General features: G+C 73.8%; 109 protein-coding genes and 1 riboswitch (2 of these 110 only partly in view). Of the genes, 33 read left to right on the top strand and 76 right to left on the bottom strand.

Annotation, left to right across the window (positions count from 1 at the left end; all coding sequences use genetic code 11):
* The 5 genes from ABGB11_RS07440 to ABGB11_RS07420 all read right to left on the bottom strand — a co-directional run.
* Positions 1-19 carry the 5' end (the start) of a DNA polymerase IV gene (locus ABGB11_RS07440; RefSeq protein ID WP_347630168.1) on the bottom strand. The gene continues 1,247 nt to the left of window position 1, outside the view, so only the first 19 of its 1,266 coding nucleotides appear in the window; the start codon lies at positions 17-19; its stop codon lies off the left edge, out of view.
* A 7-nt stretch (positions 20-26) separates the two neighbouring features.
* On the bottom strand, positions 27-761 hold the full coding sequence (locus tag ABGB11_RS07435) for a methyltransferase domain-containing protein (RefSeq protein ID WP_347630166.1): 735 nt from the start codon (positions 759-761) through the stop codon (positions 27-29).
* Between the two features lie 235 nt (positions 762-996).
* Entirely contained in the window at positions 997-1,413 is a 417-nt protein-coding gene (gene nusB / locus ABGB11_RS07430; protein ID WP_347630164.1) for a transcription antitermination factor NusB, read from the bottom strand.
* Positions 1,413-1,970, bottom strand: a complete 558-nt coding sequence (efp, locus tag ABGB11_RS07425; RefSeq protein ID WP_021595582.1) for an elongation factor P — start codon at positions 1,968-1,970, stop codon at positions 1,413-1,415. Before efp ends, nusB begins: the two co-directional genes overlap by 1 nt.
* Before the next feature lie 31 nt (positions 1,971-2,001).
* Positions 2,002-3,078, bottom strand: coding sequence for an aminopeptidase P family protein (locus tag ABGB11_RS07420; protein WP_347630161.1), 1,077 nt, complete (start codon positions 3,076-3,078; stop codon positions 2,002-2,004).
* Between the two features lie 150 nt (positions 3,079-3,228).
* Between ABGB11_RS07420 and ABGB11_RS07415 the strand changes: the two genes are divergently transcribed.
* Both ABGB11_RS07415 and ABGB11_RS07410 read left to right on the top strand, forming a co-directional pair.
* Positions 3,229-4,707 (top strand): flavin monoamine oxidase family protein, encoded by a 1,479-nt coding sequence (locus ABGB11_RS07415; protein ID WP_347630159.1) that lies wholly within the window; start codon positions 3,229-3,231, stop codon positions 4,705-4,707.
* A gap of 128 nt (positions 4,708-4,835) precedes the next feature.
* Complete coding sequence (locus ABGB11_RS07410; RefSeq protein WP_347630157.1) at positions 4,836-5,561, top strand: hypothetical protein; 726 nt, start codon at positions 4,836-4,838, stop codon at positions 5,559-5,561.
* Here ABGB11_RS07410 and ABGB11_RS07405 read toward each other — a convergent pair.
* From ABGB11_RS07405 to ABGB11_RS07395, 3 genes are all read right to left on the bottom strand, one after another.
* On the bottom strand, positions 5,536-6,582 hold the full coding sequence (locus tag ABGB11_RS07405) for an LLM class F420-dependent oxidoreductase (protein ID WP_347630155.1): 1,047 nt from the start codon (positions 6,580-6,582) through the stop codon (positions 5,536-5,538). The two genes, ABGB11_RS07410 and ABGB11_RS07405, sit on opposite strands and share 26 nt — an antisense overlap.
* 82 nt (positions 6,583-6,664) lie before the next feature.
* Positions 6,665-7,330, bottom strand: a complete 666-nt coding sequence (locus ABGB11_RS07400) for an enoyl-CoA hydratase-related protein (RefSeq protein ID WP_347630153.1) — start codon at positions 7,328-7,330, stop codon at positions 6,665-6,667.
* A 34-nt stretch (positions 7,331-7,364) separates the two neighbouring features.
* On the bottom strand, positions 7,365-7,811 hold the full coding sequence (locus ABGB11_RS07395) for a PaaI family thioesterase (protein WP_347630151.1): 447 nt from the start codon (positions 7,809-7,811) through the stop codon (positions 7,365-7,367).
* A 102-nt stretch (positions 7,812-7,913) separates the two neighbouring features.
* Between ABGB11_RS07395 and ABGB11_RS07390 the strand changes: the two genes are divergently transcribed.
* Positions 7,914-8,489 carry a TetR/AcrR family transcriptional regulator gene (locus ABGB11_RS07390; RefSeq protein WP_347630149.1) on the top strand — a complete coding sequence of 192 codons (576 nt, stop codon included), beginning with the start codon at positions 7,914-7,916 and terminating at the stop codon, positions 8,487-8,489.
* A gap of 279 nt (positions 8,490-8,768) precedes the next feature.
* Here ABGB11_RS07390 and aroQ read toward each other — a convergent pair whose 3' ends face one another.
* The 4 genes from aroQ to aroC are packed head-to-tail and all read right to left on the bottom strand — an operon-like array spanning position 8,769 to position 11,969.
* Complete coding sequence (aroQ, locus tag ABGB11_RS07385) at positions 8,769-9,212, bottom strand: type II 3-dehydroquinate dehydratase (protein ID WP_347630147.1); 444 nt, start codon at positions 9,210-9,212, stop codon at positions 8,769-8,771.
* Entirely contained in the window at positions 9,209-10,276 is a 1,068-nt protein-coding gene (aroB, locus tag ABGB11_RS07380; protein WP_347630145.1) for a 3-dehydroquinate synthase, read from the bottom strand. Before aroB ends, aroQ begins: the two co-directional genes overlap by 4 nt.
* Positions 10,273-10,782 carry a shikimate kinase gene (locus ABGB11_RS07375; RefSeq protein WP_347630143.1) on the bottom strand — a complete coding sequence of 170 codons (510 nt, stop codon included), beginning with the start codon at positions 10,780-10,782 and terminating at the stop codon, positions 10,273-10,275. Before ABGB11_RS07375 ends, aroB begins: the two co-directional genes overlap by 4 nt.
* 8 nt (positions 10,783-10,790) lie before the next feature.
* Positions 10,791-11,969 carry a chorismate synthase gene (gene aroC, locus ABGB11_RS07370; RefSeq protein WP_347630141.1) on the bottom strand — a complete coding sequence of 393 codons (1,179 nt, stop codon included), beginning with the start codon at positions 11,967-11,969 and terminating at the stop codon, positions 10,791-10,793.
* A gap of 79 nt (positions 11,970-12,048) precedes the next feature.
* On the opposite strand from aroC, the gene ABGB11_RS07365 reads away from it, so the two are divergent.
* Complete coding sequence (locus ABGB11_RS07365; protein WP_347630139.1) at positions 12,049-13,056, top strand: DUF2332 domain-containing protein; 1,008 nt, start codon at positions 12,049-12,051, stop codon at positions 13,054-13,056.
* On the opposite strand, the gene ABGB11_RS07360 is transcribed toward ABGB11_RS07365, so the two are convergent.
* The 9 genes from ABGB11_RS07360 to ABGB11_RS07320 all read right to left on the bottom strand — a co-directional run bounded on the left by ABGB11_RS07360 (position 13,053) and on the right by ABGB11_RS07320 (position 24,004).
* Positions 13,053-16,067 (bottom strand): glycine--tRNA ligase, encoded by a 3,015-nt coding sequence (locus ABGB11_RS07360; RefSeq protein WP_347630549.1) that lies wholly within the window; start codon positions 16,065-16,067, stop codon positions 13,053-13,055. The genes ABGB11_RS07365 and ABGB11_RS07360 overlap by 4 nt on opposite strands.
* A 68-nt stretch (positions 16,068-16,135) precedes the next feature.
* Entirely contained in the window at positions 16,136-16,831 is a 696-nt protein-coding gene (locus ABGB11_RS07355) for an SseB family protein (protein WP_347630137.1), read from the bottom strand.
* 183 nt (positions 16,832-17,014) lie between these two features.
* Complete coding sequence (locus ABGB11_RS07350; RefSeq protein WP_347630135.1) at positions 17,015-18,121, bottom strand: ring-opening amidohydrolase; 1,107 nt, start codon at positions 18,119-18,121, stop codon at positions 17,015-17,017.
* Between the two features lie 11 nt (positions 18,122-18,132).
* On the bottom strand, positions 18,133-19,125 hold the full coding sequence (locus ABGB11_RS07345; RefSeq protein ID WP_347630133.1) for a carbamate kinase: 993 nt from the start codon (positions 19,123-19,125) through the stop codon (positions 18,133-18,135).
* An 84-nt stretch (positions 19,126-19,209) separates the two neighbouring features.
* Complete coding sequence (locus ABGB11_RS07340; RefSeq protein ID WP_347630131.1) at positions 19,210-20,373, bottom strand: pyridoxal phosphate-dependent aminotransferase; 1,164 nt, start codon at positions 20,371-20,373, stop codon at positions 19,210-19,212.
* A 28-nt stretch (positions 20,374-20,401) separates the two neighbouring features.
* Complete coding sequence (locus tag ABGB11_RS07335; RefSeq protein WP_347630129.1) at positions 20,402-21,007, bottom strand: response regulator transcription factor; 606 nt, start codon at positions 21,005-21,007, stop codon at positions 20,402-20,404.
* Positions 21,004-22,242 (bottom strand): sensor histidine kinase, encoded by a 1,239-nt coding sequence (locus ABGB11_RS07330; RefSeq protein WP_347630127.1) that lies wholly within the window; start codon positions 22,240-22,242, stop codon positions 21,004-21,006. Before ABGB11_RS07330 ends, ABGB11_RS07335 begins: the two co-directional genes overlap by 4 nt.
* Positions 22,243-22,283: 41 nt before the next feature.
* Complete coding sequence (locus ABGB11_RS07325; RefSeq protein WP_347630125.1) at positions 22,284-23,078, bottom strand: ABC transporter permease; 795 nt, start codon at positions 23,076-23,078, stop codon at positions 22,284-22,286.
* Positions 23,075-24,004: an ABC transporter ATP-binding protein gene (locus tag ABGB11_RS07320; RefSeq protein WP_347630123.1), complete on the bottom strand. Its 930-nt coding sequence runs from the start codon at positions 24,002-24,004 to the stop codon at positions 23,075-23,077. The genes ABGB11_RS07325 and ABGB11_RS07320 overlap by 4 nt, the downstream gene beginning before the upstream one ends.
* Before the next feature lie 128 nt (positions 24,005-24,132).
* On the opposite strand from ABGB11_RS07320, the gene ABGB11_RS07315 reads away from it, so the two are divergent.
* Positions 24,133-24,876, top strand: a complete 744-nt coding sequence (locus ABGB11_RS07315; RefSeq protein WP_347630121.1) for a DoxX family protein — start codon at positions 24,133-24,135, stop codon at positions 24,874-24,876.
* 22 nt (positions 24,877-24,898) lie between these two features.
* On the opposite strand, the gene ABGB11_RS07310 is transcribed toward ABGB11_RS07315, so the two are convergent.
* The gene (locus tag ABGB11_RS07310) at positions 24,899-26,299 is read right to left on the bottom strand and encodes an acyl-CoA synthetase (protein WP_347630119.1); all 1,401 of its coding nucleotides are present in this window, start codon (positions 26,297-26,299) and stop codon (positions 24,899-24,901) included.
* A gap of 39 nt (positions 26,300-26,338) precedes the next feature.
* On the opposite strand from ABGB11_RS07310, the gene ABGB11_RS07305 reads away from it, so the two are divergent.
* Entirely contained in the window at positions 26,339-26,959 is a 621-nt protein-coding gene (locus tag ABGB11_RS07305; RefSeq protein WP_347630117.1) for a hypothetical protein, read from the top strand.
* A 39-nt stretch (positions 26,960-26,998) separates the two neighbouring features.
* Here the strand turns inward: ABGB11_RS07305 and ABGB11_RS07300 are convergent, their stop codons facing one another.
* Positions 26,999-27,457, bottom strand: coding sequence for a MarR family winged helix-turn-helix transcriptional regulator (locus ABGB11_RS07300; RefSeq protein ID WP_347630115.1), 459 nt, complete (start codon positions 27,455-27,457; stop codon positions 26,999-27,001).
* 80 nt (positions 27,458-27,537) lie between these two features.
* Here ABGB11_RS07300 and wrbA point away from each other — a divergent pair, with 80 nt between their 5' ends.
* The 3 genes from wrbA (at position 27,538) to ABGB11_RS07285 (ending at position 30,287) form a co-directional block, all read left to right on the top strand.
* Positions 27,538-28,185: an NAD(P)H:quinone oxidoreductase gene (gene wrbA / locus ABGB11_RS07295; protein ID WP_347630113.1), complete on the top strand. Its 648-nt coding sequence runs from the start codon at positions 27,538-27,540 to the stop codon at positions 28,183-28,185.
* A 19-nt stretch (positions 28,186-28,204) separates the two neighbouring features.
* Positions 28,205-29,608 carry an MFS transporter gene (locus ABGB11_RS07290; RefSeq protein WP_347630111.1) on the top strand — a complete coding sequence of 468 codons (1,404 nt, stop codon included), beginning with the start codon at positions 28,205-28,207 and terminating at the stop codon, positions 29,606-29,608.
* Positions 29,609-29,708: 100 nt separating this feature from the next.
* On the top strand, positions 29,709-30,287 hold the full coding sequence (locus ABGB11_RS07285; RefSeq protein ID WP_347630109.1) for a hypothetical protein: 579 nt from the start codon (positions 29,709-29,711) through the stop codon (positions 30,285-30,287).
* A gap of 70 nt (positions 30,288-30,357) precedes the next feature.
* Here the strand turns inward: ABGB11_RS07285 and ABGB11_RS07280 are convergent, their stop codons facing one another.
* Positions 30,358-31,566, bottom strand: a complete 1,209-nt coding sequence (locus ABGB11_RS07280) for a phospholipase D-like domain-containing protein (protein ID WP_347630107.1) — start codon at positions 31,564-31,566, stop codon at positions 30,358-30,360.
* Between the two features lie 150 nt (positions 31,567-31,716).
* On the opposite strand from ABGB11_RS07280, the gene ABGB11_RS07275 reads away from it, so the two are divergent.
* Positions 31,717-32,076 carry a hypothetical protein gene (locus tag ABGB11_RS07275; protein WP_347630105.1) on the top strand — a complete coding sequence of 120 codons (360 nt, stop codon included), beginning with the start codon at positions 31,717-31,719 and terminating at the stop codon, positions 32,074-32,076.
* On the opposite strand, the gene ABGB11_RS07270 is transcribed toward ABGB11_RS07275, so the two are convergent.
* Both ABGB11_RS07270 and ABGB11_RS07265 read right to left on the bottom strand, forming a co-directional pair.
* Positions 32,037-33,905, bottom strand: coding sequence for a hydantoinase B/oxoprolinase family protein (locus tag ABGB11_RS07270; RefSeq protein ID WP_347630103.1), 1,869 nt, complete (start codon positions 33,903-33,905; stop codon positions 32,037-32,039). The genes ABGB11_RS07275 and ABGB11_RS07270 overlap by 40 nt on opposite strands.
* Positions 33,902-35,941 carry a hydantoinase/oxoprolinase family protein gene (locus ABGB11_RS07265; protein WP_347630101.1) on the bottom strand — a complete coding sequence of 680 codons (2,040 nt, stop codon included), beginning with the start codon at positions 35,939-35,941 and terminating at the stop codon, positions 33,902-33,904. Before ABGB11_RS07265 ends, ABGB11_RS07270 begins: the two co-directional genes overlap by 4 nt.
* A 141-nt stretch (positions 35,942-36,082) precedes the next feature.
* On the opposite strand from ABGB11_RS07265, the gene ABGB11_RS07260 reads away from it, so the two are divergent.
* Positions 36,083-36,457, top strand: a complete 375-nt coding sequence (locus ABGB11_RS07260; protein WP_347630100.1) for an FKBP-type peptidyl-prolyl cis-trans isomerase — start codon at positions 36,083-36,085, stop codon at positions 36,455-36,457.
* Positions 36,458-36,467: 10 nt separating this feature from the next.
* Here ABGB11_RS07260 and ABGB11_RS07255 read toward each other — a convergent pair whose 3' ends face one another.
* Entirely contained in the window at positions 36,468-37,100 is a 633-nt protein-coding gene (locus ABGB11_RS07255; protein ID WP_347630098.1) for a carbon monoxide dehydrogenase subunit G, read from the bottom strand.
* A gap of 238 nt (positions 37,101-37,338) precedes the next feature.
* On the opposite strand from ABGB11_RS07255, the gene ABGB11_RS07250 reads away from it, so the two are divergent.
* Positions 37,339-38,199 carry a polysaccharide deacetylase family protein gene (locus tag ABGB11_RS07250; RefSeq protein ID WP_347630096.1) on the top strand — a complete coding sequence of 287 codons (861 nt, stop codon included), beginning with the start codon at positions 37,339-37,341 and terminating at the stop codon, positions 38,197-38,199.
* A gap of 161 nt (positions 38,200-38,360) precedes the next feature.
* On the opposite strand, the gene cutA is transcribed toward ABGB11_RS07250, so the two are convergent.
* The 5 genes from cutA to ABGB11_RS07225 form a co-directional block, all read right to left on the bottom strand.
* Positions 38,361-40,775 carry an aerobic carbon-monoxide dehydrogenase large subunit gene (gene cutA / locus ABGB11_RS07245; protein ID WP_347630094.1) on the bottom strand — a complete coding sequence of 805 codons (2,415 nt, stop codon included), beginning with the start codon at positions 40,773-40,775 and terminating at the stop codon, positions 38,361-38,363.
* The gene (locus ABGB11_RS07240; protein ID WP_347630092.1) at positions 40,775-41,302 is read right to left on the bottom strand and encodes a (2Fe-2S)-binding protein; all 528 of its coding nucleotides are present in this window, start codon (positions 41,300-41,302) and stop codon (positions 40,775-40,777) included. The genes cutA and ABGB11_RS07240 overlap by 1 nt, the downstream gene beginning before the upstream one ends.
* Positions 41,302-42,165, bottom strand: coding sequence for an FAD binding domain-containing protein (locus ABGB11_RS07235; RefSeq protein ID WP_347630090.1), 864 nt, complete (start codon positions 42,163-42,165; stop codon positions 41,302-41,304). Before ABGB11_RS07235 ends, ABGB11_RS07240 begins: the two co-directional genes overlap by 1 nt.
* Positions 42,162-43,589, bottom strand: coding sequence for a solute carrier family 23 protein (locus tag ABGB11_RS07230; RefSeq protein WP_347630088.1), 1,428 nt, complete (start codon positions 43,587-43,589; stop codon positions 42,162-42,164). Before ABGB11_RS07230 ends, ABGB11_RS07235 begins: the two co-directional genes overlap by 4 nt.
* A 161-nt stretch (positions 43,590-43,750) precedes the next feature.
* Positions 43,751-45,511: a PucR family transcriptional regulator ligand-binding domain-containing protein gene (locus tag ABGB11_RS07225; RefSeq protein WP_347630086.1), complete on the bottom strand. Its 1,761-nt coding sequence runs from the start codon at positions 45,509-45,511 to the stop codon at positions 43,751-43,753.
* Positions 45,512-45,723: 212 nt separating this feature from the next.
* Here ABGB11_RS07225 and ABGB11_RS07220 point away from each other — a divergent pair, with 212 nt between their 5' ends.
* The 4 genes from ABGB11_RS07220 to ABGB11_RS07205 all read left to right on the top strand — a co-directional run bounded on the left by ABGB11_RS07220 (position 45,724) and on the right by ABGB11_RS07205 (position 50,582).
* Positions 45,724-46,680 carry a DUF2877 domain-containing protein gene (locus tag ABGB11_RS07220; RefSeq protein WP_347630084.1) on the top strand — a complete coding sequence of 319 codons (957 nt, stop codon included), beginning with the start codon at positions 45,724-45,726 and terminating at the stop codon, positions 46,678-46,680.
* 103 nt (positions 46,681-46,783) lie between these two features.
* Complete coding sequence (locus ABGB11_RS07215; RefSeq protein ID WP_347630082.1) at positions 46,784-48,241, top strand: FdrA family protein; 1,458 nt, start codon at positions 46,784-46,786, stop codon at positions 48,239-48,241.
* The gene (locus ABGB11_RS07210; protein WP_347630080.1) at positions 48,238-49,647 is read left to right on the top strand and encodes a DUF1116 domain-containing protein; all 1,410 of its coding nucleotides are present in this window, start codon (positions 48,238-48,240) and stop codon (positions 49,645-49,647) included. Before ABGB11_RS07215 ends, ABGB11_RS07210 begins: the two co-directional genes overlap by 4 nt.
* Before the next feature lie 29 nt (positions 49,648-49,676).
* Entirely contained in the window at positions 49,677-50,582 is a 906-nt protein-coding gene (locus ABGB11_RS07205; RefSeq protein ID WP_347630078.1) for an aldose 1-epimerase family protein, read from the top strand.
* Here the strand turns inward: ABGB11_RS07205 and ABGB11_RS07200 are convergent.
* The 3 genes from ABGB11_RS07200 to ABGB11_RS07190 all read right to left on the bottom strand — a co-directional run bounded on the left by ABGB11_RS07200 (position 50,570) and on the right by ABGB11_RS07190 (position 55,508).
* On the bottom strand, positions 50,570-54,520 hold the full coding sequence (locus tag ABGB11_RS07200; protein WP_347630076.1) for a CHAT domain-containing protein: 3,951 nt from the start codon (positions 54,518-54,520) through the stop codon (positions 50,570-50,572). The two genes, ABGB11_RS07205 and ABGB11_RS07200, sit on opposite strands and share 13 nt — an antisense overlap.
* Before the next feature lie 72 nt (positions 54,521-54,592).
* Positions 54,593-55,348 (bottom strand): DUF6338 family protein, encoded by a 756-nt coding sequence (locus tag ABGB11_RS07195; protein WP_347630074.1) that lies wholly within the window; start codon positions 55,346-55,348, stop codon positions 54,593-54,595.
* The gene (locus ABGB11_RS07190; RefSeq protein ID WP_347630072.1) at positions 55,341-55,508 is read right to left on the bottom strand and encodes a hypothetical protein; all 168 of its coding nucleotides are present in this window, start codon (positions 55,506-55,508) and stop codon (positions 55,341-55,343) included. The genes ABGB11_RS07195 and ABGB11_RS07190 overlap by 8 nt, the downstream gene beginning before the upstream one ends.
* A gap of 238 nt (positions 55,509-55,746) precedes the next feature.
* On the opposite strand from ABGB11_RS07190, the gene ABGB11_RS07185 reads away from it, so the two are divergent.
* Positions 55,747-56,967 (top strand): aldolase, encoded by a 1,221-nt coding sequence (locus ABGB11_RS07185; RefSeq protein WP_347630070.1) that lies wholly within the window; start codon positions 55,747-55,749, stop codon positions 56,965-56,967.
* 30 nt (positions 56,968-56,997) lie between these two features.
* Here the strand turns inward: ABGB11_RS07185 and ABGB11_RS07180 are convergent, their stop codons facing one another.
* Genes ABGB11_RS07180 through ABGB11_RS07165 form a run of 4 tightly spaced genes read right to left on the bottom strand, consistent with a single transcriptional unit; the run spans position 56,998 to position 60,744 of the window.
* The gene (locus tag ABGB11_RS07180; RefSeq protein ID WP_347630068.1) at positions 56,998-57,603 is read right to left on the bottom strand and encodes a nucleotidyltransferase family protein; all 606 of its coding nucleotides are present in this window, start codon (positions 57,601-57,603) and stop codon (positions 56,998-57,000) included.
* Positions 57,604-57,621: 18 nt separating this feature from the next.
* Positions 57,622-58,746, bottom strand: a complete 1,125-nt coding sequence (locus ABGB11_RS07175; protein ID WP_347630066.1) for an XdhC family protein — start codon at positions 58,744-58,746, stop codon at positions 57,622-57,624.
* Positions 58,739-59,857: a VWA domain-containing protein gene (locus ABGB11_RS07170; protein WP_347630064.1), complete on the bottom strand. Its 1,119-nt coding sequence runs from the start codon at positions 59,855-59,857 to the stop codon at positions 58,739-58,741. The genes ABGB11_RS07175 and ABGB11_RS07170 overlap by 8 nt, the downstream gene beginning before the upstream one ends.
* Before the next feature lie 2 nt (positions 59,858-59,859).
* Positions 59,860-60,744, bottom strand: a complete 885-nt coding sequence (locus tag ABGB11_RS07165; protein ID WP_347630547.1) for a MoxR family ATPase — start codon at positions 60,742-60,744, stop codon at positions 59,860-59,862.
* Positions 60,745-60,879: 135 nt separating this feature from the next.
* Between ABGB11_RS07165 and ABGB11_RS07160 the strand changes: the two genes are divergently transcribed.
* From ABGB11_RS07160 to ABGB11_RS07145, 4 genes are read left to right on the top strand one after another with little or no spacing between them, the layout of a single operon-like run.
* Complete coding sequence (locus ABGB11_RS07160; protein ID WP_347630062.1) at positions 60,880-61,344, top strand: hypothetical protein; 465 nt, start codon at positions 60,880-60,882, stop codon at positions 61,342-61,344.
* On the top strand, positions 61,247-61,975 hold the full coding sequence (locus ABGB11_RS07155) for a molybdopterin-dependent oxidoreductase (RefSeq protein WP_347630060.1): 729 nt from the start codon (positions 61,247-61,249) through the stop codon (positions 61,973-61,975). The genes ABGB11_RS07160 and ABGB11_RS07155 overlap by 98 nt, the downstream gene beginning before the upstream one ends.
* A gap of 10 nt (positions 61,976-61,985) precedes the next feature.
* On the top strand, positions 61,986-63,386 hold the full coding sequence (locus ABGB11_RS07150) for a selenium-binding protein SBP56-related protein (RefSeq protein ID WP_347630058.1): 1,401 nt from the start codon (positions 61,986-61,988) through the stop codon (positions 63,384-63,386).
* Positions 63,383-64,021, top strand: coding sequence for a hypothetical protein (locus ABGB11_RS07145; protein ID WP_347630056.1), 639 nt, complete (start codon positions 63,383-63,385; stop codon positions 64,019-64,021). The genes ABGB11_RS07150 and ABGB11_RS07145 overlap by 4 nt, the downstream gene beginning before the upstream one ends.
* A 35-nt stretch (positions 64,022-64,056) precedes the next feature.
* Here the strand turns inward: ABGB11_RS07145 and ABGB11_RS07140 are convergent, their stop codons facing one another.
* The 7 genes from ABGB11_RS07140 to ABGB11_RS07110 form a co-directional block, all read right to left on the bottom strand.
* Positions 64,057-64,641 (bottom strand): Uma2 family endonuclease, encoded by a 585-nt coding sequence (locus tag ABGB11_RS07140; protein ID WP_347630545.1) that lies wholly within the window; start codon positions 64,639-64,641, stop codon positions 64,057-64,059.
* Positions 64,642-64,743: 102 nt separating this feature from the next.
* Complete coding sequence (locus ABGB11_RS07135) at positions 64,744-65,190, bottom strand: PH domain-containing protein (protein WP_347630054.1); 447 nt, start codon at positions 65,188-65,190, stop codon at positions 64,744-64,746.
* Positions 65,183-66,058 (bottom strand): ATP phosphoribosyltransferase, encoded by an 876-nt coding sequence (gene hisG / locus ABGB11_RS07130; protein ID WP_347630052.1) that lies wholly within the window; start codon positions 66,056-66,058, stop codon positions 65,183-65,185. Before hisG ends, ABGB11_RS07135 begins: the two co-directional genes overlap by 8 nt.
* A gap of 91 nt (positions 66,059-66,149) precedes the next feature.
* Entirely contained in the window at positions 66,150-66,656 is a 507-nt protein-coding gene (gene ribH / locus ABGB11_RS07125; protein ID WP_347630050.1) for a 6,7-dimethyl-8-ribityllumazine synthase, read from the bottom strand.
* Entirely contained in the window at positions 66,653-67,879 is a 1,227-nt protein-coding gene (locus ABGB11_RS07120; RefSeq protein ID WP_347630048.1) for a bifunctional 3,4-dihydroxy-2-butanone-4-phosphate synthase/GTP cyclohydrolase II, read from the bottom strand. Before ABGB11_RS07120 ends, ribH begins: the two co-directional genes overlap by 4 nt.
* Positions 67,876-68,520, bottom strand: coding sequence for a nicotinamide mononucleotide transporter family protein (locus ABGB11_RS07115; protein ID WP_347630046.1), 645 nt, complete (start codon positions 68,518-68,520; stop codon positions 67,876-67,878). The genes ABGB11_RS07120 and ABGB11_RS07115 overlap by 4 nt, the downstream gene beginning before the upstream one ends.
* Positions 68,517-69,110: a riboflavin synthase gene (locus ABGB11_RS07110; protein ID WP_347630044.1), complete on the bottom strand. Its 594-nt coding sequence runs from the start codon at positions 69,108-69,110 to the stop codon at positions 68,517-68,519. Before ABGB11_RS07110 ends, ABGB11_RS07115 begins: the two co-directional genes overlap by 4 nt.
* A 72-nt stretch (positions 69,111-69,182) precedes the next feature.
* A riboswitch (FMN riboswitch) is annotated at positions 69,183-69,313 on the bottom strand.
* Positions 69,314-69,486: 173 nt separating this feature from the next.
* On the opposite strand from ABGB11_RS07110, the gene ABGB11_RS07105 reads away from it, so the two are divergent.
* Complete coding sequence (locus ABGB11_RS07105; RefSeq protein WP_347630042.1) at positions 69,487-69,897, top strand: DoxX family protein; 411 nt, start codon at positions 69,487-69,489, stop codon at positions 69,895-69,897.
* Positions 69,898-69,968: 71 nt separating this feature from the next.
* Here ABGB11_RS07105 and ABGB11_RS07100 read toward each other — a convergent pair whose 3' ends face one another.
* The 8 genes from ABGB11_RS07100 to ABGB11_RS07065 form a co-directional block, all read right to left on the bottom strand.
* Positions 69,969-70,622, bottom strand: coding sequence for an HAD-IA family hydrolase (locus ABGB11_RS07100; protein ID WP_347630040.1), 654 nt, complete (start codon positions 70,620-70,622; stop codon positions 69,969-69,971).
* A gap of 7 nt (positions 70,623-70,629) precedes the next feature.
* Positions 70,630-71,307 (bottom strand): ribulose-phosphate 3-epimerase, encoded by a 678-nt coding sequence (rpe, locus tag ABGB11_RS07095; RefSeq protein ID WP_347630038.1) that lies wholly within the window; start codon positions 71,305-71,307, stop codon positions 70,630-70,632.
* A 12-nt stretch (positions 71,308-71,319) separates the two neighbouring features.
* Entirely contained in the window at positions 71,320-72,258 is a 939-nt protein-coding gene (locus tag ABGB11_RS07090; protein WP_347630036.1) for a phosphatase PAP2 family protein, read from the bottom strand.
* 14 nt (positions 72,259-72,272) lie between these two features.
* A complete protein-coding gene (locus ABGB11_RS07085; protein WP_347630034.1) occupies positions 72,273-73,679 on the bottom strand; it encodes a transcription antitermination factor NusB in 1,407 nt (468 codons plus the stop codon).
* Complete coding sequence (fmt, locus tag ABGB11_RS07080) at positions 73,679-74,605, bottom strand: methionyl-tRNA formyltransferase (RefSeq protein WP_347630032.1); 927 nt, start codon at positions 74,603-74,605, stop codon at positions 73,679-73,681. Before fmt ends, ABGB11_RS07085 begins: the two co-directional genes overlap by 1 nt.
* Complete coding sequence (gene def, locus ABGB11_RS07075; RefSeq protein ID WP_347630030.1) at positions 74,606-75,151, bottom strand: peptide deformylase; 546 nt, start codon at positions 75,149-75,151, stop codon at positions 74,606-74,608.
* A 95-nt stretch (positions 75,152-75,246) separates the two neighbouring features.
* A complete protein-coding gene (locus ABGB11_RS07070; protein ID WP_347630028.1) occupies positions 75,247-77,055 on the bottom strand; it encodes a hypothetical protein in 1,809 nt (602 codons plus the stop codon).
* A gap of 16 nt (positions 77,056-77,071) precedes the next feature.
* Positions 77,072-79,141, bottom strand: a complete 2,070-nt coding sequence (locus ABGB11_RS07065) for a primosomal protein N' (RefSeq protein WP_347630026.1) — start codon at positions 79,139-79,141, stop codon at positions 77,072-77,074.
* Between the two features lie 142 nt (positions 79,142-79,283).
* Here ABGB11_RS07065 and ABGB11_RS07060 point away from each other — a divergent pair, with 142 nt between their 5' ends.
* Entirely contained in the window at positions 79,284-80,951 is a 1,668-nt protein-coding gene (locus ABGB11_RS07060) for an MFS transporter (protein WP_347630024.1), read from the top strand.
* 61 nt (positions 80,952-81,012) lie between these two features.
* Here the strand turns inward: ABGB11_RS07060 and metK are convergent, their stop codons facing one another.
* The 13 genes from metK to pyrR all read right to left on the bottom strand — a co-directional run bounded on the left by metK (position 81,013) and on the right by pyrR (position 95,608).
* A complete protein-coding gene (gene metK / locus ABGB11_RS07055) occupies positions 81,013-82,206 on the bottom strand; it encodes a methionine adenosyltransferase (RefSeq protein ID WP_347630022.1) in 1,194 nt (397 codons plus the stop codon).
* A 141-nt stretch (positions 82,207-82,347) separates the two neighbouring features.
* The gene (coaBC, locus tag ABGB11_RS07050) at positions 82,348-83,571 is read right to left on the bottom strand and encodes a bifunctional phosphopantothenoylcysteine decarboxylase/phosphopantothenate--cysteine ligase CoaBC (RefSeq protein WP_347630020.1); all 1,224 of its coding nucleotides are present in this window, start codon (positions 83,569-83,571) and stop codon (positions 82,348-82,350) included.
* A gap of 54 nt (positions 83,572-83,625) precedes the next feature.
* Complete coding sequence (gene rpoZ, locus ABGB11_RS07045; protein ID WP_021597645.1) at positions 83,626-83,880, bottom strand: DNA-directed RNA polymerase subunit omega; 255 nt, start codon at positions 83,878-83,880, stop codon at positions 83,626-83,628.
* Positions 83,881-83,907: 27 nt separating this feature from the next.
* Positions 83,908-84,495: a guanylate kinase gene (gene gmk, locus ABGB11_RS07040; RefSeq protein WP_347630543.1), complete on the bottom strand. Its 588-nt coding sequence runs from the start codon at positions 84,493-84,495 to the stop codon at positions 83,908-83,910.
* A 94-nt stretch (positions 84,496-84,589) separates the two neighbouring features.
* Entirely contained in the window at positions 84,590-84,916 is a 327-nt protein-coding gene (mihF, locus tag ABGB11_RS07035) for an integration host factor, actinobacterial type (RefSeq protein WP_021597647.1), read from the bottom strand.
* Between the two features lie 786 nt (positions 84,917-85,702).
* The gene (gene pyrF, locus ABGB11_RS07030; RefSeq protein WP_347630017.1) at positions 85,703-86,407 is read right to left on the bottom strand and encodes an orotidine-5'-phosphate decarboxylase; all 705 of its coding nucleotides are present in this window, start codon (positions 86,405-86,407) and stop codon (positions 85,703-85,705) included.
* A complete protein-coding gene (locus ABGB11_RS07025) occupies positions 86,404-87,384 on the bottom strand; it encodes a dihydroorotate dehydrogenase (RefSeq protein ID WP_347630015.1) in 981 nt (326 codons plus the stop codon). The genes pyrF and ABGB11_RS07025 overlap by 4 nt, the downstream gene beginning before the upstream one ends.
* Complete coding sequence (locus ABGB11_RS07020) at positions 87,381-88,268, bottom strand: dihydroorotate dehydrogenase electron transfer subunit (protein ID WP_347630013.1); 888 nt, start codon at positions 88,266-88,268, stop codon at positions 87,381-87,383. Before ABGB11_RS07020 ends, ABGB11_RS07025 begins: the two co-directional genes overlap by 4 nt.
* A 67-nt stretch (positions 88,269-88,335) precedes the next feature.
* Positions 88,336-91,713: a carbamoyl-phosphate synthase large subunit gene (gene carB / locus ABGB11_RS07015; protein ID WP_347630011.1), complete on the bottom strand. Its 3,378-nt coding sequence runs from the start codon at positions 91,711-91,713 to the stop codon at positions 88,336-88,338.
* A complete protein-coding gene (gene carA, locus ABGB11_RS07010; protein ID WP_347630009.1) occupies positions 91,700-92,830 on the bottom strand; it encodes a glutamine-hydrolyzing carbamoyl-phosphate synthase small subunit in 1,131 nt (376 codons plus the stop codon). Before carA ends, carB begins: the two co-directional genes overlap by 14 nt.
* Complete coding sequence (locus ABGB11_RS07005) at positions 92,827-94,113, bottom strand: dihydroorotase (RefSeq protein ID WP_347630007.1); 1,287 nt, start codon at positions 94,111-94,113, stop codon at positions 92,827-92,829. Before ABGB11_RS07005 ends, carA begins: the two co-directional genes overlap by 4 nt.
* Complete coding sequence (locus tag ABGB11_RS07000) at positions 94,110-95,051, bottom strand: aspartate carbamoyltransferase catalytic subunit (protein WP_347630005.1); 942 nt, start codon at positions 95,049-95,051, stop codon at positions 94,110-94,112. The genes ABGB11_RS07005 and ABGB11_RS07000 overlap by 4 nt, the downstream gene beginning before the upstream one ends.
* Entirely contained in the window at positions 95,048-95,608 is a 561-nt protein-coding gene (pyrR, locus tag ABGB11_RS06995; protein ID WP_347630541.1) for a bifunctional pyr operon transcriptional regulator/uracil phosphoribosyltransferase PyrR, read from the bottom strand. Before pyrR ends, ABGB11_RS07000 begins: the two co-directional genes overlap by 4 nt.
* 447 nt (positions 95,609-96,055) lie before the next feature.
* On the opposite strand from pyrR, the gene ABGB11_RS06990 reads away from it, so the two are divergent.
* Positions 96,056-96,550, top strand: a complete 495-nt coding sequence (locus ABGB11_RS06990; protein WP_021597992.1) for a transcriptional regulator — start codon at positions 96,056-96,058, stop codon at positions 96,548-96,550.
* A gap of 107 nt (positions 96,551-96,657) precedes the next feature.
* Here ABGB11_RS06990 and ABGB11_RS06985 read toward each other — a convergent pair whose 3' ends face one another.
* The 4 genes from ABGB11_RS06985 to ABGB11_RS06970 all read right to left on the bottom strand — a co-directional run bounded on the left by ABGB11_RS06985 (position 96,658) and on the right by ABGB11_RS06970 (position 101,113).
* Complete coding sequence (locus ABGB11_RS06985) at positions 96,658-98,070, bottom strand: MFS transporter (RefSeq protein ID WP_347630002.1); 1,413 nt, start codon at positions 98,068-98,070, stop codon at positions 96,658-96,660.
* 84 nt (positions 98,071-98,154) lie between these two features.
* Positions 98,155-99,333: a CoA transferase gene (locus tag ABGB11_RS06980; RefSeq protein WP_347630000.1), complete on the bottom strand. Its 1,179-nt coding sequence runs from the start codon at positions 99,331-99,333 to the stop codon at positions 98,155-98,157.
* Positions 99,334-99,556: 223 nt separating this feature from the next.
* Positions 99,557-100,060 carry an SAV_6107 family HEPN domain-containing protein gene (locus tag ABGB11_RS06975; protein WP_347629998.1) on the bottom strand — a complete coding sequence of 168 codons (504 nt, stop codon included), beginning with the start codon at positions 100,058-100,060 and terminating at the stop codon, positions 99,557-99,559.
* Between the two features lie 270 nt (positions 100,061-100,330).
* Positions 100,331-101,113 (bottom strand): L,D-transpeptidase family protein, encoded by a 783-nt coding sequence (locus ABGB11_RS06970; protein WP_347629996.1) that lies wholly within the window; start codon positions 101,111-101,113, stop codon positions 100,331-100,333.
* A 24-nt stretch (positions 101,114-101,137) separates the two neighbouring features.
* On the opposite strand from ABGB11_RS06970, the gene ABGB11_RS06965 reads away from it, so the two are divergent.
* Genes ABGB11_RS06965 through ABGB11_RS06945 form a run of 5 tightly spaced genes read left to right on the top strand, consistent with a single transcriptional unit; the run spans position 101,138 to position 103,827 of the window.
* Positions 101,138-101,602, top strand: a complete 465-nt coding sequence (locus ABGB11_RS06965; protein ID WP_347629994.1) for a YbaK/EbsC family protein — start codon at positions 101,138-101,140, stop codon at positions 101,600-101,602.
* The gene (locus ABGB11_RS06960) at positions 101,602-101,952 is read left to right on the top strand and encodes an arsenate reductase family protein (protein ID WP_347629992.1); all 351 of its coding nucleotides are present in this window, start codon (positions 101,602-101,604) and stop codon (positions 101,950-101,952) included. Before ABGB11_RS06965 ends, ABGB11_RS06960 begins: the two co-directional genes overlap by 1 nt.
* Positions 101,953-102,008: 56 nt before the next feature.
* Complete coding sequence (locus tag ABGB11_RS06955) at positions 102,009-102,872, top strand: hypothetical protein (protein ID WP_347629990.1); 864 nt, start codon at positions 102,009-102,011, stop codon at positions 102,870-102,872.
* 9 nt (positions 102,873-102,881) lie between these two features.
* Positions 102,882-103,214 carry a hypothetical protein gene (locus ABGB11_RS06950; RefSeq protein ID WP_347629988.1) on the top strand — a complete coding sequence of 111 codons (333 nt, stop codon included), beginning with the start codon at positions 102,882-102,884 and terminating at the stop codon, positions 103,212-103,214.
* A gap of 10 nt (positions 103,215-103,224) precedes the next feature.
* The gene (locus ABGB11_RS06945) at positions 103,225-103,827 is read left to right on the top strand and encodes a GNAT family N-acetyltransferase (RefSeq protein WP_347629987.1); all 603 of its coding nucleotides are present in this window, start codon (positions 103,225-103,227) and stop codon (positions 103,825-103,827) included.
* Here ABGB11_RS06945 and metF read toward each other — a convergent pair.
* On the bottom strand, positions 103,764-104,696 hold the full coding sequence (gene metF / locus ABGB11_RS06940) for a methylenetetrahydrofolate reductase [NAD(P)H] (RefSeq protein ID WP_347629986.1): 933 nt from the start codon (positions 104,694-104,696) through the stop codon (positions 103,764-103,766). The genes ABGB11_RS06945 and metF overlap by 64 nt on opposite strands.
* A gap of 148 nt (positions 104,697-104,844) precedes the next feature.
* Between metF and ABGB11_RS06935 the strand changes: the two genes are divergently transcribed.
* The 4 genes from ABGB11_RS06935 to ABGB11_RS06920 all read left to right on the top strand — a co-directional run bounded on the left by ABGB11_RS06935 (position 104,845) and on the right by ABGB11_RS06920 (position 109,572).
* The gene (locus tag ABGB11_RS06935) at positions 104,845-105,897 is read left to right on the top strand and encodes a polyprenyl synthetase family protein (RefSeq protein ID WP_347629984.1); all 1,053 of its coding nucleotides are present in this window, start codon (positions 104,845-104,847) and stop codon (positions 105,895-105,897) included.
* A gap of 77 nt (positions 105,898-105,974) precedes the next feature.
* Positions 105,975-106,535: a carboxymuconolactone decarboxylase family protein gene (locus ABGB11_RS06930; protein ID WP_347629982.1), complete on the top strand. Its 561-nt coding sequence runs from the start codon at positions 105,975-105,977 to the stop codon at positions 106,533-106,535.
* Positions 106,535-108,676 (top strand): glycoside hydrolase family 3 C-terminal domain-containing protein, encoded by a 2,142-nt coding sequence (locus ABGB11_RS06925; protein ID WP_347629980.1) that lies wholly within the window; start codon positions 106,535-106,537, stop codon positions 108,674-108,676. The genes ABGB11_RS06930 and ABGB11_RS06925 overlap by 1 nt, the downstream gene beginning before the upstream one ends.
* 92 nt (positions 108,677-108,768) lie before the next feature.
* Positions 108,769-109,572, top strand: a complete 804-nt coding sequence (locus ABGB11_RS06920; protein WP_347629978.1) for a protein kinase — start codon at positions 108,769-108,771, stop codon at positions 109,570-109,572.
* Between the two features lie 39 nt (positions 109,573-109,611).
* Here the strand turns inward: ABGB11_RS06920 and ABGB11_RS06915 are convergent, their stop codons facing one another.
* The 4 genes from ABGB11_RS06915 to ABGB11_RS06900 form a co-directional block, all read right to left on the bottom strand.
* Positions 109,612-109,770 (bottom strand): hypothetical protein, encoded by a 159-nt coding sequence (locus ABGB11_RS06915; protein WP_347629976.1) that lies wholly within the window; start codon positions 109,768-109,770, stop codon positions 109,612-109,614.
* A gap of 96 nt (positions 109,771-109,866) precedes the next feature.
* Complete coding sequence (thiE, locus tag ABGB11_RS06910) at positions 109,867-110,535, bottom strand: thiamine phosphate synthase (protein WP_347629974.1); 669 nt, start codon at positions 110,533-110,535, stop codon at positions 109,867-109,869.
* A 120-nt stretch (positions 110,536-110,655) separates the two neighbouring features.
* Positions 110,656-111,030, bottom strand: a complete 375-nt coding sequence (locus ABGB11_RS06905; RefSeq protein WP_347629972.1) for an Rv2175c family DNA-binding protein — start codon at positions 111,028-111,030, stop codon at positions 110,656-110,658.
* Positions 111,031-111,108: 78 nt separating this feature from the next.
* Positions 111,109-112,097: the 3' portion of an FAD-dependent oxidoreductase gene (locus ABGB11_RS06900; RefSeq protein ID WP_347629970.1), read on the bottom strand. The gene runs 229 nt beyond the window's last position; 989 of the gene's 1,218 nt are visible here — the last part of the coding sequence; its start codon lies beyond the right edge, outside the window; its stop codon occupies positions 111,109-111,111.

Below are 112,097 nucleotides of genomic sequence, written 5' to 3'. Positions count from 1 at the left end.
GCTGCTGCTTGCGGCTCACGGCCCCGTCATCCGCCCGGCTTGTCGGCCACCAGGTGCAGCTGGGTGGCGAGGTCGCGCAGGACGGGATGGACGGCCGCCACCGACTCCAGCGCGATCAGCGCGTCCGCGGAGCCGGCGTCGCCGTCCAGCAGGCCGCTCGGCACCAGGTCGGCGAAGATCCGGACGCCGTGCAGCTCGGCGACCCGCAGCCCGGCGCCGCGCACCAGCGCCGACAGCGTCTCGCGGGTGAACCGGCGGGGCATCCGGTCCCCCTCGCCCCACCGCCCGGCCGGGTCGGTCAGCACCCGGCGGGCGTCGTCGAAGTGCCCGGACACCGCGCGGTGCAGCGCGGCGGCGATCTGCCCGGCGACCAGCACGCTGACCGAGCCGCCGGGGCGGAGGGCGCCGGTCAGCGCGGCCATCACGGCGCCGGGCTCGTCGACGTACTCCAGCACGCTGTGGCACAGCACGAGGTCGGCGGCGCCGGGGCCGAGCAGGTCGGGGAGGTCGACGGCGTCGCCCTGGATCGCGCGCACCCGCACCCCGGACTCGGCGGCGCGGCGCTCCAGCGCGGCGAGGGCGTCGGGGTTGGCGTCGACCACGGTGACCCGGTGCCCGAGCTCGGCGAGCGGGACCGCGAACCCGCCGGTGCCGCCGCCGACGTCCACGACGTCGCTCTGGCCGGCCTCGGGCGTGATCCGGTCCAGAACGATCCGCAGAGCCTCCCAGAGCACGGCGTTACGCACCCGGCTGTATCTCATTGCGGTTCCCTCCTCCTTCGGGCCTTGGCGGCCCTCCATCGTCGGGAACCGCGCGCGATCGCCGCATCGCTCCGACTCGCCTTGCGGCTCGCTGCGCGATCAGGCTCTCGCTTCGCTCGACCCTGCCTTCGGACGCGATCGCAAGCGTTGAGGTCGGTGCGTGCCGCGGTGCCGGTTGAGGTCGTCACAGTGAGAACCGCCTGGCCTTTCATCGTCGGCACCGCATGCTCCCGGGTCAGAGGGACAAGGAGGGCTTGAGCTGCTGGAGGCGGGAGAGGAGGCCGTTGACGAAGCGGGGGGACTCGTCGGTGGACAGTTCGGTGGCCAGCCCGACGGCCTCGCTGATCGCGACGCCGTCGGGGACGTCGTCCACCCACAGGAGCTCGAACGCGCCCATGCGCAGGATGTTGCGGTCGACGACCGGCATCCGCTCCAGCGTCCAGCCGGTCGCGTAGGTGGCGATCAGCTCGTCGACGCGCTCCCGGTGCTCCTGAACGCCCTCGATCAGCCGGACGGCGTGCGGGTACTCGGCCAGCTCGTCCTGGTTCGGACGGCCGCGGGCGGCGAGCACCGCCGCGGGCTCCTCCTCCCGCAGTTCCGCCGCGAACAGGATGTCCAGCGCCAGTTTCCGTGCCTTGGTGCGAGCCGCCATCAGCCGCGGCCGAGGTACTCGCCGGAGCGGGTGTCGACCTTGACCTTCTCGCCGGTGGTGATGAACAGGGGGACCTGGATCTGCGCGCCGGTCTCCAGGGTGGCGGGCTTGCTGCCGCCGGTGGAGCGGTCGCCCTGCAGGCCGGGCTCGGTCTCGGTGATCTCCAGCACGACGGCCGCGGGCAGCTCGACGTACAGCGGGTTCTCGTTGTTGAAGGCGATCACGGCGTTCTGCTCGGGGAGCAGGTAGTTCGCGGCGTCGCCGACGACGGTGGCCGGGATGTGCGGCTGGTCGTAGGTCTCGGTGTCCATGAAGACGAAGTCCTCGCCCTCGCGGTAGAGGTACTGCATCTCCCGCTTGTCGACGCTCGCCACCTCGACCTTGGTGCCGGCGTTGAAGGTCTTGTCGACGACCTTGCCGGACAGGACGTTCTTGAGCTTGGTACGGACGAACGCGCCGCCCTTGCCGGGCTTGACGTGCTGGAATTCCAGGACGGTCCACAGCTGGCCGTCGAGGTTCAGCGTCATGCCGTTCTTCAGGTCGTTCGTCGTCGCCACTGCGTTGTTCTCCCGGTCGCGACCCGCGCGTCTACAGGACGAGCAGGTCCTTGGTCGTTGTGGTGAGGAGCTCCGGGCCGCCCGCGCGGACCACGAGCGTGTCCTCGATGCGCACGCCGCCGCGGCCCGCGAGGTAGACCCCCGGCTCAGCGGTGATCGGAACCCGATCCACCAGCTTACCGGTCTTGTCGTACCCCATGAGCGGCGCTTCGTGGATCTCCAGGCCGACGCCGTGCCCGAGCCCGTGGGGGAACGCGTCGCCGTGCCCGGCCGCGGCGATGACGTCCCGGGCGGCGGCGTCGACGGCCTTGGTCTCGGCGCCGGGGACGGCGGCGTCGAGCGCGGCCCGCTGCGCCCGGTGCACGAGGTCGTGGAGGTCGCGCTGCCAGTCCGCCGGCTCGCCGATCGCCACGGTGCGGGTCATGTCGGCGTGGTAGCCGCCGTACAGGGCGCCGAAGTCGAGCGTGACGAGGTCGCCGTGCTCCAGCTCGCGCCCGCCCGGATGGTGGTGCGGGACGGCGCCGTTCGGCCCGGAGGCGATGATCGACTCGAACGCGGGGCGCTCGGCGCCGAGGTCGACCATGGCCCGTTCGAGCGCGATCGCGACGGCCCGCTCGGTGACGCCCGCACGGATCGCGGGGAGGACGGCCTCGAACGCGCGGTCGGTGATGGCGCAGGCCTCCCGCAGGAGGGCGATCTCCTCCTCGTCCTTGACCCTGCGCAGCTCCTCGACGAGGTGGCCGAGCGGGACCAGGTCCCCCTCGGCGTCCGCGGCCAGGTCGGCGTGCTGCTCGACCGTCATGTCGTGAGCCTCGAAGCCGACGCGGGCGTGGCCGTCTCCGGCCGCCCTCTTCAGCAGGACGTGCGCCACCTGCCGGTCGACGATGACGGGCAGCTCGGGGCAGACCTCGGCGGCCATGCCGGCGTACCGGCCGTCGGTCGCGAGGACGGCGTCCCCGCCGGCCGGGACGAGCAGCGCGGCCCGGGAGCTGTCCAGGCCGGTCAGGTACCGGACGTTGACGAGCCGGGTCACCAGCAGGGCGCCGGCGTCCCGTTCGGCGACGAGCGCGGCCAGCCGGCGGCGCCGTGCGAGGTGCGTCTCCCCCATGGGCAGGACTCTAGGCCACCCGCGCGGCGGCCGTCTCGACGCGGTCACGAACATGAGAAACTCTCGACTTTCGGTCGAGGGCGGCCTAGGTTGACCGGTCGTGTGCTCCGTCCGTCCCCCCGCATGGACTTCCCCCGGGAGTGATTCACCGTGACCCGAGTCAGCCGCCGCAGACTGCTGGGCACAGGCGCCCTCACCGCCGCCGGAGCCGTCGTCTCCGCGGCCGCGGCCCCGCCCGCCGCCGCCCGCACCGCGCCGCTCGCCGCCGACGTCGTGATCGTCGGCGCCGGCCTGGCCGGCCTCACCGCCGCCCGCGACCTCCTCGCCGCCGGGCGGTCCGTCATCGTGCTGGAGGCCCGCGAGCGGCCCGGCGGGCGCGTGTACGGGATGCCGCTCGGCGACGGCACCACCAACGAGGGCGGCGCCGAGTTCATCGGCCCCACCCAGGACCGCATCGCGGCGCTCGCGAAGGACATGGGCGTCGGCACCTACCCCACGTACAACACCGGCAAGAACGTCTACTACCGCAGCGGCAAGCGGTCCCTCTACGAGACCGACGGCATCCTCGGCGCCGTCCCGCCGGACTGGGGCGTCGTCGACCTGGAACTGGCGCTGCTGCGCCTCGGCAACATGATCAAGGAGGTGCCGGTCGGCGAGCCGTGGCGGGCCCCCAAGGCCGAGGAATGGGACGCCCAGACCTTCCACACCTGGTCGCGGGCCAACACGATCAGCAGCGGCGCGCGGTTCCTCATGGACGCGTTCGCCTCCTCGACCCTGTCGGTGCGCTCGCAGGAGGTCTCGCTGCTGTACGTGCTGAACTACGCGGCCTCGGCGGGCAACGCGAGCACCCCGGGGACGATCGACCGGCTGATCAACACCAAGGGCGGCGCGCAGGAGTCCCGGTTCGTCGGCGGCTCGCAGGAGGTGCCGGTCCGGCTGGCGGCGCGGCTGGGCGACATCGTCCGCTACAACGCGCCGGTGCGGTCCATCGTCACCGGCTCCGGCGGCGTGACGGTCAACGCCGACGGCGTCACCGTGTCGGCCGAGCGCGTCATCGTCGCGATGTCGCCCGCGATCGCCGACAAGATCGACTACTCGCCGGCGCTGCCCGCGAGCCGGGCGCAGCTGACGCAGCGCTACCCGATGGGGTCGGTCGCCAAGTTCGTCGCCGTCTACGACACGCCGTTCTGGCGGGAGGACGGCCTGACCGGGCAGGCGATCGCCGACAGCGGCGCGATCGACGCGACGTTCGACAACAGCCCGCCGGACGGGTCGCGCGGCATCCTGATGGGCTTCATGAACCAGGCCAACATGCGCAGGCTGGACGCCGCGCCCGCGGACGAGGTCCGCGCGGCGGGCCTGGACTCGTTCACCAAGCTGTTCGGGAGCAAGGCGGCGAGCCCGAGCCTGACGGCGTTCCAGCGCTGGGACAACGAGATGTGGAGCGGCGGCGGGCCGGTCGGCGTCGCCCCGCCCGGCGCGCTCACCGCGTTCGGTCCGGCGCTGCGGGCGCCGTGCGGCCCGATCCACTGGGCCGGCACCGAGACGTCCGACTACTGGACCGGCTACATGGACGGCGCAGTCCGCTCCGGCGAGCGCGTCGCCAAGGAGGTCCACGCGGCCCTCTGACGCCGCCTCCCCGCGGGCCGTTCCCGCGCGGTTCCGCCGTCCCGGAAAGTAAGGATCAGATGGCGATCCGGACGGCGGAACCGTGCGTCTCATCCGGAGGACACGGATGAACGACGGAACGGAATCCGATGGTGCGGTACGGGAGACGGTCAGATCGGGGCCTGGCGGCGCTGCTGGCGTTCGGCGCGCCCGGGGCCGGGCTCGCGATCGTCGTCGCCGAGGCCGCCCTCGCCGCCCACGGCCCGTCGGCGCTCATGGAGAACTGGGCGGGCACCGCGCTGATCATCGTGATGCTGCTCGCCGGGTACGGCCTGATCGTCTTCACGCAGCTGCGCTACGAGAACATCCTGGTGTTCTTCGGCGCCTTCCTCCTGCTGTCCTTCGGGGCGGGATACGTCGCCGAAGCGGTGCGGGAGCAGGCGTTGCACGAGCGGGGACGGACCACGGCGTGCACGGTGCAGAGTGTCGACCGGCGCGAGGTCACCAGCACCGACAGCGAGGGGCACACGACCACGCGCGTCTACTACGACCATGACCTGGCCTGCGCCGAGCCGCGGGTGCGGAAGATCACCACCGGTCCCCCGCCGGCGGCGAAGCGAGGCGACCGCATCCAGGTCGTGTACGACCCGCGCGGCCGCCTCCACCCGCGCCCCGCCGCCTCGGTCGACGACCCGGGCGCCACCCTGAAGCGGGGAGCCGCCCTGTTCGGGGGCGGCGTCCTCCTGCGCGTGCTGTACGAGCTGAGGGTCCCGCCGTTCGGTCCCGGGTTCGGGCCGGGGTTCGGCGGCCTGGGCCGCAGGTGGCGGACGCGCCGGATGCGGCGGTCCTTCAGAGACCGGCCGCCATCTCCTTGACCTTCTCGATCAGGGCGAGGCGGCCCTTGTGGTCGCCGGCGATCGGGGTCACGTTCAGCGTGGTGACGCCGGACTCCTTCATCGCCGCGAGCCGCTCGCGGACGTGCCCCTCGGGGCCGATGAGGGACATCTTCTCCAGCAGCTCCTGCGGGACCTTCGCGGCGGCCTCGTCCTTCTTGCCGTCCAGGTACAGGTCCTGGATCTCCTCGGCCTCCTTCTCGAAGCCGTAGCGGCGGGCGAGGTCGTTGTAGAAGTTCTTGCCCTTGGCGCCCATGCCGCCGATGTAGAGCGCGGCCATCGGGCGCCCGAACTCCAGGAGGCCCTGCACGTCGTCGCCGATCGCGAGCGGGGACTGCCCGACCACGTCCAGCTCGCCGAGGGCCGGGTCGCGGCGGGCCTTGCCCGCGGCCAGGGACGGACCCCACACGTCCTTGGCCTTCTCCGGCATGTAGAAGATGGGCTCCCAGCCGTTGGCGATCTCCGCGGTCAGTTCGACGTTCTTCGGGCCGATCGCGGCGACCAGGATCGGGATGTCGGCCCGCACCGGGTGGTTGATGAGCTTGAGCGCCTTCCCGAGCCCGGTGCCCTGGCCCTCCGGCAGCGGCAGCGTGTAGTACTTGCCGTCGTGCTGGACGCGCTCGCGCCGCCACACCTTGCGGCAGATCTCGATGATCTCCCGGGTGCGGCCGAGGGGCGCGGTGTAGGGGACGCCGTGGAAGCCCTCGATGACCTGCGGGCCGGACGCGCCGATGCCGAGGGTGAACCGGCCGTCGGAGACGTAGTCCAGGCCGGCGGCGGTCTGCGCGATCGCGGTCGGCGTCCGGGAGTAGATGTTGAGGATGCCGGAGGCGATCTCCAGCCGCTCGGTCCTGGCGGCGATGTAGCCCATCTGGCTCACCGCGTCGTAGCTGTAGGCCTCCGCGACGTAGACGATGTCGAGGCCGGCCTTCTCGAAGTCGGACAGCTCCTCGACGGTCTCCTTGAAACCGCCCGAGTAGCTGAGCGCCATCCCGATGCGCATGGTGTTCGCGCCCCTTCCCTGCAAACCGAATCCGATTCCGGTCAACGTAACCTACTCCCCCCTCCCGGCCGGGACACGGGGGTCAGCCGAGCGCCGGGCCGTTCAGCGCGTCCAGTGCCGGCCGGTACAGGGCCGTGCGGATCTTGGCCACGACCGCGCCGTCCTTGCCCGCCTGCGACGCGGCGTGCTCGACGGCCGCGGGCAGCACCTCGTCCTCGGCCGCCGCGCGCTGCACGATCCCGGCGGCCAGCGCCTGCTCCGCGGTGTAGCGGCGGCCGGTGAGCATCGCCTCGTGCGCGGTGGCCTTCGGCAGCCGCGAGGTGATCAGCGCGTTCATCCCGGGGGTGAAGCTCATCCCGAGGTCGACCTCGGGCAGGCAGAAGTAGCCGCGGTCCGTGCGCATGACGGCGAAGTCGTGGGCGAGGGCGAGCATCCCGCCGCCCGCGAACGCGTGCCCGTTCAGCGCCGCGACGGTCGGCATCGGCAGCGACAGGAGGCGCGCGTACAGCGCGTGCACCTGGCCGATGTACTCCTCGAACCTGTCCTGGTTGGCGCCGAGCCAGTCCAGGTCGAGGCCGTTGGAGTAGAACTTGCCCGTGCCCACGGTGACGAGGGCGCCGGGCCCTCCGCCTTTGACCACCTGGTCCAGCGCATCCTGGACCTCACCGAGGAAGTCGGGGCCGAACCGGTTCTCACCCGCGTCGAACCGCAGGACGTGCACGTCCCCGTCGCGGCGGAGCTCGATCATGAAGGTCTCCTCGATCCGTGCCCGAGCACCGACCCTACTCGCCGGTAGCGGGCGGGAAGACCATACAGGTCGTCGTCCCGTGCGCGACGAGCTTGCCGTCGGCGTTCGTGATGCGCCCCTCGGCCGTCGCGACCCTGCGTCCCATATGGACGGTCGTGCCCTCGCACACCAGCCGCCCGCCCTCCAGCGGAACCGGCCGGACGAAGTTCACCTTCAGCTCCAGCGACGTGTAGCTCGCTCCTGCGGGCAGCGAGGTGTGCACGGCGCAGGCCATCGCCGAATCGAGCAGCGTCGACATGATGCCGCCGTGCACCGTGCCGAGGGGGTTGCTGAACTCGGCCCGCGGAGCCAGCGCGAACACGACCCGGCCGGGCTCCAGCGTCTCGGCGGTCATGCCGAGCAGCGCCCCGATGCCGTAGCTCGCCTCCCCGTTCCTGCCGAGCAGCTCCTTGAGCTGCTCCAGGCCCGCCGTGGTCTCCATGCGGGACCCCCCATTCGGTATGACGTCCGTCATAGCCAGCTTTTTCCATGACGAGCGTCATGGTCAACGCGATGACCATATGATGAATGTCATAATCGGTCCATGGGGACCGACAGCCGGGAACGCATGGTGCGCAGCGCCGCCTTCCTCTTCCGCGAGCGCGGCTACAGCGGGACCGGGTTCCGCGACGTCATCGCGCACAGCGGCGCCCCGCGCGGGTCGATCTACCACCACTTCCCCGAGGGCAAGGCGCAGCTGGCCGAGGAGGCCGTCCGCTACGCCGGGGAGTTCCTGAACGCCGGCATCCTCGCCGCCACCGAGAGCGGCGACGCCGCGTCCGCCGTGGACGCCTTCGTGGGCTGGTGGCGGCAGGTCCTGATCAAAAGCGAGTTCCGCGCCGGCTGCCCCGTCGTCGCCGTCACCGTCGAGTGCCACGACGACGCCCCGCAGCTCGCCGCCGCCGCGGCGGCGGCGTTCGGCCGCTGGCAGGACACCCTCGCCACCGGCCTCGGCAACGCCGGCGTCCCGGACGAGCGCGCGTCCCGCCTGGCCCGCCTCATCGTCGCCGCCGTCGAGGGCGCCACCATCCTCTGCCGCGCCCACCGCGACGTCGCCCCCCTCGACGACGTCGTCACCGAGCTCAAGGACATGGCCAGAAAGGCCGCCCAGGAAGAGTGACGCCGCCCTCCGCTCCGCTAGCGCTCCGCTAGCGCTCCGCTCCGGTCGGCGGTAGGGCCGCCGCCCCGGCCGGTGAACACCCCGCCCCCGGCCGTCGGCGGTAGGGCCGCCGCCCCGGCCGGTGGACACCCCGCCCCCGGCCTCGGCGGTAGGGCCCCCGGCCCGGCCGGTGGACACCCCGCCCCCGGCCGGTGGACACTCCGACCCGGTCGCGGTCGGTTCGCGCCACGCGGAGGGCACGCCCCCTGAGTGCCGGTGGTTCGCGCGTCTGGGGGTGGGTCAGGCGCCTTCGGCGGTCAGTTCGGCTATGGCCTGGAGGGCCAGGACGTAGGACATGGGGCCGAAGCCGGCGATCGTGCCGGTGGCGACGCCGGCGACGACGGAGGTGTGGCGGAACTCCTCGCGGGTGGCCGGGTTGGTGATGTGCACCTCGATGAGGGGGGCGGTGCGCTGGGCGAGCGCGTCCCTCAGCGCGTAGGAGTAGTGGGTGAACGCGGCCGGGTTCAGGACCATCGGGATGCGCAGGTCGGCGGCCTCGTGCACCCAGCGCAGCATCTCGGCCTCGTCGTCGGTCTGCTTGAAGTCGACGTTCAGGTTCAGGCGGCGGCCGGTGTCGCGGCACAGCGCGGCGAGGTCGTCGTAGCTGGTCGTGCCGTACTTGTCGGGCTCGCGGACGCCGAGGCGGCGCAGGTTGGGCCCGTTCAGGACGAGGACGGGGATCATCGGCCGACCCTCCGGTACGCCGCGGCGAGCAGGGCCTCGTCCGGGCCTTCGAGGCGGCCCGGCTCGGCGATGCCGTCCAGGACGACGAAGCGGAGCGTCGCGCCGCGGGACTTCTTGTCGATGGTCATGGTCTCGCGCAGGCCGGGCCAGTCGGCGGCGTAGGAGACCGGCAGGCCGACGGAGGAGAGGACGTCGCGGTGCCGCTGGACGACGGCGGCGGGCAGGCGGCCCGCGAGACGGGCCAGCTCGGCGGCGTAGACCATGCCGATCGCGACGGCGTGGCCGTGGCGGAAGCGGTAGTCCTCGGCCTTCTCGATGGCGTGGGCGAGGGTGTGGCCGTAGTTGAGGATCTCGCGCAGGCCGCTCTCCCGGAGGTCGGCGGAGACCACGTCGGCCTTGACGCGGACGGCGCGCTCGACCAGCTCGCGGGTGTGCGGGCCTTCCGGGGACGCGGCGCCCCGCGGGTCGTCCTCGACCAGGTCGAGGATCTTCGGGTCGGCGATGAAGCCGGCCTTGATGATCTCGGCGAGGCCGCTGACGTAGTCCTCGCGCGGCATCGTGACGAGGGTGGCGAGGTCGCACACCACGCCGGCGGGCGGGTGGAACGCGCCGACGAGGTTCTTGCCCTCGGGGACGTTGATGCCGGTCTTGCCGCCGACGGCCGCGTCCACCATGCCGAGCAGCGTCGTCGGGACGAGCACGGCCCGCACGCCGCGCAGCCACGACGCCGCCGCGAAACCGGCGAGGTCGGTCGTCGCGCCGCCGCCGACGCCGACGACGACATCGGTGCGGGTCATGCCGAAGCGGGCGAAGGACGACCAGAGCCCGGCGAGGACCCCGACCTCCTTGGCCGCCTCCCCGTCCGGGACCGGCAGCGCGTGGACGGTGTACCCGGCCTGTTCGAGCGCGCCGCGGACGGGCCGGGCGATCTCCGGCAGCCCTTCGGCGTGGACGACGGCGACGGTCCGCGCCCGGTCGCCGACCATGGCGGGCAGCTCGCCCAGCACGCCGGTCCCGATGACGACGTCGTACGGGTCGGCGCCGCCGACGTGCACCCGCGTCACCGCGCGGACTCCAGCGCCTTCGCGACGTCCTCGACGATGTCGGCGGGTTCGCGGCCGTCGGTGTCGACGTGCACGGTGCCGAGCCGCTCGTAGATGGGGAGGCGCTCCTCCAGCAGCTTGCGCATCTGGCTGCGCGGGTTCAGCACGAGCAGCGGCCGGGCGGACGCCAGGCCGACCCGCTTGATCGCCTCCGACAGGCCGACCCGCAGGTAGACGACGGTGTGCCCGGCCAGCAGCTCCTGGGTCTGCGGCGCGAGGACGGCCCCGCCGCCGAGCGCGACGACCCCCTCGTGCTCGGCGAGCGCCGCGGCGACGGCGTCGCGCTCCAGCTCGCGGAAGCGCTCCTCGCCGTCGTCGATGAAGATCTCGCCGATCGGCTTGCCCACCGCCCGCTCGACGTCGGCGTCGGTGTCGCGCAGCGGCACGCCGAGCCGGTCCGCGAGCGCGGTGCCGATCGTGGTCTTGCCCGAGCCGGGCGGACCGATGATGACTGCCTTGGGTCGCATGATGCCGTTCACTTGATCGTCAGAGAGGACAGGTAGCCCCGCAGGTTGCGGGCGGTCTCCTCGGCGGAGTCGCCGCCGAACTTCTCCACCGCGGCGTCCGCGAGCACGAGCGCGACCATGGCCTCGGCGACCACCCCGGCCGCGGGGACGGCGGTGACGTCGCTGCGCTGGTTGATCGCCTTGGCGGGCTCGCCGGTCTTCACGTCGACGGTGTCCAGGCGCCGCGGGACGGTCGAGATCGGCTTCATCGCGGCGCGCACCCGCAGCACCTCGCCGGTCGTCATGCCGCCCTCGACGCCGCCGGCCCGGTTCGTGCGCCGGCGGATCCCCTCGGGGGTGCCGTCGATCTCGTCGTGCGCCCGGGAGCCGGGGCGGCGCGCGGTGGTGAACCCGTCGCCGAGCTCCACGCCCTTGATCGCCTGGATGCCCATCAGGGCGCCGGCGAGCCGCGCGTCGAGCCGCCGGTCCCAGTGGACGTGGCTGCCGACGCCGGGCGGCAGCCCGTAGGCGAGGACCTCCACGACGCCGCCGAGCGTGTCGCCGGCCTTCTTCGTCTCGTCGATGTGCGCGACCATCCGCGCCGACGCCTCGCCGTCGAAGCACCGGACGGGGCTGTCGTCCACGCGTGCGAGGTCGCCGGGCTCGGGCAGGACGCCGTCGGGCGCCGCGACCTCGCCGAGGGCGATGACGTGGCTGAGGACGTCCACGCCGAGGGCCTGCCTGAGGAACGCCTTGGCGACCGTGCCGAGCGCGACCCGGGCCGCGGTCTCCCGGGCGCTCGCGCGCTCCAGCACGGGGCGCGCGTCGTCGAAGCCGTACTTCTGCATGCCGACCAGGTCGGCGTGGCCGGGCCGCGGCTGCGACAGCGGGGCGTTGCGCGCCTGCGCGGCGAGGACGCCGGCGTCCACGGGATCGGCCGACATGACCGTCTCCCACTTGGGCCATTCGGTGTTGCCGACCTCGATCGCGACGGGCCCGCCGAGGGTCACGCCGTGCCGGACGCCTCCGAGGATGGTCACCTTGTCCTGCTCGAACTTCATCCGGGCGCCCCGCCCATGGCCGAGCCGCCGGCGGCGCAGTTCCTCGGCGATGTCCGCCGAGGTCACGCGCACACCGGCCGGCAGCCCTTCCACGATCGCGGTCAGGGCCGGGCCATGGGACTCCCCCGCGGTCAACCAGCGCAGCATGCGAACGATCCTATTGACTCCGGGCCGCCGCCCGTGACGGCGTCCACCATCTGAGAGGCTCGTCGGCGGAGGTGGGGGAATGCGGAGGGTGCTGCTCGCCCAGGCGCAGGCCTGCGCCGACCTCGGGTCGCCGATGTACGCGGAGCTTCTCTCGCGGGCGGCGGACGACCCCGGCGAGGCGGCCGCGAACGTCCTGGAGGACCGGACGGGGCCCGGGTTCGTCCTGGGGATGCTGGGGACGGTGCACCGGCTCGTCCTGGAGGGCCGGGTGCCGGAGCTGGCCGCGCACTATCCGACCGCCGGCGGGACGGCCGACCCGCTGGAGGCGTGGCCCGCGTTCCGGGACGTGCTGGTCGCGCACGCGGCGGAGATCCGCGACGGGCTCGCCGACCCGCCGCAGACCAACGAGGTCGGACGGGCCGCCCCGCTGGTCGGCGGGCTGCTCGCCGTCGCCGAGGCCGCGCGCCTGCCGGTCCGGCTGCTGGAGATCGGCGCCAGCGCGGGCCTGAACCTGCGCGCCGACCGTTTCCGGCTCCTGCACGAGACCGGCTCCTACGGGCCGGAGTCGCCGGTCGTCCTGCCCGGCGCGTGGCGAGGGCTCCCTCCGGTGGACGCCCCGCTGGCCATCGCGGAGCGGCGGGGATGCGACCTGAACCCGCTGGACCCGACGTCGGCCGAGGCCCAGCGGCGGCTGCTGTCGTATGTGTGGCCCGACCAGACGGAGCGGGTCGACCGCCTGCGGGCCGCGTTCGAGGTGGCCGCGCAGGTCCCGGCGACGGTCGTGCGGGCCGGGGCGGCCGGGTTCCTGGACGGGCTCGCCCCCGTGCGGGGAGCCGTCACGGTCGTGTGGCACTCGACGATGCGCGCGTACCTGTCGGACGAGGAGGGCGCCCGCGTCGACCGGCGCATCGAGGACGCCGGCGCGGCGGCCACCGCCGACGCGCCGCTGGCGCACCTGTCGTTCGAGGGGCGCGACAGCTCCCGGCTCGACGCCGTCCAGGTCGTGGCACTGCGGGTCTGGCCCGGCGGGGAGCGGCGGATCCTGGGCGAGGGGCCGGCGCACGGGCTGCCCATCACCTGGTTCTAGGCGATCTCCCGCCAGTCGAGGACGGGCGCGACGAGGTCGCGGACGGCGGCGAGGAACCCGAGGCGGTTGGCGCGCAGGGCCGGGTCCTCGTCCATGACCATGACGTCGTCGAAGTAGGTGTCGATGGGCGCGACGAGGGCGGTGGCGGCCGCGTAGAACTCCGGCAGAGCGGGGCGGGCGGGCAGTTCGTCCCGGACGCGGGTGAACGCCTCGTCCAGGGCCCTTTCCGCGGGTTCGGCGAACAGGGCGGGGTCGTAGCCGGCGCGCGTCCCGTCCGGGACGATCCGCAGGACGCGCTGCAGCGCCGTCACCAGATCCTCGAAGCGGGACGAGCTCCGGAGCCTCGCCAGATCGGCCGCGGCCCGGGCGGCGTGGGCGGGCGCGCCCGCGTGCGGGAGGACGGCCCGGACGTTGCTCACCGGGTGCCCCTCGTCCAGGAGGCTCTGCTCCAGGCGGCGCGCGACGAACCGCTCGGCCTCCGCCAGGGCGTCCGGCGGGACCTCGACCGGCTGGTGCCGGGCGGCGAGGGCGAGGCCGTCCCCGACCGCGACGGCCGCCAGGCGCGGGACGTCCCGCAGGATCGCGGTCAGCGCGAGCGCGGCCCGCCGCAGGCCGAACGGGTCGGAGCTGCCGGTCGGGGCGGAGCCCGTCGCGAACAGGCCGGTCAGCAGGTCGAGGCGGTCGGCGACCGCGAGGACGGCACCCGGCAGGCCGCCGGGCAGGGCGTCCCCGGCCGCGCGGGGCAGCTCCATCTCGTAGAGGGCCCGCGCGACGGCCTCGTCCTCGCCGGCGCGGCGGGCGTACTCGCGGGCCATCGTCCCGGCGAGGCTCGGAAGCTCGATGACCATGGACGAGGCCAGGTCGAACTTCGCCAGCCCGGCGGCCCGGCGCAGCGCGGCCCGCTCGCCGCCGGCGAGGTCGACGCGGTCCGCGATCTCGGCGGCGATCGCGGCGATGCGGGACGACCGGTCGGCCATCGAGCCGAGGCGCTCGGTGAAGGTGAGCCTGCCGAGGCCCTCCTTGATCTCCTCGGGCGTGCTCTGGAGGTCCTGCCGGTAGAAGAACGAGGCGTCCTCGTAGCGGGCGCGGAGGACCGCCTCGTTCCCGGCCCGGACGGCGTCGTGGTCGCATTCGCCGTTCGCCACCGTGACGAAGTGCGGAAGGAGGCGGTCCGTGGAGCCGCGCACCGGCAGGTACCGCTGGTGCTTGCGCATGACCGTGGTGAGGATCTCCTCGGGCAGCTCCAGGTACGCCTCGTCGAACGAGCCGAGGATCGCGACGGGCTCCTCGACCAGGTTCACGATCTCCTCGACGAGATCCCGCTCGGACCCGAAGGCGATCGTGCCGCCGTGCCGCCGCGCGAGCGCCTCCGCGTCCTCGACGACGCGGGACCTCCGCCGGGACGCGGCGGGCTCGATCCCGTGCGCGCGCAGGACGCCCAGGAGGGACGGGGCGTCCGGCACCTCGACGAGCGGCGCGGCGGCCGTGCGGTGGACGCGGGTGACCCGGCCCGCCCTCAGGTCCGCGACCGTGAACGGGACCTCCCGGTCGTCGAGCAGGGCGAGCAGCCAGCGGATCGGGCGGGCGAACGACAGGCCGGGCGCGTTCCACCGCATGTTCTTCCCGGCGCGCAGCCCCGCGACGATCTCCGGCAGCAGGGCGGCGAGGACCTCGGCGGCCGGACGTCCCACGACCTTCCGGACGAAGCCGGCGTACTCCCCGCCCCCGGCGGTCACCCGCCCGACGTCCGCGGCCTCGACGCCCTGGGCCCGCGCGAACCCCAGCAGGGCCCGGGTCGGCGCGCCGGACGCGTCGTAGGCGGCGGCGAGGCGCGGCCCCTTCACGACGTGCTCGGCGTCGGGCTCGCGCGGCTCCAGGTCGCGGACGACCACGATGATCCGGCGGGGCGTCGCGAACGTGTCGAGCGAGGTCGCGTCCGTGGACAGCCCGGTCTCCTCCAGCCCGGCCTCCAGCCGTCCGGCCACGTGCGCGGCGGTCCGCTCGACCTCGTGCGGCGGGAGCTCCTCGACACCGATCTCCAGCGCGAACGTCCCGGCCGACGCGAGGTCCGGCAGCGGGCCCGGGTCGAGGGCGGCGGGCCGGGCGGAGGCGTCCCCGAGGGGGTGCCCGAGCTCGGCGCGGCGCTCCACCCACAACGCGGCGACCTCGTGGGCCAGGCCGCGCATGCGCGCGAACGCGCGGGCCCGCTCGGTCGTGCCGATCGCTCCTCGCGCGTCCAGGACGTTGAACGCGTGCGAGCACTTCAGCACGTAGGAGTGGGCCGGGACGGGGAGCCGGGCGTCCAGCATGCGCCGCGCCTCGGCCGCGTACGTCTCGAACAGCTCCCGGTTCGTGGCGATGTCGGCGTCGTCCAGGTAATAGCGGCTCATCTCGTACTCGACCTGGCCGAAGGCTTCCCCATAGGTGATCCGGGGGGTGTGGGGGGTCGTCCCCCCTCGGGTAGCAGGGATGCCGGGGGCGTACGCGATGTCCTTGAAGTGGGAGACGCCCTGGAGCGCCATCAGGATGCGCTCCATCCCGTAGGTGATCTCGACCGACACCGGGTCGAGGGTCAGCCCGCCGGACTGCTGGAAGTAGGTGAACTGGGTGATCTCCAGGCCGTCCAGCCAGACCTCCCAGCCGAGCCCCCACGCGCCGAGCGCGGGCGACGCCCAGTCGTCCTCGACGAACCGGACGTCATGGGCGCGCAGGTCGATGCCGAGCGCGGCGAGGCTGCCGAGGTACATCTCCTGCGCGTCGCCGGGCTCCGGCTTGAGGATCACCTGGAACTGGGTGTGGGTCTGGAGCCGGTTCGGGTTGTCGCCGTACCGGGAGTCGTCGGGGCGGACGCTCGGCTCGGTGTAGGCGACCCGCCACGGCTCGGGTCCGAGGACGCGCAGCGCGGTGGCGGGGTTGAGCGTCCCCGCCCCGACCTCGGTGTTCATCGGCTGCGCGACCAGGCAGCCGCGCTCCGCCCAGTGGCCGGTGAGCCTGATCAGCGCGTCCTGCATGGTGAGCACGGCGTCCTCCGAACGAGATGGGCTCCCAAGGGTAGGAGGGTGCCGCCGGCCCGGAGGCGTCACCTGCGTATGACGTTCAGCTCGACGCCGCCGACGATGCGCCCGCGCAGCAGCTCGGCGAGACGGTCGGACACCCGCTGGACGGTGACCCGCTCGTCGTGGCCGGGGACGACCGCGAACCGCACCGCCACCTCGGCGGACGTCCCCTCGGTGACGCGGACGCCGGTGACGGACCCGTCGGAGCCGAACGCGGCCTCGACGGCGGCGAGGACGTCGGGGTCCTCGTGCGGGGGCGGGACGGGACGGCCCTCGGCGAGCATGTGCAGGTGCAGCCCCTCCACGGCGAACGGGACGGGGCCCGCCACGTCCACGACCAGGGCGTCGGCGCCCTCGTCGAGGGTGGCGCGGCACGCGTCGCCGCCGCGGACCGTGACGGGCCGGGCGTCGTCGCGCCACGCCTTCATCGTCTCGGTGCAGGTGAAGGCGAGGACGCCGCGCCGCCCGTCGTCGCCGATGAGGGTCGGCAGCGCCATCTCGCTCGCCTTCTCCCGGCGAAGCTCGCCGGGCGCCACCTGCTCCTCCTCGGTGAGGACGGCGACGATCGGCACCAGCAGCCGCGCCGGCTGGAGGCGCCGCAGCACGGTGTGGGCGCCGGCGCGGCCGGCCGCGTACCCGGCGAGCGCCTCGCACAGGCGGGGATCGGCGCTCCCGTCGTCCCCCGGGAACTGTGGTTCGGGAATCGTCAGTCCGGACACGGCAGGAAGGCTATAACCTCCGGCGACCGCGGTGGGCGACTATCCGGATACTCTCCGTTTCTCCGACGCCGGGCGGCTCAGCCGAGATCGGCCCTATCCCCGTGGGGGGACGACCCCCCACACCCCCCCGCACTGGGTTGACCGGCGCCTTCCACTCCGCCGGCGCTCCGTTCCAGGCGCCGGTCAACCCAGATTTGCGATGGCGGCGACGGTGCCGCCGCCGGAGGGGCCCTGGTGGACGGCCGCGACCGACACGAACACCGCGGGGTCTCCGGTGACGGACGCGGCGACGCCGCCGACGCACGCCTTGATCTGCCGGTGCCAGTGCACGTCGGAGTCGTCCAGCATGATGTTGCGGCGCCCCCGCACCGAGCCGCTCGGGTCGGCCTCGCACTTGATGAACACGTTGACGAGCCGGTCGCCGAGGTCGGACGTGCGGGGCCGGTCCGGCAGGCCGAGGCCCGTCGAGGCGATCGCGTCCCAGATGCCGTCGGCGTCGAGGGCGTCCTTCATCACGCCGTGCCCGGCCCGGTACCGGCCGCCGATGCCGCGCACGTTCCCGACGACGACGATCTGCGCCCGGTCCAGCTCCACCCCGGAGGAGCAGGACGCCACCGACGAGTACAGCGACAGGTCCCTGTGGATCTGCTCCGCGGACGGCGGCTCGATCTCGCCGAGCGCGACGGCGATGCCGAGCGCGGTCGTGGAGTTGGAGATGTCCATCGACTTCAGCGTGTCCTCGGTGACGACGTCGCGGCCACGCGCCTTGGCGTCGTTGATCGTGTCGAGGGTGAGCAGCGGCGTCTTGGTCTGGACGTAGTGGACGTCGGCCGGGTCGTCGATCCCCGCGATCTTCATGGCCTCGCGGACGCCGGCCGCGACCGTCTCGACCATCGCGGGGCGCCCGATGTCCTCGGGCAGGATGACCTCGCTCATCGCGACGCCGACCGACAGCCGCGGCTCGTCGGTGCGCGGCGCGGTCGCGGGGTCGGTGGTCGCGAAGACGGTGGCGTGCGGGCTGAGCACCCCGTCGGTCCCGCCGGACCACACCAGGGGGACGCGGGCGACCTCGTCCGCCGTGCGGGTGCCCCTGGCGAGGAGCACCTCGCGGAACGCCCGGTCGGCCAGCAGCCGCGTGTAGTCGTTCACGCCGCCGTTGCCCTCGGTCTTGCCGACGACGGCGAGGACGCGGTCGGCCTCCAGCACGCCGTCGTCGATCAGCCGGGCCAGCCCGGACGCGTCGGTCACGCTCTCGATGGGGATCTTGCGGACTTCGATCGGATCGGGCACGTCAACGCTCCTCAGCTGCTCTGCTCATCGGTCTCTACCCCGGGGCGGGCCTCGATGATCGTCCCGGCCTTGCCGTGCGCGGCGTCGCCGAGCCGCGGCAGCGACGCGATCGCCGCGCGCCGCCCGCCCGACGCGACGAACCGCCGCACCGCCTCGACCTTCGGGCCCATGCTGCCCCCGGCGAAGTGGCCGGCGGCGGCGAGCTCCGCCAGTTCCCTGGGGGTCGTGCGGTGCAGCGGGCGGGCCCGCGGCGTCCCGAACCCGACCATCGCGCTCTCCACGTCGGTGGCGATCACCAGCGTGGTGGCGCCGAGGCGCCGCGCCAGCAGCTGCGCCGCCAGGTCCTTGTCGACGACGGCCTCGACGCCGCGCAGCGTCCCGTCCACCCGGACCACCGGCGCTCCCCCGCCGCCCGCCGCGACGACGACGTGCCCGGCGTCGAGCAGGACCGCCGCGGCGGGCGCGTCCAGGATCTCCAGCGGCTCCGGCGAGGCGACGACGCGCCGCCAGCCGCGGTCCCCGAACCGCTTCCACGCCTCGCCGCGCGCCATGGCACGGCGCGCCTCCTCCTCGGGGAAGTAGCGCCCGATGGGCTTGGCGGGGGCGGTGAACCCGGGGTCGGACGCGTCCACGAGCGTCCGCGTGACGACCGTGGACACCGGGCGGGCGGCGCCGCGCGCGGCGAGGGCCCGCTCCAGCGAGTTCATGATCATCACGCCGACGGTGGCCTGGGTCTGCGCGCCGCACCAGTCCAGCGGGACGGGCGGCACCACGCCCGCCGCCAGCTGGTTCTTGATCAGCAGGTTGCCGACCTGCGGCCCGTTCCCGTGCGTGAGCGCGACCCGCGCGCCCGCCGCCACCAGGTCGGCCACCGGGTCCATCGCGGCCTCGATCGCCGCCGCCTGCGCGTCCGGCGCGGCACTGCCGTCCGGCGCGGTCATCGCGTTGCCGCCGAGCGCGATCAGGATCCGCTCGCCGTTGAGCGTCCCGCCGTTCCACGTCACTGACGGACGCTAACCCGGGCGGGGCGCGGCACTCACGGGCGAATCATGCCCAGCGGGCGCCGTTTCTTCGGCAGTTTCCGACAGTCAGCGGAGCCGGGCGAGGCGCTCGACGGCCTCGTCGATGACCTCGTCCTTCTTGCAGAACGCGAAGCGGACGAAGTGGGCGCCCGCGTCGGCGTGGTCGTAGAACACCTGCGTCGGGATGGCCACGACGCCGGCCTCCTCCGGCAGGGCGCGGGCCAGCTCCATGCCGTCGGTGAACCCGAGCGGGCGGATGTCGGCCTGGACGAAGTACGTGCCCTGCGGGCGGTAGGCGGTGAACCCGGCCGACTCGAGTCCGGCGATGAGACGGTCCCGCTTGGCCTGGAGCGACTTGCGCAGCTCCTCCACCCACGGGATCTCGTTGCCCAGCGCGTACGCGGCGGCCCGCTGGTAGGGGGCGCTGACCGCGTAGGTGAGGAACTGCTTCACCGTCTGGACGGCCCGGACATACGGCGCGGGCGCCGTCACCCAGCCGGTCTTCCACCCGGTGACGGAGAACGACTTGCCCGCGGACGACACCGACACCGTCCGCTCGCGCATCCCGTCGAGCGTCGCCAGGGGGATGTGCTCGGTCTCGTCGAACGTCAGGTACTCGTACACCTCGTCGGTGATCGCGACGAGGTCGTGCTCGCGGCAGACGTCCGCGATGGTCTCCAGCTCGGCGCGCGTGAACACCGTCCCGGCCGGGTTGTGCGGCGAGTTCACCAGGATCGCCCGGGTGCGGGGGCCGACGGCGGCGCGCAGCTCGTCCGGGTCGAAGGTGAAGCGGCCCTCGACCGGGCGCAGCATGACGGGCCGGCGCGCGGCCCCGGCGAGCGCGATCACGGCCGCGTACGAGTCGTAGTACGGCTCGAAGACGATCACCTCGTCGCCCGGACCCGCGAGCGACAGCACCGACGCCGCGATGCCCTCGGTCGCCCCGACGGTCACGAACACCTCGGTCGCCGGGTCGTACTCCAGCCCGTACCGCTCCCGCCGCTGCGCCGCCACCGCCTCCCGCAGCTCCGGGAGCCCCGGTCCGGGCGGGTACTGGTTGCCCCCCGACCGGATCGCCTCGACCGCCGCGTCCAGCATCGCCGCCGGGCCCGAGGTGTCGGGGAAGCCCTGGCCCAGATTGATGGACCCCGTCCGGACGGCGAGCGCCGACATCTCAGCGAAGATCGTCTCACCGAAACCCTGCATGCGCTCGACCAGTGGCTCACTCACGGCACAAGGTTAAGGCCCGGCGGGGCGGTCAGATCCAGCCCATCTCCTTCGCGGCGCGGGCGGCGGCGGCGCGGGTGGGGGCGCCGAGCTTGGCCATGGCGGAGGAGAGGTAGTTGCGGACGGTGCCCTCGGACAGGTGCAGCCGGGCGGCGATGCGGGCGGTCTCGGCACCGGTGCCGGTGAGGCGGAGGATCTCGCGCTCGCGCTCGGTGAGCGGGTTGTCGCCGGCGGCCATGGCGCCCGCGGCGAGCTCGGCGTCCAGGTAGCGCCCGCCGCCGTGGATCTTGCGGATGGCGGTGGCGAGCTCCTGCGTGGGGGCGTCCTTGGCGACGAAGCCGCGGACCCCGGCGGCCATGGCGCGGCGCAGGTAGCCGGGGCGGCCGAAGCTCGTGAGGATGCAGACCGCGCAGCGGGCGCCGGACGCGTGCAGCTCCTCGGCGACGGTGAGCCCGTCCGCGCCGGGCATCTCGATGTCGAGGACGGCCACGTCGGGGTCGTGCGCGCGGACGGCGGCGGCGACCTCGTCGCCGCGGCCGGCCTCGGCGACGACCTCCAGGTCGGGTTCGAGGCCGAGCAGGGCGGCGACGGCGCCGCGGATGAGGTGCTCGTCGTCGGCGAGCAGGATCCGGATCACGCGGGCCTCCCCGCCCCGGCGCCCGCGCCGGCGGCTCCGGCGTCCTCCCGCGGGAGCGGGACGGCGGCGCGCAGCAGGAACCCGTCGCGGCCGTGCCGGCCGGCGGTGATCTCGCCGCCGAGCACCGCGACGCGCTCGGTGAGCCCGGTCAGCCCGGAGCCCGCGCCGTCGCCGGCGCCGCGGACGCCGTCGTTGCGCATCTCCAACACCACGGAGCCACCGTAGAGGGTGAGCGTGATCGCGCAGCTTCGTGCCTCGCTGTGCTTGATCACGTTGGTGGCGCCCTCGCGGATGACCCAGGCGAGCACCGAGCGGACCTCGGGCGGCAGCCCGTCCGGCAGGTCGCCGATGTCGCAGCGGACCCCGGCGGCCTCCAGGACGGCCCGCACCCCGGCGATCTCGGCGTCCAGCTCGACGGCCCGGTAGCCGCGGACGGCGGAGCGGACCTCGCGGAGCGCGTCGCGGGCCGCGCGCTGGACGTCGGCCATCTCGGCGCCGGCCCGGTCGGGGTCGGTGCGGGCCGTCCGCATCGCGAGCTCGCTCTTCACCGCGATGAGGGACAGGCTGTGGCCGAGGAGGTCGTGCAGGTCGCGGGAGAAGCGGAGCCGCTCCTCGGTCACCGCGAGCCGGGCGAGGGCGTCGCGGGCGGCGTACGCCTCCTGGTGCAGCTCCCACATGCGCCGCTGGTACCGGTTGAGGTACATGACGATCCCGGAGGTCGCGGCGTAGACGGCGGACAGGGTCGGGAAGAGCAGGTACCAGGGGGCCTTCCCGTCCGGGTAGAGGTGGCCCGCGGCGACCGTGGCCATGCCCCCGACGTACACCCCGGTGCCCGCGCTCAGCGCCGCCAGGCGCCTGGAACTGATCGGGGACAGCGCCAGGGCGGAGACCCAGAAGACGGGGATGACGCTGAACAGCGGGCTGGTGTAGAGCATCAGGCTCAGCGCGGCGGCGACGGCGCCGCTGGGGACGATGTCCCGCATCGGCGCGGCGCCCTCCAACCCGGCCCGGACGAGCCGCGTGTAGAACCAGGTGAGCAGAGCCAGTCCCACGACCACCGCGGCGATGACCGGCGCGCCCGCGTCACCGTCGCTGTAGGCCTTCTCGAGCCCGGCCAGACCGGGCGCGATGTAGCCGACCGTGGCGAACATGAACGAGCGGTAGGTCACCCGCCGGTACCGTTCCAGCCTGCGGGCGGCCTGCTCCTCGATGTCCGCGGTGGTCGCGACCGTCATGTTCTGTTCCCTCCCGGCATCGCACTGTATTCGGTGGCGGCTCAGGCGTGCCGCGGCTCCCAGCGGAACCAGCGGGTGGCCAGGATGCGGCCCAGGACGGCCCAGAAGAGCAGGACGAAGAACGGCCGCACGCAGGTCAGCCAGCCCTCGCCGAGGCCGACGGACGGGTGGTCGGCCCGGTGCACGAAGTCCTGGCCGAAGTAGCCGGTCCGGACGATCTCCACCACCGGGCTGAGCGGGACGAGCCGGCAGATCTGCCGCCCCCATTCCGGCAGGCTCTCCAGCGGGAACATGACCTCGCCGCCGAGCATGCACCCGAACATGATCGGCAGGACGGTGAGCTGGGCGAGCTCGGCGTTCGGTGTGATCCCGGACACCGCGAACGCCAGCGCCGCGAACACCGCGACGCCGCCCGCGAGCCCGGCCAGCACGAGCACGGGGTCAGCGGGCATCCGGCCGCCCATCCCGGCCGCCAGGACCACGAGCAGCGCGACGGCCTGGACGGCGTACATCGCGGTCGCGGTGAGGACGCTGCCGCCGGTGATCTCCGCGTCCGACAGCGCGGTGCCGCGCAGCCGCTTGAGGGTGCGGTCCTCCCGGCGGGCGGTGAACACGTTGACCAGGTTCATGAAGACGGCGAAGACGAGGAAGAACCCGAGGTGGCCGGTGCCCTGCAGCAGGGCACCGTCCACCCCGCCGATCTCCTTGCCCTTCGCGGGGAAGAGCAGGACGGCGAACAGGATCGGCAGGCCGAACACGGTGAACAGGGCGGTCCGGTTGCGCCAGAGCAGGGTCACGTCGAGGGAGGCGACGCTGAGCACGGCGGAGAGCTTCATCGGGCGGCTCCTTCGGCGGTGCGGAGAAAGACGTCTTCGAGGGAGGCGCTGCGGGCCGTCAGGCCGGCCAGCCGGACGTTCTGCTCGTCGGCCCAGCGCAGCAGCGCGTAGAGGCCGGCCTGGAGCCCGGCCGCGTCGACGGTGTAGGACGCGACGGCGCGGCCCCGGTCGACGGAGATGTCGGCGCGGACGCCGTGCAGGTCGGGCAGCTCGGCGACCTGGAGCCGCTCGGGCACCTGGAAGGCGATGCGGTCGCCGTGCCCGGCGACGACGTCGGCGACCGTGCCGGACGCCTCGATCCGGCCGCGGTGCAGGATCGCGAGCCGGTCGGCGAGGTGCTCGGCCTCCTCCAGGTAGTGCGTGGTGAGCAGGACGGCCGTCCCGCCGGCCACCACGTCGAGGACGATGCGCCAGGTCTCCTGCCGGGCCTCGGGGTCCATGCCGCTCGTCGGCTCGTCCAGGAAGAGGACCTCGGGACGGCCGAGCAGGGCCAGCGCCAGGTCGAGGCGGCGCTTCTGCCCGCCGGACAGCTGCCGCACCCGCACACCGGCCTTCTCGGCGAGCCCGGCCATGGCGATGGCCTCGTCGCGGCCGCGCGGGGCGGGGGTGAAGGAGCGCCAGTGCTCGACGGTCTCGGCGACGGTGAGGTCGGCGAAGAAGCCGCCGTCCTGCAGCATGATGCCGATGCGGGGTCGGACCCGGCGGCGTTCCCGGTGCGGGTCGTGGCCGAGGACCCGGACCGTGCCCTCGTGGGCGGGCCGGTGCCCCTCCAGCGTTTCGAGGGTGGTGGTCTTGCCGGCACCGTTCGTCCCGAGCAGCGCGAACAGTTCCCCCGGGGTGACGTCGAAGGAGATCCCGGCGACGGCCTCGAAGTTCCCGTACCGCTGCCGGAGCCCGTCGACGCGGATGGCTGGGTGTATTTCCATGCCGACAGCGTCGCGGCGGCGCCCGGGGCGCCGGTAGAAGCGCGTGTCACCGGTTCCGGCGGCGCCTGTCAGCCGTTCGGCATGACGGCTGTCATGTGCCCAGCTCAGCCGCCCGCGACGCTGACGACGTGCCCGATGGGGGCCCGGTCGCCCGCCAGGTCGAGCAGGGCGGCGGCGAGGTCCCGGCGGGCGATGGAGAAGCCCCCGGGAACGTTGCGGTCGGCGGCCCGGCGGTAGCCGCCGGCGCCTGCTTCCAGCAGGGGTTCCTGCACTACTTCGCGGAAGGCGAGACCGGCCCGGACCTGCCGGAGTCGTTCGCCCGCGACCTGGTCCGCCCCGTCCTCCCGGTCCTGCTGCCCTGGGACGTGCTCTCCGGCCGGCGGCGAGGGCCGGTGGCGCGTGTCACAGCACCGAACTGTCACAAGGGCTCGATCACCGGCATCTCATGCGTGACCAGCCGTTCTTCCACAAGAATTATGGAGAGCCTTGTGAACCTCACCCTGTGGATCGCCGCCGGACTGCTCGCCGTGGTCGCCCTGACGGGCGGTATATCCAAGACGTTCGTGCCGATCGCGAAACTGGCCGCGCACAATGGCGGCGAGTGGACGGGGCGCGCCCCCGCCGGCTTCGTGCGGACCCTCGGGATCCTTGAGCTGATGGCCGCGACCGGCCTGATCATTCCCGCCGCGGTGGACGTCGCGCCGGTCATGGTGCCGGTGACCGCCGTCTGCTGGGTCCTGCTCATGGTCGGCGCGATGATCACCCACGGGCGCTTCGGCCAGTTCGGCTTCGTGGTGCTGAACGCCGCCTACCTCGCCGTGGCGGCCTTCATCGCGGTCGGCCGTTTCACCCTTGAGCCCTTCACCGGCTGACCGTACGGGTGCCGTCAACGATCTAAGGAGCGATCTCCGGGAGGCGGGACTTGACGACCTTGCCCATCGCGTTGCGGGGCAGGGAGCCGACCAGGTGGACGACGCGGGGCCGCTTGTGCACCGACAGGCGCTCGGCGACGAAGTCGACGAGCTGCTTCTCGCCGACGCCGTCGGCGACGACGTAGGCGGTGACCTGCTCGCCGAGGTCGTCGTGCGGGGTGCCGACGACGGCCGCCTCCCGGACGGCGGGGTGCGCGAGCAGCGCGTTCTCGATCTCGCCCGCGCCGATCCGGTAGCCGCCGCTCTTGATGAGGTCGGTGGACGCGCGGCCGACGATCCGGTGCCAGCCGTCCGGGCCGATCGTGGCGATGTCGCCGGTGCGGAACCAGCCGTCCGGCGCGAACGACTCCGCGGTGGCCTCGGGCCGGTTGAGGTAGCCCTTGAACAGCAGCGGCGCGCGGACGTGCAGCTCGCCGGGCGTCTCCCCGTCCGGCGGGACGGGCGAGCCGTCCTCGGCGGCCAGGCGCGTCTCGACGCCGGGCAACGGGGTGCCGACGTAACCGGGGCGCCTGTCGCCGCCGGCGCGCGCGCTGACCGTGATGAGGGTCTCCGTCATGCCGTAGCGCTCGACCGGACGGTGCCCGGTGAGTTCGGACAGCCGCTCGAACACGGGCACCGGAAGGGGGGCGCTGCCGGAGACGAGCAGGCGGGCGCCGCGGAGGGCCTCGGCGGTGGACGGGTCGGCCGCCGTCCGCGACCAGACGGTGGGGACGCCGAAGAACAGGCTGCCGCCGTCGCCCTTCGCCGCCGCCGCGTACAGCTCGGGCTTGGGGCGTCCGGTGTGGACGAGCGGCGACCCGACCCGCAGGGCGCCGAGCACGCCGAGGACGAGGCCGTGCACGTGGAACAGGGGCAGCCCGTGGACGAGGACGTCGTCGGGCGTCCAGTCCCAGGCCTCGGCGAGGGCGTCCAGCCCGGCGGCGATCGCACTCCGCGAGATCAGCACGCCCTTCGGCGCACCCGTCGTCCCGCTCGTGTACAGGATCAGCGCGGTCGCGCCGGCGGGCACCCCGCCCTGGGCGCTCCCGCGGTGCGGCAGCGCGTCGACCGGGACGAGGGGCGGCTCCCCGCCGGCGCGTTCCGCGTCCCCGGCGGCCAGGAGCAGGCTCGCACCGGAGTCGCCCAGGATGTGCGCGCGCTCGGCGGGCCCGGAGTCGGGCGGCAGCGGCACCACCGGCACGCCCGCGAGGATGCCCCCGGCGACCGCGGCGACGGTCTCCAGGGACGCCGTGGCGTGCACGGCCACCGCGTCCGCGCCCCGGATCTCCCCGGCGACCGCGGACGCCCAGCCGAGCAGCTCGTCCCGCGGCAGTTCCCGTCCGGCGACCCTGACCGGGCCGCCCGTCCCGCCGAGCAGGTCCATCTCCTCGCCCCTCTCCGTCTCGTCCGGCCACCTGGAAGTATGCCGTCCGTGCCGGACTCGACCATGACCTATCCCGCGCTGGCCGCGCGGCTGCTCGCGCTGCCGCCGTCGTGCGGGCCGGTGCGGGTCGTCGCGGTCGACGGCCCGAGCGGCGCCGGGAAGTCGACGTTCACCGACCACCTCGCCGAGGTCCTCCCCGGCCTGCCGGTCGTGCGGTCGGACGACTTCCGGGTGCCGTGGGACGCCGACCCGCTCACCTGGTGGCGTCCGCTGCGGGACACGGTGCTCGGCCCGCTGCGGGAGGGCCGCCCCGCGCTCCTGCGCCGCTACGACTGGCACCGCGACCGCTACGGCCCCGAGGTCGAGATCCCGCCGGCGCCCGTCCTGTTCGTCGAAGGAGTCGGCTCGGCCTGGGCGGAGTCCCCCGCCGCCTACCGGATCTGGATCGACGCACCCCGCGACCTGCGCCGCGCCCGCGCCATCGACCGCGACGGCCCCGCGTACGCCGGAGCCTGGGACGCGTGGGCCGTCCGCGAGCACACCCACTTCACCGCCGACGCCACCCGCGCCCGCTGCGACCTCCTCGTGGACGGCACCACCTTCACCCGGCACCGCTTCAGAGCCGATGCCGACAAGCCTCGGAGGCCCGGCGGCGGGTAGCCGCAGGCGGCCTGGACGTGGCGTCGCGGAACCGGTTCCTCAGCGGCGGCCGTCCGGATGGCGGGGGCGCCTGGGGTCGACGTTGGCGGTCAGGGTGCCGAGGAGGCCGGGCAGCTCCGCGACGGTCTCGGCGGGCAGGCCGGCCACGGTCTCCTCCGCCAGCGCGCACCACACCTCCTTGACCCGTCCGGCCAGCTCCGCGCCGCTGTCGGTGAGCTCGACGACGCTCGCGCGCCGGTCGGACGGGGCGGGACTCCGGCGGATGTGGCCGGACGCCTCGAGCTTGCGGGTCATGAGCGTGACGCTCGGCGGCTCGATGCCGAGCGCCCCGCTGAGCTCGGCCTGGATCATCGGGCCCGTCCGGGCCAGTTCGAGCAGCAGCGCCTCCTGGCCGGGATGCAGGCCGAGCGGGGCCAGCAGCGCCGCCGCCCGGGCCCGGTGGCGCAGGCTCAGGAGGCGGACGGCCTGGTTGACGGCGTCGGCGTGCGCGAAGTCCACGGCTCTCTCCTTGACGGAATTTAGTTATGCGCATAATAGTTAGGCGCATAACAAGTCTACCCGACAGCGAGGAGGCCGGCATGCCGGTGAAGGTCGCGATCATCTACTACAGCGCGACGGGCAGCGTCCACGCGCTCGCGGAGGCCGTCGCCGACGGCGCCGCCACGGCGGGCGCCGACGTGCGGCTGCGGCGGGTCGCCGAGCTGGCGCCCGGCGGCGCGATCGACGAGAACCCGCGGTGGCGGCGGCACGCCGACGCCACCGCCTCGATCCCCGAGGCCGCGGTCGAGGACCTGGCGTGGGCCGACGCGTTCGCGTTCGGGACGCCCACGCGGTTCGGCACCCCGGCCGCGCAGCTCAAGCAGTTCATCGACCAGGCCGTGGAGCTGTGGCGGGACGGCGCGCTGGCCGACAAGCCGGTGACGGCCTTCACCTCGGCCTTCAACCGGCACGGCGGCAGCGAGGCCACGATCCTGTCGCTGGCCAACGTCTTCTACCACTGGGGCGCGCTGATCGTCCCGCCCGGGTTCACCGACCCGGCCGTGTACGCCGCCGGCGGCAACCCCTACGGCACGTCGGCCACCGGACCGCGGGACGGGGACGGCCTGGATCCGGCGACCCTGGACGCGGCGCGGTACCAGGGACGGCGGCTGGTCCGGGTCGCGGCCCGCCTGCTGGCGGGCGACGCCGCCCCGGCCTTGACCGGGACCGCTTCCGGGACCGTGTGAGGCCGTCATGGACAAGGTCATGACGAGCACCGCGCCCCGGCCGGCCGTGCAGCGGACCGGCCGCGCCCGGATGGTCCTGGCGCTGGTGTGCGCCGTCCAGTTCATGGTGATCCTGGACGCGTCCATCGTGAACGTCGCCCTGCCGTCGGTCCAGCGGGACCTCGGCTTCTCGTCCACCGGCCTGGCCTGGGTGGTGAACGGCTACCTGCTCACCTTCGCCGGCTTCATGCTGCCGGGAGGCCGCGCGGCCGACCTGTTCGGCCATCGCCGGATGCTCGTCGCCGGGCTGCTCCTGTTCTCCGCCGCGAGCCTGGCCGGCGGCCTGGCGACCGCGCCGGAGGTCCTGGTGGCGGCCCGGGTCGCGCAGGGCACGGGAGCCGCCCTGCTGGCCCCGGCGACGCTGGCCGTCATCAACACCGCCTTCACCGACCCGCACGCGCGAGCGCGGGCGTTCGGCGCGTGGTCCGCCGCCGGCGGGGTCGGCGGGATGGCCGGCGCGGTCGCGGGCGGCGCCCTCACCACCGGCCTGTCGTGGCGGTGGGTCTTCCTGATCAACGTGCCGGTCGGCGCGGCGCTGATCGCGGTCGCGGCGATGTCCCTGGCGGGAGCCCCGGCCGCCCGGCGGGCGGCCCTCGACCTCACCGGCGCCGTCACCGCGACGGCCGGGCTGGCCGCGCTGATCTACGGGATCATGCAGAGCGCCGACCGCGGCTGGGCGTCCGCGCCCGTCGCCGGACCGGTCGCGGCGGGGCTGGCCCTGCTCGCCGCCTTCGTGCTGGTGGAGGCGCGTTTCGCCGTCCATCCGATGATGCCCCTGCGACTGTTCAGGATCCGGAGGGTGGCCGTCGGCAACGTCATGCTGCTGCTGTTCGGCGGCATCGCGATCGCGATGTGGTACTTCACGTCGCTGTTCCTGCAGAACGTCCTCGGCTACGGCGCGCTCCGGGCCGGCCTCGGCCAGACGCCCGCGGCGGTGACGTTCATGGTGGTCGCGCGCTTCGCCGCGGCCCTCCTCCCCCGCACGGGCGTGCGCGCTCTGGTGCTGGCGGGCTGCGGCGCCTTCCTGGCCGGCTTCGGCTGGCTCGCCCAGGCCGGCGCCGGCACCGGATACGTGACCGGCGTCCTCGGGCCGACCCTGCTCATCGCGGTCGGGATCGGGCTGACCTTCCCCACCCTCATGGCCGCGGCGACGGCCGACGCCCCCGAACGCGACGCGGGCGTCGTCGGCGGCCTGGCCAACACCGCGAGCCAGGCGGGCGGCTCCGCGGGCCTGGCGATCCTCGCGACGATCGCCGGCGCGAAGACCGGCTCCTCCCCCGCCGCCCTCGCCGCGGGATACGACCAGGTCTTCCTCACCGCGGCCGCCCTCGCCCTGGCCATCGCCCTGACCAGCATCCTCCTCCCCCGCCACCACCCCGCCTGAGCGCGGCCGGGGCTGAGCGGCTCGCCACACCGCTCAGCCCCCGGCGCGCCGGTGTGAGATGGTTCGGTTCTGGGCGATATGGCGTACCGAGGTGGTCGCGATGCAGGGCTCCTCCGATGCTCCCCCGGCCGATGCGGCCTACGTCTTACGGCTGGAGGGAACACGGCCGATCGCACTGGGCCTTGTGCTGTCCATCGGCCTGTTCACGGTCTTCGGCGCGGTCCAGTCAGTGCGCGCTCTGCTCGGCTCGGGTTCCGGCGTCTACGGCTGGCTGGCGCTGACGCTCTTCCCGTTGCTCTGCATCGCGCCGGGGGTGGCGATCGTCCGGCGCTCCGACCGCGAACAACGCCGCGCCGTACCCGGCGGGGTCATCCTGGCCGTCGAAGAGTCCGGCCTCTACCTGGGCGAGGCACCGGCCCGCCGCATCCCCTGGACGGGGATCGCCGAACTGGTCGTGTTCCGCCGGCCCATTTCCGACGCGGCCAACGCCCCCACCCTGGTCGTCGTGTCACGGAAATCCGGCCTGGCCTCCGTCCCCGCCGAACGCCGCCCGCACGACCCGCGCGAATGGGGCACCCCCGTCGACCTGCACCTGCGCGAACCCAAGCTCCGGAAACTCACCACCGCAGTGCACCGGTACGCCCCGGAAATACAAATCTGGGACGCCGGCCTCATCTAGCATCCAGTCGTGAATCGCGATCTCCGGCAGCTCAACTAGCTGCGCGGATAACCGTCCCAGCGGTTCACCGTCACAGGAAGCGGCGGATCGGCGTGATCGACAACTCCTTGGCCCGTTGCGTCAGGGAGCGCCGCGCCCATCGCGCGTGCTCGACCCGCTCGCTGCGGGCCAGGTCCGCGTCGAAATGCTCGTCGAGGGTCGCGGTCAGGCTCCGGTCGACCACGGCGAGCATGACCTCCTCGTCGTGGTCGAGGGACCGCCGGTTGAAGTTCGTCGACCCGGTGAGGGAGACCAGCCCGTCCATGGTGATGATCTTGGTGTGCAGCATCGAGGGCTGGAACTGGTGGATGCGCGCGCCGCAGTCCAGGAGGTCCTCGTAATTCCGCTGGCTCGCCAGGCGGCTCACGCGCTTGTCGGCATGCGGGCCCGGCAGGAGCAGCTCCACCTCGACGCCCCGCCGCATGGTCTCGCAGAGCAGATCGATGAAGTAGGCGTCAGGGGCGAAATAGGCGGAGGCCAGCCTCAGCCGCCGCTCGGCCATCTGGAGCACGATCCGGAGGAGGGTCTGCATGTCCTGCCAGCCGAAGCTCGCCGAACCCCGGACGACCTGCACCACGGCATCGCCGGCCGGTTCGTGGCGGACGAAGCGGTCGCGGTCGTCGAACAGCACGTCGTGGCACTCGGCCCAGTTCTGGGCGAACGCCGCCGCGATGCCGTCCACCGCGGGCCCCTGGACCCGGAAGTGGCTGTCGCGCCACTCGTGCTCGTTGCGGGCGTCGCCGCACCATTCCTCGGCGATGCCGACCCCGCCTGTGAAGGCCACCTGCTCGTCCACCACGAGCACTTTGCGGTGGCAGCGGTGGTTCTGCTTGAACGGCGACAGGTAGGCCGGTTTGCGGAACCAGCCGACCGTGACGCCGGCGCGGTCCATCTGGTCCAGCAGATCCTTCTCGATCTGCCAGCTGCCGATGCCGTCCAGGAGCAGCCGGACGCGGACCCCGGCGCGGGCGCGGTCCGACAGCGCGTCGGCGAACCTATGGGCGATGTCCCCGCGCCAGTACACGTAGGTCATCATGTCGACCATGTGCCGCGCTCCGCCGATCGCGCCGAGCATCTCCGGGAAGATCTCGTCCCCGTTGCGCAGGGGCGTCACGGCGTTCCCCTCCGTGGCCGCGACGCCGATGAGCCGCTCCAGGGACCGGCGGAGCCGGTGGGCCCGGTCAGCGGACACGTCGACGTCGTCCTCGATGGAACCCGTCTGCTCCTGCGGCACGGTCACCTGTCTGCTCCTCACGACCGGACACACGCGAGCGCTCGTCGCTCCGGCGCAGGTTCGTCCCCCGTTTTGCGAACTTCATGCCGTTCCACAAGCCCGGCTTTGCCCTGGCGTCGTGACGGTGGTCCCACGTGCCGGTAGCGTGGCCGAGCGATGATGATCGACGTCGACCGCACCAGCGTCGCCATGGGCGACGACGCCCTCCCCCACGCGGAGACGATCGACCTCCCCGGGGAGACGCCCCTGGCCGAGGTCGTCGCATATCTCCTGGAACGAAACTTCCTCGCCACGATCGCGAGCGGGCAGGCCACGTGGATCCTCATGGCCGGCCGGCCCCTGGCGGTCGTGGCGCAGCAGTGGACCGAACCCCGGTTCCTCGTCGACGCGGCGCGGCCGATCAGCTCGTTCGGCCAGGAGGGGCGCGGCGTCTCGCTCATGTTCCGCTACTGGAAGCAGCACGATCCGGGCCGCGTCTACGAGGAACTCGCCGCCGGACGCATGCCCGAGCGCTGACCCCTGGCGCCGCACGCTCCGTGAGTGTCGACGTCGGCTGAGGTGCGGCCGCCGGACAGTTCGGGGTAGCCGGGGCCGCGGTCGAAGAACGGGACGGCGCCGCGCTCGGCGCGCAGGCGGGCGCGCAGGGTCGCGGTGGCCGCGTCGTCCACCGCGCCATCGGCCAGGACGACGCCGTAGTCGTCGCGGGCGCCGTCCAGGGACACCTTGCCGTCGCGGACGTCGGCGGCGACGCGGGACGGGTCGCGGTTCAGCGGGTCGCCCCATCCGCCGCCCCCGGTCGTGCGGATGCGGATGGTCTGCCCGGCCTCGACCGGGTGGTCGTCCACGAGGCCGTCCATCTCCTCGCCGTCGATGTCCACCCGGAAGGGGCGTCCCGCGCGGCCCCCGTTGACGCCCCAGCACGACAGGATCGAGCGGTCGGCGATCGACATGTAGCGGGCGTCGCGGAGCATCCGGATGTGCTTGTCGTAGCCGAGGCCGCCGCGGTGCTCCCCCGGCCCGCCGGAGTCGACGGCCAGGCCGAGGCGCTCGACGACGAACGGCCAGCGGGCCTCGGCGAACTCGGCCGGGATGTTGCGGGAGTCGGGCACGACGTGGATGGTGTCCTCGCCGTCGGCGTAGTAGCGGCCGCCGGAGCCGCCGCCGAGGACCTCGCGCATCAGGTACGGGCCGCGGTCGTCCTCGCCGTAGACGCCGGTGTAGCGGATCGTCTCCTGGTCGGCGGGCATCCGGCCGTGCGTGGCCTTGGCGAGCACGCCCGCGAGGACGCCGAGCAGGCGCAGGATGACGAACGTGCGGGCGTTGGTCGGAGCGGGGAAGACGGGGGTGAGCAGCGTGCCCTTCTCCGGGAAGCGCATCTCGATGAGCGGCACCACGCCCTCGTTGACGTCGAGTTCGGCGGCCCGCTCGGGGGTGTCGGCCAGGTTCCGCAGGACGGGCGCCAGCCACTTCTTCAGGAACACCCCGCCGGCGTAGTCGCCCGCGTGGTTGATGGGCCCCTTGGCCTGCGGGGACGTCCCGGTGAAGTCGATGATCAAGGGGACGGCCGCCGCCTTGTCGACGGTCAGCGTGATCCGCTGGGCGTGCAGGCGGGGCGGGTCCACGCCGTCGTGCTCGGCGTAGTCCTCCCACACGAACGTCCCGTCGGGGATCTTGGCGAGCAGCTCGCGGCGGAACGTCTCGGTGGTCCGGTCGATGATCGCGTCGAAGCACGCCTCGACGTGCGCGCGGCCGTAGCGGGCGAACAGCTCGCCGAGGCGGCGGGCGCCCATCAGGCAGGCCGAGCACTCGGCGTCGAGGTCGCCGGCGAGCGAGTCGGGCATCCGCGAGTTGCGGGTCATGATCGTCAGCGCCGCCTCGTTCGGGACGCCCCGGTCCCACAGCTTGATCGGCGGGACCATCAGCCCCTCCTCGAACGCGCTGCGGGCGTGGCTCGGCATCGATCCGGGCACGGCGCCGCCGATGTCGTCGTGGTGGCCGAACGCCTGGACGAACGCGACCACCTCGCCGCCGTGGAAGACCGGCACGGTCACGCACAGGTCCGGCAGGTGTCCGATGCCCCCCTCCGACAGGTACACGTCGTTGTGGAAGAACACGTCGCCGGGACGCATCCGCTCCAGCGGGAAGTCGCGGGCGATCGGCTGGACGAGCGCCGAGTACGAGCGTCCGGTCAGCTTGCGGAGCCGCCGGTCGTGGATGCCGGCGCGGAAGTCGTGCGCGTCCCGGATCATCGGGGACCGGGCGGTCCGCGCGATGGCCGTCTCGACCTCGCGCTCCACCGACGCGAGCGTCCCCTCCACGATCTCCAGCAGGATCGGGTCGATCATCGCGTCACCACCAGGTTTCCGTAGCCGTCGAGGGAGGCGGTGAAGCCCGGGTGCAGCGGGAGGGTGGAGCCGAACTCCTCGATGACGGCCGGGCCCTCGATCGTGTCGCCCGGAGCAAGCTTCTCGCGCCGGTAGACCGGCGTCTCCTCCCAGGCGTCGAAGTGGACGTCCCGCGTGCCGGTGCGGGCGCGGGACGGATCGCCGGCCCCGGGCGGGCGTTCCGCCAGGCGGGGACGGTCGATCGGGCCGATTCCCGAGACGCGCAGGTTGACCCACTCGACCGGATGGCGCGGGTCGTCCCGGTAGCAGTAGCCGTAGAGGGCCTCGTGGGCGTCGTGGAACCGGCGGACGACCTCGGCGCGGAACGCCTCGTCCGGCGCACCGGCCGGGGCGGCGACCCGCACCTCGAACGCCTGCCCGTAGTACCGCAGGTCGGCCGAGCGGGCGAAGCGGCGCCGGTCCGCGGGGAACCCCTCGCGGGCGAGGGCCCCCGCGGCCTCGCCTTCGAGGTCGGCGTACACCTCGGCGAGCAGCGCCGGGGCCAGCTCGGCGTCGCGGACGACCCGCGTGCGCACGTAGTCGTTCTTCACGTCCACCGTGAGCAGCCCGTACGCCGACAGGTTGCCGGGGTTCTCCGGGACGACGGCGGCGGGCAGCCCGAGGACGTCGAGCAGCCGGCACGCCAGCAGCGGCCCCGAGCCGCCGAACGCGACGAGCGGGTAGTCGCGGACGTCGAGGCCCCGCTTGACCGTGATCTGCCGGATGGCGTTGGCCTGGTTCCACGCCGAGATCTCCAGGATCCCCGCGGCGGCCCGCTCCACCGGCAGCCCGAGGTCCTTGGCGAGGGCGCCGAGCCCCGCGCGGGCGGCGTCCACGTCCAGCGGCACCTCGCCCCCCAGCAGATGCGGCGGGATGCGGCCGAGGACGGCGTGCGCGTCGGTCACCGTGACCTCGGTGCCGCCGCGCCCGTAGCAGAGCGGCCCCGGGTCGGCGCCGGCGCTGCGCGGCCCGACCTTCAGCGCGCCCTCCGGCGACCGCCACGCGACCGACCCGCCGCCCGCCCCGACCGTCACGATGTCGATCATCGGGATCTTGACGGGGTGCCGCCCGATCGAGCCCTCGGTGGTGAGCGTCGGCTCCCCGTCCAGGACGACGGCGACGTCGGTGGACGTCCCGCCGCCGTCCAGCGTCACGACGGAGCCGTGCCCGGTGTGCGAGACGACGAACGCCGCGCCGAGCGCCCCGGCGGCCGGGCCGGACAGCACGGTCGTGATCGGCTGCCGGGCGACCTCCTCGGCCGACAGCACGCCGCCGTTGCTCTTCATCACCAGCAGCCGGGACGGGGCGCGCTCCGCGATCCGCGCGAGGTAGCCGTTCATGGCGGGCTTCACGGCGGCGTCCACGAGCGTCGTCACGGACCGCTCGTACTCGCGGTACTCGCGCAGCACCTCGCACGACAGCGACACCACCGCGTCCGGGTGCTCGCGGGCCAGGACGTCCCGCATGGCCAGTTCGTGGGACGGATCGGCGTAGGAGTGCAGGAAGCACACCCCGATCGCGTCGATGCCCTGCTCCCGGAACCAGCGGGCCGCCGCCACCGCCGACGCCTCGTCGAACGGCCGGATCTCGGCGCCGGTGTGGTCCAGGCGCCCGCCGACCCCGCGCACCCGCTGCACCGGGACGATCCGCGGCGGCTTCACCCAGAAGTAGCTGTTGCCGTAGCCGTCCGGGACGCTCTGCCGCGCGATCTCCAGCACGTTCTCGAAGCCCTCGGTGGTGACGAACCCGAGGTCGTCGATCCGGTCCTCCAGGAGCCGGTTCGTCGCGACCGTCGTGCCGTGGGACAGCGCGGCGACGTCCGCGGAACCGGCGCCGAGCAGGCCGAGGATCTTCGCGACCCCGTCCGCGAACCCCTCCGCGGGGTCGGCGGGCGTCGAGGGGGTCTTGGTGGTGGTCAGGCCCCCGTCCTCGTCCAGGGCGACGACGTCGGTGAACGTCCCGCCCGTGTCGATCCCGATCCGCAACCGCCTCGCCATGATGAAGGGTCTACCGGACGCCGCCCACCTGGGAAACCGTCGCAATCTGCCAACGGACGCCGTGTTCTTTCGTGAGACCGCGTTGGGGCTAGGCTGAGCACTTCCTTTCCATGCATCCGATCAGACCGCTGGAGCCCCTTCATGGCGCTTGAACGCCCCGAGATCGACTTCCCCGAGGGGCAGCCGCCCACGTACCTCGACATCACCGACATCACGGTGGGCGACGGCCCGGAGGCGGCCAAGGGCTCGAACGTGTCGATGCACTACGTCGGCGTGTCGTGGTCCACCGGTGAGGAGTTCGACGCGTCCTGGAACCGCGGCGGCACCCTGGACTTCGAGCTCGGCGGCGGCCGCGTCATCAAGGGCTGGGACATGGGCATCGCCGGCATGAAGGTCGGCGGGCGCCGCAAGCTCGTCATCCCGCCGCACCTGGCGTACGGCGACCGCAGCCCGAGCCCGGCGATCAAGCCCGGCGAGACGCTGATCTTCGTCGTCGACCTGGTGAGCGTGAGCTGACCCTCCGGGCTCATCTCCCCTGGCGGCCCAGCAGGTAGCCGACGGCGACGCCGGCGAGGGCGACGGCCCCGCCGGACACGAACGCGGCGGCCATCGGCCAGGCCGTGCCCGCCGTCCGGTCCGGGGCGGCCGCGGCGCGTCCCGGGTACACCGGGCCGGCCTGCTCCGGCGCGGCGTCCGGCGGCGCCGCCGCCGGGGCGGGCGCCGGGGCGGTGAGGTCGCGTTCGACCGCGGCGAAGAACTCGCCCGCGGTGCGCTTGGCGACGCTGCCGAGCATCCGCTGCCCGACGCCGCCGACCATCCCGCCGACGACGGCGTCCGCGTCGTAGTCGATGCGGGTCGCGCCGTCGCCGCCGGACAGCCGGACGCGGACGGTGGCGTCCACCGTGCCCGGAGCCCCCTGGCCGCGGGCGCGCAGCACGAACGAGCGCGGCGGGTCGGGCTCGGCGAGCTCGACCCGCCCCACGTACGTGCCCTTGATCGAGGCGACGCCCGCGGTGACCGTCATGCGGTAGGTGTCGGGCGCCGTCTCCTCCAGGGAGCTGCATCCGGGGATCGTCCTCGCCAGGACGGCCGGGTCCTGGAGCGCGTCCCAGACGCGGTCGAGCGGAGCGGCGACGCTGGCACTGCCGGTGAGCTGCATGAATCGACTTTAGAGAACGCCGCCGCGGCACCGAACGGCAACATCTGCCGAGTACACGCCGAGGATTGGGCAGATGCGCCCCGGAGCGGCCTGGAAATGGTCAGATATGTCCGGCAGGTTCTGCCGGGCGCGAACCCGGAAGGCCGTGCGCGCGTCAACCGTTGCGACGCCCGGAGCGACCGCTCGAGCGAGCGCTCAGGGGATGACGAGCAGCCGAGAGGGAAGGAGCACGCGGCAGATGCGAGGGAAGACGCCCGTGATCGCCATGGTCGCCGCCGGAGTGTTCGGCGTGGCCGCGGGCGGCTGGCCCGTCGTGACCGCGCCGTTCGGCGGCGACCCCGGGCCGTCGATGCGCACCCAGCTCGCCGGCGTGCTCGGCGACCAGCGGTGGCCGGCGCCGAAACCCGGCTCCTGGACGATGCCGGCGCCCGCCGCGAACGGCCTGCCCCCGGTCATCAACCACATCGAGACGCAGGACCGCGTCGTCTTCCTGACGATCGACGACGGCTACACCTACGACTCGGAGTTCGTGAACCTCGTCCGCAAGGAGAAGGTGCCGATCCTGACGTTCCTGACCTCCACCTACATCAAGGGGCAGGGGCAGTATTTCTGGGCCATGCGCAACGCCGGCTCGCAGATGGAGAACCACACCGTCAGCCACCCGAACATGGCGACGCTCAGCGCCGAGGCGCAGAAGAAGCAGATCTGCGAATCCTCCGACGAGATCCAGAAGCAGTACGGGCGGCGTCCGCAGATCTTCCGGCCCCCGTTCGGCAGCTTCAACCAGACCACGCTCCAGGTCGCCAAGGAATGCGGCATCAAGTCGGTGCTGCTGTGGTCGGCGGAGTTCTACAACGGCACCACCGGCCCCGGCGTCGGCCGCGACGGCTTCGCCCGCGGCGACGGCGGCAAGGGGTTCAAGCCCGGCGACATCGTCCTGATGCACTACCGCAAGGGCCTCGCCCACCAGTTCCAGATGATCCTCGGCTGGATCAGGCAGGCCGGGTTCCGGCCCGCGGCCGTCGAGAACTACCTGCCGAAGTCGCTCGGCGGCAACGCGCCCGACAAGCCCGCACCGGCCAAGCCCACCCACGCCTGAGCGCCGCGCGCGAGACCCCGCCCGATAAGCGACCTTCCCGGACGAATCGCGGTTAGCCCGAGGGCCCGCGGCGGCCTTCACTAGGGTCAACACGCTGGCGGGGCCGAGGTCCCCCGCTACCCGAGCCGGCCCCGCCAGCATCGGACGCCGCGCCGGCGCGGTCAGCCGGTCCGCACGCCCTCCCGGACGCGCAGGGACGGGTCGCTCGCGGCGCGCTCCCTGAGCGTGTAGAGGCCGTCCGGGGAGAGCGGCATCGCGTCCACGCGGACGCCCTCCGCGTCCTCGACCGCCGAGGCGATCACGGCCGACACCGGGATGACCCCCGCCTCCCCCGCGCCCTTGATGCCGAGCGGGTTCAGCGGCGACGGCGTCTCCAGATGGTCGGTCTCGATGCGCGGGATCTCCGTCGCGTACGGCATCAGGAAGTCCATGAACGACGCGTTCAGGAGCTGCCCCGACTCGTCGTAGGCCATCCGCTCGTACAGCGCGCCGCCGATGCCCTGCGCCACGCCGCCGTGGATCTGCCCCTCCACCACCATCGGGTTGATGAGCCGCCCGCAGTCGTGCACGACCGCGTACCGCAGGATCGCGATCTCCGCGGTGTCGGGGTCGACCTCCACGATCGCGGCGTGCGCGCCGGCCGCGAACGTGGACCGCACCGGCGAGTAGTAGTCGCGCCCCTCCAGGCCGGGCTCGTCCCCCTCCGCGACCGGCGGCTCGGTGACCGGGCGGCCCACCGCGAACTGCGTCGCCGCCGCGGCCTCCTCGTCGAACGCGTACCGCAGCGGGTTCGACAGCACCGCGACCGTCCGCAGCGGGACGGCCGCCGACGGGTCGCCGCGGACGTGCACGACGCCGTCGGTGATGTCGAGGTCGTCCGGGTCGGCCTCCAGGGCCTCGCCCGCGATGCGCAGCGCCTTGGCGCGCACCTTCCGGGCGGCGAGCGCGATCGCGTTGCCGCTCATCACGGCCGCGCGGGACGCGAACGTCCCGACCGCGTACCCGAACCGGCGCGTGTCGCCCGTCGTCACCCGCACGTCCTCGATCGGGACGCCCAGCTCCGCCGCGGCGATCTGCGCGAACACCGTCTCGTGCCCCTGGCCCTGCGAGGTCAGCCCGGTCGACACGTGCACCCGCCCGGCGGTGTCGACCTCGACGTGGCCGCCCTCGTACGGCCCGACGCCCGTCCCCTCCACGTAGACGCCGAGGCCGATGCCGAGCCGGCGGCCCCGGGCCGCCGCGGCGGCGCGCTCGGCCTCGAAGCCGTCCCAGCCGATCAGGTCGCGCGCCTTGCGGAGCAGCTCGGGGTAGTCGCCCGAGTCGTAGATCAGCGGGCGGCCGTCCTGGAACGTCAGGCCCTGGTCGTAGGGGAACTCCTCGGGCCGGATGAAGTTCGCCGCGCGCACGTCCGCGCGGTCGAGGCCGAGGTGGCGGGCGATGCGGTCCATCGTCCGCTCCATGCAGAACACGCCCTGCGGGCGGCCCGCGCCCCGGTACGGGGTGACGATCAGGGTGTTGGTGTAGAGGCTGACGACCTCCGCCCGGTACGCGCCGATCTTGTACGGGCCGAGGAGCTGGGTGGAGGTGACGATCGGGATGATGATCCCGTACGGGGTGTAGGCGCCGTGGTCGTGCAGGATCCGCACGTCCAGGCCGAGGACGCGGCCCTCGTCGTCGAACCCGACCCGCACCCGCTGCAGCTGGCCGCGCTCGTGCGCGGCCGACACGAAGTGCTCGCGGCGGTCCTCGGTCCACTTCAGCTCGCGGTCCAGCAGCCGCGCCGCCCAGGGGACGAGCACCTCCTCCGGCCACGGGTGCACGATCTTCACGCCGAACCCGCCGCCGACGTCCGGCGCGATCACCTCGACCTTGCCGTTCGGCAGCCCGAGCCGCGCCGCGATCGCCGCCCGCACGCTCGTGGACGCCTGCGTGGACGAGTACACGCGCAGCGACCCGTCGTCGGCGTCCCACCGCGCGTAGACGCCGCGCCCCTCCAGCGGCATGGACGCGCTGCGCTCGATCGCCAGGCCGAACTCCAGCACGTGCGGCGCGGCGCCGATCGCGGCGCCGGCGTCGCCGGTCTCCTGCACGAGGACGGCGCCCACGTTGCCGGGCACGTCGTCGTGGACGAGGTGCTCCGCCCGCTCGGCCGCCTCGATGCCGACGACGGCGGGCAGCGGCTCGTACTCCACGCGGATGCGCTCGGCGGCGTCCTCGGCCAGGTACCGGTCGCGGGCGACGACCATCGCGACGGGCTCGCCGACGTGCCGGACGACGTCGCGGGCCAGCGGGTACCCGGTGCGGCCGTGGGTCAGCGACGGATGCGGGATGAGCAGCGGCAGCGGCTCGCCGACCCGGCCGGGAAGGTCCTCCCAGGTGTAGACGGCGACGAGGCCGTCGACGTCCAGCGCCTCCGACACGTCGATGTCGGCGATGCGGGCGTGCGCGTGCGGGGACCGCACGAACGCCGCGGCCAGGGCGTCCCGCCCGAGGTCGTCCAGGTAGCGGCCGCGGCCGGTAAGGAGCCTGCCGTCCTCGCGGCGCCTGACCGGTTCGCCGAACACGCGGGTGCCCATCACGCCTCCTCAGCAGTCTCCCGGCGAGGGGCCCCCTCGCCTCCCCCGGACTCGTCGAGCAGGTCGGCGGCGCGGTGCACCGACTTGACGATGTTCTGGTAGCCGGTGCAGCGGCACAGGTTCCCCGAGATCCCCTCCAGGACCTGGTCGTCGGTCGGGTGCGGCGTCTCCCGCAGAAGCGCCGTGACCGTGCAGAGGAACCCGGGCGTGCAGAAGCCGCACTGCAACCCGTGGCATTCGCGGAAGGCCCGCTGCACCGGCGACGGCGTCCCGTCCGGGGCCGCGAGACCCTCCACGGTGGTGACCTCGTGGCCGGACGCGGTCACGGCGAACATCAGGCACGACCGCACCGGCTCGCCGTCGAGCAGGACGGTGCAGCAGCCGCAGACGCCGTGCTCGCAGCCGACGTGCGTGCCGGTGAGCCCGAGGTCGTGCCGGAGCAGGTCCGACAGCAGGCGCCGCGCCGGGACCCGTGCGGCGCGGTGCGTCCCGTTGACGGTCAGCGCGACCTCGAAGCCCTCCTCCATCAGTCCTCCGCCTTCCGCAGCGCCTCGGCGGCCGCCGAGCTCAGGGCGCGCTCGGTGAGCACGCCGGTCAGGTGCCGCCGGTACGCGGCGCCCGCGTGGATGTCGGGTTCCGGGTCGATCCGCTCCCGGACGTGGGCGGCGGCGGCCGCCCAGTCGCCGCCCGGCCCCGCGGCGCCGGCCAGGTCGAGCACGAGCGGCGTCGCGGCGATGCCGAGGTAGCCGGCGCGGGCCTCGCGGACCCGCAGGTCCTCGTCCAGGCCGACGACGGCGGCGACGCCGGACAGCGCGTAGTCGCCGTGCCGCCGGGCCGTCTCGGCGAACGCGCTCCCGGTACGGGGCGGGGCGGCCGGGAAGAAAGCGGCGACGGCCAGCTCGCCCGGTTCGAGCGCCGACTCCAGCGGGCCGCGGAAGAACGCGGCGGCCGGGATCGTGCGGCGCCCCCGCGCCGACGCGGCCTCGACCGTCCCGCCGAGGACGGTGAGCACGGCGGGCAGCTCGGCGGCCGGATCGGCGTGGGCGAGGCTGCCGACGACCGTCCCCCGGTTGCGGATCACCGGATGCGCGACGTGCCGGAGCGCCCGCCCGAGGAGCGGCTGGACGGCGGCGGCCTCCGCGGAGCGCTCCACCCTGGCGTGCCGGGCGAGCGCGCCGACCCGCACGCCCGCGTCCCCGACATGGACGGTGTCGAGCTCGGCGACGCGGTTGATGTCGACCAGGTCGGACGGCGCCGCGAGCCGCATGTTGAGCAGCGGGATGAGGCTCTGGCCGCCCGCGAGGACCTTGCCGCCCGGCGCGGCGGCCAGCGCCTCCAGCGCCTCGGCGACGGTGGCGGGCGCGTGGTAGCCGAACGGGGGCGGCTTCACCGGGTCGGGCCGCCGATCTCCGTCTCGGACGGCGCGATGATGCCGCCGCCCGAGTCGTCCGGTCCGCGCAGCGCGTTCAGGACGTGGTAGCCGAGCAGGACGGCGATGGTGCCGAGTGCGATCCCCTGCAGCGGGAAGTCGTCGGTGATCTGCAGCGTCACGTTCCCGATCGCCAGGATGACCGCCGCCGCCACCGGGACGAGGTTGACCGGGTCGCCGAAGTCGACGCGGTTCTCGACCCAGATCTTCGCGCCGAGCAGCCCGATCATGCCGTAGAGGACGACGGTGATGCCGCCGAGCACGCCGCCCGGGGTCGCGGCGACGAGCGCGCCGAACTTCGGGCACAGCCCGAACAGGATCGCCACGATCGCGGCGATGTAGTAGGCGGCCGTCGAGTAGATCCGGGTCGCGGCCATGACGCCGATGTTCTCGGCGTAGGTGGTGGTGGGCGAGCCGCCGACGGACGTGGCGAGGGCGGTGCCGACGCCGTCCGCAGCGATGGCCCGGCCGAGGACGGGGTCCAGGTCGTCGCGCGTCATCGCCGCGACGGCCTTGACGTGCCCGGTGTTCTCCGCGATCAGCGCGATGACGGCGGGCAGCGCCAGCAGGACCGCCGAGGTCTTGAAGTCGGGCGAGTGCAGGGTCGGGAAGCCGAACCAGTCGGCGGCCTTCACGTTCGTGAAGTCGACCCGGTCGTGCGGGAACGCGGTGGCGACGCAGTACGGGCCCTCGGCGGTGCACGCCTTGCCCGTCCCGTCCAGCAGGTTCTGCCCCGGCAGCACCGAGGTGATCTTGCCGGCGGTCTGGTCGAGGACCCAGGAGAGGACGAAGCCGAACACCAGGGCCAGCAGGATCGTGATGCGCGCCCAGAAGCCGCGCAGCAGCACCGCGCACAGCACCGCGAAGCCCAGGGTCGCCAGCGCGACCCACTGATCCTGCGGCCAGTAGACCGTGGCGACCACCGGGGCCAGGTTGAAGCCGATCAGCATGACCACGGCGCCGGTCACCACCGGCGGGAACACCCGGTGGATGAGGTCCCCGCCCACGAAGTGGATCAGGACGCCGATCGCCGCGAGCACCAGGCCCGAGACGAAGATCGCCCCGGTCACGGTCGCGCTGTCGCCGCCCGCCGCGCGGATCGCCGCGACCGCGCCGACGAACGACGCGCTCGTGCCGAGGTAGCTCGGCACCCGGCCGCCGACGATCAGCAGGAACAGGATCGTCGCGACCCCCGACATCATGATGGCGAGGTTCGGGTCCAGGCCCATCACGATGGGGAACACGAACGTCGCCCCGAACATCGCCACCACGTGCTGGGCGCCGATGCCGGCGGTGCGCGGCCACGACAGCCGCTCGTCCGGCCTCACGACCTCCCCGGGCGGCGGCGTGCGTCCGTCGCCGTGCAGCTTCCAGCCGGTCACCATGGGGGTCCTCCTGCTCGGCCGACCGCGTTCATGCGGGCAAGGTAGATCTACCCCGATGGGCGGGCATCGGCGACATCTGCCAAAGCCGATGCCCGGGATTGGGAGGACGGGCCGGTGCGGCGGCGCCTCCTCCGGGTATCACCCCGGTGACGAGACTACTCTCAGATACCGCGCATGCGCAGCACGTGCAAGGCGAGGGTGAGGTTGAGCCGAAGATGCGCGTCCTCGGTGAACGCCCCGAGCATCCGCTCCAGCTTCCCGATGCGGTACCGCAGCGTGTTGTAGTGGAAGTGGAGCCGGCGGGCGGTCTCGGCGACGTTGAGGTTGGTCTCCAGCAGCACCTGCAGGGTGCGGCGCAGGTCCACCAGCTCGGGCTCGTCGTCGGTGGCCAGGTCGCCGAGCGTCTCCCGGACGAAGGCGTGCAGCTCGTCCGGGTCGGAGACGAGGCTCAGCAGCCGGTACACGCCGAGCTGGTCGAAGTGCGCCCGCGCGCCGGTGCCGTTCAACTGGCGCCCGACCCGGACGGCCTTCACCGCCTGCTCGTACGCCTCCGGCAGGTCGGCCGGGGACGCCACCGTCCGGCTGATGCCGGTGGAGAACGTCCGGCGCACCGGCAGGTGCTCGGCGAAGATCGACGACGCCTCCTTGACCATCGCCTGCACCGGTCCGGTGGTGAGCTCGGCGGGGTCGTCCCCGTCGGCGCCCACGACCGCGACGACCTCGTGCGCGAAGCTCGCGACGGCCGCGCCCCGGTCGTGCCGGCGGACGGCCGTCGTCCACGCGGCGGCGAGGCGCTCCTGCGCGGTCCGCTCCTCGACGCCGCGGACGCCGCGCGCGCCGCCCTCCGGCTCGGCCGCCCTGCCGCGCGCCTTCCCGTCGGGTTCGGGGCCGGCGGGGCGCGGCCGGCCGTCGAGCTCGGCGACGACGACCATCACCGGGCGGTCCAGGTTCCAGCCGAACCCTCCGCAATGCGCGATGACCCGGTCGTCCTCGCCGGCGCGGCCCGCGAGGACGTCGCGCAGGAAGTCGGCCCGGTACTTGCTCTCGACCGCGGCGACGGCCTGCTGCTTGGTCACCACGAGCGCCGCGACGGTCGCGGCGCGCTCCAGGATGCCGAGGTCGGTGCCGCGCAGCGTGCCGCCGGGGCTGAACGCGACGATGCGGCCGTGGTCGAACCCGCCCGCCATCACCGGCACGACCAGGTGGTCGCCGGTGCCGTGCGCGCCGATGATGCCGCAGCCGCCGCGCCCGCACGCCGCGTGCCGGCCGGCGTCGAACGCGCGCATCGCCTGGACGTGCTCCTCGGGCCCGGCGCCGGCGAGCACCCGCTGCTCGCCGTCCAGCACCACGACCGCCACGTCCAGCAGGGACGCGACCTCGTCCACGACCTCCTGGAGGCCGCCGCCGCACAGCACGATCTGCACGAGCGCCCGGTGCACCTCCTCGGTGCGGGCGAGGACGGCCGCCTGCCGGTTCAGGATGTCGGTGAGGACCTGGTTCAGGATGTCGTCGAAGCCGACGTCGTTGGGGAGCAGGATCAGCGGGAAGCCGCGGCGGTCGGCCTGCGCGATCATCTCGGCGGGGAGCGAGTCCAGGTAGCGGCCCAGTTTGATGGCCAGGGCCGCGAGGCCGCGCTCGTCCAGGTCGGCGACCAGGTTGTCGAGCGACTGGGGGGTGTTGCGCAGGGGGTAGCCGGTGGTGAGGAGCAGCTCGTTCGGTTTGACCCACGACAGGATGTCGGGGACCTCCATCACGTTGAGCCGCTGGACGACGCGTTCGAGGCCGGACCGTCCGGCGATGAGGCGGGCGCCGTTCAGGGTGCTGACGCCGAGGACCTCGCCGACCGACAGGCCGTAGGTCAGGGTTCCGGTGCTCGCGAGCCGCAGGGCCGGTGGGCCCGGGTCCGCGCTGGTGTAACTCATGCCAGGGGTCACCTCGCCTTTTGGAGCGTACATCGCCCGTTACGGCGAGATCGCTACCTGTTCCTGATCAACACTGACAACAAAGACGAACGATGACAACCATCCTTGGCAGCTTTATCCATACGTCCAATGCGAGGGCCGTTCTACCGTCGTCGCGGAGGCCGGGCCGCCCGCGCGCCGGGCGGCCGCCGACACCGGCCTCGGGAGGATCAGTGACCGCACTCGTCCGCGACCCGGTCCGGCTCGCGGCCCGGCCCGGCCGTCGCCCGCCCACCGCCGGCGCCGCGAGCCTCGCGCTGCGGCCGCTGCTGGACCCGCCGCGCCGCGCGGCCCGCGTCATCGCCGTCTTCCCGGCGGCGCTGTACCTGGAGATGCGGGGGGCGCCCGAGCCGCGTGTGCTCGCCGTCGTCACCTCCGACGCCGGCCGGCTGCCGAACGCGGTGGTGATCGTCGCCACCCGCCGCGACCATCCGTTCCGGTCCGTCCGCGAGGGCGGGGAGGCGTTCGTCGGGGACGGCCGGGTGGAGGCCGACGGCCTGAACGTGCGGATCCGCCGCTGGTGGGACCCGTCGCCGGCGCTCGGCGCCCTGCAGCCGGCGGCGCTGGCGCGCGGGGTGCGGGCGCTGGAGGCGGAGCTGGCCGCCGCGGGGGCGCTCACCGCCGCGGGGACGGCGGGCGGTGGGCTGGCCGGGCATCCCGATCCGGCGGCGCTGGCCGAGGCCTGCGCGGCGGGCGACCTGGCGGCCGCGGTCGAGGCGGCGGAGCGGATCGTGGGGCTCGGCCCCGGGCTGACGCCGAGCGGCGACGACATCCTGTGCGGGCTGCTGGTCGCGCTGCGGCTGGTCGGCGACGCGGCCCGGCACGGCGGGACGGCGGTGTGGCTGGCCGACTGGCTCGGCGCGGCCGTCACCGCGGACGCGGGCACCCGCACGACGGCGTTGGCGGCGACGCTGCTGCACTGCGCGGCGCAGGGGAACGCGGGCGCGGAGGTGACGGCGGTCCTGCGCTGCGTCGCGGGCCACGAGCCGGCGTCCGCGGCCGTCCGCCGCCTGCTCGCGGTGGGGCACACGTCGGGCGCCGACCTGGCGCACGGCGTCCTCAGCGGTTGCCGCGCCGTCCTCGCGCTGACCGCTCCGGCCGTTCGTCGAGTGCCGAGGGTCACCGCATGAGCGCAGCGAACCGGGGGGCGTGGGGGGTCGTCCCCCCACAGACAACACGCATGAGCGCAGCGAACCGGGGGGCGTGGGGGGCCGTCCCCCACAGGGGGTGCGCGTGAACGAACTGGTCGAGGTGCGGCGGGGGCGCTACCACGATTCGGTCACGCTCATGCGGGTGAGCCGGCTGCTGTCGGAGCGGCCGGGGGTCGCGGCGGCGATGGTGGCGATGGGCACGGAGCTGAACCGCGAGATGTTCGGCCGGATGGGGTTCGAGGTGCCGGACGAGGCCGGGCCGGACGACCTGGTGGTGGCGGTCCGGGTCGAGGACGGCGGTCTGGACGAGGCGCGGGAGGCGCTGGACGGGCTGCTGCGCGAGGCGGCGCGCCCGCCGGCCGGGACCGGGGTGCTCGGGGCGCCGGCGCCGGCCCGGACGACGGGGTCGGCGGCGGCCCGGACGGACGCGACGGTGGCACTGCTGTCGGTTCCGGGGCCGCAGGTGTTCCCGGAGGCGATGGACGCGCTGGACGCCGGCCTCAACGTGATGATCTTCAGTGACAACGTGCCGCTCGCCCAGGAGATCACGCTGAAGGAGGCGGCGGCGCGGCGCGGGCTGATCGTGATGGGCCCGGACTGCGGGACGGCGGTGATCGGCGGCGCGGGACTGGGGTTCGCGAACGCGGTCCGGCCGGGGCCGGTGGGGGTCGTCGCGGCGTCCGGCACCGGCGCGCAGCAGCTGATGTGCCTGCTGGACGCGGCGGGGACCGGCGTGAGCCACGTGCTGGGCGTCGGCGGGCGGGACCTGTCGCCGGAGGTGAGCGGCCGCTCGGCGCTGTCCGCGCTGGCGGCGCTGGACGCCGACCCGGGCACCGGGCTGATCGTGCTGGTGTCCAAGCCGCCGGCGCCGCAGGTGCTGGACCTGATCCGGGAGGCGGCGCGGCGGCTGGACACGCCGGTGCTGTTCGCGCTGCCGGTGCCCGGCGACAACGACCTGACGCGGGCGGCCGAGGAGGCCCTCGCGGCGCTCGGCCGGACCGTGCCGGAGTGGCCGCGCTGGACGTCGTCGCGGCGCCCGGTGCGGGGCCGCGGGCGGGCGCTGCGCGGGCTGTTCGCGGGCGGGACGCTGCGCGACGAGGCGGAGATGATCGCGCGGGACCTGCTGGGGTGGGAGCAACTGGAGGCGCGCGGCCACCGGTTCACCGACTTCGGCGACGACGCCTACACGCGGGGCCGCGCGCACCCGATGATCGATCCGACGCTGCGGCTGGAGGCGCTGCGGGGCGAGGCCGCCGACCCGGCGTGCGGCGTGCTGCTGCTGGACGTGGTGCTCGGGCACGGCGCCGAGCCCGACCCGGCCGCGCTGCTCGCGCCGGCGGTCGCCGAGGCGGTGAAGGAGCGTCCGGACCTCGCGGTCGTGGTGTCGCTGTGCGGGACGCCGGCGGATCCGCAGGGCCGCGACGAGCAGGCCGCCGCCCTGCGCGACGCGGGCGCTGACGTGTTCGCGTCGAACGCCCAGGCGACCCGGCACGCCTTGTCGACGGTGGAGGGGCAGGCGTCGGAAGGGGCGTCCGGATGAACGAGGGGCACCGGCTGGGCGGGCTGCTGACCCGCGATCCCCGCGTGGTGGCGGCCGGGGTGGAGATCCTCGCGGACGCGCTCGCGGAGCAGGCCGTGCCGGTGGAGGGGGTCGACTGGCGGCCGCCGCCGGCCGGGACGGAGGCCGCGCTGGCCGCGGTGCTCGGCGCGCCGGGGCACGCCGAGGCCAACGCCCGCGCCGTCGAGCGGATGGTAACGGCGCGCCCGCACCTGGTGGACGTCCGCCCGGCGGGCGAGGTGCTCGGCCTGGACGAGGGGACGTTCCTGCACGCGGGCCCGCCGCTGGACTGGGACGGGGCGTCCGGGCCGATGCGCGGCGCGCTCATCGGCGCGATGCTCCTCGAAGGGCTCGCCGAGACGCCGCTCGGCGCGACGCGCGAGCTGGAGCGCGGCGCGGCCGTGTTCGAGCCGTGCCACCACCATGCCGCGGTGGGGCCGATGGCGGGGGTCGTCAGCCCGTCCATGTGGATGTTCGTGGTCGAGGACGCCGAGCACGGCGGGACGTCGTACTGCTCGCTCAACGAGGGGCTCGGGAAGGTCCTGCGGTACGGGGCGTACGGCCCGGAGGTGATCGAGCGGCTGACGTGGATGGGCGAGGTGCTCGGTCCGGCGCTGCGGTCGGCCGTCCGGCGGCACGGGCCGCTGGACCTGATCTCCCTCATCGCGCAGGCCCTGCAGATGGGCGACGAGCTGCACAACCGGAACCGGGCGGCGACGTCGCTGCTGCTGCGGTCGCTGGCGCCCGCGCTCACCGCGGCCGAGGACGTGCCCCGCGACCGGGCCGCCGAGGTGCTGCGGTTCGCCGCGGGCAACGACCACTTCTTCCTGAACGCGGGGATGGCGGCGGCGAAGGCGTGCGCGGACGCGGCCCGCGGCGTCCCCGGGTCCAGCCTGGTCGTGGCGATGGCCCGCAACGGCACCGACTTCGGCATCCAGGTGTCGGGGACGGGCGACCGCTGGTTCACCGGCCCGGCCGGCGTGCCGGACGGCCTGTACCTCGGCGGCTACGGCCCGGACGACGCCAACCCCGACATCGGCGACTCGGCGATCACCGAGACGGCCGGGATGGGCGGCTTCGCGCTCGCCGCGGCGCCGGCGATCGTCCGGTTCGTCGGCGGCGAGGTGCCGGACGCGGTCGCCGCCACCCAGCGGATGTACGAGATCACCCTTGCCGAGCATCCGGCGCTGCAGATCCCGCTGCTGTCGTTCCGCGGCACCCCCGCCGGGGTGGACGTCACCCGCGTCGTGCGCACCGGGATCCTGCCGGTCATCGACACCGGCATCGCGGGGCGGGAGGCCGGGACGGGCCAGGTCGGCGCGGGCCTCGTCGAGCCGCCGGCGGGCGTGTTCACCGACGCCCTGCACGCCCTCGCGGAGATCGCGTAGCCGCCCCTGCAGGGGGTAGCGTCCGGGGCATGAGCGAGTCGATCACCGGGGAGCAGTACGCCCTCAGCGCCGGGCCCTACCAGGCCGTCATCACCGAGTCGGGTGCGAGCCTGCGCGAGCTGACGCACGAGGGGCGCCCGCTGGTGCTGTCGCACGGCGCCGACGAGCCGGCCCCGGCCGCGTTCGGGCACCTGCTGGTCCCCTGGCCGAACCGGATCGACCGCGGCCGCTACACCTATGGCGGGACCGAGCACCAGCTGGACCTGTCCGAGCCGGCCCGCGACAACGCGATCCACGGCCTCGTCCGCTTCGCGCCGTGGACGGCCGCCGAGCACGAGCCCGACCGGGTGCGGCTCACGTACCGCCTCCTCGGCACGGCCGGCTACCCGTTCCGCCTGGATCTGGAGGCCGAGTACACCCTGGACGCCGCCGAGGGGCTCCACGTCCGGATGAGCGCCCGCAACGCCGGGACGCTGACCGCCCCCTACGGCCACGGCGCCCACCCCTACCTCACGGTGGGCGAGCCGATCGACGCCTGCGCGGTCACGCTCGGCGCCGACCGGTACCAGCCGGTGGACGAGCGGATGATCCCGTCCGGGCCGTCCCTCGACGTCACCGGCACCCCGTACGACCTGCGCAAGGGGCCGGTGCTCAGCGACCGGCGGATCGACACGGCGTTCACCGGCCTGAACCGGGACGGCTCCGGCCGCGTCCGGGTCACGCTGGCCGGCGCCGACCGGGCGGTCCGGCTGTGGGCGGACGAGGCGCACCCGTGGATGATGATCTTCACCGCCGACACCACCCCCGACCCCCGCCGGGGCCTCGGCGTCGAGCCGATGACGTGCCCGCCGAACGCCTTCGCGTCCGGCGAGGGCGTCGTGGACCTCGAACCCGGCGCCCGGTTCGACGGCACCTGGGGCATTCACGCGTCCTGACGCTCCGGCTCGGGTTCGCGGACGCCGAGCGCCCCGTAGACGCGCGTCACCGCGGCCGGCGACAGCGCGGAGGTCTCCGGCCTGCCGGTGCGGAGGTAGGGGCTCTGGCTCTCGTCGATCAGTTCCCTGACGACCTCGGGCTGCCGGCCGTCCCACCCGGTGACGGCGCGGGCGACGGCCGCCGCGGCGCCGCGCGACGCCAGCGCGGCGACGAGCAGATGCTCGATGCAGAGGACGCGGTGGCGCGCGTCCGCGGCCGTCCCGGCGGCCGCGGACAGCAGGTCGAGAACGTCCGAGCCGACGTCGACCGTCCCACCGGGGGCCGCCCGCCGCCACGGCCGCCGCGGCACCCGGCGCAGGAGGCGGGCGAGAAAGCAGAGGACCGTGAGCGTCCGGACGACCAGCCTCCGCACCAGCGGCAGGGCGTCCTCGAAACCGTAGGCGGCGAGTTCCAGGAGAACGTCCCACGCCGTGACCGACGAACGCCCCGCCGCTGCGGCCCCGGTGGCCGCTTCGTCCAGATCCCGGACGAGGTCGCGGTCGACTTCCGCGCGGCCGGCGGGCCGGGCCACGAGCCGCCCGGTGTCGCCGAACGCGCCCATCGCCATGTGGCCGGCCCAGTGGAGCGGCAGGCCGGACTTACCGCCGCTCTCCCGCCACCGGCCGAGTCGTCCGGTCTGGACCGTGCGCAGCGCGTCCACCAGGTTGTGGCCGGCGAGCAGATGCCTGGTGAGCACCCTGTCGATACCGCCTTCGTCCGGTGTCGGGTAGCCGGTCACGATCAGCCGGTCGGCGCCGGCCCACAGCATCGCGGGTCCGAGGACGAGCCACTCCCCCTCCGCGGCCTGGCGCAGGTCGGCGCTCTCGCACGCCAGGAGCAGCACCTGGCGGGGGATGCGCACGGCGGGGCCGTCGATGAGCCGGCCCGCGGTGAGGATCTCCGGCGTTCCCCGCCCCTCGATGGGCGGGCAGAGCAGGAGCCCTCCGCTGAGCGGCGTCCCGTTGCCCGGATGCGTGTGGCAGGCGAAGACCGCGCTCGACTCGGCCGGGACCTCCTCCAGCAGGCGCGCGAAACCGTCCACGTCGACGGCGCTCTTCTGCGACACCACCGTCGCGCCGGACGGCATCAGACCGGCCAGGCTCGCCGCCTGGTCGAGCCTGGCGTCCGGGGCGGCGAACGCGCCGCCGGGGTCGAGCACGGCCAGCGTGACCGGCGCGGTGTCCGTACGCCGCTCCCGCCGGGCAATCGCGGCCAGCAGCGCGGCCGGCGGCGCGATCGCGAGCCGGCACCGCTCGACCAGCCGGAGATCCCGGTCGTCGTCGGGAAGGGCGACGAGCGGCCACGGCACGCCGGCCAGCGCCTGCGCGGGCGCGATCGCCAGCCGGAGGTCGTCCGGCCCGGCCAGCTCCTCCCGCAGCCGGGGCGGCAGCAGCCGGCCGAGGCTGCGCGCCAGGTCCAGCTCGGCGTGCGGCGGGCCGCACAGCGGGCCGTCGAGCACCCGTGCCGCGCGCTGGGCGCCGGTCTCGCCGGAATGGGGCAGCGGCAGCGCGTCGTGGAGCCGGGCGAGCGCGCCGCCGAGGCCGGTGCCGGGCCCGCGGTCGAGGACGCCGCCGGTCACCGGGCCGTCGGGCGGGACCAGGGCCCAGAAGACGCGGTCGGCGGTCGACCAGGTGCTCCACCACCACGTCCCCGCGCCGAGCGCGGCCGCCGCGAGGTCCTCCAGGTCGTGGACGGGCGGCCGCTCGCCGGGCCGGTACCAGGACGCCGCCTCCAGCCGCGAGACACCGCGCAACCTGATGAACGGTGCCGGCGTGTCCGCGGCGCCCGCCGCGTCCTCGTGCTCCCCAGGACCGAGTTGCAGCCGCGCCGACTCGATCAGCTCGGCCAGCGTGTCCCAGTCCTGCCCGGCGGCGGCCTGGACCATGGCCCGGTCCATGGTGTCGCTGACGGCACGCCACCACAGCCGCCGCTCCTCCAGGTCGCGGACCCGGTGCCGGTTCCAGTGCAGCACGGCGAGCGCCTCGATCCTGTGGTCCAGGGCGCTCAGCCGGTCTCCGGTCGCCTCCCGATGGTCCGCCAGCTCGTTGAGGAAGGCCGCGGCCTCCATCGGGCGGTCGGCCCGGAGCAGCATCCCGGCGGTGTCCGCCTCGGAGTGCGAGACGATGTCGCCGAAGGACGAGCCCCGCGACCCCATCTCGGCGCCCTGCAGCAGCGCGATCGCGCGGAGCGACTCCAGGTTGAGGTCCCGCACCGGGTCGATGAAGCTGAACTCGCGGATCCGCCCGTCCTCCGCGTTCCTGATGAGGACGAACACCGCCGCCGCGAGGTACCAGGCCAGCTTGGGGTCGGACGGCCGCTGCGCCTGGGCGACGAGCCGCAGCGTGGTCGCGACGCCCGGCACGTCCGGGCCGCGCACGGTCGCGGGCACCCGGCGCGCGATCGCCGCGGCCAGCTCGGGGGAGGGGACCTCACGGCAGAGCAGCCGCCCGTGCGCCAGGCCCAGCTGGTCGTGCAGGACGCGCCAAGCCCCCGATCGCCTGGGGAGCACCGGGGCCGACTCCAGGGCGGACCGGGCCGCGGCGGGATTGGCGAGTTCCAGCTCGGCGAGCCCGGTGACGAGGGCCTTGACGGACGCCAGTTGCCCGCCGAGGTCGCGCACGGCCGCCTTGGCGTCGCCCGGCTGCGCGGCGCCGAGCAGCGCCCAGCCGTGCAGCCCCGCGAGGACGGGTGGAAGCGGGGCGGGCGCCTCCTCCAGCAGCCGCACCGCGGTCATCGGCCGGCCGGCGCGCAGCATCCGGCGGACGCGCCGCTCGAGCGCCCGCCGACCGCGCGCTCCGCCGGGGATCCGCGGCACAGGGACGGGGCTCCTCGGCGGCCGCTCCGTGAAGATGATCAGGCCGCGGGCAAGCGTCCCCGCCGCCACGGCCACCGGGATCGGCCCCAGCGGGCCGCCGAACAGCACCGCCACCGCCAAGGGCACGACCGCGAACCCGGACGACCGGCCCGCGATCAACAGGACGGGCAGCGCGTACAGCGGCCAGAGGTCCGTCGCCTGCGCCGCGAGCACGGCCACCGGCACCGCCGCGACGACCGCCACGACCAGCCGGCGCCACGCGCGCCGCGTGGAGAACGTCTCCGGCACCGAGGCCAGGCGAGCGATCTCCAGCGGGATGGAGTCGGGTCGCTCGCCGAAGAAGCGGTGGCGGCGGGCCACCAGCGCCTCGGTGCCCGAGCTGACCGTGTGGAGCGCGACGAACAGCACGAGGAACACCGCCGCGGCCACCGGCTCGCCCAGCAGGCACGCCAGCACGACCCAGCAGCCCGTCAGCGGCAGGCGGGTCCGCAGCTGCCACGGGCCCACCGGCTTGACGAGGTGCAAAGGCGGTTCGCGGGAGTCCCTGGACGACACCAGCGCCAGCGGCGCCAGCAGCCAGGCCCACGCGCCGGCCGTCGCGAGCAGCGACCCCGCGACACAGAAGCGGAGGCAGAGGTGGGCCCGCGAGCCGATGCGGAAGATCCGCTCCCCTTGCCGGATGCGGTAGATCCCCGGCGGCTCGTCCCCGTCCTCCTCGTCCTGGATCACCCCTTCGAGGCGGAGCAGGTACTGGTTCGGGACCTCCTCGACCTTCTCCAGCGTCCCCAGCCCGAAGGCCTCCGCGATCCCCGCGACCGCGGCGCCGTCGCGGTGGCCGGACGTCAGGGCCAGAGCGACCGCGAGATGGGGGATGCCCGTGTGCTCGTGTCCGTAGAGCCGCGCGGCCTCCCTCGCGACGGCGATCACATGGGTGAGCTCGTACGGCGTGTAGCTCGGCCCTGCCTGGCGCAGCGCATCGACCTGCTCCGGCGGCAACCGCGTCAGGACACGCGTCCACTCGGTGCTGGCGAGGACGTCGAGCGCCCTGATGATCCGTTCGCGCTCCCCCATCCGGATCGGCATGGAGTTCACGGCCGTGAGCAGCCGCAGCGCGGCCTCGTCCAGGGGCGGCAGCGAAGTGGGAACGGTTCCTCCTTAGGAGCCCGTGGGAGCGGTCTGGGAGGCGGACCGGGCCCCGTCCTCGGCGGTCTGGGTCTCGTCCCCGTCGGTCCGGGACCCGTCCCCGGCGGTCCGGTCCGGCGGTGCGACGCGGCGCGGCTCGGGGAAGCTGACATGGATGGCGCCGATCATGGACCCGCGCAGCAGGACCCGCGCGGCGCGCGAGAGCGTGCGCTCGGCGTAGCCGGTGCCGCTCCAGGCGATCGGGCGCTGCAGGACCATGTCCCGGCGGGCCGGGTCCTCGTCGATGGCGACGTACCGCAGGTAGCCCTCGACCAGCCGCCCGTCGACCAGCTCGACGGCGAGGTAGGGGCGGCGGCCGGTGCGTGAGCGCGCGGTCACGGTGCGGGCGAACAGCGTCCCGGGCCTGATCTGGCCGACCCCGCTCCGGCTGAGTCGGCCCATGGCCACGCCGGCGGCGGCACAGAACAGCGCGCTCAGCGCCAGGGCCAGCGCGCCGGAGAGGACGGCGGCCCAGGCATGGGCGCGCAGTTCCTTTCCGACGCCGAGCAGGATGTCGAGGGTCACCAGGCCCGAAACCGCCTGCGCCAGGCCAAGCACCACCAGGGACGCCGCGAACGACCCCAGCGCACCGGCGCAGAACAGCTCGACGATCTCCTCCGTCGCGGTGCGCTTCTCGGCGGGGACGCGGCGCCGGTACACCCGGTGGTAGGCGAATCCCGGGGCCAGGGCGACGATCAGGACGGCGAGGGCGAGGGCGTTGCTAGGCATTTCCGGGCCTGTCCTGCGGAGGGGGCGCCTGCGTCACGGCCGGCGGGAGGAGCAGCTCGCCCGAGCCGTCCTCGTCGTCGAGCAGGGGCGCTTCCGCGTATGAGCGGAACCTCAGCTTCCGCTCGTTCTCGGGCTCGTCATCGGGTATCTCGGGGACCAACGCGCGGCTCCTTCGCGTCGGCGGGGGGCGGGACGTTCCGTCCGAAGGGACAGGCGCGCCGCCTTCAGGGGGAGCCGCGGCTTATAGAAGCATCCCCGCTGGGCGACCGCCGTAGCGATCACGGGCCGGATGTGGTCAGGGTCGGTTCCGCCCGTCGGATCCCCGGGAGGCGGCCGGGCGGGGCGCAGTTTCGCCGAGCCGGTTCCCTCCCCCGCCGCACGTGGGGGATCATGTTCGGGTGAACCTCAGCGTCTCCTCGTACGACGATCTGTCCGCGCGCATCGCCGCCGTCCGCGACGTCCACGGGGAGCGCTTCCCCGGGGGCGCGGAGGGCCGCCAGCCGGTGCACACCGTGTACGTGCCGGCCGACCGGTTCTCCCGCTCGACGCCCGCCGACTTCGGCGCCGAGGCGCTGCGGCTGCTGAACACGCACACGCCGGGCGCCGGGTCGTTCGGCGCCGCGTTCGGGCTCGACCCCGAGCTCGCCGGGCCGGTCCGCGAGCGGGTCGCGGCGAAGCTCACCGCCGAGCCGGTCGAGGACGTGCGGATCGACTTCGAGGACGGCTACGGCGTGCGCGACGACACCGAGGAGGACGCGCACGTCGACCAGGTCGTCGAGGCCGTCGCCGCCGCGTACCAGGTGAAGGGCCTGCCGCACTACTGGGGGCTGCGGGTCAAGTCGTTCGCCGACGGCGGCCACGAGCGGGCGATGCGGACCCTGGACGGGTTCCTGACCGCGCTGCGGGACCGGCTCGGCCGGCTGCCCGGCGGGTTCACCATCACCTTCCCCAAGGTGATGTCGGTCGAGCACGTCCGGCTGTTCGTGGAGTTCCTGGACCGGCTGGAGACCTCGCTCGGGCTGCCGCAGGGCATCCTGCGGTTCGAGATCCAGATCGAGACGCCCCAGGTGCTGCTGGACGACCGGGAGAACCGGACCGGGCTCCAGTCGTTCATCTCCGAGGCGAAGGGCCGGATCACCGCCGCCCACTTCGGTGTGTTCGACTACACCGCCGCCCTCGGGCTGCCGCCGCACGAGCAGCGGCTCGACCACCCGGCCTGCGACTTCGCCCGGCACATCATGCAGGTCTCGCTCGCGGGGACCGGCGTCCGGCTGTCGGACGGCTCCACGAACGTGATCCCCCGCAACGACGGCCCGGACGAGGTCAACGCGACCTGGGCGGTGCACGCCGCGCACGTCCGGCACTCGCTCCGGCACGGCTTCTACCAGGGCTGGGACCTGCACCCCGCGCACCTGCCGAGCCGGTACGCGGCCGTGTACGCGTTCCACCTGAGCGGCGTCGACGACGTCATCGGGCGGGTGCGCGCCTGGCACGAGCAGGCTTCGGGGAACGCGAGCGGCGTCATGGACGAGCCCGCCACCATCAGGGCGCTCACCGCCCGCCTCCGCCGCGCGGTCGACTGCGGCGCGCTGGACGAGAGCGTCCTGCCCGCGCCCTGACCAGGCCCGCGCCCGCCCAAGAGCGCGCCGTCACCGAGGCTCGCGGCGGTTGAAGGCGGCGTTCATGGCGGCGAGGTCGTCCGGGGTGTCGATGTCGTCGGGGGCGGCGACGTCGTCGCACGCGACCGGGGTGACCAGTTCGGGATGGGCGCGCAGGTACCCGCGCGCCCCCTGGTCGCCGACCGCGGCCTCCGCGACGCCGGCGAAGTGCCCGGCGCCCAGCAGGACGGGGTTGCGCGGCGCGCCGCCGTAGGTGGCGACGGCGATCTCGGCGCCCTCCTCGTACGCGGCGATCAGGCGCCGGACGGCGGCCGGCGTGACGAGCGGCTGGTCGACGAGCGCGACCACCGCGGCGGGGCAGCCCGGCGGCAGCGCGGCGAGCCCGGCGCGCAGGGACGACCCCATGCCGTCCCGCCAGCCCGGGTTGGGGACGACGACGGCGCCGATGACCTCGATCGGCTCGGCCCCCGCGACCACGACGACCGGCGAGCAGCCGGCGTCCCGCAGCATCCGCACGCCCCGGTCGACCAGGCGCTCGCCGTGCAGCTCCAGCGTCGCCTTGGGGCGGCCGAGGCGGCTGCCCTCCCCCGCCGCGAGCAGCAGGCCGGCCGGGCTCCCCTCACCGCGCAACGTCATCCGGTGAGAGTAGTGCCCTCAGGTGGCGTCGGCGTGGATCCGGCCGCTGGTGTCGGTCAGCGGGCGGCCGGAGCCGCCCCAGCGGAGCTGGACGAGCTCCGCCGCGATCGACACGGCCGTCTCCTCCGGCGTCCGGGCGCCGAGGTCGAGCCCGATCGGCGAGCGCAGCCGCCCGAGCTCGGCCTCGGACAGGCCCGCCTCGCGGAGCCGCGCCAACCGGTCGTCATGGGTGCGGCGGGAGCCCATCGCGCCGACGTAGCCCGCGCCGGTGCGCAGCGCCACCTCCAGCAGCGGCACGTCGAACTTGGGGTCGTGGGTGAGAACGCAGATCGCCGTCCGCTCGTCGATGGCGGCGCGGGTCTCCTCCAGGAACTTGTGCGGCCACTTCACCACGACCTCGTCCGCCTCGGGGAACCGCTTCGGCGTCGCGAACACGGGCCGCGCGTCGCACACCGTCACGTGGTACCCGAGGAACTTGCCGATCCGCGCGACCGCCGCCGCGAAGTCGATCGCGCCGAAGACCAGCAGGCGGGGCGGCGGGGCGAAGGAGTGCACGAACACGGTCAGGTCGTCCAGCCGGCGCTCGCCCTCGGGGCCGTAGTGGCGCTGCCCGGTGATCCCCTGCGCGAGCATGCCGCGCGCGTCGTCGTCGACCGCGGCGTCGAGGCGGGCGGCGTACGGTTCGCCGGGTGCGAGCGACCCGGCCGCCCGGTCGGTCCAGATGACGCGGCGGGCGCCGATCCGGCCCGGGCCGGCGACGACGGTCGCGACCGCGACGGGCTCGTGCGCCTCGATCGCCGCGGCGACCTCCGCGAACTCGGGAAAGGTCTCGGGGCCGACCGGCTCGATCAGGACGTCCAGGATCCCGCCGCAGGTCAGGCCGACGGCGAAGGCGTCGTCGTCGCTGACCCCGTACCGCTGGACGACGGGCTCGCCGGTCTCCAGCACCGACTGCGCCAGGTCGTAGACGGCGCCCTCGACGCAGCCGCCGGACACGCTGCCCGCGACCTCCCCGCCCGGCGAGACGGCCATGGCGGCGCCCGGCGGGCGCGGCGCGCTGCGGAAGGTGTTCACGACGGTCGCGAGACCGAACGTCTCCCCGGCCTCGTACCACCGGGCGATGTCGTCCAGGACGTCACGCATGAAGCCTCCCCTCTCCGGAGCCCGCCACGAGGCGGGCCAGCTCCTCCAGCGCCCCGAGGCTGTGCCCGGACGTGAAGTCGTCGACGTGCGGGAGCGCCGCCGCCATGCCCGCCGTCAGCGGCTCGTACCCGGGCCGCGCCTTGTGCGGGTTCGCCCACACGACCCGGTGCGCGAGCCGGTGCAGCCGCGCCATCTGCGCGCCGAGCAGCGCGGCGTCGCCGCGCTCCCAGCCGTCCGAGGCGATCACCACGATCGCGCCGCGGGCCAGGCCGCGCTGCCCGAACCGGTCGAGGAACTCCTTCAGCTCCTCGCCGAGCCGGGTGCCGCCGCTCCAGTCCGGGATGCTCGCGGACGCCGCCGCCATCGCCGCGTCCGGGTCGCGGTGCCGCAGCTCGCGGGTGAGGCGGGTCAGCCGCGTCCCTGCGCTGAAGACCTCCACGTCCCGGCCTCCGGAACGGGCCGCGGCGTGCGCGAACCGCAGCAGCGCGTCCGCGTACGGGCTCATCGACCCGCTGACGTCGACGATCAGGACGACGCGCCGCGGGCGCGTGCGGTGCGTGCGGTGCCGCAGCAGGGACGTCTCGCCGCCGCGGCGCAGCGTCTCCCGGACGGTCCGGGCGGGGTCGAGGCGGCCGGTGGAGGCGGGCGCGAACCGCCGCGACCTGCGCCGCTCGGCGCCCGCGTCCAGCAGCGCGATGAGCCGCGCGACCTCGGCGCGCTCGGCGGCGCTCAGCCGCGCGACGTCCCGGTCGCGCAGCACCTCGACCTCGCTGGCCGTGGCGGCCTTCAGCTCCCCGGCCTCGTCCTCGCCGCCCTGCGCGCCCGGGTCGGGCATCGTCATCCGGCGGACGACCACGGGCGGCGGCCTCCGCCCCGGCCGCACGGTCGCGCCGGAGAAGTACGCGGCGAAGCACCGGTCGTAGCGGGCGAGGTCGTCGGGGTCGGCGCACAGCGTCAGCCGCCCGGCCCAGTAGACGTCGCGCGGGTCGAGGACGTCGAGGTGGTCGAGCGCCGCCAGCATCGCCTGGACGCGCTCGGGGTCGGCGGCCCCGCCCGCCGCGCGCACCGTCCTGGCGAAGCCGACCATCGTCTCGGTGACGTCCCGCTCCACGGCTAACCCCCGTTGAGCAGTGCCTCGAGCCCGCCGCCGAGCACGCGCTGCTGGTCCTCGCGGTACTTCAGGACGGCGCCGAGCGTCACCGCCGCCGTGCCCGGGTCCAGCTCGCGGACGCCGAGGGCGACGAGGGCCTCGGTCCAGTCCAGGGTCTCGGCGACGCCGGGCGGCTTCAGCAGGTCGGTGCCGCGCATCCGCTGCGCGACGCGGGCGACCTGCGCGGCGAGCCGCTCCGCCGCGTCCGGCAGCCGCCGCCTGATGATCGCGACCTCGCGGTCGAACGACGGGTGCTCCAGCCAGTGGTAGAGGCAGCGGCGCTTCAGCGCGTCGTGCACCTCGCGGGTGCGGTTGGAGGTGACCACGACGACGGGCGGTTTCTCGGCCCGGATCGTGCCGAGCTCCGGGACGGTGATCGTGAAGTCGCTGAGCACTTCGAGGAGGAACGCCTCGAACTCGTCGTCGGCGCGGTCCAGCTCGTCCACCAGCAGCACGCTCGGGGACGTCTCCAGCGCCTGCAGGAGCGGGCGGGCCAGCAGGAACCGGCGGTCGTAGAGCTCCCCCTCCAGCCGCGCCACGTCGCTGACGCCCGCGGCCTCCGCGGCCCGCAGGTGGAGGAGCTGGCGCGGGAAGTCCCAGTCGTAGAGCGCCTGGGAGGCGTCCAGCCCCTCGTAGCACTGCAGCCGGATCAGCGGGGCGCCGAGGCCCCGCGCGAGCGTCTTGGCCAGCTCGGTCTTCCCGACGCCGGCCTCTCCTTCCAGGAACAGCGGCCGCCCCATTCGCAGCGCGAGGTAGCACGCGGTCGCGAGCCCCTCGTCGCACAGGTAGGCATGCCGGTCGAGCAGGCCCGCGAGCTCCGCGGGCGATCCGACCTGGTCCACGGTCATCGGCGCCGCCTCCCCCACGGATCACAGGCTACTCAGCCTGAGACGGAACTCACACGCCCGGGCCGTCTCCGATTTTTCCTGGTAAATGAGTAGGGAAAGTTGACTTTCGGACGGGCGCTGAGCAGCATCGGGTGCATGCGATCCGGTGACCAGGATGACTGTGATCTGACCGACGAGGCGACCTACGAGAGCGTCCGCGCGCCCTCCCGGCGCGGGCTGCTGCGGATGTCCGCGGGCGCGGGGCTGACCGCGGGGCTGGGCGGCGGGCTGTCCGCCGCGTTCGGCGCCGCCCCGGCCGCCGCCGCGACGGGCATCGTGAAGCCCCTGCCGCCGGAGTGGTTCATCGACCACGGCTCGAACGCCGAGACGCGGTGGGAGGCCATGCGCGGCCAGGGCCACCTCACGCCCGCCGACCGCTTCTTCGTCCGCAACCATTCGGCCACGCCGCTCATCGACGCGCGCACCTGGAGGCTCAGGCTGTGGGGCACGGGCCGCCATCGGCGTGGCCCGATGGCGCGGGGTCCGGCTGTCGGCCGTGCTGCGCCGCGCAGGTATCACCCGCGAGGCCGTGGACATCCTGCCGCGCGGGTTGGACGCTGAGTACGTGGACAAGGGCGAGAACCTCGGCCGCGTGCGACGTCCCCTTCCGGTGGCGAAGGCCATGAAGGACGTCCTCCTCGCCTACGAGATGAACGGCGCGCCCCTGCCGCCCGACCACGGTTTCCCCGTCCGCCTCGTCGTCCCGTCGTGGGCGGGCATCGCGAACATCAAGTGGCTCGGCGACATCCAGGTCGCCGACGAGCCGCTGTTCTCGCCGTGGAACACCCGCTACTACCGGCTGTTCGGGCCCTCCTACCCGGAGGAGGGGTCCCCGCCGCTGACCCGGATGAACGTCAAGTCGGCGTTCGAGCTGCCCTGGGACGCCACCCTGCCGGCCCGTCCGCGGCTCCTGCACGGCCGGTCCTGGTCGGGCAACGGGCGGATCCGGCGGGTCGAGGTCAGCGCGGACGGCGGGCGGACCTGGCGCCCCGCGCGGCTGCCGGACCGCCACCCGAACCCGCGCGGCTGGGTCCGCTGGGAGTCGCCCTGGCACCCCGACGGCCCCGGACGGTACGAGCTCCTGGCGAGAGCCACCGACGAGACCGGCGTGACCCAGCCCGCGACCGTCCCCTACAGCACGCTCGGCTACCTCTTCGGCGCCGTCGTCAGGCACCCGGTCACCCTCACCTGAAAGGACCCCCATGGCACTGTGGAAGCCGGACCCGACCTTCTACGCCTCCCCCCGCGACGCCGCCTCCGCCCCGCCGGAGAAGCTCGCCTACGTGGCCGCGTTCGACCGGGCCGCGGAGAAGCCGGACGCCATCGCGGTCCTGGACGTCGACCCGGGCTCGTCCTCCTACGGCTCCGTCGTCGGCTGGACCGACCTGCCCTACCTCGGCGACGAGCTGCACCACTTCGGGTGGAACGCGTGCAGCAGCGCCCTGTGCCCCGGCTCCCCGCACCCGCACGTGGAGCGCCGGTACCTGATCGTCCCCGGGCTGCGATCGTCGCGGGTGTACGTCATCGACACCAAGGACGACCCCGCCGCACCGAAGATCATCAAGACGCTGGAGCCGGACGAGCTGGCCAAGCGCGCCGGGTACTCGCGCCCGCACACCGTCCACTGCGGGCCCGAGGGCCTCTACCTGACGGCCCTCGGCGGCGCGAAGGGCGAGGACGGCCCCGGCGGGATCGCCCTGCTCGACCACACCTCCTTCGAGGTCCTCGGACGCTGGGAGGTCGACCGGGGCCCGCAGTACCTCGCCTACGACGCGTGGTGGCACATCGCGCACGACGTCCTGATCACGTCCGAGTGGGGCACGCCCTCCATGGTGGAGGACGGCGTCGTCGGCGAGCTCCTCCTCGGACGCAAGTACGGGCACTCGCTGAACTTCTTCGACCTGCGCAAGCGCAAGCACGTCCAGACCGTGGACCTCGGCGACGAGCACCAGATGGTCCTCGAACTGCGTCCCGCACACGACCCGACCAAGCTGTACGGGTTCGCGGGCGTCGTCGTCAGCGTCGAGGACCTGTCGGCGTCCATCTGGGTCTGGCACCGCGACGGGGACGCGTGGGCGGCCACCAAGGTCATCACTATCCCCGCCGAGCCGGCCGACGCGGCGGACCTGCCGCCGGTCATCCAGCCGTTCGGCGCGGTGCCGCCGCTCGTCACCGACATCGACCTGTCCGTCGACGACCAGTGGCTGTACGTGTCGTGCTGGGGTACCGGCGAGCTGAAGCGCTACGACGTCAGCGACCCGTTCAACCCGGTCGAGGCCGGCTCGGTCCGCATCGGCGGCATCGTGAACCGGACCGCGCACCCTGCCGCACCGGACACGCCCCTCGCAGGCGGCCCGCAGATGGTCGAGGTCAGCCGCGACGGCGAGCGCGTCTACGTCACCAACTCCCTCTACGGCTCGTGGGACGACCAGTTCTACCCCGACGGCGTCGGCGCCTGGATGGCCAAGCTCGACTCCACCCCGGACGCCTTCTCCTTCGACGAGCGGTTCTTCCCCAACGGCGACGACTTCCGCGGGCGCCGCCCGCACCAGACGCGCCTCCAGGGCGGTGACGCGTCCTCGGACTCGTACTGCTACCCGTGAACGACGGATCGCTCGCCGCGCTGGTGGCGCTCGGCGCGTTCCACGGCCTCAACCCCGCCATGGGCTGGCTGTTCGCCGTGGCCCGCGGCCTCCAGGAGCGCAGCCGGTCCCTCGTGCTGCAGTCGCTCCCGGCGATCGCCGCGGGCCACGCCGCCTCCGTCAGCGCGGTCGCGATCCTCGTCGCGCTCACCCGCTCCGTCGTCGCGACCCAGGCGGTCGCGATCGGCGGCGGCGCGCTCCTCGTCGGCTTCGGCCTGTGGCGGCTGCTGTCCCAGCGCCACTTCCGCTGGGTCGGCATGCGGATCTCGCTGTGGCAGCTCGCGGGCTGGTCGTTCCTGATGTCGTCGGCGCACGGCGCGGGCCTCATGCTGCTGCCCGTCCTGACCTCGTCCGGAACGGCCCCCGCGGGCCACGACCACGGCCTGGCGTCGTCCTCGGGCAGCGCCCTGTCCACGGGCGTCTTCGTCACCGCCGTCCACACCCTCGCGATGTTCGCCGTCGCCGGCGTCATCGCCGTCCTCGTCTACGAGATCGTCGGCCTGGCCATCCTCCGCCGCGCCTGGTTCAACCTGGACCGCCTCTGGGCCGCCGCCCTCATCACCGCCGGCACGATAACCGTCCTCACTGCCCTCTGATCACCGAGGCGGCCCATCAGCGGCCGACGAATCGATTAACGGCGCCTGCCGATGGTGCTGATGTCGATATCGATGTCGAAGGGCACGTTCACCTTAAGCCGGTCATGGTAAATGCCGGTCGGAGTATAGGAACAACCCGCCGGGTCGAGTTCGTACACGTACACGACCGTCCGACCGTCCTCGTCCTCCACCCGCCAGAAATGCTTGATGCCGGCCGTCGCGTACCGGCGCGGCTTGGTGTCCCGGTCGCGGATCATCGATTCCGGTGAAACCGCCTCGACGGCTAGGACGACGTCCTCCGGGAAGTAGTACGTCGAGGGATCGGTCCGCTCGTATGCCTCCGCGGTCACCACCAGCACGTCCGGTTCGGGCGCCTGGCGCTTGGCCAGCCGGATCACCATCTCTCGTTCGGCGCGCCATCCTTCGGGCGCCTGCCGATCGAGCTCGTACGTCAGCATGGTGAGGACGCGGCTGTGCCACTTCTCCTGCGGACTCACGAAGACCAGGCTCCCGTCGATCAGCTCCGTGTGCCGGGGCAGACCGCGCATGCGCAGGAAGTCGTCGGCCGTGTAGCCGCCCGGCGGGGGGATCACCCAGTCTGGCAGCGGCTCAAGTTCCATGTGGCCACTTTCCGTGATCGCTTCCACACTCTGAGCGCTCATGAGCCCACTGTCGCACACGAACGCGTCCCTGGTCCGGGCAACAGCCTAAGCCAGGGGTTCTCAGGCGGGGTCGGGGGCTTCGCCTCGGGTGTGGAGGAGGAGCTGGAGTTCGGCGAGCTGGCGGGCGGCGAGGGTCTTCTCGGCGCCGTTGATCCCCATCGCGCCGATGGAGGTGCCGTCGGCGAGGTCGAGGGTGGGCCAGGGTTCGCCGGGGCTCATGGTGACGTCCACGACCTCGGGCCATTCGAGGCGGCGGGTGCGGAAGGCGTTGACGACCGTGAGGCCGGACTCGTCGGCGGTGACGCGGCAGCGGGCCAGCATGTGCAGGATCCACGCGATCAGCGCGCCGAACGCGACCATCAGGATCCGGTCGAACAGCTTGAACTGCGGCGCCACCGCCACGGCGAGCACGATCAGGCCGAGCATGATCACGCCCGCCGTGGCGTAGGCGACGAGCCGGGTGGTGCGGGGACGCCACACGGTCGGCAGCGCCGGAGCGTCAGTCAACGATCTTCGCGATGGGGATCTCGAGGATGTCGTGCGCGCCCGCGGCCTTGAGCGCCGGGATCAGCGTGTTGACGCCGCGCTTGGCGACCACGGACTCCACGGCGTTGGACTCGCCGCCGGCGAGCGAGGTGACCGTCGGCGACGCCATGGCGGGCATGATGTCGAGGACCTTCTGCAGGTCGGCCTGCGCGACGTTCAGCTTCAGGAGCACCTTGCCGCGGGCGCGGATCACGCCCTGCAGGAGGAGGGCGATGTCCTCCATCGCGGCGCGCTTCTCCGCGTCCTCGTAGGCGTCGCGGTTCGCGACCAGCTCGGTGTAGCTGGTCAGCAGCGTGTCGAGGATGCGCAGGCCGTTCTTGCGCAGCGACGAGCCGGTCTCGGTGAGGTCGACGATCGCGTCCACGATGTCGGGCACCTTCGCCTCGGTCGCGCCGTAGGACGGGACGACGGTGGCCTTCACGCCGTGCTGGTCGAGGAAGCGCCTGGTCATCGCCGGGAACTCGGTCGAGATCCGGACGCCCTCGGGCAGGTCGGACACCGACTGCCAGGGCGCGCCGTCCGGCACCGCCATGATCACGCGGACCGGGTTGGCGGTCGCCTTGGAGTACTTCAGCTCGCCGAGGCTGACCACGTCGGCGTCGGTCTCGGTGATCCAGTCGCGGCCGGTGATGCCGAGGTCGAAGAGCCCCTGTTCGAGGTAGGTCGGGATCTCCTGCGGGCGCAGGACCCGGACCCGGTCGATGCGGGGGTCGTCGATGGAGGCGCGGTAGTCGCGGTCCGACGTCCGCTGGACGGTGAGGTCGGCGGCGTCGAACAGCTGCATGGTCGCCTTCTCCAGCGACCCCTTGGGCAGGACGAGTGACAGCACGGACTTGCCTTTCGGATGAGATGCGTACGGGATACCGGGGACGTTCAGAAGCCCAGATGCGAGTCATTCAGGGGCGGAGCCCCTGTACCCGCTACAAATGCTCCTGGTCGTGCCCCGCGTGACCGTGATGCCGCAGCCCTCGCAGGGTCAGTGCCGTGTCGAGTGCGGCCACAGTCGCCTCCCATCCCTTGTCCTCGGAGCTGCCCGGCAGCCCGCTGCGTTCCAGTGCCTGCTCCATGGTGTCACACGTGAGGACCCCGTTTCCCACCGGAGTCGACTCGTCGAGGGCGACGCGGGTCACACCGGCGGTCACCGAGTCGCAGACGTAGTCGAAATGGGCGGTCGCGCCCCGGATGACCGCGCCCAGGCAGACGACGGCGTCGAAGTCGCGGGCGAGCTGCTGGGCGATCACCGGCAGTTCGAGGGCGCCGGCGACGCGGGCCACTACGGGCTCGTCGATGCCGCACGCCTTGGCGGCGGCGAGCGCGCGTTCGAGCAGCTGGTCGGTGATCCTGGGGTGCCAGCGGGTGCAGACGACGCCGAGCGTCAGCCCGGTCGCGTCGACGGTGATGTCCTCGGGGCGTCCCGCGCCGCTCATGAGAGTCCCTCGATCTGGTGTCCGAGACGGTCGCGCTTGACCGTCAGGTAGCGCCGGTTGTGCTCGGTGACGATGACGGGCATGGACTCGCGTCCCCGCACCTCCACGCCGAAACCGTCGAGGCCCTTCAGCTTCTCCGGGTTGTTGGTGAGCACCCGGATGGAGCGTACGCCCAGATCACGGAGCATGTGCGCGGCGTTGGAGTACTCGCGCGCGTCGGCGGGGAGCCCGAGCTCCAGGTTGGCGTCCACGGTGTCGGAGCCGTTGTCCTGGAGCGCGTAGGCCTGCAGCTTGGCGAGCAGGCCGATGCCGCGTCCCTCGTGGCCGCGCAGGTACAGGATGATGCCGCGACCCTCTTCGGCGATGCGCTCCATGGCGGCGTCGAGCTGGGTTCCGCAGTCGCAGCGCTCGGAGTGCAGGACGTCGCCGGTGAGGCATTCGGAGTGGGCCCGGATCAGGACGTCCTCGCCGTCGCCGACGTCGCCGAGGACGAGGGCGATGTGCTCGCCGCCGTCGATGGCGCTGGAGAAGCCGACCGCCTTCCACGCGCCGTACCGGTTGGGCAGCCGGGTCTCGACGACGCGGGTGACCATCGCCTCGGTCCGCCGGCGGTATTCGGCGAGTTGTTCGATGGAGATGAGCTTGAGCCCGTGCTCCTTGGCGAAGATCTGGAGTTCGGGCAGGCGCGCCATGGTGCCGTCCTCGTTCACCACCTCGGCGAGGACGCCGGCGGGGGTGAGCCCGGCGAGACGGGCGAGGTCGACGGCGGCCTCGGTGTGCCCGCGCCGCCGCAGGACGCCGCCCTCCCGGTAGCGGAGCGGGAAGATGTGGCCCGGGCGGACCAGGTCGCTCGGCTCGGAGGCCGAGTCGCACAGGGTGCGGATCGTCCGGGCCCGGTCGGCGGCGGAGATGCCGGTGGTGACGCCGAGGCGGGCGTCCACGCTGATCGTGTACGCGGTGCGCATGCGCTCGGTGTTCTGCGCCGTCATCAGCGGGATCTGGAGCCGGTCGAGGTCGGCGCCCTCCATCGGGACGCAGATGACGCCGCTGGTGTAGCGGATCGTGAACGCGAGCAGCTCGGGCGCCGCCTTCGCCGCGGCGAAGATGATGTCGCCCTCGTTCTCGCGGTCCTCGTCGTCGACGACCACGACGGGGCGCCCCGCCGCGATGTCCGCGACCGCCCCCTCGATCGAGTCGAAGATCCCTGTGTCGTCGCCGCTCATGCGGTCACCGCCTTCTGCCCGAGGGCCTGCCCGCCCCGGGACTCCCGGAGCCAGTTCCTGTACCCGACCATCACCATGACGAAGAAGATCCCGTAGACCGCGCCGGACACGTACAGCCCGGACCTGAGCGCCAGCGGCACCCCGACCAGGTCCACGAGCACCCAGACGATCCAGAAGTCGACCAGCGCGCGGCTCTGCGCGAACGTCGCGACCGCGCTGCCGACGAAGATGTAGGCGTTCGCCCACGGCGACCAGGCGATCCTCAGCCAGTCGAGGTGGACGAACAGCTCGGCGACGACCGCCGTGCCGATGACGAGCGCGCCGACCAGCACGGCACGTTCCTTGAGCGTCGCCTGCCGGACGACGAGGCCGCCGGCGGTGTCGCGCCGCCCTCGCGTCCACATGACCCATCCGCTGAGGGCGAGCCCGATGAACAGCACCTGTTTGAGGGCGTTGCCGGGGACGTGCGCGTGCATCGACGCGGCGAGCAGCAGGAGCGCGCCGGCCAGCTGCACTGGCCACGTCCAGAGGGTCTTGCGCATGGCGAGCCAGACGACGGCGAGCGAGAGCACGTTGCCGGACAGGTCGGTCCACAGGATGTGCTCGCCGAACACCTCGAAGCCCGCGCCGAGCCAGTTCACGACCGGTCGCCCATCATGCGCTCGACGTACTTGGCGACGACGTCCACTTCGAGGTTCACGGGGTCGCCCGGCTGCTTGTGGCCGAGCGTGGTGAGCACGAGCGTCGTCGGGATGAGCGCCACGCTGAACCGGTCATCGGCGGCCTCTACGACGGTGAGGCTGATGCCGTCGACGGTGATGGAGCCCTTGTCGACCAGGTAGCGGCTCAGGTCCAGGGGGAGGGACACCGTGACCACGTCCCACCGCTCCCCCGGCTCGCGGGAGAGGATCTCGCCCACGCCGTCCACGTGGCCCTGGACGAGGTGGCCGCCGAGCCGGTCGGAGAGCCGGACGGGGCGTTCCAGGTTGACCTTGGAGCCCGGTTCCAGCGCGCCGAGGCCGGACTTGTCGAGGGTCTCCTTGATGACGTCGGCGGTGAAGGCCCCGTCCTTGACGTCCACCACGGTGAGACAGACGCCGTTGACGGCGATCGACGCGCCGTGCACGGCGTCCTCGGTGACGAGCGGCCCGCGGACCGTGAGCGTGACCGAGCCCCCCAAGGGGTCGACCGCCACGATCTCGCCGAGCTCCTCGACGATGCCGGTGAACATCTCCCGGGCCTCCCTGTTCAAAGGCTCCGGGGGACGTACGATCGTCGGCGCACGCCCCTGGCCAGGGGCGTACCGCGCGCTGCCTCCCATCCGGACTTTCACCGTCGGTCCCGGAGTTCCACCGGGTCAACCGGCCGATGGATTCGGCCGGGTCGCGGACTGTCACCGCCGGTTCGGAATTTCACCGACCCCGGAGCACGCGTTCATGCTTTGCCAACCAGTGTGCCACGCATTCTCTTCCCCGCTCTTGTGACCATCGCCACGGTCACCGGGGCGCCCCGCCGAAAGGTAGATACTTAAACGTTCAACGATCTTCGACCGGGGGTAGATGACGGGACACACGTGACGCCTGACGACATTCCCCCTGGAGGCAGTCATGGACGTCGTCGCCCTCATCGCCCGCATCGCCTTCGCGGCGCTCTTCGCCGGCGCCGCCGTCGGTCACCTCACCGCCACCGAGGCGATGGCCGGCTACGCGGCGGCCAAGAAGCTCCCGATGCCGAGGCTCACCGTCCAGGTGTCGGGCGTCTACATCCTGGTGGCGGCGGTCCTTCTCGCCCTCGGCGTCTGGCCCGACCTCGCCGCGATCGCCTTCGTCCCCTTCCTGCTCATCACGGCCTTCGTCTTCCACGACTTCTGGAGTCAGGAGTCGCCGGAGACGCGCCGGCAGGAGCAGATCCACTTCAACAAGGAGATCGCGCTCGTCGGCGGGGCCCTCGCCCTGTTCGCCCTCTACGCGTCGGACGAGCACCCCGGCCTCACCCTGGTGGGCCCGCTCTTCGGCTGAGGCCCGTACCGCCCGACCCCGTGCCGCCGGGCCCGTGGTGACCGCCATCCTGCCCGGCCCGGCGGCGCGGCCTACTCGCCCAGAGGTCGGCCGGCGGTGACGTGGAGGCCGTCCGGGGCGGCCGTCACGCGGGTCAGGTCCCGGACGATGTGGTGGGCCTCCGTCAGGGATTCCTGCGCATGGCTCGTGAGCACCGCGAGGACGGTGGCTCCCGCGGACCGGCCCGCGGCTATGCCGGCGGGTGCGTCCTCGATGACGACGCACCCGGACGGAGCCACGCCCAGGCGCCCGGCCGCCTGGAGGTAGCCGGACGGGTCCGGTTTGCCGGACGAGACGTCATCGGCGGTCACCACGACCGGCGGGAGCGGCACACCGGCCACCTCCGTGCGGGCCTTGAGCTGCGCCCTGTCCATCGAGGTGACGAACGCGTGCGGCAGGCCGTTCATGGCCGCCAGCAGGTCCACGGCGCCGGGCAGGGCGGTGATGCCGTCGGTGCGGGCCGCTTCCAGGGCGTCCAGGCGGGCGGTGGCCTCGCTCACCTGCTCCGGCGGGAGGAAGTCGGCCACGCGGTCGCTCGTCCGGCGGCCATGGGCGTCCGACAGGAACTCGTCCGGATCGATGCCGTACTCGGCGGCCCACTCGCGCGCCGCGCGCTCGACGAGCGGCGTGGAGTCGACGAGGGTGCCGTCCACGTCGAACAGGACGGCATCGCACGAGAGGATCACCAGGAGATCACCAATCGGCTTTGGCGGTCGCCTCTTCCGCCTGGGCGCGCAGCCTGCGCACGGCCTCGGCGGGGTCGTCGGCCCCGTAGACCGCGCTGCCGGCGACGAAGACGTCGGCTCCCGCGTCGGCGCAGCGCTCGATGGTCCCGGCGCTGACACCGCCGTCGACCTGGAGCCAGACGGGGAGGTCGCGGCCCTTGATGAGCTCCCGGGCACGGCGGATCTTGGGCAGGACGACGTCCAGGAAGCTCTGGCCGCCGAAGCCCGGCTCGACGGTCATGAGCAGCAGCATGTCGATCTCGCCGAGGAGGTCCTCGAAGCCGTCGACCGGGGTCGCCGGGTTGACGCCGAGGCCCGCCCGCGCGCCCGCGGAGCGGATGGCGCGCAGGGTGCGGACGGGGGCCTTCGCCGCCTCGGCGTGGATGGTGACGCTCTTCGCCCCCGCCTCGGCGTACTCCGGCGCCCAGCGGTCGGGATCCTCGATCATCAGATGGCAGTCGAGCGGCAGCGCGCTGTGCTTGAGCAGTGCCTGCACGACGGGCAGCCCGAGGGTGAGGTTCGGGACGAAGTGGTTGTCCATGACGTCGACGTGCACCCAGTCGGCGGTGCCGGCGATGCGGGCGACGTCCTCGGCCAGGCGGGCGAAGTCGGCGGACAGGATGCTTGGGGCGATCTGAGGAGCCATGATGCCCCGAGTCTATGGGCGCAGTTCGGCCCGTTCGTCACCCGGGCGGGTGAGACGGCGGGTGGAGCGGGCGGCCAGCCCCGTCCGGACGAAGACCTCCGGCGCGCCGGCCGTGACCCAGAGGACGAGCAGGGCCTGGACGACGAAGGCCTGGACCGGGTGGGTGCCCTCGAAGAAGGCGATGGCCGCGGCGCCGGCGAGCCCTACCGGCAGGCGCGCGAGACGCTGCCAGGCCTTCCCGCCCGGCTCGAACCAGCCGCGGGCGGCGAGGATGGACAGGCCCATGAGAGCGCCGCAGACGGCGCCGGAAGCCTGGGCCGGCTCGGTCACGGTCACCGGCTCGGTGACTCCGCCCGCCGCTCTGATGGCCTCCGCCCAGGCCTGCGGCCAGCGCCAGTCCTCGAGGCGTTCCGCCGCGCCCCAGCCCGCGGCCAGGAGCAGCAGGGAGGCCGCCAGGGAGAGCGCCATCTGCATCGCCAGATGCTGCCGTCTCCACCATGGGACGACGACGGGTTCCAGCCCCAGGACGGCCACCAGGAGGACCAGGCCGATCCCCCATCCCGCCGCGACCTGGCCGATCGAGTGGACGCCGAGGTAGACGCGGGAGACGCCGATCAGCAGGATCATGACCGCGGCACCGGCCCACAGCACCCACCGCCTGCTCTGGGCGGCGAGGAAGCCGTAGCCCACGATGCCGTTCTGGGCGTGCCCCGAGGGCATCCCGAAGGACGTCAGCGACTGCTCGCCCTTGATGCCGGGGTCCGTCCAGTAGGGGCGGGGGTCGTGGAAGACGAGCTTGAGCAGCGAGTTGACGGTCGCGCCGAGCAGCAGGACGACCGACGCCCGCGCGGCGAGGCGCGGCGTCACGCACCAGAAGAGCGCCAGCAGCAGCGGAACGTAGAAGGCCGCGCTGCCCAGGTACGACACGAACTCCATGAAGCCGGTCAGCACGGATCCCCCAAGCGCTAGGTGCGGCGTAGAAGGGCCAGGAACATCGCGTCGGTGCCGTGCCGGTGCGGCCAGAACTGCGCGTACGGGCCGTCCCCCACGCCGGTGAGCCGCGGCGCGATCGATGTCAGGGTCGCCGGGGCGTCGAGCCGTTCGACGTCGTCGCGCCCGCGCAGGACGTCGTCCACCACGACACGGGTCTCGGCCAGGTGGGGGGAGCAGGTGACGTAGGCGACCACACCACCGGGCCGCACGGACTCCAGCGCCGTCGCGAGCAGCTTCCTCTGCAGCGGGCCGAGCTCGGCGACGGACTCGGGCCCGCGGCGCCAGCGCGCCTCGGGGCGGCGGCGCAGCGCGCCCAGACCGGTGCAGGGGGCGTCCACCATGACCCGGTCGAACGTGCCCGGACGCCAGGCCGGGGCGGTGCCGTCGGCGGCGACCACGCCGGCGCGGTCGTCCACCGCCCGCCGGACGAGGCCGGCGCGGTGCGGCTGGAGGTCGGCCGCCAGGAGCCGGGCGTCCCGCCGGGTCGCCAGGGCGGAGAGGAGCCCGGCCTTTCCGCCGGGGCCCGCGCAGAGGTCGGCCCAGCGCGCGTCCGGGCCGTCGAGGGAAGCCTCGACCAGGGCGAGGGTGACCATCTGGCTGGCCTCGTCCTGGACGGCGGCGCGCCCATCGCGGACCGCCTCGATGCCCGCGGGATCGCCCTCGGCCAGAACCGCGGCATAGGGCGAGTAAGGAGCGGGCTCCGCCCCTCCGTCGTACAGCTCCTGCGGGGCGGCCCGGCCTGGACGCGCCACCAGGGTCACCCGGGGGCGGGCGTTGTCCGCGACGAGGAGGTCGTCGATCTCGTCCGGTCCGACGGCGTCCCGCAGGGCGGAGACGATCCACTTGGGATGGCTGTGCGCGACCGACAGGCGGGTCGTGGCGTCGGCGTCCGCGGGGGCGACGATCTGCAGCCAGGCGTCCAGGTCGCGCGTCGCGACCTTCCGCAGCACCGCGTTGGCGAACTTGGCCTGGCCTGGACCGGAGACGGTCCGGGCCAGTTCCACGGTCGTGCCGACGGCGGCGTGCGGCGGGATGCGCGTGGCGAGGATCTGGTGGGCGCCGAGGCGCAGGACGTCCAGGAGCGGCGCGTCGATGCGGCGCAGCTCGCGGTCGCTGCACAGCGAGAGCACCGCGTCGTAGGTCCCCCGGCCGCGCAGGGTGCCGTAGGTCAGCTCGGTGGCGAGGGCCGCGTCGCGCCCGGTCAGGCCGCGGTCGCGCAGGCGGCTGGGCAGCAGGAGGTTGGCGTACGCGTCGCGGGTCTCGACCGCCCGGATCACGTCGAAGGCCGTGCGGCGGACGAGGTCCTGGGGGCGGCCCGTCTTGCGGGGACCGCCCGGTCGGCGGTTCTGCGCGCGGCGGCGGTTGCGGGCGGGGGGCATCAGTGCAGAGCGTCCTTGCCGGTGAGGGTGACGCCGCGGATCCAGTCGGTGGCGGGCATGCGGCGCTTGCCCTGCGGCTGCACCTCGCCGAGGGCGACGGGATGCGTCCCGGTGCCCACCAGCACCTCGTTCTTGCCCGCCCGGATCTCGCCGGGCGCCGGCGCGGCGGCGTCCGGCACCGGGCGGACGGGCCCCAGCTTGACCCGCGTCTCGCGGAACGTCGTCCAGGCGCCGGGCGCGGGCGTGCAGGCGCGGACGAGGCGGTCGATGTGCAGGGCGGGGCTCTTCCAGTCGACGCGGCCGTCCTCGGGCGTCAGCTTCGCCGCGTGGGACACGCCCTCGGTCGGCTGCGGCCGGGGCTCCAGAACACCGGCCTCGATGCCGTTCATGGTGTCGAGCAGAAGGTTCGCGCCGGCGACGGCGAGCCGCTCCAGGAGGCCGCCGGAGGTGTCCGTCGGCCGGATCGGCTCGGTGAGGACGCCGTAGACCGGGCCCGTGTCCAGCCCTTCCTCGATCTGGAAGGTGGCCGCGCCCGTCACGTCGTCGCCGTGCAGGATGGCGCGCTGGACGGGCGCCGCCCCGCGCCAGGCGGGCAGCAGCGAGAAGTGCAGGTTCACCCAGCCGTACCGGGGGATCTCCAGGGCCTCGCGGGGCAGCAGGGCGCCGTAGGCGACCACGGGGCAGCAGTCGGGCGCGATCTCGCGGAGCCGGTCCAGGAACGCGGGATCGCGGGCCTTCTCCGGCTTCAGCACCTCGACGCCCGCCTCGGCGGCGAGCGCGGCGACCGGGCTGGGGCTCAGCCGCCGCCCGCGGCCCGCACGGCCGTCCGGGCGGGTCACCACCGCCGCGACCTCGTGCGTGGACTCCAGGAGGGCGGTCAGGGACGGGAGCGCCGTCTCAGGGGTCCCGGCGAAGACCAGCCGCACCTAGATCGCCTTCCCGAGGGTGGGGTGCGGTGACTCCTTGACGACGGGCGCCGGGTCGCCGAACCACTCGGCCTCGCGGATCGCCTTCATCGCGGCCTTGCGCTGCTCCGGGTCCATCCGGTCGATGAAGATGATCCCGTCCAGGTGGTCGGTCTCGTGCTGCACGCACCGGGCCAGCAGGTGCGTGCCCTCCAGCGTGATCGGCTCCCCGTGCATGTTGAAGCCCTTCGCGACCACGCCGACGGAGCGGGGCGTGGGGAAGGCGAGGCCGGGCAGCGACAGGCAGCCCTCGTCGTCGGTCTCCTGCTCGTCCGACAGGTCGAGCGTCGGGTTGACGACGTGCCCCAGGCGGTCGTCGACGTAGTAGGTGAACACGCGCAGGCCCACGCCGAGCTGGGGCGCGGCCAGGCCGGCGCCCGGCGCGTCGATCATCGTGTCGGTGAGGTCCTTGACGAGCTGGCGCAGCTCCTTGTCGAAGTCCTTCACCGGCTCCGCGGGCGTGCGCAGCACGGGGTCGCCGAAGAGGCGGATGGGCTTGACGGCCAACGAGGACTCCGTTTCCTGCGAGATTCTGCGGCTTGCGAGCGAAGTGGGACGCGGCCTCCAGTCTACGGAGGCGCTCCCCTTGTTTTTCACGCCGTTCACACGCCGCGGTGCGCTCCCTGGCTCGCCGAGCGGGCCTTGTAGGCGGCGGTGCGGGCGGCCTTGGCAGTGGCCTTGTCCGGATGGTGGGCGCCCAGGGCCTCCAGGACGTCGGCCGCGCCGGGATGCTGGGTGCGCCACAGCTCGTCGACCATGGTCCTCATCTCCGCCTCCGGCGGCGCGTCGATCAGGGCGGCCTCGACCGCCTCCTCCGGTTCGGCGGTCTCCAGCATCCCGGCGACCGTGTCGACGAACACCCAGAGGTACTCCTCGCGGGCCAGCTCCCGCCCGGCCGGGTCGCCCGCGGCGTTGAGCCACATCACGGCGTAGGGCGACACGAGCGGATGCTCCCGCGCGGCGCGGACGACCCCGGCCGCCTCCGGCCCGATCCGGTGCAGGACCGCGGCGGCGAGGTTGCGGGCGCCCGGGCCGCCGGTCCGCATGACGTCCAGCAGGTCGGCGGCGGCGTCCTTGAGGTCGTGGGCGGCCAGCCAGCCGTCGATCTCCTCGTCGGCGGCCTCCGGCCGGTACCAGGTCAGGCCCTCGATCAGCTCGGACGCGCGCGCCCCGGCCAGCTCCCCGACGACGGGGGCGGTGAAGCCGTCCGCGACGAGCAGCTCCCTGACCGCCCACACGCCGAGGGGCGTCAGCGCCAGGCCCTTGCCGGACGGCTCGACGATCCCCCAGTCCTCCAGGGTCGACAGCTCCAGGTGGCACGCGTCCGACACGAGGGCGAACATGGTGTCGGCGTCGGTGAGGTCGTAGGCCTCCTCGACGTGCCCGAGGAGGGCCGCGACCAGCTCCTCGGGCCCGGTGGGCCCCTCCTGCTCGTACAGGTGGATGAGGACTCCGGTCAGCTCGTTCTGGACGAGCTCGACCGCGTCCAGGCCGTCCGCGTAGTCGTGCCTCGGCACCACGAGGGCGTCGAACAGCGGCAGCCAGGCGGCGAGCAGCTCCGCGCCGTCGCCGGACTCCAGCTTCGCCAGGGCCGGCCCCGGGCGGGCGGTGCCCTGCTCCGCCGCGATGACGTTCGCCTCCATGGCGGCCCACCACAGCCGCTCCAGCCGGCCCTCGTCCTCCATCTGGCCGTACGTCCGCGGCGTCTCCAGGCCGAGGGCGGCACGGGCGGCAGCGGCGTCGTCCCGGGTGAGCGTGTCGTGCTCGGTGAGGGCCCGCTCGCCCGCCCAGCCTGCGAGGGCCAGGACGGCCGCGGTCAGGCGCGAGCGGCGCGCCGCGTCCGCCAGCTCGGCCTCCGGCGCCAGCCTGGCGGGCGGCACGACCAGCTCGCCGGCCTGCCTCAGGTACTCCTCGGTGCGGGCGTAGCGCTCCTCCTCGGGCCGCTCCTCGAAGTCGCGGACCCACGCGTCGACGGCCTCCTGGTCGTCCAGGGAGACCCCGTCGGCCTGCATCAGCCCGGCGATGACCTCGGCCGCCGCCTGCCGCTCCTCGCTGTCGACCGCGGTGACGACCTCGGTGAACTCGGGCGCGGTCCGGTCGATCTCCGCCTCCAGGGCGCCGGCGTCCGCCTCGGGGACGGCGCCCGTGTCGCGCAGGAAGGCGACGATCCGGCGGAGTGCGTCCAGGACGGTGGGGACGTCGTCGCGCCCGGCGACCACCGCCTCGGGGAACGCCTCCAGCAGCAGCTCGCGGACGCCGGCCGGGGTCAGCGCCTCCGGCCCTGGGAGCTCCAGGTCCTCGCGCGCCAGGTCGAGCAGGATGCGCACGCCCTGGTCGTCCAGCGTCTCGCCGCGTTCGTCCGCCCACCGCCGCAGGTCGGCGGCGGTCGTCTCCACCCAGTTGTCGGCCACCCGAGAACCCTATTGGTCAGATCAGCTCCAGGGGGTCGATCTGGACTCGCACGGTCTCCGTCGCCTTGCGCGCGCTGCGCACTCCCTGGGCCTCCTTCAGCGCGCGCGCCAGCGCGAGCCCCGCGGCACGGGGCACGCGTATCAGCGCGCGCTCCTTCTCCTGGACGTCGGTACCCGCCTGCGGGACGGGCACGGGCCCGAGGACCTCCGCGCCGTCCGGCAGCCGGGCGTCCGCCAGGAGCTCCCGTATGGCGGCGGGCGACGCGGTCAGCGACGCCATGCGCGTGGCGGGCGGGAAGCCCGCCTCCTTGCGCTCGGCCAGTTCCCGCTCCGCGTAGGTGACCGGGTCCCACCGGACGAGCGCCTGGACGGCGGGCAGCGCCCCCTCGGCGGCCACGATCACGGGCCCCTGCGGCCGGACGAGCGACGCCGCGTTCATCCAGCGCCGGAGCGTCTCCTCGCCCGCGCGCAGATCCGGCCGCCCGAGCAGCACCCAGCCGTCCAGCAGGAGCGCGGCCGTGTAGCCGGCGTCCGCGTGCGGTTCGGCTCCCGGGGTGGACACCACGAGGGCCCGTTCCGGGCCGATCTGGTCGAGGACGGCGTCCCGCCCGGACGTGCGCACCGCCACGCCGGGGAACGCCCTGCCCAGCTCCTCCGCCGTGCGTTTGGCGCCCACCACGACCGCGCGCACCTGGAAGAAGCCGCACTCGGGGCAGTGCCAGTCTCCCGCGATATGGCCGCACCAGCGGCAGTACGGGGCGGCGTGGGACGAGGCCAGCGCCAGCGGCCCCTGGCACGCCCGGCACTGGGCCGGCGTGCGGCACCGCCCGCACGCGATGCCCGGCACGTATCCGCGCCTGGGGACCTGCACGAGGACGGGACCGTGCTCCAGAGCCTGCCTCGCGGCCTCGAACGCGACGTTCGGCAGGCGGGCCGTGCGGGCGGCGGCGTCCCGCGCGAGCTGCGCGTCCTCCCCCACGTACCGGACGCGCGGCATCACCGCCCGGACACGTTCCCGGTCGGCGGCGAGCGTGTGCGCCCAGCCGGTCTCCACCAGCTGCGTGGCGTCGGTGGTCCTGGTGAACCCGCCGATCAGCGCTCCGGCGCCCGCCCGGTGCGCGCGCAGGGCCAGCACGTCACGGGGATGCGGGTAGGGCGCGTGCGGTTCGGCGTGCACGTCGTCGCCGTCGTCCCAGAGCACGACCAGGCCGAGATCCGCGACGGGCGCGAACATGGCGGCGCGGGTGCCGACGACCGCCCGCGCCTTGCCGCGCAGCGCGGCCAGCCATCGGCGGTAGCGCTCCGCGGGCCCCAGCTCGGCCGTCAGGGCGACGTGCAGCCCCTCCCCCAGCTCCGCCTTCAGCGCCGCATCGACCCGCGCCACGTCGCGGCCGTCCGCGACCACGACGAGCGCACCGCGACCACCGGCGAGCGTGGTGGCGACGGCCCGCGCTATCGCGGCCGTCCAGCCGGGCCCCGGTAGCGCGGTCCAGACGGCTCGCGGCGCCTTCCCGGCGGCCAGCGCTCCCACGAAGGACGCTCCGGCCGGATAATCCCGCCAGGGGCCGGCGTCCGCCGGCTCGGGCGGGGCAGGCTCGCCCTCCGCCACCGGCTCGGCCTCCACGCGTGCGTGCCGGGGCGGGACGGCCAGGCGCAGGACGTCCGCGAACGTGCCCGCGTACCGTACGGCCACCTCCCGCACGAGTGCGGCGATCTCCGGTGTGAGGACGGGCTCGGGCGAGGTGACCCGCTCCAGGAACAGCAGCTTGCCGTCGTGGTCGCTCTCGGCGACCCGCTCCAGCACGAACCCGTCCACCAGCTGCCCGGCGAAACGCACCCGCACCCGGCAGCCGGGGACCGCCTTGGCGTCCAGCTCGGCGGGCACCAGGTAGTCGAAAGGGCGGTCCAGATGCGGGAGCGACATGTCGACCGCGATCCGCGCGACGGGCCGCTCCCCGGCCGGGCGGCGCGCCCCCTTCTTGCCGGACTTGGCGGTCTTACCGGGCTTCTTCGGCTTGTCGGCGGATGTCCGCGGAAGGGCGTCCAGCCCCGGGATCAGGTCCGTTCCCCCGCCGTCCTTGGTCACGCCCCCGTCCTACCAGATCGATCCGACAGGCGACCCCGCGCGCTAGGGTTGGTCCGTCTGAACGGGGGTGCGCACAGTTTCTGCCGGCCCATTGCCCGATGTCTCCCGCGCCCTCGCCGTCCGTCGAGCCCATGCAGGCGAAGTGACCACAGCTCAAACCCCAGAGCGGACGGACGTCCCGGTCAAGTACGGGGCGTCCCGCCGTTCCACCACGACCTCCCCGGCCTCCAGATGGAAGAAGCGGGCGCGCCACCCCGTCGTTGCCGCCACGCTGGCCGCGGGCGTGCTCCACCTGGTGTGGGCTCTCTTCCTCGCGACCGAGGGAGGCGACCTGGCCGCGCAGGCCGCCTGGACCGACTTCGTCTGGAAGCACCCCGACGCGGCCTACAGCTTCGCCTGGTACGGCGGGATGCACCCCGCCTCCTACAGCGTGATGTCGCCCCATCTGATGGCGCTGTTCGGCATCCGCACGGTCGCGGTCGTGACCGGCACGGTCTCCGCCGGGCTGACCGCCGCGCTGCTCAAGCGGTTCCGGGCCCCGGTCGCCCTGCCCGCGTCCCTCTGGGCCGCGTTCGCGCTGTCGTGCAACGCCGCCTCCGGCCGCGTGACGTTCGGCCTGGGGCTGATGTTCGCGCTCATGGCGACCATCGTGGCGTTCACGCCGCGCGGCACCCCCGCCCTGCGCGCGGCCGGGATGGTCGGCCTGAGCGTGCTGGCGTCGCTCGCGAGCCCCGTCGCCGGCCTGTTCCTGCTCGTGCTGGCCGCCGCGCTGTTCCTGACCGGCCGCCGCCGCGCCGGCGTCTGCGTCGCCGTGGGCCTCCCCCTCGTGGTGGGGACGACGAGCCTGCTGTTCCCGTTCAGCGGCGTCCAGCCCATCTCCCTCACGGCGATCGTGCTGCCCGCCATCACCGGCGTCGTCGCGATCCTGACGTGCGCGCCGAAGAACTGGGCGTTCGTCCGGATCGGGGCCGGCGTCTACCTGGTCGGGATCCTGCTGACCTGGCTGATCCCCTCCCCCGTCGGCAGCAACGTCGAGCGCCTCTCGCTGCTGTTCGGCGGGATGTTCCTGCTGTCGGCGGTCGCCCGCGCGCACGGCCGGGTCCGGATCGCGGTCCTGTCGCTGGCCTTCATCGTCACGGCGTCCTGGCAGGTCGTGAAGCCCGTCGACGACCTCATCCACACCGAGCCCGCCGGCGCCGCCGCCGCCCACGCCCGCGGCCTCGTCGCCACGCTGGACGGCCTGGACGCCGACCGGTCGCGCATCGAGGTCGTGCCGCTGCGCTCCCACTGGGAGTCGTCCGGGCTCAGCCGCCACTTCATCCTCGCGCGCGGCTGGAACCGCCAGGTCGACGCCGAGCGCCACGAGCTGTTCTACGAGGAGGGCGCGCTGACGCCCCCCTCGTACCGCGACTGGCTGCACGAGTGGGCGGTCCAGTACGTCGTCCTGCCCGAGCAGGAGGTCGACTGGTCGGCACAGGGCGAGGCCGCCATCGTCGAGGGCGGTCAGCCGTACCTGAGCGAGATCTGGCGGGACGAGCACTGGCGCCTGTTCCGCGTGGCGCAGCCCACCCCGCTGGTCGACCAGCCCGCCTCGGTGCACAGGCTCAACGCCGGTGAACTCGTCGTCGACATGCGCTCCAGCGGGTCCGCCCTGCTGCGGATCTCCTGGTCCCCCTGGCTCAGGGTCACCGGCGGGGACGCGTGCCTGGCGCGCGCGGGCGACTTCGTCGAAATGACCGCCCGCACCCCCGGGCGCTACACCATCGCCGCCCGCTACGGCCTGCACCGCGGCAACCACTGCCGCTCCTGACGTCACGCACGACGAAAGGGCCCCGGGGAGGACGTCCCCGGGGCCCTTTCGACGAGGCCGGTTACAGGCCCGCGGCGGAGGCCAGGGCCTTGGCGCGGTCGGTCGACTCCCAGGAGAAGTCGGGCTCCTCGCGGCCGAAGTGGCCGTAGGCGGCGGTCTTCTGGTAGATCGGGCGGAGCAGGTCCAGGTCGCGGACGATCGCGGCGGGCCGCAGGTCGAACACCTCGTCGACGGCCTTCTCGATCTTCTCGGGGGCGACCTTCTCGGTGCCGAAGGTCTCCACGAACACGCCGACCGGGTGGGCCTTGCCGATCGCGTAGGCGACCTGCACCTCGGCGCGGTCGGCGAGCTGCGCGGCGACGATGTTCTTGGCGACCCAGCGCATCGCGTACGCGGCGGACCGGTCGACCTTGGACGGGTCCTTGCCGGAGAACGCGCCGCCGCCGTGCCGGGCCATGCCGCCGTAGGTGTCCACGATGATCTTGCGCCCGGTGAGGCCGGCGTCGCCCATCGGGCCGCCGATCTCGAAGCGCCCGGTCGGGTTGACCAGCAGCCGGTAGCCGGCGGTCTCGAGCTCGAACTGGGCGAGCACGGGGTCGACCACGTGCTCCTTCACGTCCGGGGCGAGCAGCTCCTTCAGGTCGATGTCGGGAGCGTGCTGGCTGGACACCACGACGGTGTCGAGGCGGACCCCGCGGTCGCCGTCGTACTCGATGGTGACCTGCGTCTTGCCGTCCGGGCGCAGGTACGGGACGTCGCCGCTCTTGCGGACCGCCGACAGCCGCTGCGCGAGCCGGTGCGCCAGCGTGATCGGCAGCGGCATCAGCTCGGGCGTCTCGTTGGTGGCGTAGCCGAACATCAGGCCCTGGTCGCCGGCGCCCTGCCGGTCCAGGTCGTCGACGCCCTCGCCCTCGCGGGTCTCGTAGGCGTCGTCGACGCCCTGCGCGATGTCGGGCGACTGGGCGCCGATCGACACCGACACGCCGCAGGAGTGGCCGTCGAAGCCCTTCTTGGACGAGTCGTAGCCGATCTCCAGGATCTTCTCCCGGATCACGCCCGGGATGTCCACATAGGTCTCGGTGGTGACCTCACCGGCCACATGCACCTGACCCGTCGTGATCATCGTCTCGACGGCGACCCGGCTCTTCGGATCGTCCTTGATCATCGAGTCGAGGATCGCGTCGCTGATCTGGTCCGCGATCTTGTCCGGGTGCCCTTCGGTCACGGACTCGGAGGTGAACAGGCGGCGAGACACGTACGTGAACTCCTTGCAGCGGCTGCTGACTGACGTCGCAGGACGGATTGTTTGTCGAGTCCGGCGGGGAGGCGCCGCCCCCCGCCGCGGTTCCCCACGGATGGTAGGGCGCAAGTCTAGCGGGATCGCCGCCCGCCACCGTCACGCCCGCGTGGCCACGGGTTTCAGTCGGGCGGCGACGAGGTCCCACACGACCTCGGCGAGCGCCTCCTTGGCGCCGCGCGGCACCTCGGTGCGCGAGCCGTCCGCGCCGAGGATCACCGCGGCGTTGTCGGGGCGCCCGAAGGCGAGGTCCTCGCCGACCTGGTTGACGACGAGGAGGTCGCTGCCCTTGCGGGCGAGCTTGGCGCGGCCGTTCTCCAGCACGTCGTCGGTCTCGGCCGCGAAACCGACGATCACCTGGTCGGGGCGGCGGGCGGCCCCCAGCTCGGCCAGGATGTCGGGGTTCTTCACGAGCCGGATCGGCTCCGGCTCCGTCCCCTCCGCCTTCTTGATCTTCGACCCGCGGTAGTCCGCCGGGCGGAAGTCGGCGACGGCGGCGGCCATCACGACCGCGTCGGCGGACGCGGCGGCGTCCACCACGGCCGTGCGCATCTCCTCGGCCGATCCGACGGCGACGACCCCGGCCCCGGCCGGGTCGGGCAGGGCGACGTTCGCGGCGACGAGCGTCACCCGGGCGCCGCGGGCCACGGCCGTGCGGGCGAGGGCGTAGCCCTGCAGCCCGGACGAGCGGTTGCCGATGAACCGGACCGGGTCGATGGCCTCCCGGGTGCCGCCGGCCGAGACGACCACGTGCCGGCCGGCGAGGTCGCGCCCGTCCGCGCCGCGCGCCAGGACGTGCCGCGCGACCTCGAACAGCTCCGCCGGGTCGGGCAGCCGCCCCGGCCCGGTGTCGGCGCCGGTGAGGCGCCCGGACGCCGGCTCGACGACGACGGCGCCGCGCTCCCGCAGCGTCGCCACGTTCGCCCGGGTCGCGGGGTGCTGCCACATCTCGGTGTGCATCGCGGGCGCGAACACGACCGGGCAGCGGGCGGTGAGCAGGGTGTTGGTGAGCAGGTCGTCGGCCAGCCCGTGCGCCGCCCTGGCGAGCAGGTCGGCGGTGGCGGGCGCGACGAGCACCAGGTCGGCCTCCTGGCCGAGCCGGACGTGCGGGACGCCGGCGACGCCGTCCCACACCCGCGGCGAGACGGGCTTGCCCGACAGGGCCGCCCAGGTGGGCTCGCCGACGAAGCGGAGCGCGTCCTCGGTCGGGACGACGGTGACGTCATGCCCCGACTCGGTGAGCCGCCGGAGCAGCTCGCACGCCTTGTACGCGGCGATCCCGGCGCTGACGCCGAGGACGACGCGCGGCTTGGGGGAGGTCATGGTGCCACGATGCCATCAGGCCCCGGGCGCTCGCGCGCCGGGGTCCGGGGAGGCTCAGCCCTCGATGGGCTCGGCGTTCAGCAGGCCCTCGCGCGTCTCGCGGAGCGCGATCGACAGCGGCTTCTCCTGCACCTGGGTCTCGACGAGCGGGCCGACGTACTCCAGCAGGCCCTCGCCCAGCTGGGCGTAGTAGGCGTTGATCTGCCGCGCGCGCTTGGCCGCGATGCTCACGAGGCCGTACTTGGTGTCGACGACCTCCAGGAGCTCGTCGATCGAGGGGTTGGTGATGCCCTCATTGCTGGCTGCCACTCGGTGGCCTTCCACTAGGTCTAACGGCTACTGGTCAGCCATCAAGGCTAGCAGCTCGTCGCACACGTCTTTGACGGACGTGTTCACGAGCGTGATGTCGAACTCCTTCTCCGCGGCGAGCTCGACGCGGGCGGCCTCCAGCCGGCGCTCGATGACCTCGGGGGGCTCGGTGCCGCGGCCGGTGAGCCGGCGGACGAGCTCCTCCCAGCTGGGGGGAGCGAGGAACACCAGCAGCGCGTCGGGCATGGACCGGCGGACCTGCCGGGCGCCCTGGAGGTCGATCTCCAGGAGCACCGGCTCGCCCTGGGCGAGGCGTTCCTCGACGGGCCGGCGGGGAGTGCCGTAGCGGTGCCCGGCGAACTCGGCCCATTCGAGGAGCTCCCCTTCGGCGACGAGCCGGTCGAAACCGGCGTCGTCGACGAAGAAGTACTGCACACCGTCGGTCTCACCCGGGCGGGGGGCCCGGGTGGTCACCGAGACCGACAGCCACACCCGGGGGTGTGATCGCCGGATCTCGGCGACGACCGTGCTCTTGCCGACGCCCGACGGCCCGGACAGGACCGTCAGCCGCCGCGCGAGCGGGCCATGCGGTTTGGAGCCTTCCGGCGCAGCGATGGGTGCGCCGGAGCCGGGCGGGATGGTGCCGGGCTCGGGTCGCCCCGAGCCGGCCGCGGCGGCCTGACCGCCGCGCCCGCCCGTGAGTCGCGCGTCAGCGGTTCGCACTTCCGCCGAACTCACGCTCCAGGGAGGCGCGCTGGTTGGCGCCGAGGCCCCGCACACGGCGGGACTCGGCGATGCCCAGACGCTCCATGATCTGCTTCGCACGGACCTTGCCCACACCGGGCAGGGACTCCAGGAGGGCCGACACCTTCATCTTTCCGATGACGTCGTCGGACTGACCCTCTTTGAGAACCTCGGCGAGCGAGGTTCCCCCGTGCTTCAGCTTGTTCTTAACCTCGGCCCGCTCCTTGCGAGCCTTGGCAGCCTTCTCCAGGGCTGCGGCGCGCTGTTCGGGGGTTAGGGGCGGAAGAGCCACGCCGGGTCACCTCAGGTTTCCACTCGACGGAGTCGGACGGGTTGGGAAACTAGCGAGTTCACCGCCCATTAGGCAACGTGAAGTGCCGTTTAGCCCGCCATAAATTCACGAAAATCACTCCTTGGAGTGTCCTGAATACAGAGTGTACCCAACTCGGGGCCTCCGGCGGCCCATCCCCCTGCCTTGCTGGGACTTTCGCATGATCGTGAAAATCTCCCCTTTCTGACCCCAAATGCGGCACTTGGCGCCGGTTCGCCGCTCCGGTTCCCGGCTCTCCCGGGCCGTCCCGCCGCGCTCGCGGCACCGCGCCGGGGCCCCCCCGGGCGGCCGCCGCGAGGCCCCCCACAAACGATCCCGACCGAGTGACGCTCATCACGCCACGCCGTTCCGCACGTCGCCGCGGCACCGTTACTGTCATCCTCGACAGCACCACCGCCAAGATCGCCCGATCCGTCCCGGAGGACAGCGCCACCGCCCCAGCTCCCCCGCCCGCCGCCAGGGCACCGTCAAGGACGCGGAGGCACCGGCCCGGCCGCCGGCGGCGTTCCCCGCCCGGAATCGCCACTCCGCGTGAACGAGTTCGCCGTTCGCCGCGTATCCCAATGCGGAGAGCTCGGTCCCCGCATTCGCACACGACTAATCTCACAATGCGCGATCCCGTGCACCCAAGTTGATCCCTCGTCAAATAGGCGCGCACAAACAAGTTCTGCGCCCTCGCGCATCATTGGCCCCCCGCATGGCGCGCCGAGGCGCGCGTCCCGCCTCCCGGCGCGGCCGGAAACCGGCTCAGGGGGTGCCGGCGGACGTCCTGCGGAGCGCCGCGGCGATGGCCGCGGCGGCGGCGCCCGGGTCGGGCGCTCCGGTGATCGGCCGCCCGATGACCAGCAGGTCGGCGCCGGCGGCGAGGGCGTCCTCGGGGGTGGCGACGCGGGCCTGGTCCTGGTTGCCGGAGCCCTCGGGGCGCACACCGGGGGTGATGAGGGTGATGTCGGGGCCGACCTCCGCGCGGACGGCGGCGGCCTCCTGCGGGGAGCACACGAGCGCCTGGGCGCCGGCCTCGACGGCGAGGACGGCGAGGCGGCGCACGGCGTCCGGGGCGGGCCCCGCCAGGCCGAGCGCGGTGAGGTCGGCCTCCCCGAGGGACGTCAGCACGGTCACCGCGGCGATCTTGGTGGCGGGGACGGCCTCCACGGCGGCGCGGATCATGGCGGGCCCGCCGGCGGCGTGCACGGTCAGGTAGGACGGCTTGAGGCGGGCCACGGCGCGGGCGGCGCCGCGGACGGTGGCGGGGATGTCGTGCAGCTTGAGGTCCAGGAAGACCTGGACGCGGCTGGCGCCCCGGACGCTGGCGACGACGTCCGGCCCGTACCGCAGGTACAGCTCCAGGCCGACCTTGACGGTGGAGACGTGCGGCGTGACCAGGGTGGCCCAGCGCGCGGCCGTCTCCAGGTCGGGCGCGTCCAGGGCGACGGCGATGGGGGCGGAGGTCACGGCTTCTCCTTCTCGGGCTCTTGCGGGCGCACCTGGGGCGGGACGTAGCCGGCGGGCTTGTGCGCGAGGCCGACGGCGTCGGCGAGGCTCCCGATGCGGCGGGCCGCGAGGGCCTCCTCCAGCTCGCGCAGCACGCGGGGGCCGGCCGCGGGGTCGTGGAAGACGGCGGTGCCGACGGCGACGGCGGACGCCCCGGCGAGGATGAACTCCAAAGCGTCCAGCCCGGTCGCGATGCCGCCGACGCCGATGATGGGCGTGCCGGGCAGCGCGGCGTGCACCTGGTAGACGCAGCGGACCGCGATCGGCCGGACCGCGGGCCCGGACAGGCCGCCCGACACACCGGTGAGGGCCGGGCGCAGCGTCTGCGGGTCGATCGCCATGCCCTCCATGGTGTTGATCAGGGTGAGGCCGTCGGCGCCCGCGTCGACGCAGGCGAGCGCGATCGTGACGATGTCGGTGACGTCGGGGGCGAGCTTGGCGAAGACGGGGACGCCGGGGCGGGCGTGGTCGCGGACGGCCCGGACGACGGACGCGGCGGCGGCCGGGTGCCAGGCGAACATGCGCCCGCGGTCCTCGACGTTCGGGCAGGCGATGTTGACCTCGATCGCGGCGACGCCCGGGACGTTGCGGAGGCGGCGCGCGAGGTCGCCGTACTCCTCCACGCTGTTGCCGGCGACGGACACGATCGTGCGGACGTCCTGCTCGTTGAGCCACGGGAGGTCGCGTTCCAGGAACGTCTCCACGCCCGGTCCGGGGAGGCCCATGGCGGTGAGGAGGCCGCTCGGCGTCTCGGTCACGCGCGGGGTGGGGCGTCCCGCGCGGGCCTGGGCCATCACGGACATGGTGACGAAGGCGCCGAGGCGGGACAGGTCGAAGAACTGGGCGAGCTCCCGCCCCGTCCCGCCGCACCCGGAGGCCGTCAGGACGGGGTTGGGCAGCTCCAGGGGCCCGAGGGTGGTCTTGACCCGGTCGCTCACTGCGAGCCCCCTTCGGTGACGCTCAGGACCCGCGGCGCGCCCAGCGCGTCGAACGGGATGGTTCCGAGGTCGCCCCAGCGGACGCGGTCGCCGCGCAGGACGGGCCCGTCCGCGCAGGCCCGGACCATGCGGGTCACGCCGTCCTCGCCGTGGACGGGCAGCATGCACGTCATGCACACGCCGATGCCGCACGCGCCGGTCTCCTGGAGGAACTCCTCGACCGACACCTGCGAGGGCAGCCCGAGGTCGCCGGCGACCTGCGTGACCGACCGGAGCAGGGCGGTGGGGCCGCAGCCGTAGACGACGTCGGTGCCGGTCTCCTCGATGACGCGCGGCAGGACGTCGCGGACGGTGCCCTTCTCCCCCATCGAGCCGTCCTCGGTGGTGACGGTCGAGCCGTCGCCGATGCGCTGCGCCATGCGGGAGCCGAAGACCTGCTTGGCGGACGGCCCGCCCAGCACGAAGTGCACCTGGCAGCCGCGCCGCAGCAGCGTGTCGGCGAGCGCGAACACGGCGGCGCCGCCGGGGCCGCCGCCGACGAGCAGGCAGCTGACCGGGTCGCGGGGCAGCCGGAAGGGGCGGCCGAGCGGCCCGACGAGGTCGAGCTGGTCGCGGGAGCGGCGGCCGGCGAGCCAGCGGGTGCCGGGCTCGGTGTCGGCGAACACCAGCTCGACGGTGCCGCCGTAGTCGGACTTGACCTCGTGCACCCCGATGCAGCGGCGGACCAGGCGGGACGTGTGCTCGCCGCCGACCGCGAGCGCCACGAACTGGCCGGGCCTGAACCGCTCGGCGATGGCGGGGGCCACCAGCGTGATCGCGTGGTAGTCCTGCACCTGGCGGACCGTCAGGACCGTCGCCGACGTCTGCACCGGTGTGTCGGACACCCGTCTCCCTCTCCTCGTCGCGTGCGCCGGGCGCGGGCGGGGCCCGCCCGCCCGCGCCCGGCCTCTGTCACCCGGGCGTCACGGCACCGCCCCGGCCCGCCGCCGGGGTGCGCCCGTGGGCGCCGCTGAGCCGCTCGGCGTGCTCCTGGAGGGAGCGGACGCCGACCTGGCCGCCGGCGACGGCCTCGATGCCCTGCACGGCCGCCGCGAGCCCCTGCACGGTCGTCACGCACGGTACGCCTCGCAGCACGGCCGCGGTACGGATCTCGTAACCGTCGAGCCGCGGCCCGGACTGGCCGGGGCTGCCGAAGGGAGTGTTGACGATGAGGTCGACCTCGCCGTCCAGGACGCGCCGCACGATCGTGGGCTCGCCGGACGGGCCCGGACCCTCGCTGTGCTTGCGCACGATCTTGGCACGCACGCCGTTGCGGCGCAGGACCTCCGCGGTCCCTTCCGTGGCAAGAATCTCAAAGCCCAGGTCAGCGAGGCGCTTCACCGGGAACACCATGTGCCGTTTGTCCCGGTTCGCCACGGAGACGAACGCGCGCCCCTTGGTCGGCAGCGAGCCGTAGGCGGCCTGCTGCGACTTGGCGAACGCGGTGCCGAACACCTCGTCGATGCCCATCACCTCGCCGGTCGAGCGCATCTCCGGGCCGAGGACGGTGTCGACGCCCTGGCCGAGCTCGTTGCGGAACCGGTCGAAGGGCAGGACGGCCTCCTTCACCGCGATGGGCGCGTCCAGCGGCAGGCTCCCGCCGTCGCCGGCCTCCGGAAGGATCCCCTCGGCGCGCAGCTCGGCGATCGTGGCGCCCATCATGACGCGGGCCGCGGCCTTGGCGAGCGGCACCGCGGTCGCCTTGGAGACGAACGGGACCGTCCGGGACGCCCGCGGGTTGGCCTCCAGCACGTACAGGACGCCCGCGGACAGCGCGTACTGGACGTTCATCAGCCCGCGCACCCCGACGCCCTTCGCGAGCGCCTCCGTCGACTCCCGGATGCGGCGGACGTCGTCGTGCCCCAGCGTGATGGGCGGCAGCGCGCACGCCGAGTCGCCGGAGTGGATGCCGGCCTCCTCGATGTGCTCCATCACGCCGCCGAGGTAAAGCTCCTCGCCGTCGTACAGCGCGTCGACGTCGATCTCGATGGCCTCGTCCAGGAAGCGGTCGACCAGGACGGGGTGCTCGAGCAGCGCTTCCTCACCCAGCGCACCGGTGGCGCGCGCCATGTACGACTCCAGCGTGCCGTCGTCGTACACGATCTCCATGCCGCGCCCGCCGAGCACGTACGAGGGCCGGACGAGGACGGGGTACCCGATCTCGCCGGCGATCTCGCGGGCCTCCTCGTAGGAGGTGGCGGTGCCGTGCTTGGGCGCGAGCAGCCCGGCCCGGTGCAGCACGCGCCCGAAGGCGCCCCGCTCCTCGGCGAGGTGGATGCTCTCCGGAGAGGTGCCGACGATCGGCACTCCCGCGTCCTTGAGCTTCTGGGCGAGCCCCAGGGGCGTCTGGCCGCCGAGCTGGACGATGACCCCCGCGACCTCGCCCGACTGCTGCTCCGCGTGGACGACCTCCAGGACGTCCTCCAGCGTCAGCGGCTCGAAGTACAGCCGGTCGGAGGTGTCGTAGTCGGTGGAGACCGTCTCGGGGTTGCAGTTGACCATCACGGTCTCGTAGCCCGCCTCGGCCAGCGTGAACGAGGCGTGGACGCAGGAGTAGTCGAACTCGACGCCCTGGCCGATGCGGTTGGGGCCGCTGCCGAGGATCAGCACCTTGGGCTTGGCGCCCGGCGGCACCTCGGTCTCCTCGTCGTAGGCCGAGTACAGGTACGGCGTCCGCGCCTCGAACTCGGCGGCGCAGGTGTCGACGGTCAGGTAGACGGGACGGATGCCGAGGGCGTGCCGCAGCTCCCTGACGACCTCCTCGGAGAGCCCGCGCAGCTCGCCGATCTGCGCGTCGGAGAACCCGTGCCGCTTGGCGCGCAGCAGCTTGTCCCTGGTGAGCGCGTCGTCGGCGGTGCGGATCTCGTCGGCGACCTCGTTGACGGCCGCGATCTGGTCGAGGAACCAGGGGTCGATGCCGGTCGCCTTGTACAGGTCCTCGATACCCGCTCCGGCCCAGAGCGCGCGCTGGACGTCCCGGAGGCGCCCGTCATGCGGGCGCCTCGCCGACTCGACCAGCGCCTCGGCGTCGGCCTCGCCCGCCCAGCTGAACGACGAACCCTTCTGCTCCAGCGAGCGCAGGGCCTTCTGCAGGGCCTCGGTGAAGCAGCGTCCGATGGCCATGGCCTCGCCCACCGACTTCATGTGCGTGGTGAGCGTGCCGTCCGCGCCGGGGAACTTCTCGAACGCGAACCGGGGCACCTTCACCACGACGTAGTCGAGGGTGGGCTCGAACGACGCGGGCGTGACCCGGGTGATGTCGTTCGGGATCTCGTCCAGCGTGTAGCCGATCGCCAGCTTCGCCGCGATCTTGGCGATCGGGAAGCCGGTGGCCTTGGACGCCAGGGCCGACGACCGCGACACCCGCGGGTTCATCTCGATGACGACCATCCGGCCGGTGCCGGGGTGCACGGCGAACTGGATGTTGCAGCCGCCGGTGTCCACGCCGACCTCGCGGATCACGGCGATCGCGACGTCCCGCATGTTCTGGTACTCGCGGTCGGTCAGCGTCAGGGCGGGCGCGACCGTGATCGAGTCGCCGGTGTGCACGCCCATCGGGTCGAGGTTCTCGATCGAGCACACGATCACCACGTTGTCGTGGCGGTCGCGCATGACCTCCAGCTCGTACTCCTTCCAGCCGAGGATCGACTCCTCCAGGAGCACCTCGCCGGTCGGGGACGCGTCGAGGCCCGCGCCGGCGATGCGGCGCAGGTCGTCCTCGTCGTGGGCGAAGCCGGACCCGGCACCGCCCATCGTGAACGACGGCCGGACGACGACCGGGTAGCCGAGCTCGCCGGCGGCGGCCAGGCACTCGTCCATCGTGTGGCAGATGAGCGACCGGGCCGACTCGGCGTTCAGGCCGTGCTCGCGCGCGACCTTGGCGACGACGTCCTTGAACCGCTCCCGGTTCTCCCCGGCCTGGATCGCGTCCACGTCGGCGCCGATCAGCTCGACCCCGTACTGGGCGAGGACGCCGCCCTCGTAGAGCGCGATGGCGGTGTTCAGGGCCGTCTGGCCGCCCAGCGTGGGCAGCAGCGCGTCCGGCCGCTCCTTGGCGATGATCTTCTCGACGACCTCCGGGGTGATCGGCTCGACGTACGTGGCGTCGGCGAACTCGGGGTCGGTCATGATCGTGGCCGGGTTGCTGTTGACCAGCGTCACCCGCAGGCCCTCGGCCTTCAGCACCCGGCACGCCTGGGTCCCGGAGTAGTCGAACTCGCAGGCCTGCCCGATGACGATCGGCCCGGAGCCGATGACCAGGACGGACTTCAGGTCTTCACGGCGCGGCATTCTTCGACGCCTCCATCAGGTCGCAGAAACGGTCGAAGAGGCCGGACGCGTCGTGCGGGCCCGCCGCCGCCTCCGGGTGGTACTGCACGCTGAACGCGGGCCGGTCGAGGAGCCTCAGCCCCTCCACGCAGCCGTCGTTGAGGTTGACGTGGCTGACCTCGGCGCGGCCGTACGGCGTGTCGAACGGGCCGTCCGTGGGCGCCTCCACCGCGAAGCCGTGGTTGTGGGCCGAGACGTCGACCTTGCCGGTCGTCCGGTCCCGGACGGGCTGGTTGATGCCGCGGTGGCCGAACCGCAGCTTGTACGTCCCGAGGCCGAGCGCGCGGCCGAAGATCTGGTTGCCGAAGCAGATCCCGAAGAACGGGGTGCCCGTGTCGAGGACCCCCCGCAGCGCGTCCACCGCGTAGCCCGCGGCGGCCGGGTCGCCGGGGCCGTTGGAGAAGAACACGCCGTCCGGGTCAAGGGCGAGGATGTCCTCCGCCGTGCTGGTCGCCGGAAGGACGTGCACCTCGCAGCCCCGCTCGGACATGCGGTACGGCGTCATCGACTTGATGCCGAGGTCGACGGCCGCGACCGTGTGGCGCTTCTCCCCCAACGCACGGACGACGTAGGGCACGGGGGTGGTGACGTCCCGCGCCAGGTCGGCGCCTTCCATGGACGGGCTCTGCCGGACGCGTTCGAGCAGGGCGTCCGCCCCGGGCGCCACGGAGTCCGGCCCGCTGAAGATTCCGGCGCGCATCGCGCCCTTGTCGCGCAGGTGGCGGGTCAGCGCACGCGTGCCGGAGACGGCGATCCCCACGATCCCCTGGTCGCGCAGCGCGGACCCCAGCGAGCCCGTGGCACGCCAGTTGGACGCGACACGCGCGGGCTCGCGCACGACGTACCCCGCCACCTGGATGCGGCGCGATTCGGGATCCTCGTCGTTGACGCCGGTGTTGCCGATGTGGGGGGACGTCATGGCCACGATCTGGCGCGCGTACGAGGGGTCGGTCAGGGTCTCCTGGTAGCCGGTCATGCCGGTGTTGAAGACCATCTCGCCGAAGGTCTCGCCCTCGGCGCCGTACGCGACCCCGTGGAACACCCTGCCGTCTTCCAGAACGAGCAGAGCAGGGTTCATTGGAGCTTCCCTTCGAGGACGGTCGGCGTGCCGCGCAGGAACGTCGCGATGACGCGTCCGGGCAGCTCCAGCCCCGCGAAGGGGGTGTTGCGGCTCTTGGACGTCATCGCGGACGGGTCCACCGGACGGCGAGGAGACGGGTCGTACAGCGTGATGTTGGCGGGCGAGCCCACCTCAAGCGGACGACCCTGTCCGGAAAGGCGGCCGATGCGGGCGGGGCGGGCGGACATGCGGTCGGCGACCCCGGTCCAGTCGAGCAGGCCGGTCTCGACCATGGCCTCCTGGACCACCGGGAGCGCCGTCTCCAGGCCGATCATGCCCATCGCGGCCACGGCCCACTCGGTCTCCTTGGCCTCGACCGGGTGCGGGGCGTGGTCGGTGGCGACGCAGTCGATCGTCCCGTCGGCGAGGGCGTGCCGCAGCGCGGTGACGTCGTCGGCGGTGCGCAGCGGCGGGTTGACCTTGAAGATCGGGTCGTAGGACCCGGCCCTGCCGTCGTCGAGCAGCAGGTGGTGCGGGGTGACCTCGGCGGTCACCGGGCAGCCCTTGCTCTTCGCCCACCGGATGATCTCCACCGACCCGGCCGTGGACACGTGGCACACGTGCAGCCGCGACCCGACGTGCTGGGCGAGCAGCACGTCCCGGGCGATGATCGCCTCCTCGGCCACGGCGGGCCAGCCGCGCAGGCCGAGCGCGGCCGACATCTCGCCCTCGTTCATCTGCGCGCCCTCGGTGAGGCGCGGCTCCTGCGCGTGCTGCGCGACGACGCCGTCGAACGCCTTCACGTACTCCAGCGCGCGGCGCATGATGACCGCGTCCGACACGCAGTGCCCGTCGTCGGAGAAGACCCGCACCTGCGCGGCGGAGTCGGCCATCGCGCCCAGCTCCGCGAGCTGCTCGCCGGCGATGCCGCGCGTCACGGCCCCGACGGGCTGGACGTCGCAGTACCCGGCCTCGCGCCCGAGGCGCCACACCTGCTCGACCACGCCGGCCGTGTCGGCGACCGGGTCGGTGTTGGCCATCGCGTGGACGGCGGTGAACCCGCCCATCGCGGCGGCCTTCGTCCCGGAGTCGACGGTCTCGGCGTCCTCGCGGCCCGGCTCGCGCAGGTGGGTGTGCAGGTCGACCAGCCCGGGAAGGGCCACGAGGCCCGCGGCGTCGACGACCTGCGCCCCGGCCTCGTCCAGGCCGGAGCCGACGCCCGCGACGGCGCCCTCGCGGACGAGGATGTCCGCCGCCTCGCCGCCGAGGATCCGGGCGCCCCTGATGATGTACGTCGTCACTGCGAGACCTCCTGGCCGATGGCGGGCTCGGACCCTCCGAGCAGCAGGTAGAGGACCGCCATGCGGGCGCTGACGCCGTTGGCGACCTGCTCGACGATCGTGGACCGGACGGAGTCGGCGACCTCGGCGGCGATCTCCACGCCGCGGTTCATCGGCCCCGGGTGCATGACGATGGCGTGGTCGGGCAGCTGCGCCATGCGCTCGGCGTCCAGCCCGTACCGGCGGCTGTACTCGCGGACGGTCGGGAAGTAGGAGGCGTTCATCCGCTCCTGCTGGACGCGCAGCATCATGATGACGTCGCTCTTCGGGATGACGCCGTCCAGGTCGTAGGAGACCGAGCACGGCCAGGTGTCGACCGCGACGGGGAGCAGGGTCGGCGGGGCGACCACGGTGACGTCGGCGCCGAGCGTGGCCAGGAGCAGGACGTTGGATCGTGCCACCCGGCTGTGCAGCACGTCGCCGACGATCGTGACCTTGCGGCCGTCCAGGCCGCCCAGGCGCTTGCGCATCGTCAGCGCGTCCAGGATCGCCTGCGTGGGGTGCTCGTGCGTCCCGTCGCCGGCGTTCACCACGCTGCCCTGCACCCACCTGGCGAGGCGGTGCGGCGCCCCCGAGGCGCTGTGCCGGATGACGACGCCGTCCGCGCCCATCGCCTCCAGGGTGAGGGCCGTGTCCTTCAGGCTCTCGCCCTTGGACACGCTGGACCCCTTGGCGGAGAAGTTGATGACGTCCGCCGACAGCCGCTTCGCCGCGGCCTCGAACGAGATGCGCGTGCGGGTCGAGTCCTCGTAGAACAGGTTGACGACCGTCCGGCCGCGCAGCGTCGGCAGCTTCTTGATGGAGCGGCCGGCGATCTGCGCCAGCTCCTCGGCGGTGTCGAGGACGAGCAGCGCGTCGTCGCGGCTGAGGTCGGCCGCGGAGATCAGATGGCGGTTCATCCGGCACCCCCCGCCGGGCCGAGCAGCACCGCGTCGCGCCCGTCGTTCTCGCCCAGCAGGACCTTCACGGTCTCCTTCATCGAGGTGGGCAGGTTCTTGCCCACGTAGTCCGCGCGGATCGGCAGCTCCCGGTGCCCGCGGTCGACCAGGACGGCGAGCTGGACGGCGCGGGGCCGGCCGAGGTCGTTCAGCGCGTCCAGCGCGGCGCGGACCGTCCGCCCGGAGAACAGCACGTCATCGACGAGGACGACGACCTTGTCGTCGACGCCCCCGGGGGGCAGCTCGGTGCGCCCGAGGGCGCGGGCCGGCCGCATCCGCAGGTCGTCCCGGTACATGGTCGCGTCGAGCGAGCCCCAGGGCACCGGGCGGCCCTCGACCTCGCGCAGCGCCCCGGCGAGCCGCTCGGCCAGCGTCACGCCGCGGGTCTGGATGCCGAGCAGCAGGACGTCGTGGCCGCCCTTCGTCCGCTCGAGGATCTCGTGTGCGATACGGGTGAGCGCGCGCCGGATGTCGGGACCCTCCAGAACGGCCTTGGGCCGGGGGGCACCGTCCGCCACGCGCGCCCCCGCCGGCCGTTCCGGCCTGGAGGCAGCATTCACCACCGAAACCTCCTTTCCCGCCTCACTGGACGGGCCTTAAAGGACGTTGTGTCCCGCACACGGTAGCAGCCGGGCGTGCCTGCCCCGGCACCCGGCCCGCGCCACGTCTTCGCAGGTGAAAGGCGTCACATTCGGCGGCCCGCGCGGCGGCGGCGCGGGAGCGCGACGGCTCCGGCGCGCCCCGGCCGCCCGGCGCGGGGACGATCCGGACGGACCGGATCGAGTCCTGCGGATTCGACCGCTTTTTTCCAATCAGCTTGACCTGGCGCCGTACCCGTTTTACCGTCACTGTCCGTAACCATCCCTGGAGACAGACTCCTGGGGCCCCCTGGCTTCGAGAATCTGTCTCCCCCCGGTGACAAACCGGGGTCCGACGACGACGAAGTGAGCCTTGGGGGCCGCAGAATGCCGTCTGAATACGCAAAGGCTCTCGGTGCGCGCCTGCGCGCCATCCGCACCCAGCAGGGTCTGTCCCTGCACGGCGTGGAAGAGAAGTCACGTGGCCGCTGGAAGGCCGTCGTCGTGGGTTCGTACGAGCGGGGCGACCGCGCCGTCACCGTTCAGAAGCTGGCCGAGCTCGCCGATTTCTACGGCGTGCCGGTTTCCGAGTTGCTGCCCGGCGGAGCCGCGCCGAGCCCGCTCGGGCCTACACCCAAGCTCGTGATCGATCTAGAGCGGTTGCAGCAGCTTCCGAAAGACAAGGCCGGTCCTCTCGCCCGCTACGCCGCGACGATCCAGAGCCAGCGGGGCGACTACAACGGAAAGGTCCTGTCCATCCGCCAGGAGGACCTGCGTTCTCTGGCGGTCATCTATGACAAGTCCCCGACCGAGCTCACCGAAGAGCTCATCGGCTGGGGCGTCCTCGACCCGGAGGCGCGCCGCGCCGTCGAGTCGTTCTGATCCGCCTGCTCCACCGCACGATCCGCTTCACCGGACGGGGCCCGCCGCACCACGCGGCGGGCCCCGTTCGCAATCCGGGGCCCGCACCCTCCGGCGAACACGGAGAGTCATGTCATGGGCGCGGTCTGGTACTCCGGCTCGCCGCACGCGACGTCCCCGGCCGGGCGCCGCCGCCCCCGCGGGGCGAGGAGCGCCAGCGGGAGGACGACGGCCACGGCGGCGGCGCTCAGGGCGAAGCCCGCGCTGTAACCGCCCTCGCCGGGGACGGCGACGATGACGACCGCGCTGACCTGGGTCCCGAGGGACGCCCCGACCGTCCTGATGAGCGTGTTGACGCCGGTCGCGACGCCCGTCTCCCCGGTCGGCACGGCGGCGACGACCAGGTTCGCCACCGCGGCGTAGGCGAACCCCAGGCCGATGCCGCGCGCCAGGCCGCCGACGTAGAGCTGCCACATGGCGTCGTGCTGGACCGCCACGAACGCGTAGCCGAGGCCGGTCATCAGCGCGCCGCCGAACAGGACCGCCCGGGAGCCGACGCGCCGGTCGAGGAGGCCCGCGGTCATCCCCGCGACCGTCATGCCGATGCTGGCGGGGAGCTGCAGCAGGGCCGCCTGGGTGGCCGTCCCGCCGAAGCCGTAGCCGGTGTCCTCCGGGAGCTGGACGAGCAGGGGGAACAGCAGGCCGCCGGCCATGAGCGAGTAACCGGACAGCAGCGAGGCGGCGTTCGCCGTCCAGACCCCGCGCACGCGCATGAGCCGCGGATCGATCAGCGGGTCGCGGACCCGGCCCTCCACCCACAGCCATGCGGCGGCCGCCGCGAGCGACAGCGCGAGGAGGCCGAGGACACCGGGGGACGTCCAGCCCCACTCCATGCCCTGGGTGAGGGCGGTGAGCGCGGCCACCAGCCAGGCGGCGAACAGGCCGGCGCCCCACCAGTCGACCTTCGCCGCCGTCCGGGGCACCGGGCGCGGGACGATCCACCAGGCGAGGACCGCGCCGGGCACCAGGCCGGCGACCGGGATCCACAGCAGCCACCGCCAGCCGAGGAGGTCGATGACCGGCCCGGCGAGGCACCACGACACCGCGCCGCCGAGCCCCAGCATGGACGACATGAAGCCGATGGCCGAGGCCCTCCGCACGGCCGGCACCACGTCCCGGATGATCGTGTACGCCAGCGGGAAGACGCCGCCGCCGATGCCGCTGAGGGCGCGCCCGGCCAGCATGGCCGGCACGGTGTCGGCCAGGGCCGCGACGACCGTCCCGGCGGCCGCGACGGCCAGCACGGCGAGCAGGACGCGGCGCGGCCCGTACAGGTCGCCGAGCCGCCCGACGACGGGCGTGGCGACCGCCGCGGACAGCGTCATCGCGGTCAGCGCCCACGCCGCGCCCGCCGGCGTGGTGTCCAGGCCGTCCTGGATCTGCGGCAGCGCGGGCGTCACGACGGCCATGGACAGCGAGTAGGCCATCACCCCGAGGAACGCCAGCAGCGGAACCAGCCCGCGCCCGCCCTGCCCCGCCACCGAGTCCCCCTAGTTCGCCCCCCTAACAATCTCACAGTCGGACGAACCGCCGTCTATCCCCCGTTGGAGAGCCGACCGGCACCGCTAGGCGATCGCGCCCTTGTCCCGCAGCGCGTCGATCCGCTGCGGGGACGCGGACAGGACGTCCCGCAGCACCTCGTCGGTGTGCTCGCCCAGCATGGGGGCGGGCGGGGGCGCCGCGGCGGCGTCGAGGCGCAGCGGGGATCCGGGGGCCAGGTGGGGCCCCACGCCCGGCTGGTCCAGCACGGCCATCAGCGGCTCGTCGCCGAGGCCCGCGGCCACCTCCGCGAAGTCGCGGTACCGGGACCAGAGGACGGACGTGCCGGCCAGCTCGTCCGCGACCTGCTCGCACGTGCGGGACGCGAACCAGGGGGCGAGCACGCCGCCGAGCGCCTCCCGGTGGCCGTAGCGGTCGCCGGCGCGGCGGAAGTCGGCGTCCAGGGCCCGTTCGAGGGCGGCCATCACCTCGCCGAAACCGGTGGCCTCCACGAGGTCGCGCCAGTGGCGGGCCGTGAGGATCGCGACCATGACCCGTCCGTCGGAGGTGGCGAAGTCGCGTCCGAAGTCGCCGAACAGGTGGTTCCCCAGGCGCGCCCTGGGGTCGCCCAGCTGCGCCTCGGCGAGGTAGCCCAGGTTCCCCGCGGTGGCCAGGGCGACGTCCTGCAGCGCCACCTCGATGCTCCGCCCTTCGCCCGTGCGCAGGCGGTGCCGCTCGGCCGCGAGCAGGCCGACGGCCATGTAGAGGCCGCACGCCACGTCCCACGCGGGCAGGGCGTGGTTGACCGGCGCCTCCTGGCCGGGCGGACCCGTGATCAACGGGAACCCCAGGGCGGCGTTCACCGTGTAGTCGACGGCATTGCCTCCGTCGCGCGTCCCCTGGAGCCGGACATGGATCAGATCCGGCCTGACCGCTCTCAGCTCCTCGTACGTGAGGCCTGGCCGGGGTGGGGCGTTGGTCAGGACGGCGCCGGCGCCGGCGATGAGATCCGCGACGACCTCGCGTCCCTCCGGCGACCGCAGGTCCACCGTGACCGAGCGCTTGCCCTTGTTCAGCCCGGCCCAGTACAGGCTCCGCCCGGACGGCGCGAGCGGCCACCGGTCGATGTCGGGCCCGCCGCCGATCTGGTCGACCCGGATGACGTCGGCGCCGAGCTGCGCCAGCGTCATCCCGCCCAGCGGCGTGGCCACGAAGCTGGACAGCTCGACGACGCGCATCCCGTCCAGAGGCAGTGTCCCGGCCATGCAGCGATGTCTATCAGGCGGCCGGCCGGGCGGCGCGGGGCGGGTGCGCCGGGGATCACACCGGGGATCGCGCCGGCGGGACCGGCTCGGGGGGTTGCGGCCGCCGCCGGCGCGATCGTCACGGCGCCGGAGGCCGGGCGGCGGGCCGCGGTGAGGTGGCGGCGGCCGCCCCGGCCTCCGGCGGGGGCCGGTCCCGGGGAGGGGGACGGGCCTCCGGGGTGGCTCAGCCGGCTTCGGGGACCGGGAGGGTCGGCTGGCCGGTGACGCCGAGGGTGTCCTCGACCAGGGTGACGAAGACCTCCGCGTCGTGCAGGAGCTCCTCGGCCTCGCGCGCCGTCACGGCGCGCGGGAGGCCGGCCTCGGCGGCGGCGCGCTTGTCGGCGCCGGCGGCGAAGAACGCCGCCCATTCGCGCAGGGCGGGCTCGGCCTCGGGCAGCAGCACCCACACGCTGCGCGGACGGCCGCGGCGGTGGGTCTCCAGGGGTTCCTTGGACGCCAGCACCGCGGCGGCGGCGCGCAGCGCGGCCAGGTGGGCGCAGACGTAGCGGACGGCGGGCGAGGTGGCCTCGGCCGCCTCGGCGAGGCCCATGCGGGCGGCGTGCAGCTGGCCGACGGCCGTGTGCGCCGGGCGCGGCGCGGGCATCGGGCGGTGACGGGGGCGTGGGCTCGGTGCTGGGACGGACTGGGCGGCGGAGTGGATCCCGCGTGCGGTCATCGTTCCGGACATGTCTGCCTCCTTCCGGGCTCGGGCCGGCCGGGCGGAGAGCTTCCCCTCACTCCGCCCGGCCGTCCGTCCCGCCGAAACACCGCGACCGGCGGGGACGTCGCCCTGGTACGGGCCGCGAGTCCCGCACCACCTCGAACATAAGTTCGAGGCATTCCCAGTAAACAGGCACGGCGACGATTCGTCAACGTGTTCGAACGCGTGTCACGACCCGCAGGTCAGAGGGCACGCAGCCGGTCGAACGGCGGGTGCGGCGGCGTGCCCGCGGGACGGCTAGCGAGGCCGCCTGACGTGCACGGGAACGTTGGTCCCGAGCAGGTCCGGGAAGTACTCGGCGATGTGCATCGGCATCCGCAGGCAGCCGTGCGAGGCGGGGTACTTGGGGACGTCCAGAGCGCCGTGGAAGGCGATGCCGCCGTTGAAGTAGATGGGGTTGTAGAGCTGCCCCAGGGGAGACCTCTCCCAACCCGACGCACGGCGCCCCGTCCGGAAGTCGCCCGTGCCGGTCGTGGCGTAGCGGCAGCGCGGGACGGTGGCGCCGCGGTCCTTGGCGCAGTAGTACTCGCCCGAACCCGACGAGATGTGCGAGATGAGCCGCGGCTTCCCGTCCTTGTAGAGGACGAGGTACTGCCGTTTCAGGTCGACGTCGACGCGGTTCTTCTCCCGCTTCTTGGCCATCGGACGCGGCTCCTTGGGCGCGTCGAGGGCCTCCCAGAAGGACTTGCCGAGCGTGGTCTTCTGCTTGAGGCGGTTCACGGCCTGGAACGCCCAGACGGCCGTCTGCGTGGACGGCCCGTACTTCCCGTCCACCTTGCCCGGGTCGTAGTTGAGCTCCTTCAGCCGGCGCTGGAGCGCCTTGACGTCCTCGCCCTTGGCGCCCGCCTTGAGTCTGCGGTGGGTCGGGGTGGGCGTCGGTGCGGGCGACGTCGCCGTCGCCGACGGTGAGGCCTTCGACGGGGCGGGCGACGCCGCGTCCGTGTCGTTGCAGGCCGTCAGGCCGACAACCGCGATCAGCAGAACCGCGCTCTTCCGCACGTCGATCGGTCTCCCTCGCATGCGCCGAACCTTAGAGTGCTACCCATGCATCCGAATGCCGAAATCGTCACGAAGGCCCTGCGCGACCAGGGCGCGACCGGAGCCATCGTAGAGCTTCCCGACTCCGCGCGGACTGCCCAGGCCGCGGCCGATCAGCTCGGCTGCGAGGTCGGCGCGATCGCCAACAGCCTGCTCTTCGACGCCGACGGGTCGCCGCTGCTGGTGATGACCAGCGGCGCGCACCGCGTGGACACGGCCAAGGTGGCGGGCCTGGTGGGCGCGGCGAAGGTGCGGCGGGCGACGCCGGAGTTCGTCCGGGAGGCGACCGGCCAGCCGATCGGGGGCGTCGCGCCGATCGGCCACCCGGCGCCGATCCGCACGCTCGTGGACGTCTGGCTGGACAAGTACGACCGGGTGTGGGCCGCGGGCGGGCACCCGCACACCGTCTTCCCCACGTCGTACGAGGAACTGCTGAGGATCACCGGGGGCACCCCGGCGGAGGTGGAGTGATGGAGATCTGGCACAACCCGCGGTGTTCCAAGAGCCGGGCCGCCAAGGCGGCGCTGGACGAGGCGGGCGTGGAGTACACCGAGCGCCGCTACCTGGACCAGCCGCCCACGGCGGACGAGCTTGACGAGGTGCTCACCCGGATCGGTGCCGAGCCGTGGGAGGTGGCGCGGCTGAACGAGCCGGTCGCCAAGGAGCTCGGGCTCAAGGACCTCGAACACGACCGGGCGCGGTGGATCGAGATCATGGTGGCGAACCCGGTGCTGATCCAGCGGCCGATCGTGCTGACCGGCGGCACCGCCGTCGTGGCGCGCGACGACGCCTCGGTGCGCAAGGCCCTCGACAGCGGCTGACGCCGGTGTGATTCTGGGGAGTCGGGGAACGACGATCGGTGACCTCCGGAGGGGCGATGACGGCGCAGATGCGCACCGGCCCGGCGGCGCGCGACCCGGGCTTTCGCGGAATCGACCCGCCCGCGCTCGATCAGGTCATCCGGCAGATGCAGGACGCGCAGAACGCGATCCAGGGCTGGCTGAACGGCCACCGCCCGCCGCCGGGCGTCTCCGCGGCCGGGTACAAGCAGGCCGACGAGGTGGCGCGGTGGGCCGCCGAGCAGCTCGGGATGCTGACGCGGCGCTACAACTACGCGATCACCCACCCGTCGCCGGGCGGCGGGGTGGACGCTCCGCCCACGCCGCGCCCCGCGCCGTCGCCCCGGACCCCGGGGCGCGCTCCGGTCGGGTCGCCGCGGCCGGTGAAGCCGCCGCCGCGCCGGACCGCGCCCGAGCCGACGCCGAGCGGCGCCGGGGAGATCGGCGACTTCCCCACCCGGCAGGCGGCCGCCAGGGCCGCCAAGACCGACGCGCTGGCCGTCGTTGCATCGGTCCAGGACCGCAGGCCCGTGCCCGACACCGTGTGGAAGCACCTGAAGGCCAACGCCGATGATCCCGACTACACCGAGAAGCTGTACGAGAGGCTGGGCCCGGCGGCCACGGCCGCGCTGCTGAAGGACGCGCAGGGGCACGAGGCCCGGCTGCGGGTCGTCCAGGAGTCGCTCGGCACGTCCAGCCACCATCTGACGATGGACGTGAGGTGGTTGCGCGCCTTCCTGGCCGAGGCCGACCGCGTCGGAGTCCGGCCCGTCGCCGTCCAGGTGCTCCTCGGGGCGGACATGAGCGGGCGGACGCGCGAGGCCATCGCGAAGCTCGATCTCCGTCCGTCCCAAGCAACGGACACCCGAGCAACGGACACCCGAGCAACGAACGTCGCCTGAGAGGTCGCCATGGCCGCTCCGCCTCCTCCCGGCAGCCTGCCCCCTCCGCTCACCGGCACCGCCGCGGCGGAGCTGTCGCCGACGGAACGTCCCAACCCGGAGTACCAGCAGCTCTACCAGGCGTACGCGGACGCCTACGGCAGCATCGACCGCCTCCGCCGGGCCCTGGACGCCCCGGTGAAGACGCTGCGCGGGACGGACGCGTGGCTCGGGCCGGAGGCGCGGGAGTGGGGCGGGCACCTCGACACCAACCGGGGGACGCTGCAGAAGGCCGCCGACCGCATCCTCTGGGACATCTACGATCGGCTCTCGGCCACCCAGCGGACCATCGCGCGGGTCTAGTCTCTGTCGGGTGAGGGACCCGAAGCTGCGTGAGATCGACGAACGCGCCTTCCTACGCAGGCTCGGCCCCATGCTGGACGTGTACGCGGCCGCGATGGACCCGCCGAACGAGCAGCTCCCGGGCCGGCACACCATCATGGAACGGCACGCCTCGTATCCGGGGTTCCGCGCGCTGGTCGCCGAGCGCCGCGGGGCGCTGCCGGTGGTGCCGGGTCCCGTCCTGGGGTTCGCGTACGGGTTCCACGGGGCGCGCGGCCAGTGGTGGCACGACGTCGTCCACCAGGCGCTGTCCGACCTGGAGGGGCCCGAGCACGCCGAGGCGTGGCTGGCGGACACGTTCGAGGTCGCCGAGCTGCACGTGCACCCGCGGGCGCAGGGCAAGGGACTCGGCCGGGGCCTGCTGAGCGCGCTGTGCGAGGGCAGGCCGGAGCGGACGGTCGTGCTGTCGACGCTCGACAAGACCCCGGACACCCCCGCCCGGACCCTCTACCGCTCGGTCGGCATGGTCGACCTGCTGACCGGCTTCGAGTTCCCGGGCGGAGGGCCCCGCTACGCGGTCATGGGCGGGACCCTGCCGCTGGCGTCGTACCCGGCGTCGTCCAGCAGCGAGTAGACCTCCCGCGTCGCCGTCGACTTGTTGAAGGTGATGAAGTGGATGCCGGGGGCGTCCTGGTCGAGCAGCTCCCCGCACAGCTCGGCGGCGTGCTCGATGCCGAGCCTGCGGACCGCCTCCGGGTCGTCGGCCACCGCGTCGAACCGGGCCTTGACCTCGGGCGGGAACGGCGCGCCCGACAGCTGCTCGGACCGCTCGATCGTGCTGATCTGCGTGACCGGCATGATGCCCGGCAGGACCGGCACGTCGCAGCCGGCGGCCTCGACGCGGTCGCGGAGCCGGAAGTAGTCCTCGGCCCGGAAGAACATCTGGGTGATCGCGTAGTCGGCGCCGGCCCGGCACTTCTCGATGAAGTAGCGGGTGTCGCTCTCGACGTCGGGCGAGCGCGGGTGCTTGTAGGGGAAGGCGGCCACGCCGACGCAGAAGTCGCCCGCGGCGCGGATCATCCGGACCAGGTCGGCGGCGTACTCGACGCCGTCGGGGTGCTTGACCCACTCTCCCATCGGGTCGCCGGGCGGGTCGCCGCGGACGGCGAGGATGTTGCGGACGCCCGCGGCGGCGAACCGCCCGATCAGGTTGCGCAGCTCGGCCTGCGAGTGGTCGACGGCGGTGAAGTGCGCGACCGGGGTGAGGGTGGTGTCGGTCGCGATCCGCTCGACGATGTCGACGGTCTTGTCGCGGGTGCCGCCGCCCGCGCCGTAGGTCACCGACACGAAGGTCGGGTGCAGGGGCTCCAGCTCGCGGATGGTCCGCCACAGGTTCCGCGCGCCCTTGTCGGTCTTCGGCGGGAAGAACTCGAAGGAGAACGAGCGGCGGCCGGTGGCCAGCAGCTCTCGGACGGTGGGGGGCCGGTCGAGGCGTACGCGCATTCCCCAAGCCTACAGAAGGCCCCGAAACCGCCGATCCGCGTGACGCTCGCCACAGGCCACCGGCGTTATGTACCTATTTCCGAAGATCGACTGACTTCTCACGTTTTCGCGGTGAGGTGTAAACCACCCAGGTGGATACGATCTCGGCATGTCGACCGCCCGTATCCGCAAGGAGGTCGACGAGGCGCTGCTGGGCTTCGTCGACCGGCAGCGCCCCGCCCTGCTCACCATCAGTGACGACCTCGCGCCCCTGCTGTCCGCCCTGGACGCGCTGCTGGGCGGCGGGAAGCGGCTGCGTCCCGCGTTCTGCTACTGGGGGTGGCGCGCCGCGGACGGCGATGACGTCCCCGGCATCGTGGCCGCCGCCGCGTCCCTGGAGCTGCTCCAGGCGAGCGCGCTGATCCACGACGACGTGATGGACTCCAGCGACACCCGGCGCGGCCAGCCGTCCGCCCACCGCAGGTTCGAGGCCATGCACGCCGCGCAGGACTGGCCGGGCGACGCGGAGGCGTTCGGCGGCGGCGCCGCGATCCTGCTCGGCGACCTGTGCCTGGCCTGGTCGAGCGAGATGTTCGAGACGTGCGGGCTGGACGGCGAGAGCCGCCGCCGCGGCCGGGCCGTCTACGACCTGATGCGCACCGAGGTGATGTGCGGCCAGTACCTCGACATGCTGGAGGGCGCGCGCCGGGAGGCCACCGTCGCCACGGCGCTGCGCGTGGTGGAGTACAAGAGCGCCAAGTACACGATCGAGCGCCCGCTGCACCTCGGCGCGGCGCTCGCCGGCGCCCGTCCCGGCGTGACCGCCGCGCTCACCGGCTACGGGCTGCCGCTCGGCATCGCGTTCCAGCTCCGCGACGACGTGCTCGGCGTGTTCGGCGACCCGGCCGAGACCGGGAAGCCCGCCGGCGACGACCTGCGCGAGGGCAAGCGGACCGTGCTGGTGGCCCTCACCCTGGAGCGCGCGTCCGCGGCCCAGGCCGCGGCCCTGGAGGCCCGGCTCGGCGATCCGGGCCTGGACCGGCCGGGCGTGGACGAGCTGCGCGCGATCATCGAGGAGACCGGCGGCCTCGCCGCCTGCGAGGCCATGATCGAGCGGTACCTGCGGGAGGCGGAGGCGGCGCTGCGGGCGGCCCCGATCACCGCCGAGGCGCGGCAGGCCCTCGCGGACCTCGCCGTCGCCGCCACCGCACGCATCACCTGAACCGCGGGTGGCACGATCCGGCCACCTTTCCCCGGCGGTCTAGAACTTTCCCACCATTTGGTGGCAGAAATGTCGCCATGTGCGCCGACAGCCCCGCGGACCGCGTCCCGCGCGTCGCTCCGCTCCCCGAGGAGGAGTGGGACGACGTGCTCAAGGCCGTGGTCGCGACGACCGGGCCCCTGAACCTCTTCACCACCCTGGCCCGGCACCCGGGCCTGTTCCACTCCTGGATCGGGTTCGGCTCGATGCTGCTGATGCGGGGGACGCTGCCCGGCCGGGACCGCGAGCTGGCGATCCTGCGGACGGCGCACCACCGGTCCTGCGACTACGAGTGGGGGCACCACCGCGGGCCGGCGCGCGCCGCGGGGCTGACCGAGGCCGAGATCGCCGCCGTCCGCCTCGGCCCCGACGGGCACGACTGGGGCCGCGACGACCGCATGGTGCTGGCCGCCGCGGACGAGCTGCACGAGCAGGGCACGATCGGCGACGAGACGTGGAGGGAGCTGTCCGGGCGGTTCGGGGAGCGCGAGCTGATCGAGCTGGTGATGCTGATCGGCCATTACCACATGGTCGCCTTCGCGCTGAACGCCCTCCGCGTCCAGCCGGAGGAGGGCACCGGCCCCGGAGAGGGGCGCTGATGCGGACGGGACGGTGGCTGCCCGCCGCGGCGGCGCTCGCGTCCGCGCTGGCCCTCACGGCGGTGCCGGGGCCCGGTGAGGCGCGGGCGGCGCTCGGGCGCTGCGGCGACCCCGCCCAGCGGCCGTGGTGCAACACGGCACTGACGCCGGACCAGCGGACCGCTCTGCTCATGCCGGAGATGACCGAGGACGAGAAGATCGCGCTGCTGGCGTCGGACGACCCCTTCGGCGGCCCGCTCGGCGGGTTCTTCGAGACGGCGCACGCGGACACGGCCAACGGCGTCGAGCGGCTCGGGATCCCGCCGGTGTACATGGCCGACGGCCCGGCCGGCGTGCGGCAGGGCAAGGCCACGGCACTGCCCGCGCCGATCGCGCTCGCGGCGGGCTTCGACCGCGAGGCCGCCGGACTGTACGGCGGGACGGTCGCCTGGGAGGCCAGGCACCGGGGCAACGACCTCGTCTTCGGGCCGACCGTCGACGTCCTGCGCACGCCCCGCAACGGCCGGACGTTCGAGGGCTTCGGCGAGGACCCCTACCTGTCGGCGACGCTCGGCGTACCGTGGATCAAGGCCGCGCAGGACCGGGGCGTGATGACGTCGGTCAAGCACATGGCCGTCTACACGCAGGAGACCGACCGGCTCTCGCTCAGCATGAACGTCGACCCGCGGACGCTGCGGGAGATCTACCTGCCGCCGTTCGAGGCCGCCGTGGGGGACGGCGGCGCGGCGACCGTGATGTGCGGGTTCGGGAAGCTGAACGGCCGGTGGGCCTGCCAGGACGGCGCCGTCCTGAACGGGATCCTGCGGTCGGAGTGGGGCTTCACGGGCTTCGTGCCGTCGGACCACACCGCGGCGCAGGACACGGCCGACGCCGCCAACGGCGGGCTCGACATGGAACTGCCGATCGGCATGAAGTACAACGCGTTCCTGCTGAAGACGGCCGTCGCTCAGAAGAAGGTCACGCAGGCCACCATCGACGGGCACGTCCGGAACATCCTGCGGACCATGTTCAGGTTCGGGCTGTTCGACCGGCAGGCGTATCCCAACGACCTCAGCCGCATCGACCGGACGGCGAGCGAGACCGCCGCCCGGCGGATCGCGGAGGGCGGCATCACGCTGCTGAAGAACGACGGCGTGCTCCCGCTGAAGGCGCCGCGCTCGATCGCGCTGATCGGGCGGGCCGCGCAGGAGAGCCCGAGCGGGTTCGGCTCGGCGAAGGTCGTCCCGTTCACGGCCGTCAGCGCGCGGGACGGCATCACGCGCCGCGCCGGGGCCGGGGCGACGGTGACCTACACCACCGGTGACGACCGCGCGGCGGCCGCCGCCGCGGCCCGCGGCGCCGACGTCGCCCTCGTGTTCGCGACCGACAGCCAGGGCGAGTTCTTCGACAAGTCCTGCCTGACGCTGGAGTGCGGCGAACCGCTCCGCGGCGACCAGGACGGGCTGATCTCCGAGGTCGCCAGGGCCAACCCGAACACGATCGTCGTCCTGAACACGGGCGGACCCGTGCTGACGCCCTGGGCAGGGCAGGTGAAGGGCATCATCGAGGCCTGGTATCCGGGGCAGGAGGCGGGGAACGCCCTGGCGCGCGTCCTGTACGGGGACGTCGACCCGGGCGGACGGCTTCCCGTGACGTTCCCGGTCGAGGAGAACGACGCCCCGACGGCCGCGAACCCCGCGCAGTACCCCGGTGTCGGCAAGACCACGACGTTCTCCGAGGGTGTCTTCGTCGGCTACCGGCACTACGACGCCAAGGGGATCGCGCCGCGGTTCCCGTTCGGGCACGGCCTCTCCTACACCACGTTCGCCTACAGCGGTCTCACCGCGAGCACCAAGGACGTGCAGGTGACGGTCACCAACACCGGTCAGCGGACCGGCGTCGCCGTCCCGCAGCTGTACATCGGCATGCCGTCGCCCGGCGTGGACGTCCTGCAGCCGCCCAAGCAGCTCAAGGGCTACGCCAAGGTCACGCTCGCACCCGGCGAGAGCACGAAGGTGACGTTCCCTCTGTCTTCGCGCTCGTTCGCCTACTGGAACGAGGGCGCGAAGGCCTGGAAGGTCGCCGGCGGCTGCTACAAGATCATGGTCGGTTCGTCCTCCCGGCGGATCGAGCGCACGGGGACGCTCGGCGCCTGCGGCTGACGGGGAAGATCGAGGTTCCGCTGCCGTACTCGCCGGTTACGCGGTACAAATGAGGAAATCTTCGTCCGTCCCCGCCGAGTCGGAGTCCCCCAGTGCCGCACGACACCTCCCGCGGGAGGACGACCGTCCATCCCGCACGCGCCGCCGCCCGTCCCGGGCGCCCGGCCCAGCCCCACGGCGGCCGCGCCGGGCGCTCCGGCAAGCCGCACCCCTCGCAGGCCCGCTCCGGGCAGGGGCGCGCGGGGCCGCCGCGTCCCGCGCAGGGCAGCCGGTACCTCACCGGCGGCGAGGCCGACGGCCCGCGGCTGCAGGAGGTGGTCGACGCCCGCGGCCCGCTGTCCGGGCCGCGGCTGCGCAAGGTCGCCGCGCGCACCGCCGCGGCGCTCGCGGCGATGCACCGCGCGGGGGTCGTGCACCACGACTTCAAGCCCGCCAACGTCCTGCTCGCCCCGGACGGCGCCAAGGTCGTCGACCGCGGCGCCGGGCGCCTCGCCGACGCCGCCGGGACGCCCGCCTACCTGGCGCCCGAGCAGATCGAGGACGAGCCGGCCGGGCCGCCCGCCGACGTCTTCGCGTGGGGCGCGACGATGGTGTTCGCCGCGACGGGCCGGCCGCCGTTCGGCACCGGGCCGAGCGCGGCCGTGATGCGGCGCGTCACGTCCCGCAGGCCCGACCTCGGCGAGATGCAGGGCCCGCTGCGCGACCTCGCCGTCCGCTGCCTGGACAAGAACCCCGCCGCGCGGCCGACCGCGCCGCAGGTCGTCCGGGCGCTGCGGGAGGGGCAGAGCCCGGCGCCGAAGCCGCGGCCCACGAAGATCCCGCGCTACCGGTGGCGGATGATGGTCGCGCTCGGCGCGGTCATCGCGGCCGGGTTCGCGCTCGGCATGCTGTTCTGACCGGCCCCGGTGCACGGGCCCTCACCGGTGCACGGGCCCTCACCAGTGCGGCGGCCGGTCCTCCAGCAGGCGGGAGTCGTCGTCGCCGGCGCGCCACTCGCCCCACCCGGTGTCGGTGTCGTCGAGCGTCTGGTCCGGCAGGATCTCCAGGTCGTCGTCCAGCTCGACCGGGCGGTCGTCGTCGGGTCCCAGGTTCATGATCCCCATTGTCGGCGATCGGACCCGGGCGCCGCACCGTGATCCAGGTCAAACCCTGACCAGGCCCCGGTGCCGCCGGCCCGCCGCCGTCCGGGCTCAGGCGGCCAGCCGGCGGGCGAACTCCGCCGCGGCGGCGGCCGGATCGGCGGCCTCGGTGATCGCCCGGACGACCACAACGCGGCTCGCGCCCGCGGCCAGGACCTCGTCCAGGGCGCCGAGGTCGATCCCGCCGATCGCGAACCAGGGCCGCGCGACCCGCTGCCCGGCGACGTACTCCACCAGCTTCGGGCCGGGGGCGGGCCGGCCGGGCTTGGTCGGGGTGGGCCACACCGGGCCCGCGCAGAAGTAGTCCACACCCGCCTCGGCCGCCGCCGCGGACGCCTGCTCGGGCGAGTGCGTCGACCGGCCGATCAGCATGTCGCCGCCGACGATCTCGCGGGCGGCGGGGACCGGCAGGTCGTCCTGGCCGAGATGCAGCACGTCCGCGCGGACGGCGTGCGCCACGTCGGCGCGGTCGTTGACCGCCAGCAGCGCCCCGTGCCGGTCGCACGCCGCGCGGAGGACCTCCAGAGAGGCCATCTCCTGCCGGGCCTCCAGGCCCTTCTGCCGGAGCTGGACGATGTCGACGCCGGCACCGAGCACGGCGTCCAGGAAGCCGGGCAGGTCGCCGTGCCGCTCCCGCGCGTCCGTGCAGAGGTAGAGGCGGGCTCGGCTGAGCCGCTCGCGCAGCTCGACGGCGCGTGCGGAGGGCAGATGCCTGGACACGGCGGCGGACGTCCTTTCTCGCATGCGGTCGCGGGGCCGCGCGGCGGCACGGTGCCGTGGCGCGCGACCCCGCGATGGTGTCACGTGCGTCCTCGCCGGGCGGACCCGGCCCGCGGCCGGCTAGAAGGCGAGCGCCTGGGCGCGGCGGCGGACCTCGGTCCCCCGGTTCTCCGTCAGCGCCTCGACGGGCGTCCCGGGGAGGGTGTCGTCGGCGGTGAACAGCCACCGGATCGTCTCGACGTCGTCGAAGCCGGCGTCCGACAGCAGCGTCAGGGTGCCGGGGAGCCCCTTGATGACCTGGCCGTCCTTGATGAACGCGGCGGGCACCATCGGCTCGCCGCCGCGGCGCACGGCCAGCAGGCGGTGCTCGCTGATGAGCTGCTTGATCCGGTTGGGCTTGATCCCGAGACGGTCGGCGGTCTCCTTCAGGGAGAGCCATTCGCCGGCGAGGGCGTCGGTCCGGGGGTCGAGTGCGCTGTCAACGGTTGCGTGCATCTGCGTCACGCCCCCTTGCTACCACGCCTTCGAAACCCTCAAACCCCCTGCACAACCGTTAAGTTTCCTCGCCGATCGCTAACGCCGAACGACCTGCTTGACGGGCACGTCCGGGTCGGCGATCGCCTCCGCGTCCACGGGCGTCCCGGCGGCGATCACCCGCCTCGCCTGTACCAGGTCGCGGGGCCTGCCGACGGTGAGGATCGCGTCGAGGCGGTCGCCGGTCAGCCACGCCACGGCCCATTTCGGTCCGGCCGGGTCGCCCCGGTGGACGAGCCGCTCGGCCGCGGCGTGGTTGCCCGCGTACTGGACCATCCGGCCGAACTGCTCCGACCAGAAGTAGGGGGCGGCGTCGTAGACGGCGTCCTGTCCGAGGAGGGTCGCGGCGGCCACGTCGGGGGCGTTGAGGGCGGTGTCCCAGTGCTCGACGAGGAGCCGCCGGCCGTACCGCCGCGACCACCAGGCCGCGCAGTCCCCGACGGCCACGACGTCCGGGCGCAGCGAAGCGGGGTCCTCCTCGCCCGTGTAGGCGCGGAACGAGCCGTCGGTGACCACGCCGCGCTCCAGCAGCAGGCCGGAGCCCTCCAGCCAGTCCAGGACGGGCCGGACGCCGACGCCGACGACCACCTCGTCCGCGCCGATCCGGCCGCCGCCGGCGAGGGCGAGCCCGCCCTCCTCGACCTCCGTGGCCTTGACGCCGGTGCGCAGCTCGACGCCGGCCTCGGCGTACCAGGGGGCGGTCAGCGCGCCGGCCTCGGGCCCGACAGCGTTGGCGAGCGGGGTGTCGGCCGCTTCGGCGACCGTGACGCGGCAGCCCTTCTTCGCCGCGGCGGTGGCGACCTCCGCCCCGATCCAGCCCGCCCCGACGATCACGATCCGGGCGCCCGGGGTCAGCCGGGCCCGCAGGTCGCGGGCGTCCTCGATGGTGCGCAGGACGTGCTGGCGGCCGTCCCCGGGCAGGGTGATCGGTGCCGCCCCCGTCGCGATCACGAGGCCGTCGAAGGGCAGGTCGCCCGCCGTGGACGCGACGGCGCCGCCGCGTCCGGGGGCGTCCAGCCGCAGGCCGG

This window comes from Actinomadura sp. B10D3, assembly GCF_039871695.1.
GTDB classification, from domain to species: Bacteria; Actinomycetota; Actinomycetes; order Streptosporangiales; family Streptosporangiaceae; genus Spirillospora; species Spirillospora madurae.
Note: the sequence above shows the minus strand (reverse complement) of the source record. Positions and strands in the feature narration are given on the sequence as shown.

Excerpts from the sequence above, each read along its gene's own strand:
- ABGB11_RS07435 (WP_347630166.1), bottom strand. The coding sequence starts at position 761 with ATGAGATACAGCCGGGTGCGTAACGCCGTGCTCTGGGAGGCTCTGCGG.
- nusB (WP_347630164.1), bottom strand. The coding sequence starts at position 1,413 with ATGGCGGCTCGCACCAAGGCACGGAAACTGGCGCTGGACATCCTGTTC.
- ABGB11_RS07420 (WP_347630161.1), bottom strand. The coding sequence starts at position 3,078 with ATGGGGGAGACGCACCTCGCACGGCGCCGCCGGCTGGCCGCGCTCGTC.
- ABGB11_RS07410 (WP_347630157.1), top strand. The coding sequence starts at position 4,836 with ATGGTGCGGTACGGGAGACGGTCAGATCGGGGCCTGGCGGCGCTGCTG.
- ABGB11_RS07405 (WP_347630155.1), bottom strand. The coding sequence starts at position 6,582 with ATGCGCATCGGGATGGCGCTCAGCTACTCGGGCGGTTTCAAGGAGACC.
- ABGB11_RS07400 (WP_347630153.1), bottom strand. The coding sequence starts at position 7,330 with ATGATCGAGCTCCGCCGCGACGGGGACGTGCACGTCCTGCGGTTCGAC.
- ABGB11_RS07395 (WP_347630151.1), bottom strand. The coding sequence starts at position 7,811 with ATGGAGACCACGGCGGGCCTGGAGCAGCTCAAGGAGCTGCTCGGCAGG.
- ABGB11_RS07390 (WP_347630149.1), top strand. The coding sequence starts at position 7,914 with ATGGGGACCGACAGCCGGGAACGCATGGTGCGCAGCGCCGCCTTCCTC.
- aroQ (WP_347630147.1), bottom strand. The coding sequence starts at position 9,212 with ATGATCCCCGTCCTCGTCCTGAACGGGCCCAACCTGCGCCGCCTCGGC.
- ABGB11_RS07375 (WP_347630143.1), bottom strand. The coding sequence starts at position 10,782 with ATGCGACCCAAGGCAGTCATCATCGGTCCGCCCGGCTCGGGCAAGACC.
- aroC (WP_347630141.1), bottom strand. The coding sequence starts at position 11,969 with ATGCTGCGCTGGTTGACCGCGGGGGAGTCCCATGGCCCGGCCCTGACC.
- ABGB11_RS07365 (WP_347630139.1), top strand. The coding sequence starts at position 12,049 with ATGCGGAGGGTGCTGCTCGCCCAGGCGCAGGCCTGCGCCGACCTCGGG.
- ABGB11_RS07360 (WP_347630549.1), bottom strand. The coding sequence starts at position 16,067 with ATGCAGGACGCGCTGATCAGGCTCACCGGCCACTGGGCGGAGCGCGGC.
- ABGB11_RS07330 (WP_347630127.1), bottom strand. The coding sequence starts at position 22,242 with ATGACGGTCGCGACCACCGCGGACATCGAGGAGCAGGCCGCCCGCAGG.
- ABGB11_RS07325 (WP_347630125.1), bottom strand. The coding sequence starts at position 23,078 with ATGAAGCTCTCCGCCGTGCTCAGCGTCGCCTCCCTCGACGTGACCCTG.
- ABGB11_RS07320 (WP_347630123.1), bottom strand. The coding sequence starts at position 24,004 with ATGGAAATACACCCAGCCATCCGCGTCGACGGGCTCCGGCAGCGGTAC.
- ABGB11_RS07310 (WP_347630119.1), bottom strand. The coding sequence starts at position 26,299 with ATGGACCTGCTCGGCGGGACGGGCGGCCCGGTCAGGGTCGCCGGACGG.
- ABGB11_RS07305 (WP_347630117.1), top strand. The coding sequence starts at position 26,339 with ATGCCGTCCGTGCCGGACTCGACCATGACCTATCCCGCGCTGGCCGCG.
- wrbA (WP_347630113.1), top strand. The coding sequence starts at position 27,538 with ATGCCGGTGAAGGTCGCGATCATCTACTACAGCGCGACGGGCAGCGTC.
- ABGB11_RS07290 (WP_347630111.1), top strand. The coding sequence starts at position 28,205 with ATGACGAGCACCGCGCCCCGGCCGGCCGTGCAGCGGACCGGCCGCGCC.
- ABGB11_RS07285 (WP_347630109.1), top strand. The coding sequence starts at position 29,709 with ATGCAGGGCTCCTCCGATGCTCCCCCGGCCGATGCGGCCTACGTCTTA.
- ABGB11_RS07275 (WP_347630105.1), top strand. The coding sequence starts at position 31,717 with ATGATGATCGACGTCGACCGCACCAGCGTCGCCATGGGCGACGACGCC.
- ABGB11_RS07270 (WP_347630103.1), bottom strand. The coding sequence starts at position 33,905 with ATGATCGACCCGATCCTGCTGGAGATCGTGGAGGGGACGCTCGCGTCG.
- ABGB11_RS07265 (WP_347630101.1), bottom strand. The coding sequence starts at position 35,941 with ATGGCGAGGCGGTTGCGGATCGGGATCGACACGGGCGGGACGTTCACC.
- ABGB11_RS07260 (WP_347630100.1), top strand. The coding sequence starts at position 36,083 with ATGGCGCTTGAACGCCCCGAGATCGACTTCCCCGAGGGGCAGCCGCCC.
- ABGB11_RS07255 (WP_347630098.1), bottom strand. The coding sequence starts at position 37,100 with ATGCAGCTCACCGGCAGTGCCAGCGTCGCCGCTCCGCTCGACCGCGTC.
- ABGB11_RS07250 (WP_347630096.1), top strand. The coding sequence starts at position 37,339 with ATGCGAGGGAAGACGCCCGTGATCGCCATGGTCGCCGCCGGAGTGTTC.
- cutA (WP_347630094.1), bottom strand. The coding sequence starts at position 40,775 with ATGGGCACCCGCGTGTTCGGCGAACCGGTCAGGCGCCGCGAGGACGGC.
- ABGB11_RS07240 (WP_347630092.1), bottom strand. The coding sequence starts at position 41,302 with ATGGAGGAGGGCTTCGAGGTCGCGCTGACCGTCAACGGGACGCACCGC.
- ABGB11_RS07230 (WP_347630088.1), bottom strand. The coding sequence starts at position 43,589 with ATGGTGACCGGCTGGAAGCTGCACGGCGACGGACGCACGCCGCCGCCC.
- ABGB11_RS07225 (WP_347630086.1), bottom strand. The coding sequence starts at position 45,511 with ATGAGTTACACCAGCGCGGACCCGGGCCCACCGGCCCTGCGGCTCGCG.
- ABGB11_RS07210 (WP_347630080.1), top strand. The coding sequence starts at position 48,238 with ATGAACGAGGGGCACCGGCTGGGCGGGCTGCTGACCCGCGATCCCCGC.
- ABGB11_RS07205 (WP_347630078.1), top strand. The coding sequence starts at position 49,677 with ATGAGCGAGTCGATCACCGGGGAGCAGTACGCCCTCAGCGCCGGGCCC.
- ABGB11_RS07200 (WP_347630076.1), bottom strand. The coding sequence starts at position 54,520 with ATGCCGATCCGGATGGGGGAGCGCGAACGGATCATCAGGGCGCTCGAC.
- ABGB11_RS07195 (WP_347630074.1), bottom strand. The coding sequence starts at position 55,348 with ATGCCTAGCAACGCCCTCGCCCTCGCCGTCCTGATCGTCGCCCTGGCC.
- ABGB11_RS07180 (WP_347630068.1), bottom strand. The coding sequence starts at position 57,603 with ATGACGTTGCGCGGTGAGGGGAGCCCGGCCGGCCTGCTGCTCGCGGCG.
- ABGB11_RS07175 (WP_347630066.1), bottom strand. The coding sequence starts at position 58,746 with ATGCGTGACGTCCTGGACGACATCGCCCGGTGGTACGAGGCCGGGGAG.
- ABGB11_RS07165 (WP_347630547.1), bottom strand. The coding sequence starts at position 60,744 with ATGACCGTGGACCAGGTCGGATCGCCCGCGGAGCTCGCGGGCCTGCTC.
- ABGB11_RS07160 (WP_347630062.1), top strand. The coding sequence starts at position 60,880 with ATGCGATCCGGTGACCAGGATGACTGTGATCTGACCGACGAGGCGACC.
- ABGB11_RS07150 (WP_347630058.1), top strand. The coding sequence starts at position 61,986 with ATGGCACTGTGGAAGCCGGACCCGACCTTCTACGCCTCCCCCCGCGAC.
- ABGB11_RS07140 (WP_347630545.1), bottom strand. The coding sequence starts at position 64,641 with ATGGAACTTGAGCCGCTGCCAGACTGGGTGATCCCCCCGCCGGGCGGC.
- ribH (WP_347630050.1), bottom strand. The coding sequence starts at position 66,656 with ATGAGCGGCGCGGGACGCCCCGAGGACATCACCGTCGACGCGACCGGG.
- ABGB11_RS07120 (WP_347630048.1), bottom strand. The coding sequence starts at position 67,879 with ATGAGCGGCGACGACACAGGGATCTTCGACTCGATCGAGGGGGCGGTC.
- ABGB11_RS07110 (WP_347630044.1), bottom strand. The coding sequence starts at position 69,110 with ATGTTCACCGGCATCGTCGAGGAGCTCGGCGAGATCGTGGCGGTCGAC.
- ABGB11_RS07105 (WP_347630042.1), top strand. The coding sequence starts at position 69,487 with ATGGACGTCGTCGCCCTCATCGCCCGCATCGCCTTCGCGGCGCTCTTC.
- rpe (WP_347630038.1), bottom strand. The coding sequence starts at position 71,307 with ATGGCTCCTCAGATCGCCCCAAGCATCCTGTCCGCCGACTTCGCCCGC.
- ABGB11_RS07085 (WP_347630034.1), bottom strand. The coding sequence starts at position 73,679 with ATGCCCCCCGCCCGCAACCGCCGCCGCGCGCAGAACCGCCGACCGGGC.
- coaBC (WP_347630020.1), bottom strand. The coding sequence starts at position 83,571 with ATGACCTCCCCCAAGCCGCGCGTCGTCCTCGGCGTCAGCGCCGGGATC.
- carB (WP_347630011.1), bottom strand. The coding sequence starts at position 91,713 with ATGCCGCGCCGTGAAGACCTGAAGTCCGTCCTGGTCATCGGCTCCGGG.
- carA (WP_347630009.1), bottom strand. The coding sequence starts at position 92,830 with ATGAACCCTGCTCTGCTCGTTCTGGAAGACGGCAGGGTGTTCCACGGG.
- ABGB11_RS07000 (WP_347630005.1), bottom strand. The coding sequence starts at position 95,051 with ATGAACCGCCATCTGATCTCCGCGGCCGACCTCAGCCGCGACGACGCG.
- ABGB11_RS06990 (WP_021597992.1), top strand. The coding sequence starts at position 96,056 with ATGCCGTCTGAATACGCAAAGGCTCTCGGTGCGCGCCTGCGCGCCATC.
- ABGB11_RS06980 (WP_347630000.1), bottom strand. The coding sequence starts at position 99,333 with ATGGCCGGGACACTGCCTCTGGACGGGATGCGCGTCGTCGAGCTGTCC.
- ABGB11_RS06975 (WP_347629998.1), bottom strand. The coding sequence starts at position 100,060 with ATGTCCGGAACGATGACCGCACGCGGGATCCACTCCGCCGCCCAGTCC.
- ABGB11_RS06970 (WP_347629996.1), bottom strand. The coding sequence starts at position 101,113 with ATGCGAGGGAGACCGATCGACGTGCGGAAGAGCGCGGTTCTGCTGATC.
- ABGB11_RS06965 (WP_347629994.1), top strand. The coding sequence starts at position 101,138 with ATGCATCCGAATGCCGAAATCGTCACGAAGGCCCTGCGCGACCAGGGC.
- ABGB11_RS06960 (WP_347629992.1), top strand. The coding sequence starts at position 101,602 with ATGGAGATCTGGCACAACCCGCGGTGTTCCAAGAGCCGGGCCGCCAAG.
- ABGB11_RS06955 (WP_347629990.1), top strand. The coding sequence starts at position 102,009 with ATGACGGCGCAGATGCGCACCGGCCCGGCGGCGCGCGACCCGGGCTTT.
- ABGB11_RS06950 (WP_347629988.1), top strand. The coding sequence starts at position 102,882 with ATGGCCGCTCCGCCTCCTCCCGGCAGCCTGCCCCCTCCGCTCACCGGC.
- metF (WP_347629986.1), bottom strand. The coding sequence starts at position 104,696 with ATGCGCGTACGCCTCGACCGGCCCCCCACCGTCCGAGAGCTGCTGGCC.
- ABGB11_RS06935 (WP_347629984.1), top strand. The coding sequence starts at position 104,845 with ATGTCGACCGCCCGTATCCGCAAGGAGGTCGACGAGGCGCTGCTGGGC.
- ABGB11_RS06930 (WP_347629982.1), top strand. The coding sequence starts at position 105,975 with ATGTGCGCCGACAGCCCCGCGGACCGCGTCCCGCGCGTCGCTCCGCTC.
- ABGB11_RS06925 (WP_347629980.1), top strand. The coding sequence starts at position 106,535 with ATGCGGACGGGACGGTGGCTGCCCGCCGCGGCGGCGCTCGCGTCCGCG.
- ABGB11_RS06915 (WP_347629976.1), bottom strand. The coding sequence starts at position 109,770 with ATGAACCTGGGACCCGACGACGACCGCCCGGTCGAGCTGGACGACGAC.
- ABGB11_RS06905 (WP_347629972.1), bottom strand. The coding sequence starts at position 111,030 with ATGCACGCAACCGTTGACAGCGCACTCGACCCCCGGACCGACGCCCTC.